The sequence below is a fragment of the Parabacteroides sp. AF48-14 genome, from assembly GCF_003477465.1.
GTDB classification, from domain to species: Bacteria; Bacteroidota; Bacteroidia; order Bacteroidales; family Tannerellaceae; genus Parabacteroides; species Parabacteroides acidifaciens.
This window is the reverse complement of the sequence record NZ_QUDI01000011.1, coordinates 1-115343: the sequence shown is the minus strand read 5'-3', so window position 1 is coordinate 115343 and position 115343 is coordinate 1. Positions and strand designations below refer to the sequence as shown.

General features: G+C 47.3%; 78 protein-coding genes and 11 pseudogenes (1 of these 89 running past the window's edge). 37 read left to right on the top strand and 52 right to left on the bottom strand.

The features are described from left to right. The 12 genes and pseudogenes from DW083_RS07330 to DW083_RS22235 all read right to left on the bottom strand — a co-directional run. Positions 1-246: the beginning of a DUF4906 domain-containing protein gene (locus DW083_RS07330; RefSeq protein ID WP_122331936.1), read on the bottom strand. The gene continues 1836 nt to the left of window position 1, outside the view; only the first 246 of its 2082 coding nucleotides appear in the window; its start codon is at positions 244-246; the stop codon falls past the left edge of the window. 21 nt (positions 247-267) lie between these two features. Beyond that, a complete protein-coding gene (locus DW083_RS07325) occupies positions 268-873 on the bottom strand; it encodes a hypothetical protein (protein ID WP_122331935.1) in 606 nt (201 codons plus the stop codon). Then, positions 849-2273 carry a DUF4906 domain-containing protein gene (locus tag DW083_RS07320; protein ID WP_122331934.1) on the bottom strand — a complete coding sequence of 475 codons (1425 nt, stop codon included), beginning with the start codon at positions 2271-2273 and terminating at the stop codon, positions 849-851. The genes DW083_RS07325 and DW083_RS07320 overlap by 25 nt, the downstream gene beginning before the upstream one ends. A 4-nt stretch (positions 2274-2277) precedes the next feature. After that, positions 2278-3339, bottom strand: a complete 1062-nt coding sequence (locus tag DW083_RS07315) for a hypothetical protein (RefSeq protein ID WP_122331933.1) — start codon at positions 3337-3339, stop codon at positions 2278-2280. 52 nt (positions 3340-3391) lie between these two features. After that, on the bottom strand, positions 3392-4429 hold the full coding sequence (locus tag DW083_RS07310; protein ID WP_158582096.1) for a fimbrillin family protein: 1038 nt from the start codon (positions 4427-4429) through the stop codon (positions 3392-3394). 16 nt (positions 4430-4445) lie between these two features. Further along, on the bottom strand, positions 4446-5570 hold the full coding sequence (locus DW083_RS07305) for a fimbrillin family protein (RefSeq protein ID WP_122331931.1): 1125 nt from the start codon (positions 5568-5570) through the stop codon (positions 4446-4448). Positions 5571-5601: 31 nt separating this feature from the next. Further along, positions 5602-6663 (bottom strand): fimbrillin family protein, encoded by a 1062-nt coding sequence (locus DW083_RS07300; protein ID WP_122331930.1) that lies wholly within the window; start codon positions 6661-6663, stop codon positions 5602-5604. 350 nt (positions 6664-7013) lie between these two features. Then, the gene (locus tag DW083_RS07295) at positions 7014-8057 is read right to left on the bottom strand and encodes a fimbrillin family protein (protein ID WP_158582095.1); all 1044 of its coding nucleotides are present in this window, start codon (positions 8055-8057) and stop codon (positions 7014-7016) included. A 34-nt stretch (positions 8058-8091) separates the two neighbouring features. Next, complete coding sequence (locus tag DW083_RS22105; protein WP_158582094.1) at positions 8092-9201, bottom strand: fimbrillin family protein; 1110 nt, start codon at positions 9199-9201, stop codon at positions 8092-8094. A 466-nt stretch (positions 9202-9667) separates the two neighbouring features. Next, entirely contained in the window at positions 9668-10600 is a 933-nt protein-coding gene (locus DW083_RS07290) for a site-specific integrase (protein ID WP_199659151.1), read from the bottom strand. A 78-nt stretch (positions 10601-10678) separates the two neighbouring features. After that, positions 10679-11256, bottom strand: a pseudogene (locus tag DW083_RS07285) (GNAT family N-acetyltransferase). A 4-nt stretch (positions 11257-11260) separates the two neighbouring features. Next, complete coding sequence (locus DW083_RS22235; protein WP_199659150.1) at positions 11261-11413, bottom strand: hypothetical protein; 153 nt, start codon at positions 11411-11413, stop codon at positions 11261-11263. Between the two features lie 367 nt (positions 11414-11780). On the opposite strand from DW083_RS22235, the gene DW083_RS22100 reads away from it, so the two are divergent. Next, the gene (locus tag DW083_RS22100; RefSeq protein WP_158543396.1) at positions 11781-11939 is read left to right on the top strand and encodes a hypothetical protein; all 159 of its coding nucleotides are present in this window, start codon (positions 11781-11783) and stop codon (positions 11937-11939) included. A gap of 138 nt (positions 11940-12077) precedes the next feature. Here DW083_RS22100 and DW083_RS07280 read toward each other — a convergent pair whose 3' ends face one another. The 10 genes and pseudogenes from DW083_RS07280 to rfbA all read right to left on the bottom strand — a co-directional run bounded on the left by DW083_RS07280 (position 12078) and on the right by rfbA (position 23211). Further along, positions 12078-14210: a tetratricopeptide repeat protein gene (locus DW083_RS07280; RefSeq protein ID WP_122331927.1), complete on the bottom strand. Its 2133-nt coding sequence runs from the start codon at positions 14208-14210 to the stop codon at positions 12078-12080. A gap of 134 nt (positions 14211-14344) precedes the next feature. Beyond that, positions 14345-14676, bottom strand: a pseudogene (locus DW083_RS07275) (acetyl-CoA carboxylase biotin carboxyl carrier protein subunit). 24 nt (positions 14677-14700) lie between these two features. Beyond that, complete coding sequence (locus DW083_RS07270; protein ID WP_115500527.1) at positions 14701-16248, bottom strand: acyl-CoA carboxylase subunit beta; 1548 nt, start codon at positions 16246-16248, stop codon at positions 14701-14703. Positions 16249-16273: 25 nt separating this feature from the next. Next, complete coding sequence (gene def, locus DW083_RS07265) at positions 16274-16831, bottom strand: peptide deformylase (protein WP_115500528.1); 558 nt, start codon at positions 16829-16831, stop codon at positions 16274-16276. Positions 16832-16834: 3 nt separating this feature from the next. Next, positions 16835-17257: a Holliday junction resolvase RuvX gene (gene ruvX, locus DW083_RS07260; protein ID WP_199659152.1), complete on the bottom strand. Its 423-nt coding sequence runs from the start codon at positions 17255-17257 to the stop codon at positions 16835-16837. A 68-nt stretch (positions 17258-17325) separates the two neighbouring features. Further along, positions 17326-18723, bottom strand: coding sequence for an undecaprenyl-phosphate glucose phosphotransferase (locus DW083_RS07255; protein ID WP_115500530.1), 1398 nt, complete (start codon positions 18721-18723; stop codon positions 17326-17328). Between the two features lie 100 nt (positions 18724-18823). Beyond that, entirely contained in the window at positions 18824-19972 is a 1149-nt protein-coding gene (locus tag DW083_RS07250) for an OmpA family protein (protein ID WP_122331942.1), read from the bottom strand. Positions 19973-20084: 112 nt separating this feature from the next. Then, positions 20085-21236 (bottom strand): GDP-mannose 4,6-dehydratase, encoded by a 1152-nt coding sequence (gmd, locus tag DW083_RS07245; protein ID WP_122331925.1) that lies wholly within the window; start codon positions 21234-21236, stop codon positions 20085-20087. A gap of 27 nt (positions 21237-21263) precedes the next feature. After that, positions 21264-22334, bottom strand: a complete 1071-nt coding sequence (locus DW083_RS07240) for a GDP-L-fucose synthase (RefSeq protein ID WP_122331924.1) — start codon at positions 22332-22334, stop codon at positions 21264-21266. Then, positions 22327-23211 (bottom strand): glucose-1-phosphate thymidylyltransferase RfbA, encoded by an 885-nt coding sequence (gene rfbA / locus DW083_RS07235; protein ID WP_115500533.1) that lies wholly within the window; start codon positions 23209-23211, stop codon positions 22327-22329. Before rfbA ends, DW083_RS07240 begins: the two co-directional genes overlap by 8 nt. A 147-nt stretch (positions 23212-23358) precedes the next feature. Between rfbA and DW083_RS07230 the strand changes: the two genes are divergently transcribed. Next, complete coding sequence (locus tag DW083_RS07230; protein WP_115500534.1) at positions 23359-23955, top strand: HdeD family acid-resistance protein; 597 nt, start codon at positions 23359-23361, stop codon at positions 23953-23955. Between the two features lies 1 nt (position 23956). On the opposite strand, the gene DW083_RS07225 is transcribed toward DW083_RS07230, so the two are convergent. Then, a complete protein-coding gene (locus DW083_RS07225; protein ID WP_122331923.1) occupies positions 23957-25123 on the bottom strand; it encodes a 6-bladed beta-propeller in 1167 nt (388 codons plus the stop codon). 111 nt (positions 25124-25234) lie between these two features. On the opposite strand from DW083_RS07225, the gene DW083_RS07220 reads away from it, so the two are divergent. Next, positions 25235-27907 (top strand): family 78 glycoside hydrolase catalytic domain, encoded by a 2673-nt coding sequence (locus DW083_RS07220; protein WP_122331922.1) that lies wholly within the window; start codon positions 25235-25237, stop codon positions 27905-27907. A gap of 25 nt (positions 27908-27932) precedes the next feature. Beyond that, on the top strand, positions 27933-28697 hold the full coding sequence (gene yaaA / locus DW083_RS07215; protein WP_122331921.1) for a peroxide stress protein YaaA: 765 nt from the start codon (positions 27933-27935) through the stop codon (positions 28695-28697). Between the two features lie 3 nt (positions 28698-28700). On the opposite strand, the gene DW083_RS07210 is transcribed toward yaaA, so the two are convergent. Together DW083_RS07210 and DW083_RS07205 are read right to left on the bottom strand one after the other, a co-directional pair. After that, positions 28701-30110 (bottom strand): DUF5723 family protein, encoded by a 1410-nt coding sequence (locus DW083_RS07210; RefSeq protein ID WP_122331920.1) that lies wholly within the window; start codon positions 30108-30110, stop codon positions 28701-28703. 30 nt (positions 30111-30140) lie between these two features. Beyond that, a complete protein-coding gene (locus DW083_RS07205; RefSeq protein WP_122331919.1) occupies positions 30141-31199 on the bottom strand; it encodes a DUF4621 domain-containing protein in 1059 nt (352 codons plus the stop codon). A gap of 207 nt (positions 31200-31406) precedes the next feature. On the opposite strand from DW083_RS07205, the gene DW083_RS07200 reads away from it, so the two are divergent. After that, positions 31407-32468 carry a 6-bladed beta-propeller gene (locus tag DW083_RS07200; protein WP_122331918.1) on the top strand — a complete coding sequence of 354 codons (1062 nt, stop codon included), beginning with the start codon at positions 31407-31409 and terminating at the stop codon, positions 32466-32468. 30 nt (positions 32469-32498) lie between these two features. Here the strand turns inward: DW083_RS07200 and DW083_RS07195 are convergent, their stop codons facing one another. Both DW083_RS07195 and pheT read right to left on the bottom strand, forming a co-directional pair. Beyond that, a complete protein-coding gene (locus DW083_RS07195) occupies positions 32499-33233 on the bottom strand; it encodes a YebC/PmpR family DNA-binding transcriptional regulator (RefSeq protein WP_115500541.1) in 735 nt (244 codons plus the stop codon). Between the two features lie 35 nt (positions 33234-33268). Then, positions 33269-35731, bottom strand: coding sequence for a phenylalanine--tRNA ligase subunit beta (pheT, locus tag DW083_RS07190; RefSeq protein ID WP_122331917.1), 2463 nt, complete (start codon positions 35729-35731; stop codon positions 33269-33271). A 726-nt stretch (positions 35732-36457) separates the two neighbouring features. On the opposite strand from pheT, the gene trmD reads away from it, so the two are divergent. After that, complete coding sequence (gene trmD / locus DW083_RS07185; protein ID WP_115500543.1) at positions 36458-37132, top strand: tRNA (guanosine(37)-N1)-methyltransferase TrmD; 675 nt, start codon at positions 36458-36460, stop codon at positions 37130-37132. Positions 37133-37140: 8 nt separating this feature from the next. Here trmD and DW083_RS07180 read toward each other — a convergent pair whose 3' ends face one another. Beyond that, positions 37141-38019 carry a DUF5032 domain-containing protein gene (locus DW083_RS07180; RefSeq protein WP_122331916.1) on the bottom strand — a complete coding sequence of 293 codons (879 nt, stop codon included), beginning with the start codon at positions 38017-38019 and terminating at the stop codon, positions 37141-37143. 206 nt (positions 38020-38225) lie between these two features. Between DW083_RS07180 and xyl3A the strand changes: the two are divergent. Then, positions 38226-40831: pseudogene (gene xyl3A, locus DW083_RS07175) on the top strand (xylan 1,4-beta-xylosidase). Positions 40832-40913: 82 nt separating this feature from the next. Here xyl3A and DW083_RS07170 read toward each other — a convergent pair. The 3 genes and pseudogenes from DW083_RS07170 to DW083_RS07160 form a co-directional block, all read right to left on the bottom strand. Next, positions 40914-41321: a putative quinol monooxygenase gene (locus tag DW083_RS07170; protein ID WP_233551883.1), complete on the bottom strand. Its 408-nt coding sequence runs from the start codon at positions 41319-41321 to the stop codon at positions 40914-40916. 317 nt (positions 41322-41638) lie between these two features. Continuing rightward, positions 41639-42613 carry a type I phosphomannose isomerase catalytic subunit gene (locus DW083_RS07165; RefSeq protein WP_115500547.1) on the bottom strand — a complete coding sequence of 325 codons (975 nt, stop codon included), beginning with the start codon at positions 42611-42613 and terminating at the stop codon, positions 41639-41641. 28 nt (positions 42614-42641) lie between these two features. Beyond that, positions 42642-44659: pseudogene (locus DW083_RS07160) on the bottom strand (alpha amylase C-terminal domain-containing protein). 146 nt (positions 44660-44805) lie between these two features. Here DW083_RS07160 and DW083_RS07155 point away from each other — a divergent pair. The 3 genes from DW083_RS07155 (at position 44806) to DW083_RS07145 (ending at position 49133) form a co-directional block, all read left to right on the top strand. Then, on the top strand, positions 44806-47115 hold the full coding sequence (locus DW083_RS07155; protein WP_122331915.1) for a cation:proton antiporter: 2310 nt from the start codon (positions 44806-44808) through the stop codon (positions 47113-47115). 775 nt (positions 47116-47890) lie between these two features. Then, complete coding sequence (locus tag DW083_RS07150; RefSeq protein WP_122331914.1) at positions 47891-48490, top strand: hypothetical protein; 600 nt, start codon at positions 47891-47893, stop codon at positions 48488-48490. 181 nt (positions 48491-48671) lie between these two features. Next, positions 48672-49133, top strand: a complete 462-nt coding sequence (locus tag DW083_RS07145) for a lipocalin-like domain-containing protein (RefSeq protein ID WP_122343661.1) — start codon at positions 48672-48674, stop codon at positions 49131-49133. A gap of 121 nt (positions 49134-49254) precedes the next feature. Here DW083_RS07145 and DW083_RS07140 read toward each other — a convergent pair. Further along, positions 49255-51371 (bottom strand): annotated as a pseudogene (locus tag DW083_RS07140) (glycoside hydrolase family 2 protein). 168 nt (positions 51372-51539) lie between these two features. Between DW083_RS07140 and DW083_RS07135 the strand changes: the two are divergent. From DW083_RS07135 to DW083_RS07110, 7 genes are all read left to right on the top strand, one after another. Next, a complete protein-coding gene (locus DW083_RS07135; protein ID WP_122331913.1) occupies positions 51540-55607 on the top strand; it encodes a two-component regulator propeller domain-containing protein in 4068 nt (1355 codons plus the stop codon). A 151-nt stretch (positions 55608-55758) separates the two neighbouring features. Then, positions 55759-58842, top strand: a complete 3084-nt coding sequence (locus tag DW083_RS07130; RefSeq protein WP_122331940.1) for a TonB-dependent receptor — start codon at positions 55759-55761, stop codon at positions 58840-58842. Positions 58843-58864: 22 nt separating this feature from the next. Further along, positions 58865-60463, top strand: a complete 1599-nt coding sequence (locus DW083_RS07125) for a RagB/SusD family nutrient uptake outer membrane protein (RefSeq protein WP_122331912.1) — start codon at positions 58865-58867, stop codon at positions 60461-60463. A gap of 189 nt (positions 60464-60652) precedes the next feature. Continuing rightward, entirely contained in the window at positions 60653-61819 is a 1167-nt protein-coding gene (locus DW083_RS07120; protein WP_370038835.1) for a glycoside hydrolase family 105 protein, read from the top strand. Next, positions 61819-62778 (top strand): hypothetical protein, encoded by a 960-nt coding sequence (locus DW083_RS22615; RefSeq protein WP_233551879.1) that lies wholly within the window; start codon positions 61819-61821, stop codon positions 62776-62778. Before DW083_RS07120 ends, DW083_RS22615 begins: the two co-directional genes overlap by 1 nt. Next, on the top strand, positions 62687-65113 hold the full coding sequence (locus tag DW083_RS07115; RefSeq protein ID WP_233551877.1) for an SUMF1/EgtB/PvdO family nonheme iron enzyme: 2427 nt from the start codon (positions 62687-62689) through the stop codon (positions 65111-65113). The genes DW083_RS22615 and DW083_RS07115 overlap by 92 nt, the downstream gene beginning before the upstream one ends. A 56-nt stretch (positions 65114-65169) precedes the next feature. After that, positions 65170-65934 (top strand): exodeoxyribonuclease III, encoded by a 765-nt coding sequence (locus DW083_RS07110; RefSeq protein ID WP_122331911.1) that lies wholly within the window; start codon positions 65170-65172, stop codon positions 65932-65934. 163 nt (positions 65935-66097) lie between these two features. On the opposite strand, the gene DW083_RS07105 is transcribed toward DW083_RS07110, so the two are convergent. The 7 genes and pseudogenes from DW083_RS07105 to DW083_RS07075 all read right to left on the bottom strand — a co-directional run bounded on the left by DW083_RS07105 (position 66098) and on the right by DW083_RS07075 (position 73763). After that, the gene (locus tag DW083_RS07105; protein ID WP_122331910.1) at positions 66098-67033 is read right to left on the bottom strand and encodes a tRNA-dihydrouridine synthase family protein; all 936 of its coding nucleotides are present in this window, start codon (positions 67031-67033) and stop codon (positions 66098-66100) included. Further along, the gene (gene lipB / locus DW083_RS07100) at positions 67033-67698 is read right to left on the bottom strand and encodes a lipoyl(octanoyl) transferase LipB (protein WP_122331939.1); all 666 of its coding nucleotides are present in this window, start codon (positions 67696-67698) and stop codon (positions 67033-67035) included. Before lipB ends, DW083_RS07105 begins: the two co-directional genes overlap by 1 nt. Before the next feature lie 4 nt (positions 67699-67702). After that, entirely contained in the window at positions 67703-68488 is a 786-nt protein-coding gene (gene mtgA / locus DW083_RS07095; protein WP_122331909.1) for a monofunctional biosynthetic peptidoglycan transglycosylase, read from the bottom strand. Between the two features lie 41 nt (positions 68489-68529). Next, a pseudogene (xylE, locus tag DW083_RS07090) lies at positions 68530-70070 on the bottom strand (D-xylose transporter XylE). 76 nt (positions 70071-70146) lie between these two features. Then, positions 70147-71475 (bottom strand): xylose isomerase, encoded by a 1329-nt coding sequence (gene xylA, locus DW083_RS07085; protein ID WP_115500259.1) that lies wholly within the window; start codon positions 71473-71475, stop codon positions 70147-70149. A 52-nt stretch (positions 71476-71527) separates the two neighbouring features. Beyond that, the gene (locus DW083_RS07080; RefSeq protein WP_115500258.1) at positions 71528-73015 is read right to left on the bottom strand and encodes a xylulokinase; all 1488 of its coding nucleotides are present in this window, start codon (positions 73013-73015) and stop codon (positions 71528-71530) included. An 8-nt stretch (positions 73016-73023) separates the two neighbouring features. Continuing rightward, positions 73024-73763 (bottom strand): annotated as a pseudogene (locus DW083_RS07075) (NUDIX domain-containing protein). Positions 73764-73949: 186 nt separating this feature from the next. Between DW083_RS07075 and DW083_RS07070 the strand changes: the two are divergent. Together DW083_RS07070 and DW083_RS07065 are read left to right on the top strand one after the other, a co-directional pair. Then, positions 73950-75770 (top strand): TrkH family potassium uptake protein, encoded by a 1821-nt coding sequence (locus tag DW083_RS07070; RefSeq protein ID WP_122331908.1) that lies wholly within the window; start codon positions 73950-73952, stop codon positions 75768-75770. A 15-nt stretch (positions 75771-75785) separates the two neighbouring features. Continuing rightward, the gene (locus tag DW083_RS07065) at positions 75786-76472 is read left to right on the top strand and encodes a TrkA family potassium uptake protein (protein WP_115500256.1); all 687 of its coding nucleotides are present in this window, start codon (positions 75786-75788) and stop codon (positions 76470-76472) included. Between the two features lie 65 nt (positions 76473-76537). On the opposite strand, the gene DW083_RS07060 is transcribed toward DW083_RS07065, so the two are convergent. Then, on the bottom strand, positions 76538-77821 hold the full coding sequence (locus DW083_RS07060) for a hemolysin family protein (RefSeq protein WP_115500255.1): 1284 nt from the start codon (positions 77819-77821) through the stop codon (positions 76538-76540). A gap of 155 nt (positions 77822-77976) precedes the next feature. After that, entirely contained in the window at positions 77977-78282 is a 306-nt protein-coding gene (locus DW083_RS07055; RefSeq protein WP_115500254.1) for a hypothetical protein, read from the bottom strand. Positions 78283-78574: 292 nt separating this feature from the next. On the opposite strand from DW083_RS07055, the gene DW083_RS07050 reads away from it, so the two are divergent. Beyond that, the gene (locus tag DW083_RS07050; protein WP_122331907.1) at positions 78575-79003 is read left to right on the top strand and encodes an HIT family protein; all 429 of its coding nucleotides are present in this window, start codon (positions 78575-78577) and stop codon (positions 79001-79003) included. Between the two features lie 57 nt (positions 79004-79060). Here the strand turns inward: DW083_RS07050 and DW083_RS07045 are convergent, their stop codons facing one another. The 5 genes from DW083_RS07045 to DW083_RS07025 form a co-directional block, all read right to left on the bottom strand. Further along, complete coding sequence (locus tag DW083_RS07045; RefSeq protein ID WP_122331906.1) at positions 79061-80002, bottom strand: sugar phosphate isomerase/epimerase; 942 nt, start codon at positions 80000-80002, stop codon at positions 79061-79063. 77 nt (positions 80003-80079) lie between these two features. Continuing rightward, positions 80080-82464, bottom strand: a complete 2385-nt coding sequence (locus DW083_RS07040) for an ABC transporter permease (RefSeq protein ID WP_122331905.1) — start codon at positions 82462-82464, stop codon at positions 80080-80082. A gap of 190 nt (positions 82465-82654) precedes the next feature. Further along, positions 82655-83335: an ABC transporter ATP-binding protein gene (locus tag DW083_RS07035; RefSeq protein WP_115500250.1), complete on the bottom strand. Its 681-nt coding sequence runs from the start codon at positions 83333-83335 to the stop codon at positions 82655-82657. Positions 83336-83366: 31 nt separating this feature from the next. Further along, positions 83367-85745: an ABC transporter permease gene (locus DW083_RS07030; RefSeq protein ID WP_122331904.1), complete on the bottom strand. Its 2379-nt coding sequence runs from the start codon at positions 85743-85745 to the stop codon at positions 83367-83369. 14 nt (positions 85746-85759) lie between these two features. Further along, complete coding sequence (locus DW083_RS07025) at positions 85760-88108, bottom strand: ABC transporter permease (protein ID WP_122331903.1); 2349 nt, start codon at positions 88106-88108, stop codon at positions 85760-85762. Between the two features lie 1937 nt (positions 88109-90045). Between DW083_RS07025 and pbpC the strand changes: the two are divergent. The 11 genes and pseudogenes from pbpC to DW083_RS06970 all read left to right on the top strand — a co-directional run bounded on the left by pbpC (position 90046) and on the right by DW083_RS06970 (position 99548). Then, a pseudogene (gene pbpC, locus DW083_RS07010) lies at positions 90046-92383 on the top strand (penicillin-binding protein 1C). A 64-nt stretch (positions 92384-92447) separates the two neighbouring features. Beyond that, positions 92448-92657 carry a hypothetical protein gene (locus DW083_RS21985; protein ID WP_115499506.1) on the top strand — a complete coding sequence of 70 codons (210 nt, stop codon included), beginning with the start codon at positions 92448-92450 and terminating at the stop codon, positions 92655-92657. Beyond that, positions 92657-92971, top strand: a complete 315-nt coding sequence (locus DW083_RS07005; RefSeq protein WP_115499505.1) for a hypothetical protein — start codon at positions 92657-92659, stop codon at positions 92969-92971. The genes DW083_RS21985 and DW083_RS07005 overlap by 1 nt, the downstream gene beginning before the upstream one ends. A gap of 159 nt (positions 92972-93130) precedes the next feature. Continuing rightward, positions 93131-93358 carry a ferredoxin family protein gene (locus DW083_RS07000; protein WP_115499504.1) on the top strand — a complete coding sequence of 76 codons (228 nt, stop codon included), beginning with the start codon at positions 93131-93133 and terminating at the stop codon, positions 93356-93358. A 9-nt stretch (positions 93359-93367) separates the two neighbouring features. Next, positions 93368-94453, top strand: coding sequence for a 3-methyl-2-oxobutanoate dehydrogenase subunit VorB (locus DW083_RS06995; RefSeq protein ID WP_115499513.1), 1086 nt, complete (start codon positions 93368-93370; stop codon positions 94451-94453). A gap of 22 nt (positions 94454-94475) precedes the next feature. Continuing rightward, a complete protein-coding gene (locus DW083_RS22230) occupies positions 94476-94649 on the top strand; it encodes a hypothetical protein (protein WP_167451656.1) in 174 nt (57 codons plus the stop codon). Positions 94650-94742: 93 nt separating this feature from the next. Further along, positions 94743-95507 carry a thiamine pyrophosphate-dependent enzyme gene (locus DW083_RS06990; protein ID WP_115499503.1) on the top strand — a complete coding sequence of 255 codons (765 nt, stop codon included), beginning with the start codon at positions 94743-94745 and terminating at the stop codon, positions 95505-95507. Between the two features lie 25 nt (positions 95508-95532). Then, on the top strand, positions 95533-95892 hold the full coding sequence (locus tag DW083_RS06985; RefSeq protein WP_115499502.1) for a four helix bundle protein: 360 nt from the start codon (positions 95533-95535) through the stop codon (positions 95890-95892). 42 nt (positions 95893-95934) lie between these two features. Further along, positions 95935-96477, top strand: a complete 543-nt coding sequence (locus DW083_RS06980; protein WP_122331900.1) for a 2-oxoacid:acceptor oxidoreductase family protein — start codon at positions 95935-95937, stop codon at positions 96475-96477. Positions 96478-96604: 127 nt separating this feature from the next. After that, positions 96605-98716, top strand: a complete 2112-nt coding sequence (locus DW083_RS06975) for a putative porin (RefSeq protein WP_122331899.1) — start codon at positions 96605-96607, stop codon at positions 98714-98716. Between the two features lie 4 nt (positions 98717-98720). Continuing rightward, positions 98721-99548, top strand: coding sequence for a transporter substrate-binding domain-containing protein (locus DW083_RS06970; protein WP_122331898.1), 828 nt, complete (start codon positions 98721-98723; stop codon positions 99546-99548). 99 nt (positions 99549-99647) lie between these two features. Here the strand turns inward: DW083_RS06970 and DW083_RS06965 are convergent, their stop codons facing one another. Next, positions 99648-101192 carry an ATP-binding protein gene (locus DW083_RS06965; protein ID WP_115499498.1) on the bottom strand — a complete coding sequence of 515 codons (1545 nt, stop codon included), beginning with the start codon at positions 101190-101192 and terminating at the stop codon, positions 99648-99650. A gap of 188 nt (positions 101193-101380) precedes the next feature. Between DW083_RS06965 and DW083_RS06960 the strand changes: the two are divergent. Beyond that, positions 101381-102663 (top strand): annotated as a pseudogene (locus DW083_RS06960) (DEAD/DEAH box helicase). A gap of 104 nt (positions 102664-102767) precedes the next feature. On the opposite strand, the pseudogene rho reads toward DW083_RS06960, so the two are convergent. The 5 genes and pseudogenes from rho to aspS all read right to left on the bottom strand — a co-directional run bounded on the left by rho (position 102768) and on the right by aspS (position 110040). Further along, a pseudogene (gene rho, locus DW083_RS06955) lies at positions 102768-104821 on the bottom strand (transcription termination factor Rho). 184 nt (positions 104822-105005) lie between these two features. Continuing rightward, positions 105006-106340, bottom strand: a complete 1335-nt coding sequence (gene tilS / locus DW083_RS06950) for a tRNA lysidine(34) synthetase TilS (protein ID WP_122331897.1) — start codon at positions 106338-106340, stop codon at positions 105006-105008. 4 nt (positions 106341-106344) lie between these two features. Next, positions 106345-107109 (bottom strand): zinc ribbon domain-containing protein, encoded by a 765-nt coding sequence (locus DW083_RS06945; protein WP_115499495.1) that lies wholly within the window; start codon positions 107107-107109, stop codon positions 106345-106347. A 1-nt stretch (position 107110) separates the two neighbouring features. Beyond that, entirely contained in the window at positions 107111-108208 is a 1098-nt protein-coding gene (locus tag DW083_RS06940) for a Nif3-like dinuclear metal center hexameric protein (RefSeq protein ID WP_122331938.1), read from the bottom strand. A 75-nt stretch (positions 108209-108283) separates the two neighbouring features. Next, positions 108284-110040, bottom strand: a pseudogene (aspS, locus tag DW083_RS06935) (aspartate--tRNA ligase). A 227-nt stretch (positions 110041-110267) separates the two neighbouring features. Between aspS and DW083_RS06930 the strand changes: the two are divergent. From DW083_RS06930 to recA, 5 genes are all read left to right on the top strand, one after another. Beyond that, positions 110268-111002: a 1-acyl-sn-glycerol-3-phosphate acyltransferase gene (locus tag DW083_RS06930; protein ID WP_122331896.1), complete on the top strand. Its 735-nt coding sequence runs from the start codon at positions 110268-110270 to the stop codon at positions 111000-111002. A 284-nt stretch (positions 111003-111286) separates the two neighbouring features. Next, a complete protein-coding gene (locus tag DW083_RS06925) occupies positions 111287-112480 on the top strand; it encodes a saccharopine dehydrogenase family protein (RefSeq protein WP_115499492.1) in 1194 nt (397 codons plus the stop codon). Beyond that, positions 112481-113491, top strand: coding sequence for a radical SAM protein (locus DW083_RS06920; protein WP_122331895.1), 1011 nt, complete (start codon positions 112481-112483; stop codon positions 113489-113491). Positions 113492-113500: 9 nt separating this feature from the next. After that, positions 113501-113959 carry a thioredoxin-dependent thiol peroxidase gene (gene bcp / locus DW083_RS06915; protein ID WP_115499490.1) on the top strand — a complete coding sequence of 153 codons (459 nt, stop codon included), beginning with the start codon at positions 113501-113503 and terminating at the stop codon, positions 113957-113959. 7 nt (positions 113960-113966) lie between these two features. After that, positions 113967-115010 carry a recombinase RecA gene (recA, locus tag DW083_RS06910; RefSeq protein ID WP_122331937.1) on the top strand — a complete coding sequence of 348 codons (1044 nt, stop codon included), beginning with the start codon at positions 113967-113969 and terminating at the stop codon, positions 115008-115010. The last annotated feature ends 333 nt before the right edge of the window (positions 115011-115343 follow it).

Below are 115343 nucleotides of genomic sequence, written 5' to 3'. Positions count from 1 at the left end.
AATCATGGTTGGAGCGTCATCCCCTTCCCCATCAAACTGGATCACCGTCAGGTCCTGGATTGCCGATTCCTCGGCAGTAAGGTCGGTTCCCCGTGTCGATCTTTCGCCTCCAATACGGGCGACTTGCAGACTGCAGGTGACTTCAACCGATACGCCCTTCACGCTCTGCAACTCGTCTTTCTCCGCGCAGGCGGTGATCAGGGTTGTCCAAATAGCTAAAAGCCAGAATATATTCTTTGTTTTCATCCTGTTATTTCATTTTATCGGTTATTTCACTTTTACACAACGTACGGAACCGCCTAAAGAACCGACGATAGTGTTGGCAACGCTTCCGCTCGAACTGGTGATTTTATAAGTATAGGGTGTTGTACTTGCCCATTCGGTCGACCACATATATGCATTACCTGTATCAAAAGCGATACTGTTATTTAGAGCTCCCCTTGGGAACCAGGAATAGACACCCGGACCGACGGTCCATACAGTTCCGTAGGGATTGGCTGTGTCCCAAGCCATATTACCTCCACTTCCCCATTTATAAGCCTCCCAGGCAACCTTTGCCGGTACCCGCCATCCGGCAGGGCAGGGATCAAACACTGTTTTCGTATCGGGATCCCAGAGGTTGGTGATAGCAGCTGATCCGCCGTGCCAGGTACCTGATTTACCATCTCCACTTTGCTGTTGGAAAAAGACTGTCGGATTCCTGACAGACACGTCGAAGTTCAAAGCGTTTCCTTTATCAGCAGCCGTAATCACGCTACTAATAGCCGAGTTCTGCGCCTTGTCATAAAACGGGTCTTTCCGCCCCCACTGGTAGTAGAGGTTGCGGTTCTTGTCCTCGCGGTAGGTGTTCAGGGCGCCCAGGTTACGATCCATCCACTCATACGTATTATTATTGCTATCTGTCTGGGTGTGTATATACCGTTTGTTCCCGTTCCGTCCAGCACCTTGGCGTAGGGCGTCACCCAGATATGCCAGCTCCAGAGGATCGTCGTGTTGTCGGTGGCATATGCAGCGATCAACGCATTGCCGTCTATGCCTTTAGCGTTAGGCACAACGCGCACTAACCCGTCGGCGAATATGACATCGATCAGGTTCTCCGCCGTCTGCCAGACCGGCCTGACATCCGCGATCCGGCTGTACTGGTTTTCGATCACCTGGTCGGCATAGACTATTTCGGTTCCGGCAACATCCGTACCCGGCGAATCGTGCGGATCGAACGTCACTTCGCTGCCCGCTTCCGGCGCGACGACAAAGCAGTTGGCCGACGGGCTGACCGTCAGATTGCGCGTCGACACATTCGCATCGAAGCTGTTGACGCCACCCACAACGGGCAGCATCTCGTAGCTGTAATTACGGCTTACATTATAATGATCATCCTTTCCGGGATAGAACTTATAGGTAACCAACTGGTCCTGCATATTGGGGGCTTCGTAGATGCCGGAAAGCTCCACATAAGTACGGAAGTCGTCATCGTAAGAGCCATCAGCCGCCGCCGTCCGCACGTTTTGCGGGATATACCAGGTGAAGCCCTCCTCGATTTTGTCGATGATGGAGGTATAGTCGGTGAAATTTTCAGACGTTTTTTCCGGATAGTCGGTCGCCTCCGTGATCCCGTCGGCATATTTCAGCACTTTCGGCACGTTCCGTAAGCGGAGGCTGATAGGAGTAAAACGGGCCTCGGTCACCTCTAACTTCTTCGTATAGTTAAAATGAATCTGTGCAACCAGCCGTTTCAGTATGACCGGATGAGTCTGCTCGTCATCCACACCTTTCACCGGCACATACCCGGCGCCGAGCATCAGCTGGTTTTCGCCGTTGTTCGTCTTCTGGTCGAAAGGGATGGTTAGAGCCTTGAAATCGCCCAATGTCCCCTTATAGTCCTGAAACATGGAACCGGTATTGGCGATAAAGACCAGATATTGGGTGTCTTTAGTCGATGCCTTCAACCCGATCAGGTAATAGCCTTTAGCACCTCCATCTGCGTCCGTCTCCGGTTCGGGGTTACGCAGGTAGCGAGCGGTGACGCACAGGGATTTATCTTGTTCTGTTACATCCGTTACGCTCTCGTCGAGGTCGAATTGCAGGACCGTCAGGTTATGCAATGTGTTTTCGTCCGCCCCCTGATCGGAAGCGGCCTCCACCCCAAAACGGATATAGGTAAGGCCATCCGGCAAGACTTCGTCCCTTTTTTCCGGGATTCCGTCCGCCGAACAGCCGACCAACATCCCGATCTCCATCAGGAATGCTATCAGTATATATAAATTCGTCTTCATCTTATTATATCGTCATGTCTAAATCAATATCGTCATCCCACTGGTTGATCTTTATCGTATGGCTTACCGTTTGTTCGCCGCTGCCCGTTGTGCTGTTGTCCGTGACAGTTGTCCAGGGAGCAACGGTGATGTCGAAACGGACGTAATCCCATCCGTAGTTGACCTCAAAGTTGTAACGTTTGCCGGGGTCAAAAGCTAAACGGTTGATCTTGGCGTTCAATGTTATCGTCTCTTCCTCTCCGTCCGCAGTTGTCCCGTCTTCTTGCTTTACCTTTTTTTTGACCGCAACCGTGATTACCGCTTTGAATGTACTCTCGGCCTTCGGAAAAACCACCAAAGGCGTATTCTGCTTATTGATATAACCCGGGCCCTTGTCTACTTGCGACCCAATGGTAAAAGCATCGGTTCCACCGATCGTCAATGTTCCGAATTTACCCGCTGCATCGGCAGCAGGTATCACAAGCTTATTGTCCGGCAGCAGGTAGTTTTCCTCCCCTTCCGCGGCCAATACCATCCCGTCGATCCCGATGCTCCGAACGGTAAACGAGGCGACCGAGTCGACCTTTTGCGGAACTACCTGCACGGTAAAACTGATCTGCGAGGCGAGATGGTCGAGATTATTCAGTTGGATTGCAGTAGTCGCAGTAGCCTCTACCTGCGCCCGGGTGACAGACCCCAAGGCGTCCACCCCCTGCTGTATATGCCCGTGTTTGCCGTCTTTGCCAGTACCCGTCAACACCTGCCGCGGCGTCATGGCGCAAAAGTCGTAGGTGCCGACAGAGAGGTACATCGCCTCGCTATCGGTTTCATCAAGCATCAGACTGCCGCTCGTCACCTTATAGTTTCTTGCCGCAACCAGGTTATGGCTGTTCGGATCATAGGCCGCAATCGTCAGTTCCGTCCCGTCCGCCACACCTGTCGCCCCATCCGCCCGCGTCGGCGTAACCCCTGCCAGCATAAAGCTGACCGGCCATGCCTCCCCGTCATTTTCCCCGCGTCCGGCATCCACTTTATCGCATCCCGCCAACAATAGCAACGTCAACCCTATATAAAACACCCCTTTCATATTATATACGTACCTCCCTTTAATTCTTAATTTTTAATTCTTAATTTTTAATTTACTTCGGGTCCACCTCAATCACCTCATCCACCCCGATTCCTTCGCCCGATGTCCAGGGGTTTTGAAGAAGTGAGGTATTGAAGGTGACGGCTTTACGTGAGATTTGAGCGGTAATTTTGTATTCCGACCCGCCCTTCAACCCGCCATCCGGAGCGGTCAGCACGGCCGAGTACCGTTTATTGGCAGGCGTACCGCTTACCGTGAACTGTATGCCCGTAAAATCGAATTGCAAGGGAATCTGTGCTTTCCCGGCAACCGGAAGCAGGATAAAGGAGACGGTAAATTCCGTATCGCTACCTTGCGTTTTGGAGGCCGCCTTCACCTGTCCGTTAGCCTTGTCGAGGGGCGTACCGCCTGTAACGTCTGTCCCAGCCCCCCAGTAGATCATGTCGTAATGAGTACCGGCATCCCATGTCTTCGACAAGTCGATATAACTTCCCGTGCTGTCGATCGGAGCAATGGAGGCCGTCAGACCGGTAGCGGAGACGTAACCGTCTGTGCCGGCCGGTTTCACCGTCAGCACGACACGGGTGGCGATATGGCGGAAGGTCAAAGGGATAGGACTGCCCGCAGAGCCTTCCACTTTATGCGAACTGCTTACCGCCATCAGGTAATCCACCCCGTTTTGTAGGGTGACAGTCCGGTTACCGGTTTCCATGGCAGGCGCCAGGAGACTGGCGTCGTTGCTCGACAGGGCGTAAAAATTATACCCTTCCCCTACCGGCAGTTTCATTTCACCGCTAAGCGGGACGAGGTTGCACGTATTGTTTTCCAGATGGAACGTGTACGAGTTCGAATAGGCATATTTTTCCGCCTCCGCTGGAGTCTTTCCCTGCCAGGCATATACGGCGACATGTCCGTTTGCGGTTAAGCCGTCCGTACTGGCACCCGCTTTGGTCTGTCCGCCAACCGCTTGCGAAGCGGTGAAACGGACGGCGGCGTACCCCTCTTCTACGACAGGCAATCTGTCATCCGACCCGCTACAGGCTGTCAGCAGGCCGGCGAGGCACAGGATATTCAATATGCTGTTTTTCATATTCATTGAAATAACTTTAAGGGGTTGTTGAATCACCCGTTGGAGTCGTATCGGTTATATTTCCCACTTCACCACCGGTTCCGGAGGTCCACGGGACTACCGTCACAGTCGAGAACTTGATTTCCGTCCCGGAAAGGGTCAGCGTGTACTGGTTGCTCGTCCCCGCCAGCCAACCGGCGGAGGCATCGAGTTCACCGGTATAGGTATGGGTAAGAGGTTGGGCTTCGGAGCCACCGACAACCAAATTACCGATCTCTATTTTAATCTTCATTTTTTGGCTTGTTGCTTTGGCAAGCGGCAACAGATGGCAGGTGGCAACCTGGTTGGCAGGGGTCGTACTGCCGTTCGCAACTGTGCCGGAGGTGACAACCGACATCTGTTTAAAATAGGCCGTGTCGGCACTCCCCGGAGAGCCTGCCAAAAGGTTTCCAAAGCGTATTTCTCCGTTATATAAGTGCATCTTGGCCTCCTGTTCCGTAGTCGGCTGGATGGTTACCCTCGCAAGGTTAAAATTTTGGGCGGCATCATTACTTCCGGCATGGGCGCCATCCCCGAAGATGATCGTCAGTTGCACCTGCGTACCTGCGTGTCTAAACGTCAGGGGGATTTCCGCTTTTTTCGTACCGAATGCGATCTTTTGCTCCGGCACGGCAGCGTACAGGTAATCGATTCCATTTTTAGCGTCAACTGTCGTATATTCATCAGTCGGAACTCCATCCGAGGCCTTGTCCGTAGGAAAATCCGGAACAGCAGTTTCCGCACTATTGGTCGATACGGCATAGAAGTTGAAGGTTCCCGAGGGAAGGATCATTTCGGAACCAGAACCTGACGCCGGTGCGGTTGGGGACAAACTCTGGGTGCCGCCGTCAGCGGCAGTGGCTACCGTATAGTTGTTTGTCGCGGTGGCCTTGGTCTCCCCCGCCTTTTTCCGGTAGGCATAGATACGCACCTTGGCATCAGCGGTGAGCTTATCCGTACCGGCAACCACCCCTTCCGTACGGGTGGGGATGGCGGAACTGAAGAAATGGACTTCGACCGGACCTTCCGGTACCGGCTCGTCCAGCAGCTTCTCCCCCGTGCATCCGCAGCTCAGGCCGATGACGGCTATTAATATCTGTATGATTCCTGTCTGATGTTTCATCTTGTTCCCTCTTATAGTCTATTTCATTTTCCTAATAATCTTCTTCTATGCTACTGTCCGGCAATTCCCCCGGTTTTATATCCCAGGAGGTGACGCCCAACCGTATAAACCCGATCTCGTTTCCGGTGATGTTGACCGTGTAGTTATACTGCTTCCCAGAGACGAATCCGCCCTCCGGAGTGATGATATCTGCCGTGTAGAGCTTATCGGTTTGCGGAGCCAGCCCGTTGAAGGTGATCGACGGGAAGACGATGCGGACCGGCAGTTTCTGACCCGCTGTCATCGGCAGCAGGATGCAACCGGAGGTAAAACCGTTTGTTATGTCGCCTGCGCTTTTTAGAGTGGTGTAGCCGGTTATGTCCCCCTCGGTCGTATTGGTGGCTACCGGGTATTGTCCGATAGGATCATTGACTCCCAAGGTGATCTTCGAGCCCGCCGGATTTGTCAGCGGCAGGGTGATCGTAGGGGCGGTAGCAGCAGTGATTTTATCGTCGCCGCCTGTGCCCGTCACCGTGATCTGTATGCGGCTGGCAAGGCGGGTAAATGTCAGGGGTACGTTTTGTTTCTCTTCCGGCTTTGACTCTATTTGTTGCGTCACGGCACAATAGAGATAATCGGTGTTGTTTTTAAGTTCATTTGTTTCCGCAGATGTCTCACTTGTCAGTGCAGGCGGAACCGTGTCCCCGGCGGCATTGACCGAAAGGGCATAGAACGTGTAGGTTCCGGCTGCCAAGAGCATCTCTTCTCCACCCCCTTTTACCGTCAGGCTCCCGTCCCCTCCTGCGAGATAATCCCGGCAGTCCTGCGGCGTGGCACCGACACTACCGGCTTCCGCCTGTTTATAGGCCCGGATCGTGACGTTTACATCCTTCCGGAGTGTCTGCGTTTCCGGCGTCTCCTCCCCCGACGTACCAGCTTTCCCCTGCGCCTTTGTCTCGACTAAGTCGATCCTGCCACTAAACGACACGGCGATCTTTTCCTCCGGCAGAACAGGAGGAATCTCTTCTTTCAGAATCTCTTCCCCGGAGGAACAGGATAACAAAAGAAGAAGGGCCAATAATGGGCCGGCGATTATGGATGGATGTTGTAGCACGGTTGTTTAATTTTATATTAAAAAATAATGGTAAATGCTGATTTATCAGTTTGTTCTTTTAATGGGGTGTAGCCCCATGCCGCAGGCTCTCTTTTGCCGTTCGTTTTAACGAACGGATTGGGAATTCTCCGGCTTTGCCGGATTCCTCTGTGGGTTTAAACCCCTTTAAACACCAATGGGATAATCTTTTATTAAAGGGGCTGAAGCCCACAGAGGAAGAGGCTTTGCCTCTAATCCTTTTAACCGTCAGCTGAAGCAGACGGCAAAAGAGAGCCTGCAGCACGAGTAGAGATGCACGGCCGTGCATCTCTACACACCGATAAATCATCATCTATTTGCCCTATCTGTTATTAACTGCCACTATTATCCGGTTCTGTCGGGGTTAAATTTCCATCCTCGAGTGTACCGGTTCCCCACGCAGCTACCGTTGCACCCGTAAAGGTGATGCCGTTGGCTTTCAGGGTGGCCGTGTAAGTATATTGGTTCCCGGAAACAAAACCATTCGTCGGATATTTCAGATTTGTTTTATATGTACGTTCTGCAGCACCACTCGCTTCTCCCGTATTTTTCACTTTCAATTTCAGGGTTACTTCAGGCACAGGACTGCTACCAGACCCCACTAATGGAAGCATTATATAGGAGACATAGGCTGTCTTAACTCCATTTGCGTCTGCCACATCCCCTTTTACCATAGCAACAGACGTTGTAGAAACGGTTGTCGCCGGCTTTATCTCACCAGTGGCCAATGTCATCTTACACTCACCATCCGAGTTCGGATTTGCAGGTGTCGGAGGCGTGATCATTGCGTCACTACCGTCAGCGCTTCCCGCCCAGCTGTCTAATGTAATCCCGTCTCCTCCTTGAATATTTATGACAACCTTTACAGCTTTTCTCTCAAATTTTAATTCTACGTTATGAGTTTTATCTCCCCCGGAGATAGTTTGACTTTCTGCTTTTGCCCAAATATAATCCAAGCTGTTACTCAACTCACTTGTGACACCGCTTGTAAACTCGGGAAGAGCTAAGTCAGACGCTGTCGAATCGATTGAAATAGCATAAAATTTATATTCACCTGTTGTCAAAGAAAGAGGGTTCCCACTGTTACTGGGAGCCAAAACACCAGCGTCTCCTACCGTATAATCTTTCTTTATAGGATTAGACACATTAGGGACTGTTTCAGTGCTTTTATAAACGTAGACTGCAGCTTTTATTCCACTTCTCAGTTGTGTAGTCGTACCATCTCCCTTCGTCTGCACCAAATCGATCCCCCCGCTGAACGTGACGGGATATAAAGTATTGTCGTCGCTTGTGCCCGGTATCTCGGTCGCTTCCTTGGTGCAGCTTGCGGCGCTAAAGAGAAGGGCCGCAGTTAGTAAAATGTGATTTGTTTTCATGTTCGTTGTTGTTTTATTGATTGCTGTTAATAATTTATTTATTTGAGGGTATAAAATCCAAGTCGCCGCCGGAGACATCCGTCCAGCCGGTAACGGTCGCTGTGATCGTGATCGACGGCTTTTCGCCCGATGGATCGTCAGGATCAACAGGGTCGTCCGGGACAACAGGGGGCTTGACCGGGGGAACCGGGATGTCCGGGTCGTCAGGATCATCTGGATCATCTGGAACTGGCGGGTCCGGGTCGTCAGGGTCGTCAGGGTTGTCCGGTTTGATCGGAAGGTCGGGCGAGCCGACGATAATGTCGATATTATAGGCGACATTCCCTTCCGAGCCGTCTCCGCTAAAATGGACGGCAAGGCCGGTGTACACCAAATCATGCTCCGGGTTGCCGTCTTTCGACAGGATGAGGTCTACCGTCAGCTCCGTACGGGGCTGCACCAACAGGTTACCATTAAATGCACTGGACGCAGAAATCTCCATACCGCCTTCCGCTCCGGCTTCATAGAGCACCAGTTTCGGAGCATCCGCGCCGAACAGCAACTCACCGCTCGCCAGGTCGAGACGCGCCGTTTCCGAAGAGCCGTTAAGGCCGAGGGATTTCAGGTAGTAAGTCTCCGGGCGGTCTTCCGACAGATAGACCTTTATTTTTAGTAATGCCAATTGATGGCGGAACAAGAACGGCTCTGCTTGCTCCTCGAAAGGCTCCACAAGCGAACCGGACTGCGCTTTCGCCGTTATGACATCGGTCTGCCCATCCAGATAAAAGTCCACGAAACCGTCCGTCGCGGGAGCTTGCGGATAGTAACCGGTCAGATGTAACGCCGAACTGTCTGCCGGATAATAACGTTCCGGTACAAAACGGATTTCATGCCCGGTAGCGACAGCCTCCCATATCTCATCGTATTGCGCCGGACTATTCCCTTTGGCAATATAGAGGGCGGTACTGTCAAAACTTTCTATTATCGAACGGCTCATAAGTTGGGTATGCAGACGGATGGGGACTGCGGCCACCGGTGGATCGGGATCAGGGTCAGGCGGCGTGGGAGGACCCGGCGGTACAGGGTCGTCCGATTTGCAGCAGCTTAAAACAGAAAAGCTACCGATCGCCATTACATATAATAATATATCCCTAATTTTCGTCATATTCGTTTTTCCACTTTACCCCTTTGATTTTCATTTTTCATGCACCTTATTTATGAAATAAGGATATGGCTTTGTTCTTATTTATGAAATAAGAGAAAAAGAGAGAGCTAAGAGATTTTCTTGCCTATAGCTAACAGCCTCCAATTGTCAGAATAGCTCTTTTAAGAGTAGAAAAAGAGAAGACTCAAGATAGGAAGATTGAGTTGACTTCGTTAAAACTCATTAAGGACATGGCTATTCTAAGCCTCCCATGTACCTATACCTCGGTTTTCGGAAAAAGAAAGCCACAAATTCGACTTTTTTAGTATTATTCCAATCGAATAGTATGTTTTTTCATCAAATTACACGAATCTATTTGGTTTTCATTGTTTTTATTGTAATCTTTGCAGAAGATTTATTCTAAAAACGAAAATAAACAGACATAAAACGCTGTAATATAGTATAAAACGACTTGATTTACCTTATTTCATAAATAAGGTTTCCTCCATTTTCCTACCAGTTTTTCGACCCTGTGTGATACTTTTTCATTCGCTTTAATGATCTCTTCCGGGGCAAGACGCGCCAGGTAATTACGGGTCATTTTCTCTGTCGTATGTCCCAATGCCTGACTGATCACACTGATCTCAACGTGGCATCTATAGGCTTCCGAGGCCCAGGTATGCCGGAACACGTAGCTGGTTAGCGGCACGGCAAGTCCCAACAGGCGGCCGATCTCTTTCAGATGCCGGTTATGAAGGGCCAAAGCGGCTTTGTAGGTCTCGTGGCGGGCATCCGCAGGCAAGACGGGGAAAAGATACACCGAATCCGGACGGGCATACCGTTCGATCAGTTGACGCATCCCCGTATTGATACCGATCTGGATCAGCACACCCGTTTTCCGCCGCCGGTAAACGAGCAGCCGCCCTCCGTCCTGGATATTCTCGCGTGTGAGGTGCACTAAGTCCGTAAACGGCATCCCGCAGGCCATAAAGCTGAACAGCGCCAGATCAACCGCCACGGCCAGTTCCGGCTTTCCCCGCAGGTTCAGCCCGGCAATCCTCTCGACCACCTCAACCGGCACAGCCCGTTTTTTCGTCTCCTCCCGTTTCAGCCGCAGCCCCGCAAAAGGATTCTCCTTCCAACGGCCACCCGCCTCCCGGCAGGCTGCGTTATACATCGCCCGAAGGCTACTCATATAACTGTTCACGGTATTCACACGCAGCCCTTCCTTCCGAAGCGCCGCCCTGAACCCCGCAACCCTTGCCGCCGTCACCTCCTGCAACAGCAGCCTCTCCTTCATGCAATACCGTCCAAACCGGTTCCGCACCGCCCTGTACAAGTCCGCCGTACTCTCAGCGCCCGCCTCCCGCTTGCGCCTTTCCAACACCCGCATACTTTCACTAAAATCACTTTTTCGCATAAGCCTTTATCTATCTGATTAAAAATGATAAAGGTACAACAGATGGGGAGGGGGAAATGGAGAAGGAAAAGAATCTATTTATTCATCAAAATCATCATCTACAATTGTAGCCAAATCAAAATAGAGCAGACGGGTATCAGCATCTGCATCCTCTTCATTTAAGGGTATAAAACCGTTTTTCAGATAAAAGGGAACAGCTTCGGCATATGCGTCCACTGTGAGAAACGGCAACCGGTCTTGTTGTCAATAACAAAATAACTCTTGATGAAATTCAGAAGAAATGTTCCTACAGACTGCCCTTTCATAGATAAATCAACTCCCAAACGACAGATTTTCACCGCAGGATAACTTTTCAACCGTTTCTCATTCACAAAACGATGCTTTCTAAAACGGTTAAATTCCGTTTTACTTTCAAAATCATTCAAGGAAACCTTGTCATTCGCCAAACTGAAATAAGCAGAAATGACACTACTATCTTGCTTGCTTTCCATCACATAACTCACGGCTAACAAAGCTTGTCGATAAAGAATAGATTCTTTCAAAATAAAATCGTTCAAATCTGCGTCTCCACAATCGAACGATTCTATTGATTCTTTTTTCCTAAGTCTGCGTATATTATATACAGACGAAATATGATCTCTAATTAGCTGCTTCATATATTTATACTTTCAGCATTTTCATTGCAGCTTCATAGTCTTTCAATCTTCTTTCTCTTTCTTCCTTCGTTTCCTTAGGAGGATTTTTCATCCGCTCTAGGAACCTCCGGGCATCTTCCCCATAAAGTATCGGGGTTTCCTTAATTGGTCTTGCCATACAGCTTTTCCTCCTTTCTATTTTAGTTTTACGATACAAAGGTAACCCCTTTTCCCTTAATCTCCAACACTATCTCTCTAAGAACACTTTTATTTTCAATATATTGACGAAGTTGAACTAAAAGTTATCCTTTTGCAAAGAACATTTTTTACAATAACCCCCATTTTTCTATTTCACCGTAAAAAAGGCACTGTTCCGGTTTGACATTTAGCTGCCGGAACAACGTTTTTTATGACATGCGGGCAAACGGGCTGCGCAGCTCGTTTTAATAGCAGGACAATTGTCAAGCCATAATATATTCTTACTGACATTCCGATAAAGCTTAACTTCCGGAGAATCGAATATTTGAAACGACCAAGGGGAGGATATGGAAATATGGGAAGGAGCAGAAGTTGATTTCGGAAGGAGCCGGCACCTTATTTCCATGAAGCCGGACTTCATCGCGCTGACCCGGAACTTCGTTGCTCTGAAGTCTGACTTCATGGGTAACGAAGGTAAACTTCAGAGCGATGAACCGATACTTTAAGGGAATTTTCTGCGCACCTCGCGGCAATAGACTGGAAACTGACATATTTTTCACATCGGGCGCAAGCTTCGGTAAGGAACTTCACGGATGCCCTGCGAGGGGATTTCAAGACGTTTTTTACAATAAGCCCCCATTATTTTAATTACTTGTCATGCGCTTGATAATGCTGTATGCATTGATGATCCCCAGCTCGCCGGCTTTACTCAGGTCGACGATACCGCGATTGGCATCTCCCTGTGACAAACGTGCCAAGCCACGGTTGAAGTAGGCTTCTGCAAATTCCGGATCACGTTGGATAGCCTCGCTGTAATCCTGGATGGCAGCCCGGAAGTCACGCTGCGCGCAACGCAGGTTTCCACGGTTGAAATAGGCATACACGAAACCGGGATTCAGCTTGATTACCATATCGTAATCCCTGGTAATCATTTCGTGTTCATAGGCGCGTTTATTATCTTTCAGCGAGATTGAAGACGGGTCGTTCGTAGACGGGGTACGGGTTGTCGTCGAGCTCTTACCCATATTCAGATTCATACTCATGGTCGAAAAATCATCCTGGGAACTTGCTGCCTGGGACAGGTTGTAATCGAGCTGCTTATACCGGACAACCGCCCGGTTGAAATAAGCCATGGCAAAGTCCGGATCCTGTTCGATCACCTTTGTATAGTCTTTCAGCGCTTCGGAAAAGTCTTGTACAAGCGTAAAGTCTAATGCACGGCCGAAATAGGCATCCACATCGTTCGGATTCTTGGCAATCTTGGCCGAAAAATTATCGATAGATGCAAAATGCACGGCTATCTGATCTTCCGTCAGGGCTGCCTCTTCATTCGTGATACGCAGTTTACGATCCAAAACCATACGGGCATTGTAAGCCTCTATCATCTTATCATAGTAAACCAGATTCTTTACCTGGTCTATCTTTTCGTAATAGGTCAGGACAAACATCGGTTCCAGGTCTACCCGTACGTTGCGGTCTTGTACGCGTCCGCGAATTTCGCTATGGTATTTCGTTTTGCGCTCCTCCTCCTTATCATAAACGACGAGGCGGTTAAACTTGTCGATATTCTTATCCGATTGTTCGCGCGTATTCTCATCTTTACTGTCAGGCGCCGGATCGGCCGTTTTATTACCGGTATTTTTATTGCCGTTGGACGCAACTGCTTTTCCTCCTGCATTATTCTCATTTTTCTTCTGCTGCTCCAGGTTGTAGGCAGTCCAATAATCACGATCGGCGCCAGCCTCGTCATGCATTTTCCGTTTCACTTCCGAACGGCTCATATAGCCGGCTATGAAGTTCGGGTATTGTTGCAAAACGACATCGAAATCCTTCACGGAGCCGGAATAGTCACCCGTTTCATAACGGAGCAATGCCCGGTTATAATAAGCCATATAGTTATCCGGTTCCATCTGGATCACCACGTCGAAATCCTCGATAGCCCGGTTATTGTCTCCGATTTGGGCACGAAGCAATCCACGGTTGAACCGTGCAATCAGGTTATGGCTGTCGATGCTGACCACCTGGTCATAATCGGCCATTGCGCCACGCAGGTCTTTCAGTTGATAACGGACCAGACCTCTGTTAATATAGTAACCGCTCTCACGGGTATTCAGGCGGATTGCCTCATTCAGGTCGGCAAGCGCGTCTTTCAGGTTATTCATCTGATAGAGCAGGATGGCACGGTTGCCATAGGCGGGAGCATAGTAAGGGTCCATCTGGATTGCCTTGTCATAGTCGGCAAGCGCCTTCGCCGTATCGCCTTCCTCGGTGTACATGGCTCCGCGCGTCAGGTAGTTCATTGAATATTTGGGATGGGCAGCCATCAGCTCTTCAAAGGTTTTCTCCGCCGCCTTATAATCCTTCTTCTGGATATTGGCTACAGCCATATTGACCAGCATCTGGCGGTCTTCCGCCTTAAATTCCAGTCCTTTCTTGTAATCTTCTATCGCTTCGTCAAACTTCTCCTGGCTCTGGCGGGCAATGCCACGCGCATAATAGGCTTGTACCAAGAAGGGGTTTCGCTCGAGGCAAAGCGTACAGTCTTCCTCGGCTCCTTTGTAGTCGTCCAAGTTGATTTTCGCCACGGCGCGATAGAAATAGGGTTCTGCCAACCAGGGTTTCGACTTGATTACCTGATTGAAATATTGTATGGAAAGAACGTAGTCTTCAAAATACAACGCATTACGTCCGACAGTCAGCACACGATCTGTATTGATTTGTGCAAACATGACTAATGAACATAACTGAAATATAAGTAAGAGAATTGCTTTCTTCATCTATATTAATATTCAACATTGATCGCAGGCAAAAGTAAGTAAATAATCTTAGCCATTAAAACCTATACATAAAAAAAGCTTTCACAGACTGCAAAACAGTGTGAAAGCTTTCTATTATTTATAAAGCAATTTAATTACTTCGGCTCGATCTTCACCATCAGATGGTCTTTAGGGATCTTATCACCTTCCTGTACACCCAATTCGATAATCGTACCGGATATCGGAGCGACTACGCGGTTGTACATCTTCATTGCCTGGTGGATCAACAGCAACTGGCCGGCTTCGACCTCCTGCCCTTGCTGAACTTCCAGTTTGACGATCGTCCCGGGAAGATGAGAAATCACATCACCGATAAAGGCTTGTGCCACATTTTACGGTTCTTATATTTTGTAGTCAGCGTCGTCTTATACTTACGGGCCGTTACTACAAAATCTACATATTCGTTATCTTTCTCTTTCTTTTCCATATTCAAAAGTTTTAACAGAGTCAATTAGAACGGAGGCAATCCGTGCTTCTTAGCCGGTCTGTATTCCTCTTTTAATATAGAAAGTTTAAGTGCATGGAGCAACAGCGAGCGTGTTTCCTTCGGCTCGATAACCGAATCGACAAAGCCTTTGGATGCTGCCACATACGGATTAGCGAACTTCTCGATATATTCTTTTACCTTTTCCTGGCGCATTGCGTTCTGGTCTTCCGCTTCCATGATCTCCTTACGGAAGATAATGTTGGCAGCACCTTCCGGTCCCATAACAGCGATTTCGGCACTCGGCCATGCGAACATGAAGTCTGCACCCAAGTGACGGGAGTTCATAGCGATGTAACCGCCACCGTAAGCCTTACGCAGGATAACCGTGATCTTGGGAACAGTCGCTTCGGAATAAGCATACAGCACTTTCGCACCGTGACGGATCACACCGGCATGCTCCTGGTCTACGCCCGGCAGGTAACCCGGCATATCTTCCAGCGTAATAATAGGAATATTGAAAGAGTCGCAGAAGCGGATAAAACGTGCAGCCTTATCAGCGCTGTCACAATCCAACACACCGGCCAAAACCATCGGCTGGTTGGCTACGAAACCGACTGTCTCGCCTGCCATACGACCGAAACCGATCACAATGTTGGCAGCCCACAGCTCCTGAACTTCCAGGAAGTCGGAATCATCCACGATACATTTAATTACGTCGCGTACGTCGTACGGCTGTTTCGGATCTGCCGGAACCACCTCTTCGATGTTCAACATCGCTGTCGGTTCTTTCGGCTCGATCGCCTTAGCCTGCTGTTGGTTATTCCAAGGAATGAAGCTGACCAGACGTTTAACCTGTTCAAAACATTCCTGCTCGCTCTGTGCATAGAAATGAGCGTTACCGGTTGTTTCAGCATGTACACGTGCGCCGCCCAGGTCTTCCATCGAGATGTCTTCGCCCAACACGGTCTTGATTACATTCGGACCGGTGATGAACATTTTGGAGATATTTTCAACTACAAACACGAAGTCTGTCAATGCAGGCGAGTAAACAGCACCACCGGCACACGGTCCGAGAATCAGAGAAATCTGCGGAATCACACCGGAAGCAATTGTATTGCGATAGAAGATTTCACCATAACCGGCCAATGCACCGACACCTTCCTGGATACGTGCACCACCCGAGTCGTTAATACCAATAATCGGACATTTCATCTTCAGGGCATGATCCATAATCTTTGTAATCTTACGGGCATGCTGCAAACCCAGCGAACCACCGGCAACCGTAAAGTCCTGTGCATAGATACAAACCGGAGCACCGAAAATCGTACCTGTACCTGTAACAACACCATCACCTGGTAAATCCTTCTTCTCCATACCGAAATCACGGCCATCGTGTTTCACGAAAAGGTCATATTCGTGGAAAGAATTTTTGTCCAACAAGGATAGGATACGATCACGGGCAGTCAATTTGCCCATTGCAATCTGCTTTTCGATAGCAGCCTCGCCTCCACCCATCTCAACGACGGCTTTCTTCTCCCTGAGGGCCTGAATGTTTTTACTTAAATCTGTCATAACTTATTAGTTAATAGAATTCTTATTATTTGCCAACCGCCTTTGCTTTATAAGAGCAACGGGCTGTTCCTTTAATAATACTGTTTAATTTGCTTTTATTCAATTGCCGGCGGATTCCGGAAATATTGTCGATGAAGACATGGCCTTCCAGGTGCTCACATTCATGCTGCACCACACGGGCGGCAAAGCCTTCCACTACTTCATCGTGTTCTTTTAGGTCTTCGTCCAGATATTTCACACGCACTTTTGCCGAACGGGAGACTTTCTCGTGTACACCCGGCAAACTCAGACAGCCTTCTTCCAGTGAGATTTCCTCTTCACTGCGCTCTATAAAAACGGGATTAATCATGGCGCGTTTGAAGCCTTTGCATTCCGGACAATCATCCCCCATCACATCGGCGTCGATCACCAAAAGACGCAATGACAAGCCTACCTGGGGAGCTGCCAGACCCACACCGTCGGCGTTGTACATGGTTTCAAACATATTGGCTACCAATTGTTTCAGATCCGGATAGTCCATCGGAACATCTTCAGCCTCTTTTCTCAACACAGGCTGTCCATATAAATATACTGGTAAAATCATAAACTATAACTGATATTTTTTATTTTCCAAATATGATTGCAGGATGATAACAGCACTGATTTCGTCCACCAATCCCTTATCCTGCCTTTTCTTTTTCTTTAATCCTCCGTCCAGCATTGCCTTATGTGCTAAAACGGATGTAAATCGTTCATCGTAATATTCTACCGGAATATCGGGGATTACTCGTTTCAGATGTGTAACAAACGCCTCCACATATTTCATATTCTCGGATGGTTCATTATTCATCTGTTTCGGAAGCCCGACAACAAACCGTTCCACTGGTTCATGCGAAACATAATCGGCAAGAAACTTTGCAAGTTCACCGCTTGGTACGGTTGTCAGTCCGTTTGCAATCATCTGCAACGTATCTGTAACTGCCAGTCCGGTACGCTTCCGGCCATAATCTATTGCTACAATCCTTCCCATCGGGCACAAAGATAGCATAAATTCGGCTTTTTATTACACATATATGTAAAAAGTGTGCAATTTAATACTTAGTAGGCATTCTTTTCGCCCTTGAACATATTGAGGACTGTCACCACTATAATCTTAAGATCCAGGAAGAAAGACCAGTTTTCAATATACCAGACATCACGTTTGACGCGGCCTTCCATTTGTTCTAAATTTTTCGTTTCACCTCTGTAGCCGGTCACCTGCGCCCAACCGGTCACGCCCGGCTTTACCAGATGGCGCACCATATATTTATCGATCAGTGCCGAATATTGCTCGGTATGTTTCAGCATATGGGGACGTGGGCCTACAACCGACATTTCCCCCCGCAATACATTAATAAACTGGGGAAATTCATCCAGATTCGTCCGGCGAAGAAAATCGCCCACCCGTGTTTTACGCGGATCATCTTTTACCGCCTGGAGAGAGTCGGCCTGGGGATTTACCCTCATGGTACGGAATTTATAGCATTTGAAATCCTGCCCGTATAAGCCTGTTCTCTTCTGCTTGAACAAAACCGGACCCGGAGAACTCATCTTAATCAAAATGCCGATCACGATATACAAGATCGGATAAATCGTAATTAAGACAAGCAACGAGAATACAATATCGAATGTCCGTTTCAATGCCCGGTTATAGGCTGCCTGCAAAGGCTCGCGGCGAACCGTCAGCAAAGGAATCGATTCCAGCACCTCCATCACCAGACTCTTTTTCAGGTTTCGATAGAATTCCGGCACAATATAGAAACGGATCATATGTTTCTCCGCAAAGTTCAGCAAGCGTACGATCTTAGCATCATTCGTGCCCGGCAAAGTACAATAGATTTCATCCACCTCATTTTCCAGGACAAAGCTTTCCACTTCGTTCGTCATTCCCAGATAATTGGGCAACACTGATTTCAAAGACAGATTATCATCAAAGAAACCCAGGATATTGAAGCCGTATGACAGATCGTCCTTCATGACCCTATAAAGTTCCATACCGTTCTTTCCGGCTCCGACAATGACAATTTTCTTAAAATTGTATCCTTTACGGCGATACATCTTCAAGGTTACGCGTACAATTACGCGCCACAGAGAAAATATAACGACGGTGACCGCATAATAAACCAACAGGAAAGTAGCCAGTACATCGCCGATATTCAGAAAAATCAGGCAAGTAGCAAACAGGAATATCAGGATTGTAACCAACAGGAATGCCCTTTGCACAATTTTGTCGATGAAAACGACAGCCATATGTAACTGCAAAGGGACAAAATAAAGGGAAAAGAAGTAACAGAAATTCAACAAGAGCACCACCTCGCGCAAGCTTCCGGTGATAACAGATGTATATAAATTACCCAATCCATAGTAGACAATAAAGAAAAGAACATTCAGAACGATTAAATCCCCAACGCCTATCAACCATTGAATAAGATAACCATGTTTTTTATTTAACTCCATAACAACGCTCTAAGATCATGCAAAAATAAGCATTATTTCCGAGCAAAAAAAAGGCCGCACACGATAATGTGCAGCCTTTTCGGATATAATTCAAAATTAATTAATCATTTGCAGACATAATAACCACACGGTTCCAATTGTTTTCGCTGTACGGCTGAACATCAGAACCCTTCCATTCGATTGTAATCTGGTTAGAAGAGATACCGTATTTTTCGATCAGTTCTTTTGCAACGGCTCTTGCACGTTTTTCAGAAAGCTGCAAGTTATAAGAACCTGTACCTGTTTTCTTATCAGCATAACCGATAACCTTGATAGGCACATTGTTGTCTTTCATAAACTGTGCAGTATTAAAGATGCTAACCTGCTGGTTCTTGTCGATTTTAGCGCTATTCAGGCGGAAGTACACTACATTGTCTACATAGTTGTTAACAACGTTAGTTACAACTTCTTCACATTCAGGACAAGAAACCGGACGTTTGCTCAACTCGTCGTTTTCAGCACGCAATTTGTTGATCTGGCCGTTCAGGTCGTTCAACAGAGCGTAATCCATCGGTTCCATTACTTCGAAATCAGTTTTACCCAGTTTGAAAGTCAAACCTGCACTCAACTGTCCGATACCGTCAGTCAGGTGATACATGGAAACACGGTTGAATTCTTCGTTCAGCAAAGAACCCTGAACTTCAACATTCAAATCAACACGTTTGCTCAAACGGAATGCTGTCAAGACACCGAAGTTAACCGTCGGAGATTCAGTTCTGGAAATGCCTCTGTTATCATCAGAGTTTTTGAAACGCTGTGCATAACCAAGACCGACCCAAGGAATCAAACGGAATACTTTCTTTTCGTTATAAGGAGCCCAGAAATTTGTTACATCCCACAACAAATCAGCATGAGCTGCTGCATATTTATTGTGCTGCATAAATGTAGCACCTGTATTTTCAAAACCGTGCAATACACCGCCATTCAACTGGAGACGCAATGCCAAATACGGATTGAACCATTTACCAACTGAGAACTGAGGCGCAAAATTCAAACGATTCTTGAAATCGGCTTCATTATTCTGGTCACCGAATAACACGCTTGCACCGCCTGCAATAGAAATAAACCAGTTATCGCCGGCTTTATTCTTCTTGAAGTTCGTTTTATAGCCTGCTTCATTACTAAATCCAACCTGCGGTTTGAATTCCTGTGCAGAAACAGAAAATACAAAACCACACAACAACGCCAATAGTAATACTTTCGTTTTCATATTTATCAACATTTTAATTAAACAATCAATTACCTACAAATCTTGCTCAAATATAGTGCAAAACTAATTCTTTTTCTTAAATATAACAAATAAAACATATAAAAGTTCCATCCTACTCGAAATAATTCAAGATTTTATAACCACCTTCTTTCAGATAAGATTCTTTCTTCATTAATTTAATATCGCTCTGCATCATATCTTTAACTAAAGCAGACAAATCATACTTCGGTTCCCATCCCAAACGTGTTCGTGCCTTAGTTGCATCTCCGATCAACAAGTCAACCTCTGTCGGACGAAAATATTGGGGGTCTACACCTACAACTTCGGCTCCAATCCGTTTCCTGAAATTATCAAGATAAGATTCACCTACTTTCTCAATAAACACTTTTTCGTCAATATAGTTTAATAAAGCGACCTCATTAACATCATTTCCTTTGAAAATTATGTCGACACCGATTTCAGCGAAGGCCATTTTCAGAAAATCGCGGATAGTAGTCGTTATACCCGTTGCTATTACATAGTCCGAAGGCTCGTCCTGTTGCAGGATGGCATGCATGGCACGGACATAGTCTTTCGCGTGTCCCCAGTCACGCTTGGACGAGAGATTTCCCATATAAACTTTCTGCTGCATTCCCAAAGCAATGCGGGAAACAGCCCGGGTTACCTTACGGGTCACAAACGTTTCGCCTCTCAAAGGTGATTCATGGTTGAACAGGATTCCGTTTGACGCATGCATCTTGTAAGCCTCACGATAGTTCACCGTTATCCAGTAACCGTATAATTTAGCAACGGCATACGGGCTTCTCGGATAGAAAGGAGTCGTTTCTTTCTGCGGAACTTCCTGTACCAGGCCATAAAGTTCGGAAGTTGATGCCTGATAAATGCGCGTCTTAGGAATCAAATTCAGCAGACGCACAGCTTCAAGAATGCGCAAAACACCCAGGCCGTCGGCATTAGCCGTATATTCGGGAGTATCGAAACTCACTTTCACATGACTCATTGCTGCCAGATTATAAATTTCATCCGGTTGCGTCTCTCCGATGATACGGGTCAGGTTCAAACTGTCGGTCAGGTCACCATAATGTAAAATCAGATTACGGTTCTCCACATGCGGATCCTGATAAAGATGATCGATACGATCCGTATTAAACATGGATGAACGGCGCTTGATACCATGTACCGTATAGCCTTTCTTTACCAAATACTCAGCTAAATAGGCACCATCCTGCCCTGTTATTCCCGTTATTAAAGCAACTTTGCCCATCTTATCTTTATTTTCAATTTTTAATTCTCAATTTTCAACGTACCAATTATAAAGACGTTCGACGCCTTCATCGATCTCTATCGTATGGTGCCAACCCAAAGCATGCAACTTCGTGACATCCGTCAGTTTGCGCATCGTCCCGTCCGGTTTGGCCGCATTAAACACGATATCACCGGAGAAACCGACCTTTTCACGAATCAGGAAAGCGACTTCACGAATAGACAGTTCCTTTCCCGTACCTATATTAATATGCGTATTCCGGATATCTCCGGAAACAGGACGGACATCGGCAAAGTCGACTTTCTCCATCACATAGACGGAAGCATCCGCCATTTCTTCGCTCCAAAGAAATTCACGGAGCGGCTTACCCGTCCCCCACAGTTCCACCTTTCCGGGATAAATACCGTATTTGGCAAGAACGTCCAGCATCTCCTGTTCGGTCGCGCATCCCGATACATTTTCCACCGGACGCGCATCCAAATCCTTTCGGATGGCAGTCCAATTATTTTCGGACAGGCATTTCCCCAGATGTATTTTACGGATCATGGCAGGAAGCACATGCGAAGTTTCCAGATTGAAATTATCATTCGGACCATACAGGTTCGTGGGCATCACCGCAATATAGTTTGTTCCGTATTGCAGGTTATAACTTTCACACATCTTGATTCCGGCAATCTTGGCAATCGCATACGGCTCATTCGTATATTCGAGCGGCGAAGTCAGCAAACAATCTTCCGGCATAGGCTGCGGGGCATTTCCCGGATAAATACAAGTGCTGCCTAAAAAGAGCAATTTCTTGACGTTATTAATATAGGAAGCATGAATCACATTATTCTGAATCATCAGGTTCTGGTAAATAAAATCCGCACGGTAGCGACTGTTTGCCATGATTCCTCCTACATGGGCCGCCGAAAGGAATACATATTCCGGCTTTTCGACAGCGAAGAAACCAGTCACCGCCTGCTGATCCGTCAAATCCAGTTCCGCATGCGTACGAAGGACAAAGTTCGTATAGCCTTTTGCCTTCAGATTCTTCAAAATGGCAGAGCCGACCAATCCTCGATGGCCTGCCACAAAGATTTTGCTATCTTTATTCATTGTGTCCTTTTATCAAGTTCAACAGATATTGCCCATACTGATTCTTCAGCATCGGAGCGGCAACCCGCTTCAACCGTTCAGCATCGATCCAGCCATTCCGGAATGCAATTTCTTCCAGGCAAGCGACTTTCAAACCTTGTCGCTTTTCGATCACTTCCACAAACGTAGAGGCCTCGGAAAGAGAATCGTGTGTACCGGTATCGAGCCAGGCGAATCCCCGTCCCAACAATTGAACTTTCAATTCTCCGTCTTTCAGGAATTCCTGGTTGACTGTCGTGATCTCCAGTTCCCCGCGGGCAGAAGGCTTTATTTGCTTAGCGACCTCCACAACCTTGTTCGGGTAAAAATAGAGTCCGACCACCGCATAATTCGATTTCGGGCAAGCCGGTTTTTCTTCAATACTCAACACGTTGCCCGCCTCGTCGAATTCGGCCACGCCATAGCGTTCCGGATCGTTGACGTAGTAACCGAAGACTGTTGCTTTTTGTTCGCCTTCCGCATTGCGGACGGCCTCTTTTAACATAGCCGTAAAGCTCTGTCCATAAAAGATATTGTCGCCCAAGACCAGACAAACGGAGTCATTTCCAATAAACTCCTCTCCGATCAAAAAAGCTTGTGCCAATCCGTCCGGTGAAGGTTGTTCGGCATACTCAAAACGAACGCCGAAATCGGAACCGTCTCCTAATAAACGACGGAAACCGGGAAGATCCTGCGGAGTGGAAATCACCAATATCTCACGTATGCCGGCCAGCATCAACACGGATACCGGATAATAAATCATCGGCTTATCGTAAATAGGCAACAACTGTTTCGAAACTCCTTTGGTGATCGGATAAAGACGTGTACCAGATCCTCCGGCTAAAACAATACCTTTCATATCAATATCTTAATTATATAGATGTACAAATTATATAACGGAGGGCAAATGTATTAAAAATAATTCACTTTACGGGCCCGGCGGAACTTTTCTTTCCAAAGGCTTGTTACAAATGTACATTTCAAAATAATATAAAACGAATTTGTTATGAAGACATTTATTGACACAATTAATTTCGGAGTAAAAAACTGGTGGGTCTCACTATTATTGGGCCTGCTCTATATCCTGATCGCAATCTGCCTGATGTTCACGCCACTGGCCAGTTATATTGCATTAAGTGTCCTGTTTAGCGTTTCCATGTTCGTCAGCGGCACACTGGAAATACTCTTTGCCATCACCAATAAGAAAAATATATCCAGCTGGGGATGGTATCTGGCAAGCGGTATTATCGACTTGATCTTAGGCATTTACCTGATGGCAAACGTCGGTCTGAGTATGGCCGTGCTTCCTTTCATTATTGCTTTCTGGCTGATGTTCCGGGGATTCGCTTCGACCGGTTACGCTATGGACCTGAAGCGTTACGGCACACGTAACTGGGGCTGGTACATGGCCTTTGGCGTCCTGGCAATCCTGTGTAGCATCGGCATCATCTGGCAACCAGGGCTGGGCGCCTTATCACTCGTTTACATGATCGCTTATACGTTACTGATCATCGGTATTTTCCGCGTCATGCTCTCCTTCGAATTAAAGAGCCTGCACAAACGCAAAAAAGAATATTTAGAAGCACAAGATGCCGAAGAATAGTTTATCGGCCAGATTTCACGGTCACTAAGAAAATCACCGGATTGCTATCTTCCGTAAGGTTGTCGAGAACTTTGTCCCATTCAGCCTTACGGGACGGCAAACGGGGATTGCCAATTTCAAAATCCTTCCGGTGCTCCACCAAATAACCGGCATTCAAAGCATTCACAATCGTTCCTTCCGGACTGACCTGGAACGGGAAGATAATCAGGGACGGCCCTCCTGTCAGGTCATTTGTAAAACCGGCTTTTCCGTTTTTATCCACTGCATTCACAAATGAATGTTCCCCTTTGTCAAACACTCCCTGATAACTATTCTTTTCGTTTGTATAGGAAACCAATAAATAGTTATCCGTCTCAAAGATATTCTGAATCTGGATTCCTTTCATCCGGTTCCGCGGATCGATCTCCGCATTCTTTTTTCCATAATCGGCTTTCAGAAAACCACGGTCGAGAACATAAACAGGCACTTTCTTTTTAGGAGACTGAATCTGGTATATTTCATCCTGGAAAGAGCCTTTAAAGCAGACTTGCCCATTATACCTGTAAAATAAATCGAACGACGACAAGTTAAGCGCCCCCCGTAACTTTTTATCCACCGGGGAAGCGATTTTCCCGATTATCTTTCCTTTCTGCAAATCGACTGTATAAAGCTGGTCTGCCTGATTCTCAGTCGTATAATTATAAGAATCGTTCGCATAAACCAATTGGGTATCGTTCAACAGGCAACAAGCCCCCACATTGTGGTTGTCCGCGGGCAACGTACGGAGGAAATTCCCTTCATAGTCATATTCGAGCATCGTTTTAAACTGCAACACATAAACCCGTTTCGTTGCCGGATTGATTGTGTACCGAAGTGAATTTGTATATTCTCCCGGCCCCTGTCCCTTACTTCCGATCTTATTCAGAAATTTGCCGGTCTTTCCATCAAAACGATACAACAGGTCCGACGATACAAAAATCTGGCCATCCGCATACTGGATATAGCAGTCGCCTCCCAACAGGCAATCGTCTGTTGTTTCCAACGGAACAAAACGAATATCGGAAGCAATCTCACTTAAATTGATTGTTTTCTCATTTTGAAGATTCTCTTTTACCGGAATAACGGTTTGACCATCCACTTCCGACGCGAGAAACAAAACCATAAAGAAAAGGAAGACTGACTTTTTCATGATACTATAGATTTAGTTAACTGCAAATATATAGATATTTAATCTATCTCAATCTAATAACAAACTAAATTCTTATTTTTGTGTAAATTTCAACTTTTAAATCCATTTGTCATGAAGATCCTCTGGATGCTATTCATCTGTTTGCTTCCACTTAAAGGAATCGCGGAAAGCAGTATACGTATATATGACCTGCAATGCGAATACCAATCCGACCCGTTAGGCATCGACACGGAAACTCCGCGTTTCAGCTGGAAGCTGTCTGATGCAGCACAAACCAGGGGGCAAAGACAAACGGCTTATCAACTTCTGGTATCCGGCAGTCCTTCCCTGCTCGAACAAAACCAAGGGGACATTTGGGATAGCGGGCCCGTTACTTCCGACCAGTCCGTTCTTATCGCTTATAAAGGGAAAAAGCTTATCTCCAACCAGGTTTATTATTGGAAAGTCCGGGTATTCGACAAAGACAACAAAGCGACAGCCTGGAGTCCGGCAGCCCGTTTCTCGATGGGCTTGCTCTCCCCTTCCGACTGGAAAGGCTGCTGGATAAAACATCCGGATGTTTCCCCGGAACAGCACATCTGGTTCCGCAAAAGTTTCTCTTTGGAACAGCCGGCGGAGAATGCCTTCCTGCATATTGCCTCAATGGGCTACCACGAGCTCTATGTCAACGGCCGGAAAGCCGATGACCGCGTTCTGGCACCGGCCCTCTCCCGGTTGGACAAACGGGTATTATATGTCACTTACGACATCGCCAAACTACTAAAAGCCGGCAAAAACACAATCGCCATTTGGCAGGGACCCGGCTGGGCGCGTTACAACTATTTCGCAAACAACATACATCCGGCTCTGCGGGCACAAACGGATATCCGGACAAAAGCCGGAAACAGCCTTTCCATCCAGACGGATAACAGTTGGAAATGCGCCGTCAGTTCAAGCAGCAACACCGGCAAATACCAGTATTTCGACATGGGCGGCGAATGTGTGGACGCACGAAAACATCAGACAGACTGGAATATGCCCTATTTCGACGACAACCGGTGGCAGGCGGCACAGGAAACATCCCTGAATGTCACCTTATCTTCCCAGATGATGGAACCGAGCCGTATCATCGAAACACTGCCCGCCCGGAAAATAACCGATACGGTCCCCGGCATTTACAAGATCGATATGGGAAAAAACTTCACGGGATGGCTGGATATTAAGATGAACGGGATGTCAGCCGGAGATACAGTTGTAATTACAGTTGCCGACGATCCGGAAACCATACAGGATTTCGGTCAACGCAATCTTTATATCTGCAAAGGAGAGCCGGACGAATCCTTCCGCAACCGCTTTAACTTCATCGCCGGACGTTACATCAACATACAGGGTATGAAACAGAAACCTAAGCTGTCGGACATCAAAGGATACGTAATTGCGACCGACCTGCAACGGAGCGGATATTTCACCTGTTCCGACGACCTGTTCAACCGGATTTACGAAACAGACCTGTGGACCTACCGCATGTGCACGACCGAAGGGTACACCTCGGACTGTCCGCACCGCGAAAGACTGGGATATGGCGAAGTCGCCTTTGCCACAGCCTGGGGGATCGGGTTGCCCAATTACCGCTCCGCCGCCTATTTGGCCAAACACGTGCGCGACTGGACGGATGTACAGGAATGGACCGGCTGGATACATCATACCGCCCCGCAGATAAACGAGCATTACGGCGGTCCGATGTGGAGCAGTGCGGGATTGAACATCAGCTGGGAATATTATCTGACTTACGGAGACAAACGCATCTTGGAATCCATATACGGTCCGGCCAAACAATGGCTCGAATATCTGTACCAAAACAGTGCGTGGGGCCTGCTCGAAGCGTATGCCGGAGGAGGCAAATTCTTAGGCGACTGGGCCGCACCGAAGCAAAGGAAAGAATTTGGGGGCACACCTGAATCATTCTTCTTCAACAATTGCGTCTACGCCATGAACCTGGAAACCGTTGCACAGATAGCCGATTTACTGGAGAAACCGGACGACGCAGCTCTCTACCGGAAAAGGCTGAATGCGCTCAGGAAAAAGATACAAAAACAATTCTACGACACGGAAACAGGTCTGTACATGGAAGGCAACCAGGTCCAGACCGCTTTCCCGTTATGGAGAAAGATCACGCCGGACAGCCTGTCTGCATCCGTACTCGCCCATTTCGAAGAAGAATTCACCCATAACCATCCCTACCTGGATATGGGCAGTTCCGGGCTTCCCGTCCTGCTGAAGTTCCTGACCGAAGAGCAGGATTTTAACGAAGCCATGGCCGGACATCTCTCCAGCACGGACGAACCCAGCTACGGTTACTTCCTGAAACGCGGTGAAACAACCTGGCCGGAATACTGGAATGTCGATGTGCCGAGCCGCATACATACCTGCTATACGGGTATCGCCTCCTGGTTTATCAAAAGCGTAGGCGGCATCCGTCCCGATCCCTCCCATCCGGGATACCAACAGTTTATCATCAAGCCTTCACCCATCCGGCAACTGACATTCGCACGGACAGAGACAGAGTCCCTCTACGGCACGATCAAAAGTGACTGGAAAAAGAAAGACCATTTACTGGAACTTGCCATATCGATCCCCGTCAACACGAAAGCGACAGTCTACCTGCCCGCCACCTCCGCTGATAAGGTCCGGGAGAACGGTAAACCGCTTTCCGAAGCGGAAGGTATCAAGACATTAGGTGAGGCAGGAAAAAAACTGTTGATAGAGGTCGAATCCGGTAACTATACGTTCACTATGCCTTATTAAAATAAACTCAAACATATTCAAGCATATGCATATCATCTTATCTCCGGCTAAAACAATGACCGGAACATCCAAAATAAAAGCGCCGGCCGGCACAATACCCCGGTTCAATCAAGAAGCAATCGAGATCGCACTCCACATGGCACAATATCCTGCCGATGAATTAGGAAAACTGCTAAAGCTCAGTCCCAAGCTGATGCTGGAAAGCTACAACCGTTTTCAAAACTTCCATTCCGCAGAAGAAAAGCCTTTACAGGCGATATTGGCTTATACGGGAGTTGTCTTCAAGCATATCAACCCCAAAGATTTCTCCGAGGCGGACTTCCTCTTTGCCCAGGATCACCTGCGGTTCGTTTCCATCTGCTACGGATTGCTCCGCCCGTTGGATCTGATCAAACCGTACCGGATGGAATATGATGTAAAACTGCCGGAATTGGGAGAAGGAAATATGTATGCCTACTGGCGTAGCCGCCAGACTGAACCGCTGATAGAAGAAGTCAAAGCCGACGACAACCTGTTGGTCAACCTCGCCAGCATGGACATCCAGCCAGCCTTCGACTGGAAAAAGATGGAACAATCCGTCCGCATCGTCACGCCGGATTTCAAAGTCTGGAAAAACGGTAAAGCCGAAACAATCGTAATTTACGCCAAGATGGCACGGGGACAGATGACGCGCCATATCATCAAAAACAGGATCACAAATCCGGAAGAGTTGAAAACATTCACCTGGGAAGGTTTCCATTTCCGAGAAGAACTCTCGGAAATGGATAGATGGGTCTTTTTACAAGATTAAAACTTACATTTTGCCTCGCAACGGAACACTGATTCCCATATAGAGATTCGTTGCATTGCCGCTTACCGGAAGAAACTGGGGAGTTACTTTGGTAAACATATAGTCGGAACCGATGAAGAAGTTGATCCATGACGGAGTAAAGTTCAACGCCAGGCCGTATGTCTTGAATTTACTGTGGATAAAAGAGTAACTCAATGTTGCTTCAAACCATCTGATCGGACGGTAATTGGCCGAAACAGTCAACTCCGTATAAGCTTTCGGAGAATACAAACGCGTAGAAGAAAGCAAGCCGAAGCCCAACTTATTTTCCAACATACGGTATTCACCCCCGATATTGATCGTAGAACGCAAGCGGGTGGTACGTCCTTCCGATGCTTTCTGCGTAAAATGGAACAGGTTCTCGAAATCGTCTTTCATCGAATTAAACTGATCGCTCATGCTCTGAGAACCTTCGGCAACATGATCGCCAATCGCCAGGTCGAAACCGTCAAAATCGAAAGTCCCGTTCACCTCGCCGAAAGTATTGCCGCTCTTATTCCAACTTACAAAACCTAAATCCAGGACCGCAGCCGACAAAGTGATATTTTCCGTCAACTGATAAGTGGCACCCAGGTCGACACCCATACCGAAGCCGCTTACCCCCGGACTGTCAAAGTCGAAGTTGCTGATATATTCACGTCCTTGTTCGTCCACTCCCATTTCCGGCACAAGTCCTTTCATGGAAGCACTCATTGTTCCGGTAGACGTTACCGACCACTTCGTATCGTTCATGACGGCACGCATATGTGTGATGTTCGCATCCATCGAGCCGACACCCAACAGCACTTTCACTTTCCCGCCGACCGTCAGTTTCTCCGTGATCGGACGTGAATAGCCGACACCCGTTTCCAGATAAGACTCGGCATAAGCAGAGATATCATTTATATCGTAAGTTGTCCCTTCCGCACTGTTACCACGCTTCATAAACTCGAACATGGTCTTCGGCACACGCACATTTGCCAGGCCTTTCAAAGAGACGTCGACCGTCCAGAATCCTTTTCCGGCATACCATCCACCGGAAAGAATCTGCGTTCCGAAGTCTGCGTTTATCTGGTTATTATCATTCAGGTTATTCAAAAAAGACTCGGTATTGACGGAGTTATCCATAAACGTAACCGTCTTCCCGTCTTTCGGGAATAAGATATTATCGACAGCAATGCCATTCGTTGTATAAGATGCATTGACAGCCCCCAGCACAGGGATCGACACATATCCCCTTTCCGGACGAAAAGCCGGGTTCAGCGCCGTACGCGCCGGAGAGTTCTGCATGAAATAAGCCGTTCTCAATTGCTGGGCCGAGGCAGACGCCCCGATAAAAGTCAATAAAGCCAAAGCCAACAAGCTCTTGGCCGATTTAATATATGTAGTATTCATTATATTGATGCAAATAGATTAGTAAATCAATCAAATAGAAATCCCTCCCGTTTTCTTCAGCTTCAACTTCATCGAGATCGTCTCGCCATCTTTCAACGTTTCAGCTGTTTCACGACCTTTCAGGTGTAATTTGAAATCGATATTACGGGCATTCATCATCTTAGGCATATCTGCGGCAGTAATCTCAAAAGAGATATCCCCGCTCGCTCCCTTCACATCCTGCAAAGGGAAAGAGATATTCAATTGTTCACCAAATTCATCCAGGATCAGCATTTCGATTGTCAGGTCAAAAGGCATTTCATTTGTAACCGTTCCGTAAATGGTTGCCGTTCCTCCGGAAAAAAGATAATCGACAAATGAATCGTCGAAAGCCTCCTTGACATGTTCTACTGTCACCGCTTCAAAATCGGCAGCCGGCGTCAGAGGAGCCTCAAACGTATAACGGATATCGGACAAAGCACCGGCGGGAAGCTGGGCTACTTGTGAACGGTTACCCCATAAATTGAGCACAAGGTTTTCGGGTACATCCTTTATCGCATCCGGCAACTCTTTGTTCCGGCAAAATGTAAAACCGGTTGTTACGGAAGAAGCATCCGGACCAATCCAGATATCCGGAGTGGACGGCGAAAAAGTAAAGAAGGAAACCGGCGAAGCAGGCTGTCCGGTAATATCCAGGCGGCAATCCAATGTTCCGCTGTTCAAGCCGCTTTCCAACATCAAATGCGGGTCAACGAGACTCAATTTAAAGTCTTCGTCAAATAAGCCTTGCAGATCTTTCAACGAAATCGTACTGGAAGCCACAACTTCATAATCGTTATCCGCCCGGAAACCATTCTTCCGTACCTGCAACGTTCCTTGATAACGCGCTACATAGTATCCGTTTGCATCGATCTGTACAGAAGGCACTTTATATACCTTTATTACATCATCGACCGCAATCGTACCCGTGCCCAACGGGGCAACCCATTCATCTCCCACTACCAGATCGTCCGTATCGACATCCGATAAATCGTACTTGCTATCCACACATGAAGTAGCGGCACAACACAAGCACAGCACTAAAGACTGAAATAAAATTTTACCTTTCATTCTAAATATTCTAAAGTATTTGTCTTTCGAAATAAAGTCTAATCGGCTGCAAAAGTATGTAAAAGCATTCACCCGACCATACTTTTTCGCCTTGAAATTCAGCAACTCGCACGAATTGTGTTATTTCTTACGATAAAATAAGAATCCGCAAATCCAATAAATTACAAGTATAAACGTTATTAACTAAAATACTTTAAACAAGATTATATGAAACGGACCTTCAGCATATTACTCTTTCTTTTGTTGGTCATTTACGCAAAAGAAGGCTACAAACTGGCCACACAGGTTAATCCGGTGCAAAGTTTCAACACAGGTTCCCTCTCTGACGTAGCAGAAGAAGTGATTGCCATTCCGCTCGAAACAAATGCGCACTGCATACTAAGCCATGCCAGACTGGTCAAACGGGACGGAGACAACCTGTTCCTGCTCTGCCGGCAGCAACTTTACCATTTCAGTTGTTCGGGCAAGTTTATCAATCAGATAACCTATTGCAATTCTCTCTACAAAAACAATATTCTGGCATCCGACTATGTAATAGACCCGGTACACAAACAGTTGATCGTTACAGACGGACAACAACACGTACAATATTATAATTATGATGGTGATTTCTTAGGCAAAATCGACCTGCCCGCCGATTATGCCGGACAATCGTTAGGAAAGCTGGCCTACTATGACGGGCACATCTGGACGACAGTCAACAGAGCCGTCCTAAGAAAAGAATATAACAACCAATTGTGTATGGAGCAATGGTTATATAAATTCGACACGGCTTTCCACAAGGTGGAGACCCGCAAGCTGACCGTTGCCGAACTGGGACGCCTCACGATCGACCACGCCCTGGAACCGGAAGTTGCCGTTGCCAACCGGCAGGTATATGTGCAGGCGCCTTCCCTTCAGCCGGACGAACTATTGCAAGACACACTCTACCTGATCAGCCGGAACAAACTGGATATTACGGACGGTTATTCATCCATCCTCCCAATACGTATAAGCAGCCGTTTCCTGGTTTCCACCCACTACAACCCGAACAACGAGGATAAGTGTTATACATTCTGTTACGACCAACAGAAAAGCCGCGCTTACAATGTGCAGGGAGGATTGGTCGACAACTTCTACGGAACCGGTAAAGTACGGGAACTACAGGCCATGGACGTCTATAGCAATTCTTATTGTTTCTACAAAAGCAGTGAGGAGGTAAAAAAGGCATTTCCGGATCGCAAGACCGGCGATAACCCGGTGGTTTTCATCGTTAAATTGAAAGCATAAAAAAGGGAGGCTTTTGCCTCCCCCTGTATATTACTCTTCGTCTTCGCTCTCGTCTTCCTTCATATTGTGGAAAACGTTCTGGACGTCGTCATCTTCTTCCAGCTTTTCGATCAATTTCTCGATTCCTTCGCGCTGTTCGGCCGTGACTTCTTTCAGATCGTTCGGGATGCGGACAAATTCGCTGCTGGTGATTTCAAAACCGTTTTCTTCCAGATATTTCTGAATAGCGGAGTTCTGGGCAAATTCACCGTAGATGATTACTTCGCCTTCGTCTTCATCCAGCTCATCCACGCCGTAGTCGATCAGTTCCAGCTCCAGGTCTTCAAGCGACATATCTTCTTTCTTAACGATATGGAATACGCACTTGTGGTCGAACAGAAATTCAAGGCTACCGCTCGTACCTAACGAACCACCGTGTTTGTTGAAATAGCTACGGACATTAGCAACCGTACGGGTCGTATTGTCTGTTGCCGTTTCCACAAAGATAGCGATACCGTGAGGACCGTATCCTTCGTAGTTCATTTCCTTATAACCGGAGAAATCCTTTTCTACAGCACGCTTGATGGCACGTTCCACATTTTCCTTCGGCATGTTCTCCTTCTTTGCGTTCTGCATCAATGCACGCAAATGAGGGTTGTTCTCAGGATCCGGACCGCCTGCTTTAGCTGCTATCGTGATTTCTTTACCCAACTTGGTAAATACACGGGCCATATTGCCCCAACGCTTAAACTTTCTTGCTTTACGGAACTCAAACGCTCTTCCCATATTTTATTGAATTATAAATTTTGATTTATGAATTATTATCTCAATTGTGCTCCTAACTTCTGTTCCAGGTTTGTCTGGATCTTTTTCATGATCGCATCAATCTGTTTATCATTCAAAGTCTTTCCTTCATCTTGCAGATAGTAGCTGACTGCATAGGATTTCTTGCCTGCCGGGAGGTTCTTACCTTCGTAAACATCGAACAGCTCGACACCTTTCAGCAGTTTACGGTCACTGTCGGTTGCGATCTTCTCGACTTCTGCAAACTGGACTTTCTTATCCAGCAACAGGGCGAGGTCACGTTTTACGGCCGGGAACTTGGAGATTTCCGAGAAAGTGACTTTGCTCTTCTTCGTCTCCTTCATCAGCAGTGTCCACGACAGTTCGGCATAATAGACTTCCGTGTCGATATCCAGCTTCTTGCAGATCTTCGGACTCACGATACCCATTGTACCCAACTGGCGGCCGGAAGCAGTCGTGATGCTCAGACCGGCTGCATATATGTCGTTAGACAGATTTCCGAAGATAACCTTCTGCAGGTTGACACCCAAGCGAACCAGGATATTTTCCACATAGGCTTTCAGCTCATACACAGACGATTTTTCGTTCGGATGCGCCCAGCTGTTATCTACGCGGCTACCGCTCACCCACAGGCCCAGACGGTAATCTTCCGTAAATTCGGCCAGCGTTTCGCCTTCCTTCTTATTGTCGATATTGTAATCGTAGCAATTACCGAATTCGAAGAAGCGGATATTGCCGTTTTTGCGTTTCGCATTGTGCTCGATACTTTCCAGGCCGCCGAACAGCAATGTCTGGCGCATACCGTTCAAGTCAGCACTCAACGGGTTCATCAGCATCACGCAATGAGACACCGGATAAGTAGACAAGTTATCATAGTAAGCAGAACGAGTCAGCGAGTTATTCAGGATCTCATTGAACCCGCAGCCGCAAAGCTGTTCGGAGATCAGATTCTGCAATTTGTAACTACGGTCGGTCGGAGTCTGATAGCTCAGATTGGACTTTACGTTTTCGCTGAATTCCACATTATTATATCCGTAAATACGGAGGATATCTTCGATCACATCCACATCGCGCTGTACGTCGATACGGTAAACCGGGACATCGATCACCAATCCTTCCGCTGTTTCGGAAACAATCTTCATTTCCAGGCTTGCCAGAATGCTCTTAACCGTCTCTGCGGGAATAACCTTGCCAATCAACGTGTTCACCTTGTCATAAGACAGTTCCACACGATACGGGGCTACCGGAGCCGGATAGATATCCTGGATCGGGCCTGTGATCGTTCCGCCGGCCACTTCCTGAATCAACAGGGCGGCGCGTTTCATAATGTCGACAGTCTGGTTAGCGTCCAAACCGCGTTCATAGCGGAAAGAGGCATCCGTATTCAAGCCGAAACGACGGGCTGTCTTACGAATCCAAGTCGAATGGAAAGTTGCAGATTCCAGGAATACATTCTTTGTCTGTTCCGTCACACCGGAATCGAGTCCGCCGAATACACCAGCGATACACATCGGTTCCTCGGCGTTGCAGATCATCAGGTCGCGGTCGGTCAGCGTACGTTCTACGCCGTCGAGTGTCACGAATTTGGAACCTTCCGTTGCCGATCTTACCACAACTTTGTTTCCCTTGACCTTATCTGCATCGAAAGAGTGCAGCGGTTGTCCTACGCCATGCAGGATATAGTTTGTAACATCTACTACATTATTAATAGGACGCAGGCCGATCACCTTCAAACGGTTCTGCAACCATTCGGGGCTTTCCTTCACGGTCACACCCTTAATCGTTATGCCCGAATAGCGCAGGCAGGCTTCCGTATTCTCGACAACGACTTCGATAGCCGGAGTCGGATCGTCGATCTTGAAAGCATCCACATCCGGACGTTTCAGGGAGGCTGGTTTGCCGTTCTGCTTCAGATAGGCAGCCAGGTCGCGGGCAACACCGAAATGCGAAGTGGCATCCACGCGGTTCGGCGTGATGTCTACTTCCAGCACATAGTCGCTCTTTACATTATAATATTCCTTAGCCGGAGTTCCAACTACCGCATCGGCCGGCAACACGATGATACCGGCGTGATCCGTTCCGATACCGATTTCATCCTCGGCACAGATCATCCCGTTCGATTCGACACCGCGAATCTTGGAACGCTTTATCGTAAAACACTCGTCGCCATCATACAATTTAGTACCGTTCACAGCCACAACCACTTTCTGTCCGGCTGCCACATTCGGAGCGCCGCAAACAATCTGCAGGGGTTCTGCGCCGCCTACATTCACGGTCGTGATGTGCAGGTGGTCGGAATTAGGGTGTTCTTCACAGGTAAGAACTTCACCGATCACAAGTCCTTCCAGTCCGCCTTTAATGGTTTGAACTTCTTCTACTCCACCGGTTTCCAGACCGATCGAGGTAAGTGCTGCTGCTACTTCATCAGGCTGTAAATCAAAATCAAGATAATCTTTCAGCCAGTTGTAAGATATATTCATCGCTTTAAAATTTATTCAGTAAAGAGACGGCCCGCATAGTGCCGCCAAATTGACGGGCAAAAATACAAATAATTATTTAAAAGTCCCATCCTCAAACTCTATTAATTCGATCGGGGCTCTATTATGTTCCACTGTCCGATTCAATTCAGCCGGATTGTTGTGCGGGATCGCAAAGAAACATGTTTTATCCTAACTGGTAAATCATCATTTATAGCTCATATTTGGTAAATAGTGAATCAATAACGGATAAACACCGGTCCTCTATTGCATGTTACGGCTGTATTCCTTTTATGTCACAATTGTCTTCCTTCTATGTTACAGTTGGATTTCTTTTGTTTCACAGCTGTAACATGAATAGCGGGTAGGTATGGAAGAGGCACACATCCCGCATCGTTCATTCTATCTGCCGGGTGATTCATTCCTTTACGGCACTATAAACCCATGAAGGACTACAATACCATTTCGCAGACGACGCAGACGAACGCAGATCATTTATTGTTTTAAAAGAAAATAAGTCTGCGTTCCTCTGCGTTATCTGCGCCCGTCTGCGTCCGGTAAATACGAGCAAACACACCGTTAAATCATCATTTATTGTTTCAAATATGTCAAGAAGTGAACTACCTGTACCGGAAAAATCATACAATACCTTCCGGATAATAAACAACGGACAATTGACAATTGACAATTAAACCCTACCTTTGTACGAAAAATCAGAAATATAGTTTTATGCGTATAGACATACTGACCGTACTTCCAGAGATGATCGAGGGCATGGTGAATTGCTCAATTGTCAAACGGGCACAAGATAAGGGCCTGGCAGAAATACATTTACACAACCTCCGGGATTATACCACCGACAAATGGCGGCGTGTGGACGATTACCCTTTCGGCGGCGAAGCCGGCATGGTGATGCAGATCGAACCGATCGACCGGGCAATCTCGGCCTTGAAAAGCGAACGGGAATATGACGAAGTGATTTATACCTCGCCGGACGGGGAAACATTCAACCAGCCGATGGCCAACGGCATGTCGCTACTGAACAACCTGATTATCCTGTGCGGGCATTATAAAGGAATCGACTACCGCATCCGTGAACATCTGATCACTAAGGAAATATCTGTCGGCGATTATGTCCTGACCGGTGGCGAACTGGCTGCCGCCATTATTACGGATGCGGTCGTACGCCTCATTCCCGGAGTGATCGGTGACGAACAGAGCGCCCTCTCCGACTCTTTCCAGGACAATTTGCTGGCGCCGCCGGTCTACACCCGACCGGCCGATTACAACGGATGGAAAGTGCCGGAAGTGCTTCTTTCCGGCCATCAGCGCAAGATTGAGGAATGGCGCCTCCAGCAAGCCCAGGAACGGACTGCCCGGCTGCGCCCGGACTTATTGAAATAAACACGCTTTTATTTCTGTTCCGCTACAAAATTATAGGTGAACGTGTATTCGTATGTATTGCTCTCGGCTTCAACCCCGTTTACAGGGTTAATCTTTTCTTCGATTGTCATACCTGTGATATAATCACTGGACATTGTGTAGCGGAACGTATATTCGGCACAAACATCCGCCGCTTCGGACACATTATACCAATATGCACGTGCAGGCAAATTCTGATTCATCAGCCCGTACATCAGGTTGACAGGAGAAACGACATCGAAGCCGACCGGCTGGAAGGTATTGATCACCCGGAACGGGAAATTGGCCGGACGCATCTGGGAACCATATTCATAGGTAATCTCTTGCTGTGGCAGATAAGCATAATGGACAGCATTTCCGCCCTCCCACGTATAACGATCGACCTCGCCCAAATCCCTCGTCTGGTATCCCGAACCATTCTCATTCGGCCACTGGATAACCTGCGAAACCGATTTCAGCCAATTCCGTTCATAGACATAACTATTATCGATTGCCGTATATGCCGTATTACTCATATATTTATTCTCGGCCATTTCTTCCTTTCGGGCAATCACATTTCCTTTCAACGTATAAACCGTATGGACAAACGGATTCGTCAAGGAACCGTTCTCCATCTTTACACCGTTAACGGAAATCGTTTTGTCCACAATAATATAATTATCGGTAAACTGGTGTCCTTCCTGATTCAATATAATACGGTTGATTTGCTGATCCTGTTTGTATGTAATTTCCGCCGTGAAAAAAGTTGCGCCATTCTTCGTACAAGACACATTTGTCAGCTTGTTTAATTCCGGAATATACGGTTTGTCATCATCCCCACAGGACATAAGCCCGACAGCTACTAAAAGCATACATAATAACTTCTTCATCTCTCTTTCTTTTTATTATTCAACGTTACAAAAATAGGACATTTGCAAAAATAACGGATGAAGTAACCTATTTTAAGTAATTCTTCTTGAAGAAATACAAGCAAACCATTAGCTTTGTGGTGATATTTTGTTGCAATAAACATCTAATAACAAACATCTTACAATAAGCTATAACGTAAATCATACAATATCTAAAATTTAATAACATGAGAATGAAACATCTGGCGGCGGCAGCATTGACAATATTGCTGTCTGTTTCTTGTAGCGAAAGACAACAAGATTACCCGTTCCGTAACCCCGACCTCCCTGTCGACGAGCGTATAGACGACCTCTAAAACGTCTGACTGCCGAAGAGAAGGTCGGACAAATGATGAACTCCACACCGGCTATCGAACGTCTCGGCATCCCGAAATACGATTGGTGGAATGAAGCCTTACATGGCGTTGCACGCGCCGGACGGGCTACTGTTTTCCCGCAGGCCATCGCGATGGCGGCCACTTTCGACGACGAAGCCTTGCATGAAACGTTCACCATGGTGAGCGACGAAGCTCGTGCCAAATATCACCAATACCAGAAAGACAAGGAGTATGACCGCTATAAAGGTTTGACTTTCTGGACACCGAATATCAATATCTTCCGCGATCCCCGCTGGGGCCGGGGCATGGAGACATATGGAGAGGACCCGTACCTGACTGAACGTATGGGTGTTGCCGTTGTCAAAGGCTTGCAGGGCGACGATCCGAAATATTTCAAGACACACGCCTGTGCCAAGCATTATGCCGTCCACAGCGGACCGGAATGGAACCGCCACGAATTTGACGTGACAGTTACTCCGCGCGACCTGTGGCAAACCTATCTGCCGGCATTCGAAGCATTGGTCAAAGAGGGAAACGTACAGGAAGTCATGTGTGCCTACAACCGCTATGCCGGCAAACCTTGTTGCAGCAGCGATAAACTGCTGATCGACATCCTGCGCAACAGTTGGGGATATGAACACATCATCCTCTCCGACTGCGGCGCCATCAACGACTTCTGGCAACGGGACAAAAACACACCTCGCCACGAGACACATCCGGATGCAGAAAGTGCTTCGACCGACGCCGTATTGAGCGGGACAGACCTGGAATGCGGAAACAGCTACCGGGCACTGATCAAAGCGTTGAAAGACGGCAAGATCACGGAAAAGGACCTGGATGTTTCACTCCGCCGCCTGCTGAAAGGCCGTTTCGAGCTGGGTATGTTCGACCCGGACGAACGGGTTCCATACGCTCAAATCCCGTACAGCGTGGTGGAAAGCCCCGAACACGTGGCACAAGCGCTCGAAATGGCGCACAAAAGTATGGTGCTGCTGAAAAACAAGAACAACACACTTCCGCTCAGCAAAGCGATCAAAAAGATTGCAGTCGTAGGTCCGAATGCGGCCGACTCGACGATGCTTTGGGCCAACTACAACGGTTTCCCAAGCCATACCGTGACCATACTGGAAGGCATCCGTCGGAAAGTACCCGGTGCAGAAGTGATCTACGAATTGGGCTGTAACCATGCTGCCGATTTCGTCATGAAAAATCTGGAAAGCAACATTACCTCTCCTGCCGGACAGGGTTTTGCCGCCGAATTCTTTAACAACACGGATTTTGAAGGCGAACCGGCTTATAAAGGAACGGCAAGCCGGCTGCATTACACCACCGGAGGCAACACGCAGTTTGCCCCAAATGTCAACCTGACAAATTTCACCGCCCGTTTCACCGGCGAATTTGAGGCTCCGGAAACCGAAGCAGTCGAAATCAAAATCTCCGGTAACGACGCTTTCCGCCTCTTCATCGGAGAAGAAAAGGTCGCTGAAATGTGGGAAAACGAATACGGAGGCGAAAAGACTTATATACTGAATGCCGAGAAGGGCAAGAAATATCCTGTCAAGATCGAATACATGCAGCGTATAGGCAGCGCAGACCTCAACTTCGAGATCGGAACACGCCAGGCGGTCAACTACGCTGCTACGGCTGCCAAAGTGAAAGATGCCGATGTGATCGTCTTTGCCGGCGGTATCTCTCCGCGCCTGGAAGGTGAAGAAATGCCGGTCAACGTAGAAGGATTCAAGAAAGGCGACCGTACCAATATTGAAATCCCGAAAGTACAACAGGAAATGGTAAAAGCCCTGAAAGCGACAGGCAAGCCGGTTGTCTATGTGCTTTGTACCGGTAGCGCACTGGCCTTGAACTGGGAAGATGCCAATATCGACGCAATCCTGAATGCCTGGTACGGCGGCCAGGAAGCAGGGACAGCCGTAGCCGACATCCTGTTTGGCGACTACAATCCGTCAGGCCGTCTGCCAATCACGTTCTATAAGTCGATCGACCAGCTACCGGACTTCCAGGATTACAGCATGAAAGGACGTACGTATCGTTACATGACGCAAACGCCGCTTTATCCGTTCGGATACGGTTTGAGCTACACCAATTTTGCCTATCGGAATGCGAAGCTCTCCTCCGGCAAGATCACAAAAGACCAGTCTGTGACGCTTACATTCGACATTGCCAACACCGGTAAAATGGATGGCGACGAAGTGGCACAGATTTACATCAAGAACCCAAACGATCCGGAAGGCCCGATCAAGGCGCTGAAAGCATTCGCCCGCGTCAACGTAAAAGCCGGAAACACGCAGGAAGTCAACATCGATTTGTCTCCGAAAGCCTTCTATTCTTTTAATGACAATACGCAAACAATGGAAGTCCGCCCGGGAAAATACCAAATCCTGTACGGCGGTTCATCGGATGACAAGGCTTTGCAAAAGATTGAGTTGGAGATTGAATGATTTCCGGTAATGCAAGTCCAGTAAAAACGACAGTTCTCACCCCAGGCGTAAAGCCCTGGGGTATATTTCATTTGTTTATCATTTACTTGTGCATTTTCTTAAATATCTGTAGCATCGTTGCAGGAGCGAGCGCATCCATATCGACTAAATCAAGTGATTTGACCATGTGTAACGTTTCGGTCTTGTATTTTTGAAAATGGCCGGTCTTAATGTGATGTTTGTACGCTTCGTCCGAGGCATAAATTTCAAGTATGCGTATCTGGCAAGAATCCCGTTTTAACTGCATCGGGTAAATACAAATTACCCCCGGTTCCTCACAAACGGATGTTACACCTACCGTACGAGCATATTGCAGGTATTCATCGAGGTATTGTGCATAGACCTCAATTTCGGAAATACGCACAAGCATCTTGTCGGTATTTACTACCTGCGCCGATAAATGGAATGATGCTACCATAAGCGATAAGATGATCAGAATGTTCTTTTTCATTTTCTATCTAATTTTCGGACATTTTTTGAGAATATCATTTCGACAGACGAAAGATAGTTCTCCGTCCATCTCCAGATAATGCAAAATTAGATGCTTTCAAGTTGATAGCCGCTATACAGATTACTGATTCTTCGACCATTTTTACAGATTCCGCATCTTGATGTATCGGATAATTAAAACACAAAAAGCCCCGTAAAGACGACACCGTAATTCTGTTGAAAAACAAGGTATCGTGCTTACAGGGCTTTATTCTTTTTCGATACAATCCTGTTCCCGAGGCTCACGCCCTGGCTGGTAACTGTCGTACTTACAAGACTCTATCCGATATATGTTTCCATAAACTTGGCACCCGGGACCGGTGAGATCGTTACCACATCGGTATCGGCCGGTATCAGCACCGTCTGTCCCTGATGGATATAGATTTCATTTCCCTTATTGTCGCGGATGGAAGCTTTGCCTTCCATGCAAATATAGACAACAAAAGAATCCAGTTCGGAGAAATTGCGCACCATGATCGTGTCGATATCCAACAGGTTCGTCGTGAAATATTTGCAGCTTGCCAGTTCTACGGTTGCATTCGTATGTGCCTTGTAGTGGGTGCGGTAATCCGGATACAGCGTATAGTCGATCGCATCCTTTGCCAATTCGGTATGCAGTTCACGTCCTTTTCCGTCCGGGCCTTTGCGGTCGTAGTCGTAAATACGGTAGGTGATGTTACTTGTCTGCTGTATCTCGGCGATGAAGCAACCGGAACCGATCGCATGTACACGGCCGGCAGGCAGGAAGAACACATCGCCCGGAGAGACTTCATAACGCTGCAAGACATCCATGATCGTATTGTCTTGTACACGTTTCACATACTCGTCGGCATCGATTTGTTGGGAGAAACCGGAATATAAGCCGGCGCCCTTGGCTGCCTTTATCACATACCACATCTCCGTCTTACCGAAAGAGTTATGACGTTTTTTAGCCAGTTCATCATCCGGATGCACCTGGATAGACAAATCGTCGCGCGCATCGATAAACTTAATCAACAGAGGAAAAGTTGAACCGAACTGTTCCACCACCTTTTCGCCCAACAGCTGCGGGCCATACGTACGAATCAGTTCGTCCAGCGTCTTGCCTTCCAACGCGCCATTATCAACGACGGAATAATTACCCTCCACGTGTGAAAGTTCCCAACTTTCGCCAATGCCGTCCTGCACCGGAGTGATGCCCTTAAACGGGCAGATATCGGAGCCTCCCCAGATTATGTTCTTGAGGATAGGCTTAAATGTCATAGGATATAACATACTTACGTTTCTGTTTTTATAGCCTTATTTATTTTGTTACTTTTACCTTTCTCAATACAACAGCGCTACGGGCCGGAATGTATAATTTGAGCCATTCTTTTTTCTCTTTTTTATACAATGGGTCAAGTTGTGTGAAATGACGGATAGAATCGTCCGAAAGTTCGAATCCTCCAAAACGGGTCGCGTCAGTATTCAAAAGCACTTCATATTCGCCTTTGGGAACCAGGAACCCGTAGTCGGTAAATGACTTTGTCGGATTGAAATTGAAGACGAAAACCAAATCTTTGCGCATATAGGCCAGAATCTGATCGCCGTCGTTATCCCATACTTTCTGTATCGGAGTGGATTGGAAATTCTTCACACTGCGGATTATCTCCAGCATCTCACGGTCGAAATCGCCCAGATAATGGTACTTCAAATCCATATTATCCACCAGTTCCCATTGGCGACGGGCATATTTATAAGACCAGCCGTTTCCTTCACGCGGGAAATCGATCCATTCGGGATGCCCGAACTCATTTCCCATAAAGTTCAGATAACCGCCGTTAATGGTAGATGCCGTAACCAAGCGGATCATTTTATGCAAAGCGATACCACGTTCGACTGTCAGGCTATGATCGTCTTTCTGCATATGCCAATACATATCTGCGTCGATCAGGCGGAAGATGATCGTCTTATCGCCAACCAATGCCTGGTCATGGCTTTCTGCATAACTGATCGTCTTCTCGTCCGCACGGCGGTTAGTCGTTTCCCACCAGATGGAAGAGGGATGCCAGTCTTCGTCTTTCTTTTCCTTGATTGTCTTGATCCAGTAATCCGGGATGTTCATCGCCATACGGTAATCGAAGCCGTAGCCTCCATCTTCATATTTGGCAGCCAACCCCGGCATTCCGCTCACCTCTTCGGCAATCGTAATGGCATTCTTATTGACTTCGTGGATCAGCTTATTGGCCAATGTCAGATAGGCGATAGCGTCACCATCCTGATGGCCGTTGAAGTAGTCACCGTAATTACAGAATGCTTCACCCAGCCCATGGCTGTAATAAAGCATGGAAGTCACCCCGTCAAAACGGAAGCCGTCGAATTTATACTCGTCCAACCAGAACTTGCAGTTCGACAACAGGAAGTGAAGCACTTCGTTCTTGCCATAATCGAAACAGAGGGAATCCCACGCCGGATGCTCACGACGGGAACCGCCCAGGAAATATTGAGTATAGGAACCGTCAAAGCGTCCCAAGCCTTCCACTTCGTTCTTTACGGCATGGCTATGGACAATATCCATAATCACTGCGATCCCCATGCCATGGGCGTCATCGATCAGGTGTTTCAGCTCTTCCGGCGTCCCGAAACGGGAAGATGCGGCAAAGAAACTGCTGACATGATAACCGAACGACCCGTAATAGGGATGTTCCTGAATGGCCATGATCTGAATGGCGTTATACCTTCTTTTGCAACGCGGGGCAACACATTCCGGCGGAACTCGTCATACGTGCCGACCTTTTCTTCGTTGGAAGACATACCGATATGGCATTCGTAGATCAACAGCGGGGAGACATCCGGTTTGAACCGTTTATGCCTGAATACATACGACTCTTCCGGATTCCATACCTGTGCACTGAATATTTTGGTATTCTCATCCTGAACGACGCGCCGTATCCATGCCGGGATACGTTCTCCGCTGCCACCTTCCCACTCTACCAAGAGCTTGAACAGGTCTTCATGATGCAATAAATCTTCCGCAAGCGTGATCTCCCAAACGCCATTGCCCAACCGTTTCAGTTTATACTGATCTTCTTTCTTCCAGTCATTGAAAGTACCGATCAGATAGATAGCAGTGGCATTGGGCGCCCATTCGCGGAACACCCATCCAGTCTTTGTTTTATGCAACCCGAAGTAAAGATACCCGGAAGCCATTTCCGACAACGTCTGTCTGCCGTTACCCGTCAGGCTCTTCTCTTTGTTTACCACATATTGGTACCGTCCTTCTATTGCCTCCTTGTAGGGGGCCAGCCAAGGGTCATTCTTTATTAGATTTAGCGACTCCATGATTTTTTGAGATTGGTTTCGCACAAAGATAGAAGAAAAAACTAACAATGCCGCAAAAACAAGGCCATTAATAAAGTTTCACCAGCGAAATACTAAATATTTAATTCCTTTTGTTATTTTTGCATGAAACCGTTTATTGTTGGCAGATGAGTAAAGGAACAAAGAGTATAGCCTTTTATTTGATGATGATCCTGGTCTTTGGCTCGCTTATGTATTTTATAGTCAAAGAAGGAGAAGGCCGGCAGGTCGAAACAGCGATCCAGTCGATGCAGAATCCCCCTAAAAACATGGGGGAAGGCTTCTTTGTGTTTTTGGATTCCGTCACCCATCACATCCAGTCATCCATTGGGATACTTCTTTTACAGATCATTACGATATTGATCGTCTGCCGCCTGTTCGGCTGGCTGTTTCAAAAGATCGGGCAACCGACCGTTATCGGCGAGATCGTGGCAGGTATCGTACTCGGCCCGTCGGTTCTCGGACATCTCCTGCCGGGAGTATCCGCATTTCTTTTTCCTCCTGAGTCCTTAGGCAATATCACCATATTGAGCCAATTCGGCCTGATTCTTTTTATGTTTGCCATCGGGATGGAGTTAGATATCGGGGAGGTCCGGAAGAAGCTGAAAGAAACGATACTGATCAGTCATACGAGCACGATCGTCCCGTTCTTTTTCGGTATGCTGACCGCCTATTATGTCTATGAATCCTATGCACACAAAGGGACGCCTTTCCTCTCATTCGCCTTATTCATAGGGATCGCCATGAGTATCACGGCGTTCCCCGTGTTAGCGCGTATCATCCAGGAAAAAGGGCTGACAAAAACACATTTAGGGACAATCTCATTAGCAAGCGCCGCCAATGGAGATATCACGGCCTGGTGCCTGCTGGCTGTCGTAATTGCCATTGCTCAGGCCGGCAGTATGCTGAGCGCCGTCTACAATATATTGTTCTCCATCCTCTATATCCTGTTCATGTTCTTCGCCGTACGTCCTTTTTTACGGATGATCGGGCATATCTACCATAATAAAGAGGTAATAGACAAAGCGCTGGTGGCATTGATGTTCCTGTTGCTGATTGTCTCCTCCTATTTTACCGAGATATTAGGGTTGCACGCCCTTTTCGGCGCTTTTATTGCCGGTGTGGTCATGCCGGGAAACATCAAATTCCGCAAGATCATGACAGAGAAGGTCGAAGATGTATCGTTAGCGCTCTTCCTGCCACTCTTCTTCGTTTCGACCGGGTTGCGTACGGAGATCGGGCTGTTGAACACTCCGGAGCTATGGGCGATGTGCGGCATCTTCATCGTTGTCGCTATCATCGGAAAATTCGGGGGCGCCATGTTCTCGGCACGCTTCGTGGGGGAAAGCTGGAAAGACAGCCTCTATATCGGGGCGTTGATGAACACGCGCGGTCTGATGGAATTAGTCGTTCTGACGATCGGTTATGAAATGAAGATATTGCCGCCTTCCATATTCGTCATGTTGGTGTTGATGACATTGGTCACGACATTTATGACCACTCCACTGGTTTCCTTTATCCGGTTCTGTTTCAAGACCCGGGAGAAGCTCAAGGGACATCAGCAATATGCAGAGCCTACCGGTGGCGCGTTTAAAGTCCTGCTTTCGTTCGGACGTGCCGGAAACGGACAGATCATGCTCGATGTCGCCCACCAGATGTTTGCCCGGGGAAAGAAGAAACTCGATTTGACAGCCTTGCACCTGACCGTGGGTTCCGATGTCAACCCGTTGCACACGGACAACTTCGAGGAGGTCAGCTTCGGTCCTATCCTGTATGGCGCCAAGAAGTTAGGTATGCAGATACACACCCGCTACGAGGTGTCTAACAATGCCGGCCAGGACATCTGCGACATTGTGAACAACGAAGGATTCGACTTTTTGCTGGTTGGTTCCGGCATCTCCATGAGCGATTCTCCCGACGATATTGCGGCAACCCGTTATCGCGCTTCTTTCTACAACCGTTACTTCAAACGGCTTAAAGCGCCCGAATCCTGGTTTTATCCCGGTGCTCTGCTGAAAGACAAAACCAAGATGTTCATTGCACGCAGTAACTGCGATGTCGGTGTATTCATCAACCGTAATTTCGTTAAAGCGACCCATGTGTTAGTGATCATCAGCACAGAAGAAGACCTCTTCTTGCTGGATTACACAAGCACGTTGCTGAAAACGACTCACAGCTCCGTCGGCATTGTGAACAAAGCAAGCACGACAACACCGGGTTATGACAAGATCGTTAAGACAATCGAGGATTTCACGGCATCGACTCCTCAAACGAGCCTATTGCCGGACAAGGACCTGACACCCGGTTTATTCAGCGGTTACAACTTTATGCTAATCGGTTACAACACTTGGAACGACGTATCAGAACACCGCAAAGAGGCACTTCAGAAAATGCCGTCGACATTGATTTTGAGCAAAAATCAGTACGAACAGAAATGAGAAATTACAATAACCCCCTTTTTGAGCCATTTTTCTATTTCATCTGAAATCTTGCTCCATTTTGAATTGACTTTTTTCACGGTTTTAACGCTCCCGGCTGACACTCTATAAAAAGAGGTGCCAAGCCCATTCCAAAAAGCGTGCAATTTGATTACCGAAAACCGGAAACGCCGGCAAAGTGATAAACCTTAACTCCCGGAGAATCGAATATTTGAAAACAAAACGGACGGCGTCCCAAATATCGCAAGGAAATTCAGGGGCTTTTTTACCCTTTAGACGGTCCTCTTTCCAATTACGACCGTCCTAATCGCCATTACGACCGTCCTAATCTTCGCGAGCTGCCGAGTGCACTACACATTAGCACGGTCGTAATGGCAAAGAGGACGGTCATAAATGTTGGAAACGCTCTAAAAAGGTGGAAAAGTACCTTTTTGAGGTCAAAAAAGCGGATTAACATTTGTTTGGTTTCGGATGTCTTTTGATGCTGAAAAATGCGTTTTTTACAATAAGCCCCCCTAAGTAGTTGAAAGTTGAAAGTTAAGAGTTGAAAGTTAGAAGAGATCGTAAACGATCCTGTTCCCGCGCTTGACGCGGGATCGCATTAAAACCGACCGTATAAACAACTGATTGATAAGGACCGTTTTATTGCGGCCCCGCGTCAAGCGCGGGGACAGGGCAGTTTTGACACATCCCTAAGCTCTAAAACCGTTCGTTGAAACGAAACGGCAAAAGAGAGCCTGCGGCGGGGGGGGACTTATTGTAAAAAACGCATTTTTTGAGCTCGAAAGACATCCGAAACCGAACAAATGTCAACCCGCTTTTCAGCTGTCAAAAAGGGGCTTTTTCCTATGATCCGGCACCTTATCACCATGAAGAGGGACTTTATTGCTCTGATCCGGAACTTTGTTGCCTTGAAGTCGGACTTCATATAGCACGAAGTCAACCTTCAGAGCGACGAAGCGTTACTTCAAGAGAATTTTCTGCGCACCTCACGGCAACAAGCCTCCAAAATTTCCTTGGGATATTTGGAACGCAGCCCGTCTTCGTCCGCAAATATTCGATTCTCCGGGAGTTAAGGTTTATCACTTTGTCGGTGTTTCCGTATTTCGACAATCAAATTGCACACTTTTCGAAATGGGCTGCGCACCTCATTTCATCTGTTGTCAGTCGAACAGGTAAAACCGTGAAAAGAGTCAATCCAAAATCGATCAAGATTTCGGACAAAATAGAAAAACAGTCGAAACAGGGGGTTATTGTATATTCGCTTCCGTGCCCATGGAAATCAAATTGCATGGGCATGGAAGGCGGAATGGATGGGCATGGAAATATATTTCGTAAATTTATTGTTTTATCACAAATAAGTATTTACATTTGAAACATTGTTAGCTTTAGAACATTTGCTCTGTTCCCAACAAATACAGAGAGTGAGATGGTAATGTTGTTGTATTTGTATTCTGGCAGCTTGCTTTTGACAAGAAAAGTGTGTTGAATAATTTTAACCGATTAATTTAAGAATGATGGTAAATAGTAGTTTTAAGTTTATAAAAAGAGTCTGTATGTTCTTATGTTTAGCTGTATGTTTTGGTTGCGACAGCAATTCTGATAGCGAAGAACAAATAGAGCAAACAGAACAAAGGCCCAACCAACCAACAGAAGCAATTGAAGCAAATCTCAATTGGAAGTTGGCTAAACTTGTAGAAGCTGGGGACGAAATAAAAATACCGGAAGAACTGCTAAAGTCTGAGATAGCATGTGTTATCCAATTTAAGGAGGATGGTACTTTTGATGGACGCATGACTGCAAACGAGATAAACGGTTCGTATGCTTTTAATAAGGAGACAGGAAAAATCGAACTTAAACTTGAAATGCTAACTCAGGTCTTAGATATCCTCTATGGCGATTTTGAAGAGATGTATCTTGATTATCTATTTAAGAAGGTATATTCCTATTCCCAATCCGATGACGGTTTATATCTGTATTTTGGTAAAGATAGTTATTTAAAATATCAAGCTAAATAAAAAACATGGAAACTTTCCATAACAAAGAGGTTGCTCCGCATCACCCGGCTTTATAACCGGGCTGCGGGCAACCTCGTATTACCTGGGGACAACTTGTCCCTACATCAAAAACTTATTTTATCTATTCGAATCCTGCGTGCTCCCCCTTGATGGAGAAAGAGTCAGCTTCACGCTTTTTCTCTCCTGTGTACATCCATTCGATAGAATCTTCATAGGGTTTGCCATCTTTATTAACGACTGTCTTCACGATATTCTTTCCATCTGCCAGCGTAACATTATCTATTATATAATGTACGTCCGTATAGCCCTTATGGATGCCGGACAGTTCTTTACCGTTCAGGAAGACTTTCGGTTCACCGATATTAGAGTAGACAGTGATGGAAGTCACTTTTTTCTCGCGGTCCACATTGCGGCGTTGCGTCAGATAGAGGACAGGGTCTTCGCTCCAGTTTGCCTTATACCAGAAATAAGAATCTTTCTTTGTCTTGCGGTCGAACGTCACCAGACCTTTCATATTGCGCGCCGGAAGGTCGCCGCGGTTTGCCAGGGGTGTCGCGAAATCGAACGTATTCCACAGGTAAGAGGCAACGATATACGGATGCTTGACAATCACGCTCCACTGGTATTCGTGCGTCTTCGTCTGGAACGTTTCCGGATAGAACGGCTTTGTCCAGTTGAGCGAATTGTCGAGGTATTCCGTCTGGTGAGCTAAGTTGGCGTCCGCTCCATATTCCGTCAGCATCAGTTTCTGATCCGGATACTCTTTTTCCAGGCCTTCCACCCAAGGCTCGATGTCCTGCAATTTCTTTTCGTACCAGCCGAAATAGCGGTTCATTCCCTGGATATCGGCATTCAGGTTGACCGGATGTTCCATGTGTCCGTAGCCATTCACCGAAACCGTGTAGCGGTCCGGGTCTTCCGTCTTCGCCAGGTCGTGCAGCGACTTGGTCAGTTCTTTCGTGTATTCATGTGGGTGATAGACTTCGTTATGCAATCCCCAGACATAGATCGAAGGGTGGTTGAAGCTCTGGCGGATCAGTTCGCGAAGCTGGTTGCGGGCATTCTCGGCCTCCTGTCCCGTCACACGGTTGACAAAAGGAATCTCCGCCCAAATGATCAGTCCCAGGCTATCGCAACGGGAATACAGGTAGTCCGACTGCTGGTAATGGGCAAAACGGACGGTTGTCGCTCCGATATCCATAATGGTAGCCAGGTCGAAGTCGTGATTTTCGTTTTTCAAGGCGCTGCCTAATCCCCACCAGTCCTGATGGCGGGTGACGCCATACATCGGATATTTCTCGCCGTTCAGGTAGAAACCTTTACCGGCCACGATCTCATACTTACGCAAACCCAATGGCTGGACAACTTCGTCGATCACTTTTCCGTCCTGAACGAGGCGGCTTACGACTTTATACAGGTAAGGATTCTTGCGTCCCTGCCACAGCGTCGGATTCTTGATCTTGAAATCAGCCTCGAATGTCTGGACGCCCTGTGCGGTCAGGTCGAACGACCGGCTATCTGAGGCAACCTGTTTGCCCTCGCGGTCATAAACCGTGTTTTGCAACGTGAGCGGAGCAGGCTGCAAAGTCCCGTTATCCAGCTTCACTTTAACCTTTACATCGGCTTGTTTCCGGGATACATTCTTCTGGGTAATATAAACGCCTGAAGAGGCGCAATCGGTGACACATATGTTATAAGGTTCGGTCACGATCAGCCACACCGGACGATACATGCCGCCATACACACCGAAGAGCACATGGTTGACAGGAATCACATCCGGGCGCGACGCATTGTCGGCCTTCACGATAATCTCATTATTCTCTCCCGCCTTCAGCAGTGTCCCAATCTCGCAGGAGAAAGCCGAGTAAGCTCCCTTATGCGTGGCGGCAAGCGAACCGTTCACATACACTTCAGCCGTAGCTCCCACACCTTCGAAACGGAGGAACACGCGTTTCCCTTTCATTTCAGCCGGAAAGAAATATTGTTTTTTGTAATAGGCAGCTCCTTCGTAGAATTATTGAACTGCATCTGCATGTCTTTCGCATTCCAGGTATGAGGAATCTCCACTTCCGTCCATCCACTCTCCCATTTCGGCGCATTCACCGCTAACTCTTTACCCGCCGGCGCTTTCTTAAATACCCAGCCGGAATTAAACGATTCCACAATCCGGCCTTCAGCCTGCAAGGCAAAACATACGCAGGCCAGCAATAAGGTTAAACTCAATACTCGTTTATTCATGATGTTTTAATTGATTGAAGTGCAAAAATAAGATTATAACCCTTTCAAACCGTGTAAAATCATCTCAATCCTGTTAAAAATCGTCTCCAAATCGTTATCTTTGCAGAATAGAGACGTACGGCCGTGCGTCTCTACTTTTACCAGGTCTAACTTAATTGAGAACTACAAATGATGAACAGACTCTATATTCTCTATATAATACTGGCGATGCTATATGCAAACCCGGCATATAGCATCGATTTTTTCTTCTCCCACCTGGGAGTAGAAAACGGCCTGTCGCAAGTTTCAGTTCTGGATATTTTTCAAGACTCGGACGGATATATCTGGTTCGGAACACGCAATGGAGCCAACCGCTATGACGGCTACGAATTCATTATCTACCAGAACGAAGTAAACAACACCGCGACATTAAGCGACAACTATATCCGGGGATTTGCCGAAGACAGCCGGAAAAACATCTGGATAGGGACCTCGAACGGCGTCAACTGTATCGATTATAAAACAAAGAATATAACCCGTTTCTATCCCCGTAGCATTAATAAGGATTGTACTTCCAATGTCATCAACAAGTTACTGAGACACTCGGACGGGAATGTCTATGCTTTTTGCAGCCGCTATATATTTAAATGTAAAACAGACCAGACAGTCGAGGCTATATCTGCAGACGAGGCAATCGCATCGCCGGTTTACTCTGTTGCCCAGGATAGCCGGGGAGATATCTATGTCGGGACCGAAAACACAGGATTATATATTTATTCCGCCGACTGGAAATTAAAACATCACGTTCTCTCCGGCAATAATGGGGAAAACAACAAACTGCCTGCCGGCACGATCATGGCCATATTGCCGGATAAGGACGGGAATATATGGATCGGCCTGGATGAAAACGGGATCTGCCTTTTCAATACCCGAACACAAACCCTGACCCACCTGCATAAAGATAATTCAGGCCTGAACAACAACAGCATACGCACGCTTGTCTTTTATAACAATGATTCCATTTTAGCCGGTACCTTCGGAGGGCTAAGTATCCTGAATAAAAAGAATCTGACCGTAACGCCTGCCGGCATCGATATATCCGGCAAAGGCGGACTCAGCCACTATTCGATCCACAGCATGCTGATCGACAGGGATCAAACACTCTGGATCGGGACCTATTCCGCCGGGATCAATTACCATAGCCCTTTTTACCGGCCGGTTTCTTATATCACGACAAACGAATATGCCGGGATCATCGGTAAAGGACAAGAAGACAAATACGGAAACATGTGGTTCGCAACGGAAGGAGCCGGATTATTCTGCTATAACCCGCAGAACGGAAAGAAACAGCTCTATCCGATCAAACCGATTCAGGAAGGGAATTATGAAACCAATATAATTAAATCGATCCTGATACAGGGTGATTCAATCTTATGTTCCACCCACTTCGGTTCGGTCTACCTATTCTCTATCCGGGACAAACAATACAAAATGTTATATAACTTCCGGCATAATGACATCTATTCCTTATATATAGACAGCAACAAGCGACTCTGGATTCCGACTAATAGCGACGAAGATCTCGTCATGATAGACAAAGGCAAGCAAATCAATTCGTTTACGGCAAACGGGACGATCCGTTCCTTTAAGCGGATAACGATGATCAACGAAGTCCAGCCTGATCTTTTCCTGTTCGGATCACTCTCCGACAGCCTCTATCTGTATGATATGAAAAGAGAAACTGTCCGTAACCTTACTCCCGAACTGCAATCCGACCCTCAACTGGAGAGATTGGGGAATATTACGGCCATCCTGCAAGATCCCAATGGTTATATCTGGATTTCTACCGGTAAGAACGGCTTATACCGTCTGGATACTAATCTGAAACTCCTCAAACATTATCAGAAGGAGGACGGCCTGTCCGTTAGCCAGATCAGTTCGTTGACTATAGATAAGAATCAGAATCTATGGGTCGCAACCGGAAGATCATTATATAAACTAAACCGCGAGACAGATACTTTCAGTGAATTGCAAATTGCAGATATACCGCCCCAGGAGTTTACTCTATTCTCGGGCAACAGTGTCTCTTCCGACGGTAACATCTATTTTCCCGGAGATAAAGGAATCCTGTTTTTCGATCCGGACAAAATAATGTTCAACCCCAATATCCCGGAAGTCCATCTTACTTCAATGATCTTAAACAACAAGGAAGAGGTTATCGGTAAGACCGGGAATCAGTCGATCACGCTCGGGGCCAACCAGAATAATATCACATTCAAATACACCGCTTTGAATTTCATTCATTCCGAAAGGAATCAATATGCCTATAAACTGGAGGGAGCCGACCCAACCTGGCACACGGTCGGCAATCGCCGGGAAGCTTACTACAGCAACCTGGCACCCGGAACTTACACTTTCCGGGTAAAGGCATCCAACAACGACGCTGTATGGAATCCGGAAGAAGCCATACTGCACATCACCATAAATCCGCCGTTCTATAAGACATGGTGGGCTTATCTACTGTACATCAGCCTTATCTCTTTCATCATCATCCGTGTTATCCGTTACCAGCACAACAAACATGAGCGGGAGCGGGAAATGCATTATAAACAGATGGAACAGGATAAGGTCAACGAATTGCACAAAGAACGAATGCGTATGTTCACCAATTTCTCGCATGAGTTACGTACGCCTTTAACGCTTATTATCAATCCGTTGAACGACCTGATGCAATATGCTTCCTTCTCCCCGGAAGTCAAAAAGGCCCTGCAACTGATTAAAAAGAATACCGGCCGCATGTTACTTCTGGTCAACAACTTAATGGACATTCAGAAATACGAAGCCGGTAAAACGGTCTTGCAAAAAACATGTTTCAACTTCTCTGCTTTCATACAAGAGATGTATCATTCATTCGAAAGCGTCGCCAACAACCGGGAGATTACTTTCACTTTGGAAAATGAATTGCCGGATTCTTACCGGGTATGCTTCGACGAAGCCGAAATCGAAAAGATATTCTTCAACTTGCTTTCCAATGCATTCAAATTTACACCTTCGGAGGGACATATCACCCTTCGCGTCAGCACTGTCTCGCAGGCCGAATGCGAACTGCTCCCGAATTTCCCTTCCCAATACAATTCGATTTTGGTGGAAGGTAAATATCTGTTTATCGAGGTTATCGATACAGGGAAAGGTATCAGCGATCAGGAAGCGGAAAAAATATTCGAGCCTTTCTATCGTTCGCAGGAAGATATACACCGGCAGATATCCGGTACCGGTATAGGTTTAAGCCTGACCCGTTCCATTATCCTGCAACACAACGGCTGTATCTGGACAGTCAGCTCGGAAGAGAAAGGGACACATTTCATGTTTATCCTTCCCGATACAGAGGAACAGGAAGTCACGATATCAGAGGAACCTGTCCTGTCGAAGTCCGCAGAAATCAGCAAGAAATTCAATCTGCTGGTCGAAGAGACAGAAAACAAGAACAAGCAAACAATTCTGCTGGTGGACGACAACCAGGAAGTGCTCCAATACCTGGAACAACAACTCAGCCTCGATTACATCATACTGAAAGCATTCAATGGGAAAGAGGCATTAACTGTAATCGAAGAATCATTTCCGCATATCGTAGTCAGTGATGTCATGATGCCTGAAATGAACGGGCTGGAACTGTGTAAGCGTATCAAAGAAAACCAGAATTACTGCCATATCCCGGTTATACTGCTTACCGCCAAGTCTATGGTATCCCAGATCGAAGAAGGGTTGGAAGCCGGTGCCGACGATTATATCGTAAAGCCGTTCCAAGTATCCCTGTTGAAAGCGCGTATCCGGAACATACTTTCCCTGCGCGAGAAGATGAAGACGATCTACGGGGAATCGCTCTCGCTCAAACAACTCGGAGTGGAAGAGCCGAAGGAAAACAATGATTTTCTCAAACAGTACATCGATATTGTAAAGGCCAACATTTCCAATCCGGAACTCGATGTATCCGTCATCTATGAAGCATTAAACATGAGCCGGACTAATTTCTACAGAAAAGTAAAAGCCGTAACCGGTTTATCTCCTATCGAACTGATAAAGAATATTCGTCTTGAGGCAGGAGCTAAACTGTTAAAAGAGTCGGACATGAATATTTCCGAGATCGCGCAACATGTCGGTTTCAGTAGCCGTTCCTATTTTGCCCGCAGTTTTAAGGCCGTCTATGGAATGTCGCCGACAGAATATCAGGAAACAGAGTCTCAAAATTCATCAAAATAAATGTTTTTTAGCACGTTGGTATATTTTTATCCCCTTTTGGAATGAAATTACTCGTTCTTGCCTTGCATCTTTCATTCTTTTGACACAAAAAACAAATAGGACCGACAGGTTAAGTATTAATTGTTTAATGTGCTAATAAATTATGAAAGGCATGAACAGACAACTACGAGGGAATTTGCCTCCCAATGAAAAGGCTAACGGAAAGAACAGGTTTCTTTCTTTGCTACTAATCTTTATGGCGTTTATATCCGTACAGGTATATGCGCAAGAAGTAAAAATCACCGGTACGGTAATTGCTGAAGCCGACAAGTTTCCGATTATCGGAGCCAACATTCTGGTAAAAGGTTTGACTATCGGTACTGTTACCGATGCAGACGGAAACTTCTCCCTTGACGTACCCCAAAACTCCACAATCGTTGTTTCATACATCGGATGTGAATCGCAGGAAATCAAAATCACAGGAGCCAAAACGCTGAACATTGTTTTAAAAGACAATGCCATCGGCTTGGATGACGTTGTGGTAATCGGTTACGGTTCTCAGCGTAAATCAGACTTGACAGGCGGCATCGTGGCTGTGGGCGAAGACAAGCTGAAAATGGTTTCAACAAACAACCTGATGGACAAGCTGGCCGGCCAGATTCCGGGTATGAACGTAACAACCGGCAATGCAAAGCCGGGTGAAGACCAGTCTCTGCGTGTACGTGGTGAAAACTCACTGAGTGCAGACAACTCTCCGCTGATCGTTATGGACGGTATTCCTTACAGCGGTTCTTTAGGAGATATCGATCCGGATATCATCGAAAACATGTCCGTATTGAAAGATGCATCTTCTGCTGCCATCTACGGTTCACGTGGTGCCAACGGTGTAATCCTGATCCAGACAAAGAAAGGTAAAAAAGGCGCACCGACCGTAACATACAAAGGACAAGTCGGTATGCAACAGGCACAGCGCCGCATCGACATGATGAAAGGCGATGAATATGTAAAGTATACGCAGGACTACAACCGCATGAAATACGGTTATTCCGGAGATCAGCTCGACCCGCTGACGCTGCTCAACCCGAGCGAACGTACTAACTACCAGAACGGGTCTGAACTGGACTGGCAGGACATCATGTTCCGCAATGCGCTGACAACCAGCCACCAGATTAGTATTTCCGGTGGTACGGATGCAACAACTTACATGGCATCGATCTCTCACCTGAGAGAAGACGGTGTAATGGAGAACACCGGATTAAAACGTACCAACATCGCATTGAACATCACACAGGTATTAAACAAGTGGTTAACCGTCGGAATGGGAACACAAGCCATTCAAAAAGAATTCGGCGGAGAACAGCCTTACTTGGAAGCCGGACTGAAAATGAGTCCTTACGGTATTTACAAAGATGAAAACGACCGTTACGTCGACTATCCGATGGACCAGACTTTGTTCTACAATCCAATGGCAAACATCGACGCAACAAGCGACAAAACAAACCGTAACGTCTTTATTTCCACTTTCGCAGAAATCCAGTTCCCTATCGACGGCTTGTCATTCCGTACAAACTTCGGTTACAACTACCGTAATAACTTTGTCGGATCCTACTACGGAAGAAATACGCTTTCCGGTAAGAAGGTGAATGGGTCTGCCTCTATCGAGAACATCCATTATTATGATTATACATGGGAAAACCTCCTGAAATATAACAAGACATTCGGCTTGCATAAAATCGATGCAACAGCCCTGTTCAGTATGCAGGAAACAACTAAGAAGGAAGCTAAAGAATCGGGCGAGAGCTTTGTAAACGATGATTCCGAATACCACAATATGGCCGGTGCCGAAAAGAATAAGGAAATCACATCCAAACTGACGGAAACAGCCATGTTATCTTATATGTTACGTTTGAACTATTCGTATGCCAACAAGTATTTACTGACGTTGACAGGCCGTTCGGACGGTTACTCTGCATTCGGTGCGAATAACAAATATGCATTCTTCCCCTCTGTGGCTGCAGCATGGAACATTTCTTCCGAAGATTTCATGGAAAGCCAGTCAAACTATATGGATATGTTGAAAGTCCGTTTATCATGGGGTTCCAACGGTAACCAGGCTATCAATGCTTATCAGACACTCGACCGCCTGACACTGACCAATTACATCTGGGGTGACAACGGAACAGTCGTAAACGGTGCTTTCCTGCCTACAAACGGTGTCGGTAACCCGAACCTGAAATGGGAAACTTCACGTACAATCAATGCCGGTATCGACTTCAGTTTCTTCAACGGCCGCCTTTCCGGTAATATCGATATGTATGTGGTAAATACGAAAGATTTGTTGATGAGCCGTACCGTACCTTATATGAACGGTTACAAATCAATCATGGACAACGTCGGTAAAACTCGTAACAAGGGTGTTGAAATCGCTTTAAATTCGATCAATATCCAAAATCAGGAATTCAGCTGGAGCACAAACGTGAACTTCTCCCTGAACCGCGACAAGATTATCGAACTGCGTGGCGACGGAAAAGATGATATCACGAACAAATGGTTTATCGGAGAGCCTTTACGCGTGTTCTATGACTACGACGTTATCGGAACATGGCAGGAAAATGAAACTTATGTTGAAAACGGACATACAATCAAATGGGATGCCGCAAGCGGAAAATATCTGAATGAAGAAGGTAAAGAATATCAGAAAGGCGCTGTTCCGGGTTCTGCCAAACTGGAAGATAAAGACGGAAACGGTTCAATCACTGCCGACGACAAGAAAATTATCGGTTCCAAACTGCCGAGCTTCCTGTTGTCAATGGGTAACCGTTTCGATTACAAGAATATCTATTTCTCATTCCTCCTGAACGGTGTATTCGGACAAACAAAAGAGTTGCACGATTACAACTTCGACCGTTGGATGCCGACATTCAACTATATCAGTGGAATGGATTACTGGACACCGGAAAACCCGACTAATAAAATGACATCGCCGTCATATGTTCCTTATGACAAACATTCATTCTATAAAAAGGCGAATTATGTAAATGTCAAGAATATCACATTAGGCTATACCTTCCCGAAAACAACTTTAAATGCGATCGGAATCAGTGCCTTGTCTGTTAATGTCAGTGTCAATAACCTCTATACATTCAGTAATATCGACAATTTCCTGAATCTGGATGATAACGATGTTAACAGGAATATCCTTGTAACCTATCCTACTGCCCGTTCTTATATGTTCGGATTAAATCTTACATTCTAAACTTATTAAAGAGAAATAAATTATGAAAAATATATTAGCGGCAGCTGCTGCAACATTTTTATTAGTAACATCCACCGGCTGCTCCGGCTTCCTGGATGAAGATCTGAAAAGTTCACTGGCTCCGGACAATACTTATACAAGCAGCTATGGCTTTGAAGTCGGTGTAACCGGCCTATACGGTTGGGCACGCTCCGAGTTTAACACTTGGGGAGATGCTACAACAAGCCAGGGACAGGCTTGTCCGTACGAATCATTCCAGGTTGGAACAGATATTGTCTATGCCGGTCATGGCGACGGTTCGTTGGTACCTTTTGAAAACTTATCCTACACGCCGTCCACTACGTTCGTTACGTCTTACTGGAACTGGGGATATGGCTTGATCGCTTCCTCAAATGAAATCCTTGAATATTCGGAAGGAGATGTAAGCTGGGATAAACCGACAGACAAAGCCTACTACCAAGCTGTCGCCCGTTTCTTCCGCGCTTATGCATACCGATACCTGGTATATCTGTACGGAGATGTTCCTTATGTAGACAAAATCGAGAAAAACTTCCGTATAGACTTCACCCGTACTCCTAAAACTGAAGTATTAGGCAAGATGATCGAAGACTTGCAATTTGCAATCGCAAATCTTCCGGAAGATCCGGACAAAGTGGAAGTCGGCCAGCTGACAAAATGGGCCGCCCAACACATGCTGTCGGAGGTTTATCTTATGGCAGGTAAATATGCTGAAGCAGAAGCTGCAGCCAAAGCTGTTATCGACTGTGGTTACTTCAATCTGATGACTTCACGCTTCGGTGCCGATAAAGATCAGCAGGGAGATCCGTTCTCCGATATGTTCAAAGAGTATAACCAGAACCGTACTTCCGGAAACAAGGAAAGTATCTGGGTTATGCAGCTTGAATATAATACAACCGGTGGTGGTGGAGAATATGAAGACTGGACAAAACGCGCCTGGGTTCCCAAATACTACAATGAAGACGGTTTCGTATTGGCTGATACTTTAGGAGGCCGTGGCCTGGCACAGATCGTTCCGTTCAAATGGTGGATCGAAAGCAGTGATTTCTTTGCTGCAACCGATATCCGTAACTCTGAATATAACATCAAGAGAAACTGGTATTACAACGATGTCACCTCTGATAAATATGGAAAGAAGGCTGATTTTACAGATGATACCTGGTCGAAACTTACCTTATTCCCGGCTGTAACCAAGTTCTTCTACGGAAAAGCAGATAACCTGAGCTACGGTGGTAACAACAAAGACCGTATGAAATTCCGTTTAGCTGAAACATACCTGCTGTTAGCAGAAGCTCGTTTGATGCAAAACAATGCACAAGGTGCTGCAGAAGCAATCAACGTGATCCGCAAACGTGCAAATGCCCCTGAGATTACAGCAAGCCAAGCAACAATCGACTTCCTGCTGGATGAACGTATCCGTGAGCTGGTCGGAGAAGAACTGCGCCGCTTCACTTTAGTCCGCACAGGCAAGCTCGTTGAACGTGTAAAGAAATACAATCCGTATAGCAGCACGATGGATGAGCATAACACTTTGTGGCCGATCCCGCAGACAATCATCGACTCTAACACAGGCGCTGAATTCCCGCAGAACCCTGGGTATTAATTTAGGATTCCAATACCTACACACTTATATTGAAAGGAGCTATGCCGCAGGGTATAGCTCCCTTTCTTTTTATAGGCGGAAGGGGTTTGGTACGTTTTTGAATCATTTTGAGATGATATTATTATACCAGGAGCCTTATCTTTCTTATTTTTGATGCAGAATTAAAATGATTAACACCAAGATTACAGTATCATGAAAACAATCAAGTATCTATCGGCAGGCTTATCTATTTGTGCCTGCACCTGTTTAGTAAATAATATGCCAACGAAAGCAGAGACCTCCAGCCCTGCCGTTACTGTCACTACCGGCAACTGGAACCGGCAAAGCGTAATGGACGTTGCCCGCAAGGTTGCCGACTGGCAGATCAAAGATTATCCCGATAATCAATACGCCAAGAGCGAACCGCGCGGCTGGGTGCCCGGCGCACTCTACATGGGAATGTACGACTGGGCCGAGCTCAGCAACGACAATACCTATTACGACTGGTTACGGAAAATATTCAACCGCCAGAGCTGGCAGGTCGCCAACCGGATGTACCATGCCGACGATGTATGTATCGCACAAACCTATATCGATTTCTATAACAAGGAAAAGAATGAGAACATGCTGAAGCCGACCATTGCCCGTGCGGACTGGGTCGTAAACAACCCCTCTAACGGAAGCATGGACCTGGACTATAGCAAGGGCAGCACGATCGAACGCTGGACCTGGTGCGACGCGCTCTTCATGGCACCGGGCGTCTATACACGCCTCTACACGCTGACCGGCAACCGTAAATACATGCATTTTGCCGACGGCGAATTCCGTGCGACTTATAATTACCTGTACGACAAAGATGAACATCTGTTCTACCGCGACAGCCGCTATTTCGACCAGCGGGAAGCCAATGGTAAAAAAGTATTCTGGGGACGCGGTAACGGTTGGGTGATCGGCGGCCTGGCCGAGATATTGAAAACGCTTCCGGCCAGCGATACCGAATATCGCCCCTTCTATCTCAGCCTGTTCAAGGAAATGAGCGAACGCCTCGCCGGATTGCAAGGTAAGGACGGTTACTGGCATGCCAGCCTGCTGGACCCGGACAGCTATCCTTCACCCGAAACAAGCGCGACAGGATTTGTCGTGTATGGCCTGGCCTACGGAATCAACCAGGGCTATCTGCCGGCAGACCAATATCTGCCTATCGTCAAAAAAGGTTGGGAAGCATTGGTGGCCGCTGTCGAAGCAGACGGCAAGTTAGGTTGGGTACAACCTGTAGGAGCCGATCCGAAGAAGGTGACGCGCGAGATGACGGAATTGTATGGCCCGGGCGCATTCCTGATGGCCGCATGTGAAATTTACAAATTAGCAGACAAATAATGCTCCGGTACAAAGTATATTTGCTCTTGGCACTCCTCTCCTGTTCCCTGCCTGCATTCTCCACTGCGGACGGAGTGGATTCGTTACGCCAGATACAGATCAACGACCTGAAGACACAGATCGGGTGGGTAAACCCGTCTGCCATGCGCGCCTATCTGGACGACACGAAACAGTCGTTAGGCGATAAAGCCCCCACGCTTTACCAAAAACTTTCCGAACTGGAAGCACTCCTGCCGGAAGTACGGCAAGCGCTTTCCGCCACAGCCTCCGACGAGGCGATCGGCAATGCCCGGAAACTGCTGGCTCTGAAACGGGAGATCATGCTTGCCAACCCGTTGTTGGACGTAGATCATATAGTAGTCGCCCGCTACCGCCTGGGCCATAAGTCCCGTAAGGCTATGGGGCCCTCGATGGGTACTTCGACGGCAAACTACAACTCGCTTTTTTCCAATTCACGCAAAGGATATGATGCCGAGATCGACATCCTGTCCGACCTGCGGGGCGAGGTCAAGAGCGAACGCATCTACAAGCCGGAAGCCGACGTGCCCGTCTCCGACATACAACTGCACTGGGACGCCGACCGCCTGCTGTTCTCCTCCCTCGATGCGAACCGGAAATGGCAGATATACGAAATAAAAACCGACGGGACGGGCCTTCACCAAAAGATTACAGTCGATGAGCCGGATCTGGAATTTTGCGATGCAAACTACCTGCCGGACGGAAAGGTGGTTGCCACGACCAATATCGGCTATAACGGCGTGCCCTGCGTACATGGCGACGATGTGGTTGCCAACCTGGTCTCTTACGATCCCGAGACACGTGACTTGCGCCGCCTGACGTTCGACCAGATGCAACTGGTCACCAATCGTGATCCCGAACGGCCGCATCATGTACACCCGTTGGGAATACACCGACCTGACACACTATTTCTCCCGTATCGTGATGCACATGAATCCTGACGGAACGGAGAACAAGGCGCTTTACGGCAGCGGTTCCTACTTTCCGAACAGCACGTTCGACATGAAACCGCTCTCCCGCCACAGCAGCCGCTTCGTCGGCATCATCTCCGGACATCACGGCACGGCGCGTTCGGGGCGGCTCGTCATCTTCGACCCTGCCAAAAGCCGTAAAGAGGAAAAAGGGATGATACAGGAACTTCCGTTCAAAGACCGTCCGATCGTCCCGCTTATCAAAGACGAACTGGTCAAAGGCGTCTGGCCGCAGTTTATGAAACCGTTCCCGCTGAACGAGAAATATTTCCTGGTTGCCTGTAAGCCGGCGGAAGATGCGCTATGGGGAATCTATCTGGTCGATGTGTTCGACAACCTGACTTTGATTGCCGAACAGGAAGGCGAAGGACTGACCGCCCCTATCCCATTGGCAAAACGCGAAACGCCTCCCGTCATCCCATCGAAGATCAAGCCGGGCAATAAGGAAGCGACCGTTTTCATACAGGACATCTATGAAGGGGAAGGCACACAGGGCATCCCGCGCGGGACAATCAAATCGCTCCGCATCTTCGCTTACGAATACGCCTATATCCTGGCTCCGTCCGATCATGACGCACAGGGCATACAAAGCGGATGGGACATCAAGCGTGTGTTAGGCACAGTTCCGGTAGAGGAAGACGGTTCAGCGCTTTTCACCATCCCAGCCAATACCCCTGTCTCCATTCAACCGTTGGACAAAGACGGGGCGGCAGTACAATGGATGCGCAGTTGGTTGACGGGCATGCCGGGCGAGATCGTTTCCTGCATCGGTTGCCATGAGGACCAGAACACCATGCCTATTCCCAAGCGTACAATTGCTTCGGCCAAACAGGCGCGCCGGCTGGAGACACCGGAAGGCGGCGTCCGTCCTTTCACGTTCCGTCTCGAAGTACAGCCGGTACTGGACCGTAACTGTGTCTCCTGCCACGATGGGACAACCGCCGAACCCGATTTCCGTAAAGACCGGATGGTCACCTACAAACGGGGAATACTGACGAAGATCAACAAGCAGTTCGACCAGAGCTATCTGAACCTGCATCCATACGTTTACCGGCAGGGGCCGGAGTCGGACATCTACGTCCTGAAACCGGCGGAGTTCCATGTCAGTAACAGCGAACTGATCCGCATCCTCCAAGCCGGACATCACGGCGTGCAGGTCCCGGACGAAGATATGCGCACGCTCTACACCTGGATCGACCTGAACGCCCCCTACTCCGGAGCGTTCACACAGATCGACCTGAAACCGGAGTCGCCCAAGAACCAGGTAGAACGCCGGATGGAACTGGCGGAGAAATACAGCGGCGTACGGGTAGACTGGCAAAAAGAGATTGCCGACTATGCCGATTGGCTGAAAGAAAATAAAACAGACCCGACCCCGCGTTCGACACGGAATCTCAAAAACGCCGCATCTTCTTCCAAGCTCGCTTCCATGCGGCCCCGCGTCAAGCGCGGGGAGAAGACCGGTGCAACCCAGCGTCTGACTATCGCCCCCGGCGTACACATCGACCTGGTTTGGATTCCGGCCGGCAGCTTCGTGATGGGCAACAACCGGACACCGGCAGCTTCTCCCGCTTTCAAAACAGATGTGAAGAAAGGCTTTTGGATGAGTACGACCGAGATTACGAATAAGCAGTTCTGCACGCTCTTTCCGGGACACGACAGCCGCTACATCGGACAGACCTGGAAGGACCATACAACACCCGGCTATCCGGCCAACCGACCGGATCAGCCCGTCGTACGTGTCAGCTGGGAAGAAGCCAACGCATTCTGCCGCAAGATCAGTGAGAATTTGAGCTGTAAGGCTTCGCTCCCGACAGAGACACAGTGGGAATGGGCGGCACGGGCCGGAAGTACGGATGATTTCTGGTTTGGCTCTGTCAACAGCGATTTCGGCAGCTACGAAAACCTGGCGGACAGTACAACCGTAGACCTCGCCGTAACAGGCGTAGACCCCAAACCGATGCGCCCGACCGATCCGATGCGCCGGTTCTGGGATTTCCTGCCGAAGGTGTTGAACGTCAACGACCATCAACTGATCAGCTGCCCGGTTGCCTCTTACCATCCCAATCCCTGGGGATTATATGATATGAACGGAAATGTGGCGGAATGGACGGCATCCGGCTACGTCCCTTATCCCTTGAAGGAAAAGGGGAACTACCCGGAAGCAGAAAAGAGGGTTGTGCGCGGCGGTTCCTGGCGCGAACGTCCCCACTACTCCACTTCGGCTGTCCGCAAGGCGTATCTGCCCTGGCAACGGCCGATGAATGTCGGGTTCAGGATTATTGTAGAGGATGCGGACTTGTAATTATGGATAGTGATTCATTTTAATTACATTTGTCTCATCATTATAACAATTGAAATATGAAGATTATCACATACAACGTAAACGGACTGCGTGCCGCCGTCGGAAAAGGACTTCCCGAATGGCTCGCCCGGGAACTTCCCGATGTGCTTTGCCTGCAGGAAACCAAGTTGCAACCGGACCAATTCCCCGCCGAACCGTTCGAGGCGCTTGGTTATAAGGCCTGGCTCTACAGTGCACAGAAAAAAGGATACAGCGGTGTCGCAATCCTGAGCCGCCGGGAGCCGGACCATGTGGAGTATGGAATGGGAATCGAGAAGTACGACAATGAAGGGCGTTTTATCCGGGCGGACTTCGGGGATCTGTCGGTTGTCAGCGTCTACCATCCTTCGGGAACGAGCGGCGACGAGCGGCAGAGCTTCAAGATGGAGTGGCTGGAAGATTTCCAAAGCTATGTGGTGGAACTGCAAAAATCACGCCCGAAGCTGATTCTCTGCGGCGACTACAATATCTGCCACGAAGCGATCGACATCCACGATCCGGTGCGCAATGCCACGAACAGCGGTTTCCTTCCGGAAGAGCGCGAATGGATGACCCGTTTCCTGAATGCCGGCTACGTCGATACGTTCCGCCTGCTCCATCCGGACAAACAAGAATATACATGGTGGAGCTACCGGTTCGGCGCCCGCGCTAAAAACAAAGGATGGCGTATCGATTATTGCATGGTCAGCGAACCGCTGAAACCACAGGTTGATGCCGCCTATATCCTGAACGAGGCGGTCCATTCGGATCATTGCCCGGCAGTGATAGAAGTTAAGGATTGAACTAATCAGGCGTATTGGTTCTAAGCAATAGGGTACCTGTGGTTCCAACCAATCAGCCGTATTGGTGGTAAGCAATAGGATACCTGTGGTTCTAAGCAATCAACCGTATTGGTTCTAAGCAATAGGGTGCCTGTGGTGGTAAGCAATAAGGCACCTGTGCTTTTCAACCTTCTATCATCGCTTTTACGGCTTCCATGTATGCGGCCAGACGGATACTTTTGAGGACTTTCTTTCTTAATTTCTTTTCGGCATCAGGTAGTAGATAATCCCAAACGGTTTTGATTTTATCCAGTACCTGATGCTCTCCACCTTCCAGACGGGAACTGTAGCTTTCCAGCAACAACGCATGAAAAGCATGCAGTTTATCCTTCTTTTCCTGCACGGATAGAGAGACGCCGGACGAATACTCGGCTGCCAACCAGGGAAAAGCGAGCAGGCCGCGCCCTAACATCACGCCTTTCAGACGGGGGAAGCGGGAGGTTATCGAATGAATATCCGCAAGTGTATGGATATCGCCGTTATAAAACAACGGATGGGTGCATAGGTTGTAGAAGCGGGAGAAAGCATCTTCGTCCGTAGCGCCTTTATACTGCTGCGTGCCAATCCTCGGATGGAGCGTCAGGTGCGTGAGCGGCAATTCGTTCAGGAAAGGTAAAAGAGCCTGCGCCTCATCTACCGAATCCCACCCTAAGCGCAGCTTGACGGAAAACCGGATATCCGGAAATTCACAGATTGTTTCCAGCATCTTCTTCGCCTCATCAGGATAAGGCAATATCCCGGCTCCCCGGTGCAGCCGCGCCTGCATGGGGAAAGGACATCCCATGTTTATATCGGCACGCCGGTAGCCGCGCTCCCTAAACAAGGTGGCAATCCGGCGAAACTCTTCGGGTGAAGAGGCTATCAACTGAGGGACGACCGGAGCCGACAGATTCCCTTCGGGGGCGATATCGCGAAGCTCCTTATTCCGGAAACCCTCCCTTTCCAAACGGACAAAAGGGGTATAATAGGCTTCGACTCCACCGAAGACTTGTGCATGAGCTTCTCGATACGCCGAATCGGTATATCCCTGCAAGGGGGCAAAATGGATTGTATAAGGCATCAGGGAAACATTTCTAAGAAGAGTGAATGAAGACGGGCTTTCGCCAACTCGAAATCCTGCGCTGCGCCCAACTCCTTTTCCAGGGAGGTGACGCCTTTGTCTTTAAAGCCGCAGGGGTTGATCAGAGAGAAATAGCTCAGATCGGTATTGATGTTCAATGCAAAGCCGTGCATCGTCACGAAGCGGCTGCTTTTCACGCCGATCGCACATATCTTACGCGCTTTCCCCGGCACATCGGGATCGATCCAGACGCCTGTCGCACCCGGCAACCGTTCGCCTTTGATGCCGTAAAGAGCGAGGAAACGGATAATCGTCTCTTCCAATATGTCGATATATTGCTTCAATCCCAACTTCCAGCAATCGAGGTCGAAGACCGGATAGCCGGTGATCTGTCCGGGGCCGTGATAAGTGATATCTCCTCCCCTGTTGATATGATAGAAAGAGATGCCACGGTCGGCAAGCAGCTCTTCCGGGATCAGCAGATTGGCATCTTTCCCGCTTTTGCCGATTGTCAACACCGGCAGGTGTTCACAAAAGAACAGGTGGTTTTCGGCGGAACTGTTTTGTGCCTTCGCTTCCAGCAAGGCATTGAAAGCGGCCGTCTGGCGTTCCAGCGCATTCTCATACTCGATGCGTCCGAGGTCGTGATATACAAAGTGATTCATATGATTACCATTCTTGTGTAAATACATTTGCATCTGCCCGCAGCTTCTTCCGTTTGCGCACTTTCTTACTACCGGATTCGGGATCGGGATCACCACTGTCGTGCCCCATTTCGATCTTGAGCAACTTGCCCATGAGCGACATGATCTTCGCCTGCCGCTTCAGCATATAGGGAGACGGTTTTGCCGAATTGAACCGGCGGGGATTGGGCAGTGTGGCGGCAATCAGAGCCGCTTCCGCTTTCGTCAGTTTATAGGCTGGCTTCTTGAAATGCGCCTGTGCGACCGCTTCGGCGCCATAAATACCGTCGCCCATTTCGATCGAGTTCAGATAGACTTCCATGATGCGCTCCTTTCCCCATATCCATTCGATCAGGACGGTGAAGTAGGCTTCTATCCCCTTGCGCAGATAGGTCTTTCCGGGCCAGAGGAATACATTCTTGGCTGTCTGCTGCGAGATTGTGCTGGCGCCGCGTACACGTTTGCCTTTCTCGGCATCGGCACGGGCTTTCTGGATTTGTGTCATATCGAACCCGTGATGATCGAGAAAGAGGTTGTCTTCCGAAGCGACAACCGCCTGCGCCAAAGGCTGGGCGATCTTTTTCATCGGAACCCACTTATGCTCCAGCTTAAAGGGCTTGCCGTCCTGAAACTGCTCATACATCCGGATAAACATCAGCGGAGTATAATAGACAGGAACAAACTTATAAGCCACGACAGCCAGCAAACTGGATATAAACAGGAACAACAGCAGGTTCCGGCTCCATATTAATATTTTCTTCAGTATGTGCATTTATATTTATCCGACTCTATTCTGCCGGCAAACTTACTGAATTATTTCCAATACTGTTCCATCTGTTCCAATGTCTTTCCTTTCGTTTCGGGCACAAACTTCCAGATAAACAAGGCGGCCAGGATTCCCATGATGCCGTAAATCCAGTAGCCATGCCATGATTGAACGTTTCCGTCAGATACTGGTTCTTGTCCAACATCGGGAAGGTCCAGGAAACAAGGAAATTGGCGATCCACTGCCCTGCAACGGCAATGCTCATCACCGTCGAACGGATCGTATTCGGGAAAATCTCTGCCAGCAACACCCAGCAGACCGGTCCCCACGACATGGCAAAACCAGCCGTATAGACCAACATGCAAACCAGCGAACCGACACCGACGGAATGCGTATAGAACGTCGTCCCCAGAACCATCATCGAGACAGCCATAATCAAAGCCCCGATAATCATCAGCGGGCGGCGTCCGAACTTGTCGACCGTAAAGATAGCCAACACGGTAAAGGACAGGTTCACAGCTCCCACCACGATCTGCTGCAACAAAGCGGCATCGGTAGCAGCTCCCATCGTCTTAAATATCTCCGGTGCATAATAGAGCACGACATTGATCCCGACAAACTGCTGGAAACCGGACAGCAACACGCCGACAAGAATAATCAACATCCCGAAAGAACGGATCGGGAACACTAACGACACGAAGAAACTGCCGATCAGGGCAATCTCCAGCGCACTTGTATTACCGGCCAGTTCCAATGCCCCGTATGAAAGCAAGAACAACACCAGCCACATCCCCATAAACAGGAAATAAGGGCGCATGGAAGGTTCCTGTCTCTTGAAACTTTCCTTGATCTCTTCCAGTTCGGGTCCGGCACTCTCCTTCCCCATCAAACGGTTCAGAACAGACAAGGCCTTCTCCGTCTTCCCGCGCATCACCAGATAGCGGGGAGTCTCCGGCACAAACATCAGCAGGACAAAGAAAAGCAAGGCCGGGATAATCTCGGACGCAAACATCCAGCGCCAGCCTATCGAATTGAGCCATGCAGCATCTCCCTGCAAGGCAATACTGTAGTTCACAAAGTAGACAACAAGCATACCGAAGATAATGGCAAACTGGTTCCACGACACTAAATTCCCCCGCCTGTCGGCAGGCGCCATCTCGGCGATATACATCGGAGAGACCATGGATGCCAGGCCGACACCAATGCCCCCGAGAATACGATAACACACAAAAAGATACATAAAAGTATGATCTCCGCTCCCCGGCATCCCGACGAAGAGTTCCGGCCATGCCGAACCGACAGCCGATAACAGGAACAGCACGGCAGCCAGAATAAGCGTCGGCCTCCGTCCATAGCGCTGGCTGATCCAGCCGGCAAAGGATGCGCCCAGGATGCAACCGATCAGGGCACTGCTCACAACAAAACCTTCCAACGCATTTGCCTGGTCTAAAGGTAATCCGAAAGGTTCAATAAAGAATTTACGCAGCGATTCGACCGTCCCGGATATCACTGCCGTATCATATCCGAATAGTAATCCGCCCAGTGTGGCTACCAGGGTGATACCAAAGATGTAGTTGTTATTTTTCACGATATAGATTCTAATTATCGGCGTGTTGTAGAGATGCACGGCCGTGCATCTCTACGCACCGACAAATTATAATTTATTAAATATACTGATTGATAATCATCTCATACAACTCCTGCTTGCCGCTGATCTGCTTCGGTTCGTCGCCGGCAAGGGCAATTGTGCGCAAGTCTTCGAGAAGGAGTTTGCCGTCTTCGAACTTCTTGCCGTCGCCCTGGTCGAAGCTGGCGTAACGTTCGGCACGCATCTTCTTGTAATCGGAATGTTCCAGGATATCGGCAGCCGCCATCAAAGCACGTGCAAACGAATCCATACCGCCGATATGAGCCAGGAAGATATCGTCGAGGTCAGTCGAGTTACGACGGGTCTTCGCATCGAAGTTCGTACCTCCGGTTGTCAGTCCGCCCGCTTCCAGGATAACCAGCCAGGCCTGTGTCAGTTCGTAAATGTCTACGGGGAACTGGTCCGTATCCCAACCATTCTGATAGTCGCCTCTGTTTGCATCGATGCTGCACAGCATACCGGCATCGGCGGCAGCCTGAAGTTCGTGTTCGAATGTATGGCCGGCCAATGTAGCATGGTTCACTTCGATGTTGATAGCGAAATCCTTGTCGAGGCCATAGTGGCGCAGGAAGCCGATCACGGTTTCCGTATCTGCGTCATACTGATGCTTGGTCGGTTCCATCGGCTTAGGTTCCACCAGGAAAGTGCCCTTGAAACCGTTCTTGCGGGCATAATCGCGTGCCATTGTCAGCATCATGGCCAAATGATCCTTTTCACGTTTCATATTGGTGTTCAGCAGGCTCATGTAGCCTTCGCGTCCGCCCCAGAATACATAGTTCTCTCCACCCAGCTCGATACAGGCGTCGATTGCATTCTTGATCTGCGTACCGGCACAAGCGACAGCCGGGAAATAAGGATTGGTAGCCGCTCCGTTCATATAACGTTTATGCCCGAATACATTAGCTGTAGACCACAACAGTTTCTTTCCGGTTGCTTCCTGGTGCTGTTTGGCGAATCCCACCATCGTATGCAGGTCCTTTTCAAATTCAGCCAGTGTCGGAGCTTCGTCCACCACGTCCACATCATGGAAACAATAGTACGGGATACTGCACTTGGTCATAAACTCGAAAGCAGCATCCATTTTATATTTAGCGCGGGAAATACGATCCGCTGCGGTATTCCAGGGGAATGATTTTGTGCCACCGCCAAACTGGTCTGCGCCTTCCGCGCACAACGTATGCCAGTAAGCCATTGCAAAGCGGAGGTGATCTTTCAAGGTCTTGCCCATTACGACCTTGTTTTCATCATAATAATGAAAAGCCATCGGATTCTTCGACTCACGTCCTTCAAACTCTATTTTCCCGATTCCAGGGAAAAACTCTTTTTCACCTTTAAAATAATTCATGATACTCGTTATATTTAATCAATTAAACAATTCTACATTTACAAATACGGAACTACTCCAACGCTTTCTCCAGCCTTTCCTTCCATATCTCAAAAGCACCGCAATATTTATCCGCTTTCAGACCGTCGGGTTCTATCACACTGATCTTTTTCAAGGAAGCGAACGCTTCTTCCGCCGAGGTATAGACACCCGCACCGATACCGGCTCCTTTAGCTGCCCCGGCAGCTCCGTTCGTGTCATAAAGTTCGATCACCGTTCCGGTCACACCGGCCAGCGCATCCCGGAAAATCGGACTCAGGAAGAGATTTGCATTTCCGGCACGGATTACTTCGATATCGATTCCCATTTCATTCATGATATCCATACCGTATTTGAAGGAGAAGACGATGCCTTCCTGGGCGGCACGAGCGATATGGGCTTTGTTATGAATATTGAAATTCAGCCCATACATAGAGCAATCCACCGGCTTGTTCTGTAACATACGTTCCACACCGTTCCCGAAAGGCAGGATCGACAGGCCTTCCGAACCGATCGGCACGGTTGCCGCCAATTCATTCAGTTCCGGATAGTTGATTCCTTCGGGAGCCACATTACGCTTGATCCATGAGTTCAGGATACCCGTTCCGTTAATGCACAACAGCACGCCCAGGCGGGTCTGTTCATCCGAATGGTTGACATGCGCAAATGTATTCACACGTGACAAAGTATCATAATTCACCTTGCCGTTCACACCATATACGACGCCCGACGTCCCGCCTGTAGCAGCGATCTCGCCCGGATTCAGCACATTCAATGATAAAGCATTATTCGGCTGGTCGCCTGCACGATAGGTAACAGGCGTCCCTTTCTTCAACCCCAATTCCGAAGCGACGGAGCCGAGCAATTCGCCCTGCAGACCGAAAGTCGGACGGATATCCGGTATCAGGTCTTTACTGAAGCCGAAATAACGCATCAACTCTTCCGACACCCTGTTATTCCGGAAATCCCAGAAGATACCTTCCGACAGGCCGGAAACAGTCGTCACGATATCGCCCGTCATACGCATGGCAATAAAGTCGCCGGGCAACATGAATTTATACACCTGTTCGAATATGTGCGGTTCAAACTCCTTGACCCATGCCAATTTGGAAGCAGTGAAGTTTCCGGGGGAATTCAGCAGGTGCGTCAAACACTGTTTCTCGCCAATCGACTTGAAAGCACGCTCGCCGTAAGACACTGCACGGCTGTCACACCAGATAATAGACGGACGCAAAACCTGCATCTTCTTATCCACCAACACAAGCCCGTGCATCTGGTAAGAGATACCGATCGCCTCGATCTCAGTTCCTTTGATCCCGGCTTTCGAGATCGCCCCTTTTATCGCCTCTTTCAGAAATATCCACCAATCATCCGGATTCTGCTCTGCCCATCCGGGACGTACGGCATTGATCACCGCCTCTTCTTTCGGATAAAAATCGGAAGCAATCGTCAACCCCGTATCCTTATCGACAATTGAAGCCTTCACCGAAGAGCTTCCGATATCACAACCTAATAAACACATATTATTTTTTATATCTTGTTAAAATTCGAATGTAACTTATTATACTTTATCCTGTCGAACCGGAAATAGCGGGCTGCCCGGTGGTTTACACCTGTTTCCGTTTCATCTGTCTGCACGATATACTCCATCGTAGACATTTTCTTACGGAAATTACGGACATCGACCTCCTTATCGTAAACGATTTCAAAAATACGCCGCAACTGATAAGCGGTAAACTTCGGAGGAAGGTAGTCGAAGACAATGCCCGGCTCGCGATCCACCCAATCCCGTATCTCTTGCCTGGCAGCTTCTATGATCTCTTTATGGTCGAAGGGCAAATGAGGCAGTTCGTTAACCGGAGCCAGATCAGGGTATCGGACTTCTCATCCATCGTCGTCTTTTTCCCGATCTTGCACAACGCCAGGTAAGCAACCGTCACGATCCTTGAAATCTTCATTTTGGAAGCATTTTCCAACCATTGTACGTCTTCTTTATTTTTTGTCCGGGCGGGAGAGCCGAAACTCCGGAACTGTTTCAGGGCAACGCGCTTCAAACCGGTCGCTTCGTTCAGCACACGATAGGCAGCCGTGTCCAAGTCTTCGCTTTCGTAAATCAAGCTTCCCGGCAGTTTATAATGTTTTTCATCACTGCCGGCCACCTGCCTTTCGACAAGCAACACACATAATTTATCTTCGTTTGTCCCTAATAATACGCAATCTACCGAAACATGCGGGTAAAACATTTCTTTCTTATTTTTCTGTGTTTCCATAATATCGTAATAAAGATTTATCGCAAATATAAACTTTAAAATAATATCAGACATAATGTATTTATAACAATATGTATCAAGGATGATCTAAACCCGGATATTTAACATACATTACCACGCACGAAAAAAAAGGGCTCCTGCTTCTAACATTTATTTAATACATTTGTTCTTTTAAAAAGACAAGACATGGATTTCAAGCATCTACAATTCTCTCTCCGTATGTATTGGGCGAACATGAAAGGTTTGCTGAATATGATTGCAGAAGGGATTATACTTATCGCCTCGATCGCCACCCTCTTTACACTGGTCTACCAGTTCGGATTCAAATATTCGGTTCACGTCACCCATATGCTGGAAACAAGCCGGATTTATCTGTTGCTGGCATTTTTCACAGGGATTTCGCTCCGGTACATTTTGAAGTTCAAAGAGATCATACAGGAGAAATTGCTCTATCTGGATATAGGAATCTATTTTTTCCTGTTCGCCGTCCTGTCGGGGAAGGTGTTTTTCAAGGAGGCGATCCATCAATCGCTGCCCTACCTGAGCTTTCTGACAGAACCGCTGTTTATTTATTTCCTGCTGTTGCTGTTGAGCGTCATCCACCTGTCGCGGCAGACTTTCACCTTGCTGCAAAGCCATATAAAGCCGTCTTTCCTGTTCCTGCTAAGTTTCGTATTTGTCATTCTGGTCGGTTCGGGACTGCTGATGCTGCCTAACGCCACGGTTCACGGCATCCACTTCATCGACGCCCTGTTTATATCGACGACTTCCGTTTGCGTCACCGGACTGACAACGGTTGATGTGGCCACGACTTTTACCCAGACAGGGCATATCATCATCATGTTCCTGATTCAGATAGGCGGGATCGGAGTCATGACCTTTACCAGCTTTTTTGCTTTGTCTTTTATGGGACATTCTTCTTTCAGCAGCAAGCTCGTCCTGAAAGATATGCTCAACGAAGACCGGATAAACGGGCTTTTCCGGGTAATCCTCAACATCCTGTTCGTGACCCTTTTCATCGAAGGAGTCGGCGCGTACCTGATCTATATGGATGTGAAAGGTTCTCTGCCGGGAGGGACGCAGGAAGAGGTATTCTATGCCGTGTTCCATGCAGTCTCGGCATTCTGTAATGCGGGAATATCGACCCTGAGCGGAAATATGTACGACCCGCTGGTGATTCACAAATACAATCTGCATGTCTGGATCTCCCTGCTGATCATATTCGGAGGCTTGGGATTCCCGATCGTTTTCAACTATCTGAAACTATTGAGGCATTTACTTGTCAACAGCTTCAAAATCCTTATCGGACAGCAGAAACATTACATCCATACACCGCGCATTATCAATATCAACACGTATATCGTAGTGATTAGCACACTGGTATTGTTGGCCGGCGGAACAGTTTTCTATTACCTGCTGGAAATGAATAACACACTGGCCGGATTACCGTTTAGAGGACAGCTTGCCAATGCGTTCCTGGGAGCCACGACGCCCCGTACGGCAGGTTTTTGTGTGGCGGACATGGGTTCGCTGACCTCCGGCACACTGATGTTGACATTGATCCTGATGATCATAGGAGCAGCTCCCATGTCGACCGGCGGAGGCCTGAAAGTGACAACCGTATGTGTCGCCTTACTGACAGCCCGCAATGCCGCCCGGGGAAAAGAGAATGTGGAAATCCGTAAACGTGAAATCTCCCGGGATACCATACGCAGGGCTTTCGCGACGATTGTTTTCTATTTCTGCTGGTTGGGCCTGGCAGTATGGCTCTTGTCCGTCACGGAAAAAGGCGCATCGGTATTTACACTGACATTCGAAACGGTGTCTGCACTCAGTACAGTCGGGCTAAGCCTGAATTTCAGCCCGATGCTAAGCCTGCCGGGAAAGCTGATCATCATCTTTACCATGCTGGTCGGCCGTATCGGCATACTGACCTTCTTCATCAGTTTCAGCAAAGAATATAAAAAGAAGAACTACACATATCCGCAAGAGAATATATTAATGTAACATAAGCTATACAGTATGAAATATTTAGTAATCGGATTAGGGAACCTGGGACGTGCCATCGCTGAAAGCCTGACACGCATCGGTAATGAAGTGATCGGCGTCGACGTCGACCAGCATAAGATCGAAGCCGTAAAGCATACGATCTCGGGAGCGATCAGTCTCGACACGACAGACAAGGACGCACTGAACACCTTGCCGCTAAACGAAATGGATGCGATCTTCGTCACCTTCGGCAAAGATTTCGGGACCTCCATCCAAACGGTTGCGATGCTTAAAAATCTGGATGCAAACAAGCTGGTCGTACGGGGAATCTCTCCTATCCATGAAGCGGTGATCCGCTCGATCGGCGTGACCGAGATTATTACGCCGGAAGATGATTTTGCAGGCATGTACGCCTCCCAATCTTTATTTGGGAAACGGTTCAAACAATGGTACAGAGTGACAGACACCCATCATCTGTATAAAATAAAAGCGCCCGCCACCTTCGTCGGGCAGACTTTACAGACGATAGACCTGGAAGAAAATTTCGGCGTACGCCTTGTCGGCATCGAACGCCCCAAAGAAGAACGCAACCTGATCGGACTGAAACAAATCCAATATTCCGTGATCAGCAAAATCACCGGCGACCTGACAATAGAAGAAGGCGACCTGCTGATCCTGTTCGGCAAGATGGAGGTCCTGCATAAACTGGCCGAAATATAATTCCATGCCCATGCAATCCGTTTTCCATGGGCATGGAATTTCGGACGGATGGGCATGGAATAATTTTACGATACCTCGTCTTCCGGTAATTTCTTCACCAAAACCTTATCGATGCGGGCGCCGTCCATATCGACTATCTCGAACTCGAAATTCAACCATGTCAACCTTTCGCCTGTCTTCGGAACCCGTTCCAGGATTTCAAGGATCAGACCGCTTAACGTGTTATAGTCATGTTCGGCATACAGGTCTTCCAAGTCGAAATATTCGAGGAAGTCATAGAAACTATACTGCCCGTCCACCAACCAGGAGCCGTCGGCACGTTGGACGATCTCGGCTTCTTCTCCGACTTCCGGCACCTGTCCGATCAATCCTTCCATGATATCTTTCAGGGTGACGATACCTTGTATGCCACCGAACTCATCCGTTACGATACCATATTTCGCACGCGCCTGCTTAAACTGTTCCAAAGCATTATACACGCTCTGGTTCTCCGGCATAAATTCGGCAGGACGGATCACCTGCTCCAAAGAAAAACCGGGTTCGTCGATGCGGCCAAAAAGGTCTTTCAGGTAGACAACCCCTTTGATCTCGTCAAACTTTCCGGAAGCGACAGGATAGATATTGAAAAGATTTTCCTGCACCTTTTCGCGTATCTGCTCGATACTGTCTGTCAAGTCCAACCATACAAGCTCGCTGCGATGCGTCATGATAGAACCGACTTTACGGTCTCCCAGATTAAAGACACGTTCCACGATATCCTGTTCCACTTCCTGCACCTCTCCCCCGTCAAAGCCTTCTTTTACGATCGCCTTGATTTCTTCTTCCGTCACTTTATTCTCTTCAGCGCTATCCGTCCCGATCAGTTTTACGGTCAACGCCGTACTCTTGGACAGTAACCATACGAAAGGCGAAGCAACCATCGACAGCAGATTCATCGGTTTGGCAACCAACATCGAAACCTTTTCCGCATAACCCATACCGATACGCTTGGGCACCAACTCGCCAACGATTAGCGTCAGATAAGTAACGACAACGACTATTGTAGTTTTAGAAATTCCCAATGCATAAGGTTCCAAGAAAGGAACATGGCGCACATGCTCCGCCAAGTCGTAAGCGAAAGCCTCACCAGAATATAAACCTGTTAAAATACCGATCAACGTAATTCCGATTTGGATAGTAGAAAGAAATCTGTCCGGTTCGTTTGCTAATTTCAGAGCTGTTTGAGCAGATTTGTTACCTCGTTTTGCTTCCAGTTCGAGACGCGCCTTACGCGCCGACACCAAAGCAATTTCCGACATGGAGAGAAGTCCGTTCAATAAGATAAGACCAATAATAATGACAATTTCCATTTGTTATGTACACAGCGATTGATTATGGAGGCGAAGATATGAATTATTCGAACCACAATGTCTAACAAGATGAAAATATTTCCAATTAATATATAAAAAAAGCCATCCTATCTTCTCAGACAGGACGGCCTTGTATATTAATAGATAGATACGTACTATTCAACTACTTCACCTTTTTCATTCAGAACAACCGTTTGTTCCTTCTGATCTTTGTCTGCAAGTACGACTTTATACTTCTTAGCACCATCGGCACCTGCGACGTATGCTTCTTTCACTGTACTTCCTTCATAAGACTTGGCAATTGCATCCTGTACAGCCTGGGGAAGATCTTTCACTTCGATCTTCACGAAATCATCCTGCATAACGTTTTCAACTGATGCCTGTACCGTTACTGCTTGTGCACTTTGTGATGCAAATGCAACACATGCTACTACTGCTACCATTAAAACAATCTTTTTCATGACTTTACTAATTTAATAAGTTTATACCCAATAATTAAAACCTAAACTTTAAATACAATCTGAAAAGATTAGTACAAGGATTATACCATGAGCGGTGCCAGCCGGACACACAAAACACACGACAATTGAAAAACAAAGCATAAAGCAACAATGCCATATCCGGATGCCAGACAAAACCTGTAGAACAAGATGTAGAACACGAGTATTTTTTCTACAATAAACACCCCAATCTCCCGCCAATCTCCATTTTAATTGTTAATTTAGCCACATCATTAATGAAATCTAATAAAATATGAATTTAAGTGATCCCAAAGATTGTCTGTATTGCCAGAACAATCAGACTTTACACGATCTGATGATCGAAATTGCCCCCTTGTCCGTATCCCGGTTGTTCCTGTTTAAGGAACAGACCTATCGAGGCCGCTGCTTGGTAGCCTACAAAGACCATGTACACGATTTGAATATGCTCAGTGACGAAGAGCGGAATGCATTTATGGCAGATGTCGTACGGGTAACCCGCGCGATGCAGAAAGTATTCAATCCGCAAAAGATAAATTACGGTGCTTATTCCGATAAGCTGTCGCATCTTCATTTCCACCTGGCTCCCAAATATGAAGGCGGACCGGATTTCGGCGGAACATTCACCATGAACCCGCAAAAGGTTTATTTATCGGATGCGGAATATCAGGAAATGATTGAAAAGATAAAAGAGGTGTTGTAATAAAAAGGGCAGGTTTGGAACCTGCCCCTACGATGCAACCATTATATTATAATGTATTTACTTCACAAATGATGCTTTCTTCAGATAATTGGCACAACCTTTCACTCCGTCAAATTGCTTGCCTTCGCCAATACCTTCCAGCTCAACGAAATAATCTTTATAGCCATTTGCATAGAACTGTTTGAAGATCGATTCGAAATTCATCATTCCGGATTCTCCTAAAACAGCACGATCCTTAATATGCAATACTTTGATACGATCCGCATATTTCTTCATATATTCGACAGGATCCTGCTGGCCCATAACAGCCCAGTAAACATCCATTTCGAAGAATACGAGGGAAGGATCTGTGTTTGCCAGGAAAATGTCGTAAACCTTTTCGCCCTTATTGTGACGCCCGAACTTCAATTCCTTACCGCCGGGAACTACTTTTGCAAACTCCATATCATGATTATGATAGCCGAACGGGATACCGGCAGCTTTTACAATCTTTCCGGCTTCGTTAAAGACTTCGCATACATATTTTGTTTCTTCCACACTACGGGTGCTGGGCTGGCCGGGCTGAACCAAATATTTCACACCAATCTTGGCATGGTCGTCAGCCGTCTTTTTCCAGTATTCCTTAATTTGGGGCAAGTTGTCTTTCGTGTACTCGCGAACAGGAGGATTCACGTGCGAACTGATGATCTTAAGACCGGCATCATCCGCCATCTTCTTAAATTCCATCATGTCGACACCATTGATCTTGCCGTTACCATAACCGGCCAGCTCCAATGTCTGGTATCCCATCCCTTTCAATTTCTTCATTCCACCCGGAACATCCGTGTATAACTCCTTGCCTAAAGAATAGATTTGTAAACCGATATTCTTTGCTGCCATCGCTTCCGATACAGCAGGTGTTGCAGGCTGGGCTGCAACAGCATTCCCTACTTTACCGGCCATCAAGCCACCTAACGTAAACAGGGACGCATTTTTCAAAAAATTTCTTCTATTGATCATGGTCTATTAAATTTAGATTCTCCAAAGATATACTTTTATTCTGAAACTTTTCAGATATTTACCGGAAAAGGTTATCATCATTCATTTTTAATGCTTTCCACCGGATTTGCCGTAGCCGCTTTCCAGCTTTGGAAAACAACCGTAGCCAGTGTTATAAGCATTACCACGACCAAAGCTGCAGCAAACACCCACACATGAATAGGGGTTTTGTATGTGAAGTTCTCCAGCCATTTCGTTACGCCGTAATACGCAAGCGGAGTTGCCAGGACAAAGCATATCAGCACGATTGCGACATACCGCTTACTCAACATCCCCAAAATACCTCCGACTGTCGAACCGTGCACCTTGCGGATACCGATCTCTTTCTTCCGGTACTGCGACTCGAACACGACCAGACCGAACACACCTACCAGGGAAATAATAATCGCCAACAGACTGAACAGGAACACCATCATACTCAAGTTCTCTTCCTGGCGGTACAGACTGTCGAATATCGTATCGTAAAACAGCACATCCACCGGATAGGCCGGATCGATATCGGCCACGACTTTCCGGATATGATCTACTGCTTCGGGCAGGTTAGTACCCGCCTTGATCCGGATATAAGACACCGGTAACTGTCCCCAATAGTAATTTATAATCAAGGCGGTATTCTCCATCTTGCCACGCAAGGATGTAAAATGGACATCTTTTACGAAGCCCGCTATTTCGATCGGCTCATCCACTCCCATCCAGGGAATATTAAAAGAATCGCCATCTTTTATGTCATATTGATTACGCATGGCATCAAAAAGGATAAAAGTTAGTTTTTTACCCTTTTCATCCGCCTCGGTCAACTGGCGTCCGCCAGTCCGCTGAATCCCCATCACGTCGATAAAATTCCAGGAAACAGGCAGAGCATTGATACCCACATTCTGTTCCTTATACACTCCGCTCCAAGTCATATAGCTGTCCTGCGCTCCCAACTTTTCCTGTGCAAAGGCAACGTCTTCTATCCCCGGATATTCTTTCAGCTTATTGACATACGCATCCTTATTTTTAGCCGCCATCCTGCCGTTCAGTTCCACTACCGCGATGCGGTCTTTATCGAATCCGAGCGGAAAATGTTGCATATAACGGTTCTGCAGGTAAATGAAGAGTGCCCCGATAATCAGGACAAGCGACACCACAAACTGGAATCCCATCAGACAAGTGCGCAGCTTGCGGCCGGCAGGCGAAAGCCCGAACGAACCTTTCAGCACCAGCGCCGGCGGAAACGAAGTGATATACCAGGCCGGATACAAGCCCGCCGCCAATCCGACCAACAATGACAAGCCACCGACCGCAACCAACAAGCCAATGTTGTGACTCAATGCCAAATCTGCCTTTACAAAAGACAGTATCTCCGGACGGTTCAACACATAAATCAAGAACAAAGAAATCAAGAACGAAAGAAAAGCAATTCCCATCGCTTCCACCAAAAGAGACAAACGTAAAACAGACTCCGAACTTCCCAATACTTTCTGCGTATTAATGCTCTTGATGCGCAAAGGCGTCAATGCCGTACTGAAGTTGGTAAAGTTGATAGCCGCCACGATAATAATCAGAAAAGCAATCATCAGCAACAACTTTGTCGTCTCCGGATTACCGCTCTTGACCAGGCGGCCATCCTGCGATTCGTTCAGATAATAAATCTCACTGAAGGGACGAAGCCTGATATGTACATCCTCTTCTCCTTTATAGCATTTACTGAAATCGAACGTACGGTTAAAATTGTCGGCTACGGTTTCCGGTGATGCATCCGGAGTCAGCATGAGATAGCAGAAATAGTTATTACTGCCCCAAGCGTCCTTCGTACGATCGTCATAGATAGCCGTATAAATCACATTGTTCAACTGCGTATTGCCAGGGAAATCTTTATACACCCCTCCTACAACCAGAAAGCCATCCGTATTCTTGCTCCAGATACTTTCTTCCATATTCAGGCGCTGGCCGACAGCCGAACCTTCGCCAAAAAACTTGCGCGCCATGCTTTCCGGTATCAACGCCTTCTCCACATCATTCAAGCAATCGGCATTGCCCTCCACCATATCGAAATGGTACATCTTCGTTATCTCCGGATAACAAGTGATAAACGGTTCTTTAAAGCCCACTTTATCCTGTCCCTGCAAAACCGTAAAATAGTATTCGCCGGTAAACGGATTGAACAAAGTCCCGGCGTCGATCAAAGGCGACGACTGGATAACTGCATCCACAAACGGGCGGGCCAGAATAGTCGAACCCTTATATTCTTTCATGTCCACTTCCACCCGGTAGATACGGGAAACGTTCGGATGACAACTGTCGAACGTCCGTTCATAGCGGACCTGCATCATAATAATGATAAAAGCGGCAAAGGACACCGACAAGCCCACCACGTTTAACGCAGTAGCCAGCCGGAACCTTCTCAACACACTTAGAAAATTTCTTAGAATCGTTTTCATATCAGATTGTCATTATTTTATTCTTTCTGCCATAGCCGTGACTTGGTCTACAAGGACTACTGATATATTCTATCCAAATAGTGTGCCAAAACCTATATATTATTAACTATCAACAATATACCCAACCAGCATCTTTATCATAGTGTCAAATTATTTGACACACCTGTCCATTTTCTTTACAATTACAATCTTATATAAATTCGTTTACCGACGAAACAATGCTACCGTCGAACAGATTAATGATACGGTGAGCGAAACTTGCGTCGTGTTTGGAGTGGGTTACCATCACGATCGTCGTTCCCTCCCGGTTCAGTTCGGTAAGGAGTTGCATCACTTCCGCACCATTCTTGGAATCCAGGTTACCGGTCGGCTCATCGGCGAGGATGATCTTCGGATTCGAAACGACGGCACGGGCAATGGCCACACGCTGCTGCTGACCTCCGGAGAGCTGCTGCGGGAAGTGGTTGGCACGATGGCTGATATTCATCCGTTTCAGAATGTCGTTCACCATCTGCTTACGCTCGGCAGCTTTCACCTTTAGGTAGGTAAGCGGTAGTTCCACATTTTCGAACACATTCAGTTCGTCGATCAGGTTAAAGCTCTGGAACACGAAACCGATATTCCCCTTACGAACCTGCGTACGTTCTTTCTCTTTGAGATGTCCGACCTCTTTGTCCGCCAGATAATAGTCGCCCGATGTCGGGTTATCCAGCAAACCCAGGATATTCAGCAAGGTAGACTTGCCACAACCGGAAGGACCCATGACAGCCACAAACTCACCGTCTTTCACTTCCAGGGAGACATTGTTCAACGCGATCGTCTCCACTTCTTCCGTACGGAAAAACTTACTCAAACCTTCGATCTTAATCATAACCGTTCTTTTATTTATGATTTGTAATTTGTTATTCTGATTTTATATTATTTACCGGATTCTCATTCGCCACATGCCAATTCTGGAATGTCACCGTCACCACCGTAATCACACCCACAACCAGGAATGCAAACGGTAATACCCACCAATACATCGGCGTACGGTAGGCAAAGTTTTCCAACCACCGGTAAACACCATACCAGGCAACCGGAGCACCCAGGATAAAACAGATCAACAGAATCCAGAAATAGTTCACATTGAACATATACAAGATCTGGCCTGTCGTAGATCCCAGCACTTTGCGTACGGCAATTTCTTTCCGCCTGTATTCGCTTTCGAACACAACCAGTCCGAACACGCCCACAATCGAGATAAAGATAGCGATAAGGCTGAACAATGTAATCAGCGAACCGATCTTCAATTCTTTTTCATACGTCCGTTGCATCACCTCATCATAGAAACGAACCACAAAAGGATACTCCGAATCAAACTTGGACAACGACTCACGCACATGTTTCATCCCGGCGCGAAGATCGCTTCCGGCTTTAAACTTCACATAGGCCGTATTATAATAATTGCCTTCCTGCCCCCATTGATATTTTCCCCATAAATAAAAGGCCATCGGGGAAACCTCCTGACGGAAAGAAGCGAACTTGATGTTCGGGATGAAACCGATAATTTCGTCACCATCTATCTTTTCATTCAACTTCAAGTCGTATAACGCTTTTGCTTTTTCGTTAAAAATATAACCGCCATTCTCTTTCAAATCGTCCTCCGGCCGGAAATCACGTCCTTCCTTCACTTCGATTCCCATCACTTTCAAGAAAGAAGAAGAGACAGGAAGACACTGGAAACTAATCTGTTCTCCATTATAATCACGCCCCCAACCCATATACTGATCTTGGCTGGCCAACAGGAACTGGGAATAAGTCACGTCTTCCACTCCGGCAAACGTCTTCAACTGATTCGTGAAAGCGTCCCTGTTCTGGTTGATCTTACCATTCAATTGGATGGTAATCATTTCCTCCTTATCATATCCCAGCGGCGCATTCTGCATATAATGATTCTGTAAATACATAAACAAGGAGCCGATAATCAGGATAAAGGAAGCCACAAACTGAATACTCACCAAGAAGCTCCTCATCCGGCGTCCGGCAAGCGAAAGCCCGAAACTTCCTTTCAACACCAATGCCGGCGGGAAAGAAGTGATGTAATAGGAAGGATAAAGGCCGGCCAACATTCCGACAATCACAGCGATCAAGGCCGTGCCACCAATAATCCCCGGCTGTGCGCCGAACGACATATCGGCATCCACCAGCGAAGCAATCGGCGTTTTCTGTGCGAGATATAAAAACAGAAGCGAAAGCAGATAAGCAAAAATACTGACACAAACCGATTCCATCAACAGACAGCCCCGCAACATACGGTCGGAGCTCCCCAACACCTTCTGTGTATTGATACTCTTAATACGCATCGGGGTCAGTGCCGTACTGAAATTCGTAAAGTTAATGCCGGCAATAATAAGGATAACAAAAGCGATGGAGAAAAGCACAAGTATCGTCTGCCGGCTTGCCTTCGGCATCGAGTCGAAATCGACGTTATTCAAGAAATGGACATCGGGAAGGGAAGTCAAACGGAAATCGATACCATCTTCCCCACTTCCCCACGCAAACTTATCCCCTAAAGCCTCTTGCACATTAAAGTTACTCCTGAAATTATCCAGAACATTATCTTTATTGGCGAGATCATCCAGACGGACAAAGAAAAGATAATTCCAGTTTCCCCAATTATCATAATTTTCTTTCTCATACATAGCCGTGTACATCACGTTCTGCAAGGACGAATTAAGGGGGAAGTCCTTATAAACACCTTTTACAATTTTCGCATCTTCCTTAGGATTGGAAGAGATCAACCGTTTGTCCATGGCCGACTCATTCCCGAAAATCTTCTTTGCCATGCTCTCCGGAAGAATGACACTGTTCGGTTCGTCCAATGCATGTTCAGACCCTTCAAGCATATCGAAAGGGAACACTTTCAAAATTTCGGGAGTCACATTCCATGAGTTTTCCTTATAACTTGTCCGCTGCCCATTCTGATCGACATAGAAAAAACGGTTATCAATCCAGGCACTCAAAAGGCACCCCCCTTCTATATGAGGCGATGATTCGGTAAATGCCCGTGCAAACGGACGGTTGATAATGGCCTGTGAACCCTGCCCGCCCCAAACAACATCCACACGGAATATAGACTGCGCATTCCGGTGGTTGCAGTCGAAGGTGTAATCATAATTCACCTGCATCATAATCAGCATAAAGGCTACAAAGGCTATGCTCAACCCCAACACATTGAGAAGTGTCGCCGCTTTAAAACGGCGAAGTACGCTAAAGAAGTTTCGTAAGATCGTTTTCATACTCGATTTGTTATTTATTCACTTTTAAGACTGTCAACCGGGTTCGCATTTGCCACGCGCCAGTTCTGGATAGAGACAGTTAATAAAGTAATGGTCGTCACCGACAAAAAAGCCAGTACGAAAACCCACCATGAAAGACTTACTTTATAAATAAAACTTTCCTGCCAACGGATGATCGCATAATAGGCGACCGGAACGGCAACCACAAAACAGGCTGTCGCGATTTGCAAATACGTCTTATTAAAGAGACGTAACAGTTCGCCAATCGTTGCACCAAAAACCTTCCGAATGCCAACTTCTTTCCGTTTATATTCACTTTCAAGCATTACAACCCCGAAAACTCCGATCAGCGAGATCAACACCGTCACCAGACTGAAGAAGGTGATCTGGCGTCCTACCCGCAGTTCTTTTTCATAGAGATAGTCCTGAACTTCATCGAACAGGCTGATTTCCGGCAGGTAATTCGGGTCTATATCATGTAAAACGCCCGTAAGAGCCGTTTTCAAATCCGTATAATCGACACCGGTGTGAGTACGGATCATCACCTTGGACAGATAAGTATTCTTTCCGACAAAAAAGCCAAAAGGTTCCGTTATGCTTTTGAAAGAATTATATTTCAGGTCCGGCATAAATCCGGCAATCTGTTCCCGTGCATGAAAATCGCCCCAATCCAGAGACAGGATATCCCCCGGTTCGAGCTCAAATTGCTTGCGTGCCATCTCATTAAAGATATACGTGCCGTCACCCGACGCATCCTCTGCCTGGAAATTCCTTCCGGCAACCGGTTTGATTCCCAAAACATCCAGGATCGAGGGATCTGCCTGGACCAGCAAAAACTGTATCTCTTCGCCGTTGCGAGTGCGTCCCATGCGCGTATAATTATCCGTTGCGCCAATCAGGTGTGAAACCATAGAGACAGACTCGACATCCGGCATTCCTCCTAATTTTTGCTTGATCAGCTCCGGTTGCTTCTTCAATTCGTTCGTCAAGTTTCCGACGACAACCACCTGCTCCTTGTCAAATCCGAGCGGCAGATGGAGCATATACCGGTTTTGCAGGTTCACAAACAAAGCTCCAATGATCAGGACAAAAGAAACGATATATTGCAAACAGACCAGACAGTTCCTCAACTTCTTTCCCTTCGGAGACAGGCCGTAATTACCTTTCAACACCAATGCCGGCGGAAAAGAGGTGATGTACCGGGCAGGCCAATAACTGGCCAACACCCCGATTACAACGACAAATCCTCCCGTACAGAGGATCAAAGGCAACCTACCCTCCAACGAAAGCCCACCGACCACAATATCGGCAAACGAACTTCGCGACAGGCCATAGATATAAAACAAAGACAACAGGTATGCAACCAGGCAAATCCCTACCGCCTCCAAGACCAAAGAAAGGCGGATGATTCCGACACCCCCGCCCAATACCTTTTGCGTATTAATGCTTCTCACCCGCATCGGGACCTGTGCATTGCTGAAGTTGGTAAAATTGATCGCAGCGATCACGACGATCAGGAAAGCGATGCCCAACAGCAAGCGCAACAGGGTATAGCTGCCTTTCTGTTTTTGTGTATCGAAATGGCTGTCTGTCTGAAAATAGACCTCATGTAGGGAGACAAGGCGCAAGTCCATTTCTTCCCAGTTCAACTGGTCATGCCGGAAATATCGTTTGAAATTGCTAACCAATCCGGCGGCGGAAGCCGGATCATCCAGGCGGAGGTAACACTCGTAATTATTCATTCCCCATTGTCCTGCCCCTTCCTGATCGGATATTTTCCTGTAAATTGCATTCCGCACTATGGAATTTTCCGGAAGATCCTTATAGACGCCGCCAACAACAACCGTCCAGCCCTCTCCCACCAATTGTTGTCCCAATGCGGAAGATGAGCCGAAAAACTTCTGGGCCATCCCTTGCGATATCAGCGCCTGGCCGGGAACGGACAGAGCCGACCGGTCTCCTTCGACCATTGTAAGCTCGAACACATCGGCATAGTCCGCAGAGACAGGATATAAGGTCTCGAGGAAAGACTCCCGGTTTCCGTCATGCTCAACCATCACATACTGTTTATCGACAAAGCCATTCAAAAGCGCCCCCTTCACTATATGCGGGGAAGAAGCCACGAAAGCATCTATCAACGGACGGTTCAGGCAAGCCTGCCCTCCATAATCCTCATGCGTAATTTCAAGTCTGTAAAGGCAATCGGCATGTTTATGAAAACGGTCGAACCCCCACTCATACGTCATCTGCATCATCAGAATCAAAAACACAGCAAAAGCTACGGACATACCTATCAAGTTCAAGGCTGTCGGTAACCTAAACCGACGGAATACGCCGGAAAAGTCATGTAACAAAGTCTTCATATCTTCATATGATTGGTTATTTTATGAAAAGCAACAAATAATATGCCAAACAACATAACAACCAAATAATCAATCAGATAAATAAAAAGAAAATAGACAGCAGTGTCTAATTATTTGACACTACTGTCTATTTTCTTGACACTTTATGCAAAGCATCAAAGCACAAACAAAGTTATACCCATAAAGAATCTCTTAACGCAAGAAGTTTTTAAGGTTATATCCCTAAAAACTTTCCTGGAAAATACTATCTCTGTAGGTACTCAGCTCTTGATCAACGACCATTACCCGAAATTCGTGGTAAGCATGGACGAAACATGGCAGGACAACATCGAAGGCGTAAGGCATAAACATTTCGCCGATTTCTTAACTGATACAACGTGGGGATAATACAATAACCCCCTTCCCTGGCTATTTTTCTATTTCGTCTGAAATTTCGATTGATTTTGGATTGACTCTTTTCACGGTTTTAACCATTCCGGCTGACACCGGACGGAATGAGCTGCCGAGGTCATCCCAAAAAGCGTACAATTTGATTACCGAAAGACGGAAACGCCGGCAAAGTGATAAACCTTAACTCCCGGAGAATCGATTATTTGAAAACAAAACGGACGACGTTCCAAATATCGCAAGGAAATTCAGGGGCTTTTTTGCCATGAAAACGGTCCTCTTTCCCATTACGACCGTCCAAATCGCCATTACGACCGTCCTAATCTTCGCGAGCTGCCGAGTGCACTACACATTAGCACGGTCATAATGGCAAAGAGGACGGTCGTAATGGCTGAAAACACTCCCAAAAGAGGAAAAAGTACCTTTTTGAGGCCCAAAAAGCGGATTAACATTTATTGCATTTCGGATGTCTTTTGAACTTGAAAAATCCGTTTTATACAATAAGCCCCCAGCCGCAGGCTCTCTTTTGCCGTTGATTTCAATCAACGAGTTGATAAATTTCCGGCTTTGCCGGATTCCTCTGTGGGTTTGAACCCCTTTCAAATATCTACAAGTAATCCTATTAAAAGGACTCAAGTCCACAGAGGAAGAAGCTTTGCCTCTAAGCCCTAAAACCGTTCGTTGAAACGAAACGGCAAAAGAGAGCCTACGGCAGAGGGCTTATTGTATAAAACGGATTTTTTGAGCTCGAAATGTTCCCTAATTCAAACAAATGTTAATCCACTTTTCAGCTGTCAAAAAGGGGCTTTTTCCTATGATCCGGAACCTTATCGCCATGAAAAGGGACTTTATTGCTCTGATCCGGAACTTTATCGCCTTGAAGTCAGACTTCATATAGCACGAAGTCAACCTTCAAAGCGATGAAGCGTTACTTCAAGGCAATTTTCTGCGCACCTCGCGGCAACAAGCTTCATAATTTCCTTGGGATATTTGAAACGCAGTCCGCCTTCGTTCGCAAATATTCGATTCTCCGGGAGTTAAAGTTTATCACTTTGCCGACGTTTCCGTTTTTTGGTAATCAAATTGTACGCTTTCCGGAATGGGCTGCGCACCTCATCTCCCCTGTTGTCAGTTGAGCAGGCTAAAACCATGAAAAAAGTCAATTCAAAATCAATCAACTTTTCGGACGAAATAGAAAAATGGCCGAGGGGAGAGGTTATTGTACATTCCCTCATTTTTACATTATTTTTCCCTTTTTCTTTGTTTATTTCATATCCGCCGCTTTCTTTTGGGATAACCGAGACTGCCTGCCTTTATACGATCCCACATCAAGTGTTGATGGACTGCACTTTTATCCAAGTGTTGATGGACTGCACTTTTATCCGGATAAAAATGTATTATCAGCGCACTTTTATCCAGATAAAGCAGAAACGCATCTATTTTTTATACTATCTTTGCTTGTGAATAGCTACTTCAAATAAGCATCATATATGGGCCCCTGTATGCTATTGGAAATATATGACAATCTTCGTTTCAAATAAACAGAGGCAATGATTCATCTATTCTTCATAAAACTATTGATAGAAGTCGTTATGTATCTGGCTGCTCCCCGGACTATCTTTCCGGAGTCCTGCTCTACCCTGCTCTATTCTTCCGAGGGCAGTTGTTGGGAGCACGGATCGCACCGGACGGACAGTGGCGTTTTCCGCCGGCGGACACGATACCGGATAAGTTCGTCACCTGTCTCCTGACATATGAAGACAAACGCTTTTACCGGCATCCCGGAATAGACCCGATCGCCATCGCACGCGCGGCACGGCTCAACCTCACGGCTCGCCGGGTGGTTAGTGGCGGAAGTACCGTCACGATGCAGTTGGCACGCATTGCAAGAGGAAACCACAACCGTACATTATATGAAAAAGCGGTCGAAACAGCTTGGGCATTACTGTTGGAAACGGCATACAGCAAGGATAAGATACTTAACCTCTATGCTTCACATGCCCCGTTCGGGGGGAACGTGGTCGGTATAGAAGCGGCCGCATGGCGCTATTTCGGGCGAAACGCAGCCGAGCTGTCGTGGGCCGAAAGCGCCACACTTGCCGTATTGCCCAACTCGCCCGCCCTGATTCATCCCGGACGTAACCGGGAGAAATTGAAGGCCAAACGCGACAAGCTATTGGCATCTCTGAAGAAATCGGGCGTACTGGACGAAACGACATACGAACTGGCCTGCATGGAACCGCTGCCCGAAGCTCCTGTCCCGCTACCCGACGAAGCACCCCACCTGCTCGAACGACTGGCAGCCGATGCTCCGGGAACGCGTATCACGACCTCCGTCCGCCAAATGCTGCAACGGCAGGCACAGGCGATCGTCAACCGGTATGCACGCGACTATAGTTCCAATTATATCCATAATCTGGCCGCCCTCGTCACCGACACCGAAACAGGCGAAGTGCTTGCCTATGCCGGAAACGTCACCTTCCGGGCCGATGCCCGCAAGGGAAACCAGGTCGACATCATCACCTCGCCCCGCAGCACAGGCAGCATCCTGAAACCGTTCCTTTACGCCGCCATGCTGCATGACGGGTTACTGCTTCCGGGCACACTCGTCTCGGATGTACCATTGAACATTAACGGCTTCACGCCCCAAAACTACAACAAGACGTTCTACGGGGCTGTCCCGGCACACCGGGCAATCGAACGTTCGCTCAATGTCCCGTTGGTACGGATGCTTTCCCAATATAACACCGGGCGGTTCATGTCGCTGCTGAAAAAGGCAGGGATGACTACACTCCGTTTTTCGGAAGAACACTATGGCGCTTCCTTGATCTTGGGAGGTGCGGAAGGGACGTTATGGGATCTGACAGGGATGTACGCTTCGCTGGCGCGGACGCTTTCGCACTACCGGCCCTACAATGGGCGCTACAACCCGGCCGATATCCACCCGCTGACACCGTTTCCGGCTCATGCCGACACCCCTATCCTGTCTGTTGCCGACAAACGGCTCACAGACCGTCCTCTCCTCTCTGCCGCCTCCATCTGGTTCACCTTCGAAGCGATGTCTGCCCTGAACCGCCCGGAAGAAGAAGCGGACTGGCAACAGTTCGAATCGATGAAGCAGGTGGCCTGGAAAACGGGAACAAGTTACGGAGGACGTGACGCCTGGGCGATCGGGACAACACCGCGCTATACGGTAGGCGTATGGGTGGGGAATGCTCGGGCGAAGGGCGGCCGGGTTTGACGGGTGTGGGAAATGCGGCTCCTGTCCTCTTCGACCTTTTCTCGCTGCTTCCGGGAGGCAACTGGTTCGATATGCCTTACGACGAACTCGAACCGATGGCGGTCTGCCGTCTCAGCGGGCATAAGGCTTCCGCTATCTGCGACCAGGTCGATACGCTCTATATGCCCCGCTCGGGCAACGGCACAGCGGTTTGTCCCTACCACAGGCTTGTCCATCTTTCTGCAGACGGGCGTTTCCGGGTGAACAGCTCTTGCGAATCGGTGGACCGGATGATCACGCGTTCCTGGTTCGTACTGCCTCCCTCGCAGGAATATTATTACCGGAATTACCATATCGACTACGCGCCCCTGCCTCCGGTCAAACCGGGATGCGCCCCCGAACAGAGCCGGCAGATCGAACTGATCTATCCGGAGCATAACGCCATCCTCTACCTGCCCAAAGGCTTCTCCGGCAAACCGGAAAAGTTCATCTTCAAAGCAGCTCATGCACGCTCCGACGCCACCCTCTACTGGCATCTCGACGCCACCTATCTCGGTGAAACAACCGGTAACCACCAAATCGCCTGCCAAGCCGATCCGGGCAAACATCTGCTGACGCTGATAGACAATTTCGGGAATCAGAGGAAGATATTGTTTGAGGTAAAATGATTGTTACTTTTGGCTTGTTTAATTGATTTATAATTCGTTCTTTTGTAAAACATTCAATTTATGTATGAAGAAAAAGAAAACTACATATCGTTTAGCAATGAAAGAGCAATCTTCTTGTTCTTTGCATGAACCGGAGATAGCATATGGACAATCTCAAAGAGACGTTGATGTTTATGCTGTTATCTCACAAAAAGAGCTTGACGAAAACTGCCTGACTTTAGCTGAATCAAAACGTCTGATAATGGAAAAGATCCACAAACACTTTACCCCTTAATGGACGTTTATATTGACAAACGGGTACATCAGCAAATAGAAGACTTTTACGATGTAGCTTTATTAAGACACCCTTCATTAGATGAAGTCATAGTAATGCGTAAAATCCAGCGTTTGTATGATGCGCTTGAGTTATTAGGGCTCTATGCTTCCATTTATCCGATTTCACGTATAAAAGAAGAATGGATAACCAAAGGCTATAGGGAATATATTATTGAAGACTTTCATTTTGCATATCAGATTTACAAAAAAGAAAATGGCGAAGTTTTTGTCCGGGTACATGATGCTTGCCATAGCTTCCTTTATCACGAATAATTTTCAGACACATACAATCGGCCACCCGTTTCTCCGAGCAAACAGCCTGGTCACATTATTAAAATCAGGAATAAAAGATTCTATCTATAAAGTTTTTACTACCTTTGGCAATCTTAAACAAAATAGTTAGTGTTACATTAGTTTTTAAATATAGAAATTATGGCGAAGATAAAAGGAGCTGTTGTTGTAAACACAGAACGATGCAAAGGCTGTAACCTTTGTGTAGTAGCCTGCCCGTCGGATGTACTCGAATTGCATCCGCGCGAAGTAAACAACAAGGGATACCATTATGTGTATATGAAGAACCCTGACGACTGCATCGGTTGTGCAAGTTGCGGGTTAGTTTGTCCGGACGGGTGTTTAACCATCTACAAAGTAAAAATATAATTGACAGATATGGCAGAAGATGTAAAATTAATGAAGGGTAACGAAGCCATCGCACATGCGGCTATCCGCTATGGTGTGGACGGTTATTTCGGTTACCCGATCACTCCGCAATCGGAGATACTGGAAACCCTGATGGCAGAAATGCCTTGGGAAACCACCGGGATGGTCGTGCTACAGGCTGAAAGCGAAGTAGCTGCTATTAATATGGTATATGGCGGTGCCGGTACAGGTAAACGTGTGATGACCTCTTCGTCCAGCCCTGGTATCAGCTTGAAACAAGAAGGTATATCTTATCTGGCAGGTGCCGAACTGCCTTGCCTGATCGTGAACGTGATGCGTGGCGGTCCCGGTTTGGGAACAATCCAGCCCAGCCAGGCTGATTATTTCCAGACAGTAAAAGGCGGCGGACATGGCGACTATCGCCTGATCACGCTTGCTCCCTCTTCCGTACAGGAGATGGCCGATTTCGTCGGATTAGGTCTTGAACTCGCTTTCAAATATAACAACCCTGCAATCATTCTCGCAGACGGTATTATCGGACAGATGATGGAAAAAGTGGTATTGCCTCCTTTCCATACGCGCCGTACGGAAGAAGAAATCATTGCCGAATGTCCTTGGGCTGCACAAGGGAAGACTGCCGGCCGTAAGCCGAATGTCATCACATCCTTAGAATTAGACCCGGCAACAATGGAAGAAAACAATATTCGTTTCCAGGCTAAATACCGCAAGATTGAAGAAAACGAAGTACGTTACGAAGAATTCCAGTGCGAAGATGCCGAATATCTGCTGATTGCTTTCGGTTCATCCGCCCGTATCTGCCAGAAAGTGGTGGAAAATGCGCGTGCGGAAGGTATCAAGCTCGGCTTGCTCCGCCCGATTACGCTGTGGCCGTTCCCTAAAGAAGTGATCAAGGCCTATGCCGACAAAGTGAAAGGAATGCTTTCTGTCGAGCTGAACGCCGGACAGATGGTAGAAGACGTTCGCCTGGCTGTGAACGGAAAGATAAAGGTTGAACATTTCGGCCGCCTCGGTGGTATCGTGTTCACTCCGGATGAAGTACTGAATGCGCTTAAGGAATTAATAATTAAGAAGTAAAAATTAAAAACTGATTCTTCTTATGAAGCGCGGAAGTAAAATTGATATGATATTGACCTGGTTATTCATGGCGTTAGCTGTTGCAGCAGTAATCTGCTATTTTGCCTTGCCGGAAAACCGCCTGCCGTTCCTTTATTGCGGCGGTGCGGCGATCTGTTTCCGCCTCGTCCAATATCTGATGCGATTTATTAACTAATAATATGCCAATTGAAAAATGTGCCAATGTGCCAATTATTAATTGTCTTTTCATTGGCATATTGGCACATTAGCAAATTGAAAAATTATTCTTATGGAACTTAATGAAATAATTAAACCGGAGAACCTGGTGTACGAAAAGCCCGGGTTAATGAACGAAAATCCCATGCACTACTGCCCCGGTTGCAGTCACGGTGTCATACATAAGCTGATCGCCGAAGTGATTGCCGACATGGGTATGGAAGACAAAACGATCGGTGTCTCTCCCGTGGGATGTGCCGTATTTGCGTATAACTATCTGGATATCGACTGGCTCGAAGCGGCTCACGGACGTGCTCCGGCAATCGCAACCGCCGTTAAACGCTTGAATCCGGAGAAAATGGTATTTACTTACCAGGGTGACGGTGACTTGGCTGCAATCGGTACTGCCGAAACAATCCATGCCGCCAACCGTGGAGAAAATATCGTAATCGTATTCGTCAACAATGCCATCTACGGTATGACCGGCGGTCAGATGGCGCCTACCACACTGGAAGGAATGCCGACATCGACCTGTCCCTACGGCCGTAATATTGCCTTGAACGGTTATCCGCTGAAAATCGGTAATCTGCTTGCCCAACTGGAAGGAACCTGCCTGGTTACACGCCAGAGCGTTCAGACTGCCGCAGCCGTTCGTAAAGCAAAAAAGATGCTCCGCAAGGCTTTTGAAAACTCGATGGCCGGCAAAGGTACATCGGTTGTAGAGTTTGTTTCCACCTGTTCATCCGGCTGGAAAATGACACCTGAAAAGGCTAACAAATGGATGGAAGAGAATATGTTCCCGTTCTATCCGTTGGGAGATCTGAAAAATAAAGAATAATTTGCCAATTAGATAATGTGCCAATATGCCAATTAATACCAGAAATATCATACTTGAAAAAAGTTTATCTTTTGCTCTCTCAATAATTAACTTTTGTGAAGAACTGGAGCAGCATAAAAAGTTTGTTATTTCTCATCAACTTTTAAAAAGTGGCACATCTATCGGGGCAAATATTAATGAAGCCCAAAATAGTGAAAGTCGTGTAGATTTTATTCATAAATTTAAGATAGCGGCTAAAGAAGCAGAGGAGACTAAATATTGGTTATTACTTTGCCAGAAAGCCCCCAGCTATCCATACGAAGAACAATTACTTCATGATCTTTCAGATATACTACGGCTTATAAACAGCATTATTAATTCAGCCAAAAAGTCTGTGCAATCTTAAATTGGCACATTGGCAAATTGGCACATTAGCAAATTATCAGCAATGAAACAAGAAATTATTATAGCAGGTTTCGGTGGGCAAGGTGTTTTGTCGATGGGTAAAATATTGGCTTACTCCGGACTGATGGAAGGGAAGGAAGTAAGTTGGATGCCTTCTTACGGGCCGGAACAGCGTGGCGGTACGGCAAACGTAACGGTTATCCTGAGTGACGACCGTATCAGCTCTCCGGTTCTGAACGAATACGACATCGCCATCATTCTGAACCAGCCCTCTATGGACAAGTTCGAGAACAAAGTGAAAAAAGGCGGTATTATCATTTACGACGGATACGGCATTCATACGCCTGTGAAACGTACTGATGTGAGTGTATATCGTGTGGATGCAATGGATGCAGCTACTGAAATGAAGAACGAAAAGGCATTCAATATGCTAATCCTCGGCGGATTGTTACAGATCGTTCCGATGGTGAAACTGGAAAACGTATTGCTGGGGTTGAAAAAATCCCTGCCTGAACGTCACCATAAGCTCATCCCGATGAATGAAGCGGCCATCAAGAAAGGTATGGAGATTATACAGAAGATGTAATAATGTGCCAATATTTCAATGTGCCAATATGCCAATGAGGCAATGTGCCGATAAATATACTAACTAATATTAATTGGCACATTGACACATTGTCCATATTGCACATTATTATTATCTTTGCCCCACAATGAAGCATAGCTTATACATATTATTGTTATTGATAATATCCGCTTCGGCCCTGCACGCGCAACGCCGCCCGGGCGGAGAGAGGAAAGGATTCTCGCTTGGCAACCTTTCTAAAGCAAACCAGGAAGTACCTGACAGCCTGCTGATTCCGGATAGCTCGTCGATTAACGACAGGCGTGTAACCGCATACCGGCTTACTCCTTTGTTAGGCGATCCTTATGTCGCTCCGATGGATACGCAGAGACTGAACTTTGCCAACAGTACACTGGTGGAAGCAGAATCCCTCGCAGTCGGTTATCTGGCTAACACAGGTTCACCGGCACAGACCCGTATCTTTTCAGACCGCAAGGAACCTCGCGACTTCATATTCGCCGATCCCTACGATTATTATATCACAGATCCTCTCAATGCAGAGTACTACAACACAAAAATCCCTTATACGAATGTAATGTACACGACTATGGGAGGAAGTGACAGTAAAAACGAACGGTTGAAAGGCACATTGACGATGAATTTCGGTCCGAAAATTAATGTGGGTGGGGATTTGGACTATATCTACAGTCGCGGGTATTATAAAAACAACGGTAATAAACTACTGAGTTACCGTCTTTTCGGCAGCTACAAGTCGGACCGCTATGAAGCGCATGCCTACCTGAGCAACTTTAACTTTATCAATTACGAAAATGGCGGACTGGCTAATGACTCTGTGATTACCAATCCGGATCAATACTTTGCCGGAGAGAGAAACCAGGGCGACCCGAAAGCATTCGACATCCGCTATCCGGTTAAAGCCTGGAACCGCGTACGCGGCAAACAATATTTCCTGAGCCATCGCTATAACCTGGGTTTTGAGCGCGAATTGGAAGAAGAGGTCGACTCGCTCGGCAATCCGGTGAAAGTCTTTATTCCGGTATCCAGCATCATCCATACATTGGAATATCAGGACAACCGCCGTCGTTTCCGGTCGGAAGAGAACAAAAACCTGAACGAATGTTATCTGACTCCGGATGGTGATCCGCGAGTATTCGGGCTGGAAAACGGTACCGGTGTTGACGACCGGACCTCCTATTGGAATCTGAAGAATACATTCGGACTATCCCTTCGTGAAGGGTTCCAGGATTGGGCTAAATTCGGAATCACAGCTTTCGCAACCTTTGACAAACGTAAATTCCAGCTTCCGGCAGAAATCCCGGGACTATCTTATAATCCGGAAACAGGTAGCGGTTTATACGCTTCGCCCTCCACTCTTAATTTCCCGATCACGCAGGCCTATGACGAATTTTCGACCTATATCGGAGCGGAAATATCCAAACGCCAGGGAAGTATCCTGACCTACAATGCCCGTGGGGAACTTTGCGTTGTAGGTCATGATATCGGGGAATTCCGGGTAACAGGAAACCTGCAAACCAAATTCAAATTATTCAAGAAAGATGCGACGATCAGTGCGGAAGGATACATCAAAAATGTAACCCCTGCTTTCTACATGCGTCACTTCCACTCCCGTTATTTCTGGTGGGATAACCGGGATATGAACATGATCCAGCAGATTTATGCCGGAGCCAAAATAGACTTGGAATCAACCCGGACACAATTATCCGCCGGCGTCGAAAGCATACAGAACTATGTATTTTTCAACAAACAGGGTATGCCGGAGCAGAAAAGCGGAAACTTGCAGGTGATAAGCGCCCGTATCAAACAAGACATCATGTACCGGGCTTTCGGTTGGGAAAACGAAGTTGCCTATCAATTGAGCAGCGACAAAGACGTACTGCCGCTACCGCAGATCAGCCTGTACACAAATATGTATGTGAAGTTTAAAGTGGCAAAAGTGTTGACTATGCAGCTTGGAGCCAATATGTATTATAACACTTCTTATTACGCTCCGTACTACGAACCGGCTACCCAGCAGTTCCAATTGCAGGACGAAGTGAAAGTCGGCAATTACCCGCTCGTCAACGCTTACGTCAATTTCCATCTGAAACAGGCCCGTTTCTTTGTGATGGGCTACAACCTGAGTTCCAAGTTCGTCAATCCGAACTACTTCTCGCTGGCACATTATCCGCTGGATCCGTTTGTCCTGAAAATGGGCGTGGCCGTAACATTCAACAACTGATTTTATGAAATCGAGAAAGCTGATAGGAGTCTATGCCGGACTGCTGATTATAGCCGTTGCAACCATGATCATGCTATGGCGCTTGAAGACGATGCAAAAAGCAGAAATACTCCCACGCGATTATCCGGAGATAAAGCAAGAAGGAATCCTGCGGATGGTGACCGAATACAACCAGTCCGGTTATTATGTGGCAGGCGACACGATAGAAGGTTTTCAATACGAACTGAGCCAGGCGATAGCCAAACTATCCGGTCTGGAAGTCCAGACTCATCTGGAGATGAGCCTTGCCGAAAGTTTTCAAGAGCTTGAAGAGAACAAATGCGACGTCATTGCCCGCAACATTCCTATCACCAGCGATATCAAAGAAGAATATCTGTTCACGGAACCGATCGTACTCAATAAACAAGTCTTGATACAGCGAACGGAAGAAGCCAATAAAGGGATCAAACCGCTCCGTAATCAGCTTGACCTCGCCGGTAAAACCCTATATATACCGAAAGATTCTCCCGCCCGGCTCCGGCTCCAGAACTTGGGACATGAGATCGGCGATACGATTTATGTGGTAGAAGATGAGCTATATTCAGGTGAACAACTCGCCATCATGGTGGCCAAAGGAGATATCGATTATGCCGTTTGCGACCAACAGATTGCAACACTTTCCCAAAAGCAACTCCCCGAAATAGATATCAAAACAGATATAAGTTTCACGCAACTTCAGTCGTGGGCAGTCCGCAAAGACTCTCCCATCCTGCTCGACAGCCTGAACAGCTGGCTGGACCAGATTCGGAAAAACGGGACATTTGATAAGATATATAAGAAATACTATAAATAATATGCCAATAAATCAATGTGCCAATATGCCAATGTAAGAATAGACCGCATATTGCCGGATTCCCAAATTGGCACATTGGCATATTATTTCATTGGCACATTATTCATCATGCGACGGCAGTATGAAGAAGAAAGTTGAACCGACTCCAAGCTCCGACTCCACATGCATGGAACCGCCCATCTTCGTCACTAATCCCTGACAGATGGCAAGCCCCAAGCCGATGCCTTCCACATAATCGTTCACCTTGACAAAGCGGGTAAAAAGGCTATCCAATTTATCTTTTGCTATGCCGATACCCGTATCCCTAACGTAGAACTCCAATTTTTTATCCTGCAGACAAGTATATCCCAAAGTAATACTTCCCTCCTTGGTATTCTTGATGGCATTATTCGCCAGGTTATTAATCAGCTGCAACAAACGGATACTGTCTGTCCCGAATGTACAAGAAGCACACCCTTTTTCAAGAAGTAGCTGAACTCCTTCCGGCATACGCAATTTGACGGAAGCGAACGTTGTGTCCATCAAGTCATTTATATCGACAGGCGCATAACTGATCTTGATTGCATCCGCCTCTATTTTTGACAGATCGAGGATATCGTTTATTAATTGCATCAATAACTGGTTGTTTGCCTTGATGATTTCATAATACCCCTGGCGTTCTTCGTCAGAATCGGCAAAAGCCATCAATTCCGAAAAACCCGTGATCGCATTCAACGGTGTACGGATCTCGTGGCTCATATCGGCCAGATACTTTGATTTCATCTTATCGGCAAGTTCCGCTTTATGCTTTGCTTCCTCGAGATTCAACTCCTGTCCTTTACGCTCTTGTATATTGATCGTACATCCCAAAACCACAAGCGCCCTCCCCTGCTCATCGCGCTCGTAAACGGAAGCGGACGACTCACGCCAATGATATGCATCCATGCCCGGATATTTCACACGTAATTCTATTTTTATTTCCGATATTTCACCCCGGCATAATTTACGAAAAGCTTCATCATGCATCTCTCTATCATCCGGATGGACACGTGCGGCAAAACGCAGCCAAGAGATTTTGACCAACTCGTCTTCCTTTCCCGGAAGCCAGTTATTTACCTGGACAACCGAGTCGTTATAATTTCGTTTGCTTTCCGGATTCACAAAGACCGAGCAGAGACGGATATCATTGGAGGACAAAGCCATTTTGGTGAGTACCTGAGAACGGCGCAGTTCATTTTCCATCACTTTACGGGATGTGACATCACGCCATAAAGCCAACAATAAAGGCTTGCCGTTACTCAATGAGATTGGGAATTTGGTTACTTCTATATCTTTCCGGACACCACGCTTATTCGTTATCCTACCCTTAAACTCTACCGTTTTACCCGTATTCATAATATCACTGTCCAATATCAGGCGCTTTTCAGCCGACATAATGGCATCGAAATTAAGTTCAAAATCATTATGCCCCTCAACTTCATTTGTGTAAATACCGGTAATTTCTTCCATAAAATGATTCCAATAAAGATACTTGAAATCATTCTCTGCATCTTTTACAAATACACCTAACGGTAGTTTATCCAAGATTGTATTAATCAGTTCATGTAATGAATCCTGATTCCGTAAGATCGGTAGAATGTCACTTCCTCCCTGTGTGCTGCCCATAACAATAAATGCTTTTAAACGCTAATGTGGGTATAAAGATATTTATTTTTATTACAATATGCCCGCAAACCCTCATTAAAATCAACCCTCGATTGAAAAAAAACAGCAATTTTAAAAGAAGAGCCATGCTACTAATAATAAATATTGCCAAATATTATATACCTTTACCGGGAATTTAATGATGAAAGATGAGATTTGACGAATTGGATTTAGAAGAGGCTGTATTGGACGGCTCGATGCGATGAATTTCCAGGAGACGACTCCTGTACAGGAACTAACGATTCCGGTTATATTGGAAGGGAAAGACATTATTGCCTGTGCGCAAACAGGGACAGGGAAAACAGCGGCTTATGTGTTGCCGGTGATCAACGAACTCAGTAAAGGATTACATCCGGCCAATGCAATCAATGCCGTTATCATGGCTCCTACGCGTGAACTGGCACAACAGATTGACCAACAAATAGAAGGTTTCACTTACTTTGTTCCTGTCTCCGCCGTTGCCGTGTACGGGGGTACGGATGGTATTGCCTGGGAACAACAGAAGCGTGGCATGGAAATGGGGGCCGATATTGTGATTGCGACTCCCGGGCGTTTGTTGTCCCATATCAAACTGGGTACGGTCGACCTGTCGCAGGTTTCCTTCTTCATCCTGGATGAAGCAGACCGGATGCTCGACATGGGATTTTATGAAGACATCATGCAAGTGCAGAAACTGCTGCCTGAAACTTGTCAGACCATTATGTTCTCTGCAACCATGCCTCCTAAAATCCGTACGTTAGCCAAAACGATCCTGAAGAATCCGGAAGAAGTCAAAATCGCTATCTCGCGTCCGCCCGAATCGATCATGCAAACGGCTTATATCTGTTACGATATGCAGAAACTGCATATTCTGGAAGATCTATTTTCACAAAGCCGTCCCCAGCGTGTCATCATATTTTCATCGTCAAAAATGAAAGTGAAGGAACTGGCTGCCACGCTGAAACGAATGAAGTTTAACGTAGCCGCCATGCACTCCGACCTCGAACAGTCACAACGCGAAGAGGTAATGAAAGAGTTCAAGAACGGACGTATCGATATTTTGGTCGCAACTGACGTCGTATCACGTGGTATCGATATCAACGATATCAAATTGGTTGTCAACTTCGACATTCCCCACGATCCGGAAGACTATGTACACCGTATCGGCCGTACGGCTCGCGGTACAGGCGGAGAAGGTTTGGCAATTACCTTTGTCTCCACAGAGGAACAGGCCCAGTTCAAACGTATCGAGCAATTCCTGGAAAAAGAAGTGTACAAAATCCCGATCGACCCGAAATTCGGAGAAGCCCCTTTGTATGAACCGGAAAAGTACGCCAACGTACGCCGTGGCAGAGGACGCCCCCGGAAAGACAGCGGAAAAGGCAACAGCCGCCCTGGAGGAAATTCCGGCAACGGACAACGCCGCCGGGGAAGACCACGGAAGGATGCTTAACTCATAAGAATATACCTCCTAAAGAAAGAAGCAATGTTAGCAAATAAAAAACGCAGATCAAGCATCAGCCTAATCTGCGTTTTTATTTTATTCTTTCTATTTATTTATCCGTTCATCGAAGCCAGAAACTCCATATTATCGAATGTCTGTTCCATGCGTTTCTTGACAAATTCCATAGCTTCCATAGAGTTCATATCGGCCAGGTATTTACGCAAGATCCACATACGGTTTACAGTGCTTTCATCCTGCAACAAGTCATCACGACGCGTGCTGGAAGCCGTAATATCGACAGCCGGATAAACGCGCTTGTTTGCCAGCTTGCGGTCCAACTGCAATTCCATATTACCTGTACCCTTAAATTCTTCAAAGATCACATCATCCATCTTAGAACCAGTCTCTGTCAACGCTGTTGCCAGGATCGTCAGGCTACCGCCGTTTTCGATGTTACGGGCAGCACCGAAGAAACGTTTCGGCTTCTGCAAGGCGTTAGCATCCACACCACCGGAAAGAACCTTACCGGAAGCAGGCTGAACCGTATTATAAGCACGTGCCAGACGTGTAATAGAGTCTAACAGGATCACAACATCATGACCGCATTCGACCATACGTTTTGCCTTGTTCAATACGATTTCGGCAATCTTCACGTGACGTTCTGCCGGTTCGTCGAATGTAGAAGCGATCACTTCCGCATCCACACTACGGGCCATGTCGGTTACTTCTTCCGGGCGTTCGTCGATCAGCAGGACGATCATATACACTTCCGGATGATTTGCTGCAATTGCATTGGCAATATCTTTCAGCAACATCGTCTTACCAGTCTTCGGCTGTGCCACGATCAGGCCACGCTGTCCCTTTCCGATCGGCGAGAACAAGTCTACAACACGTACGGCGATATTATCATATACTTTCGGAGCTTTACGGGCCGTCAGCATGAACTTTTCATCCGGGAAAAGCGGAGTCAGATGATCGAAAGGAACACGGTCGCGAACCTCTTCCGGCGTACGGCCGTTGATCTTGTCCACTTTTACAAGCGGGAAATACTTTTCACCTTCCTTCGGAGGACGGATAGCACCTTCCACCACATCACCGGTCTTCAGACCGAACAATTTGATCTGTGACTGCGATACGTAGATATCATCCGGGGAAGTCAAATAGTTATAATCGGAAGAACGCAGGAAACCATATCCGTCAGGCATCATTTCCAATACGCCGACACCTGTCAGAATGCCGTCAAATTCGTATTGCTTTTCCTGAGGCGCGTTATTATTGTTATTATTGTTGCGCTGGTTGTTATGATTATTCTGATTGTTCTGCCTGTTGTTATTCTGACGAGGAGCGTTCTGCAGCGGAGCCGGTTGTTCGCTTTGTGCCTTCGGTTCCGGTTTGGCAGGTGTAGAAGAGAACGGGAAAAGCTGGTCGAGAACCGATTTGGTATCCGGATGGCGGAATACCACACGTTTGGGTTCTTCTGCTGAAGCAGGAGTGGCAGGAGCTTCTGCCACGGCAGGTTCCACTGTTACTTCGGGAACTGCTTCAACCGGCAGTTCTTCACCGGCAGATTCTACACAACGGGAGGAAGCAACGGCTTTTCAGCTTTATCAGCCTTTTTCACTATTACCTTCTTTGCAGCAGGCTTTTCTTCTTCAACCGGAGCTTTAGCCGGAGCCTCGGTTACCTGAGCGACAGCTTCGGGTGCAGGAGAGGGAGCATTGGCAGAGACCTGATTCTTCGAAACGACAACTTCGTCATTCTCACGAGTCGGGACAGCAGCGCCAGCCACCTTATCTTTCTTTTCGATACGAGTCCGTTTCTTACGCTCGGGCTGTTCCTTGGTTTCTACTGCAACTTCTTCAACTGAGCCGGCTACGGGTGTGGCAGGAGCGGCAACCTTTGTTTTAGCATCGGCTTTTGCGCCTTTCGGGGCAGCAGCTTTAGGAGTTTTCTTAGCCTTGGTTTGCCTTTCTGCTTTCTTAGCCTCCTTCTCTTTCTCCTTTTCTGCCTGAATGCCGGCATATGAGATAGCCTGTTCGTCAAGAATTCTGTATACAAGCTCCTCCTTTTTCAAAGAGCTTACTTTTTTAATACCTAACTCTTCCGCTATACTTTGCAACTCAGGAAGGAGTTTTTCATTTAGTTCTAGAATGTTATATTTTTGCATAATGCGAAGTGAATAATAAAAACGGCGTACGACACGACCTGGTACGGTACGCGTACAACGCAATCATTGTATCTTTTATAATTTGATAATTAATAATTTCATGTGAAAACCGGATTGTTCAGCTAATTTGAATCATTAGTAACACATCTGCGGAGTAAATCTGTGCAAATGTAATAATATTTTTTTATTTACTCTCGCTTTTTGTCGGAAAAAAATGCACAACTAACACGCTTTTAGTCATTTTGTCCAAACAAAAACGGTTATCCGGCCGTTCTCCCACAACCCAGATAACAGCGTCTCCACTGCATAAAAGCCACGTTTGTTCCTTGTCGAGACGACTGAACTTACGATCCGAAAAATAATCACTCAGTTTTTTACGTCCTTTCATTCCGAAAGGAATAAACCAGTCTCCTTCTTTCCAGGTACGCAATGTAAGCGGAAAAGTCAGCTTGTCGTAATCAAAATAGGCGATATTCTTATCTTTCCGGATGTGGAAATCTTCCTTAATAACAACCTTTTCGAAAGAAAGTTCAACAGGCCCGGACCAGTTCTGCTCGCAACCGGTCAACATATATTCTTTGGCCTCTTCTTTTACAAGGGGGGAAAGCAAAAGATAATCCCGGTCTTTTATCAGTCTGTGAGTCGAAGAATAAAAGACTTTGCCCGGTTCTTTCGTCAGGGAAAGATAAACAGCTTCCGCTACCAGGCGGGTGAAATTATAGGTTTTGAGCAGTTCATACAAAATAGCATCGGGAGAAGGATAAAGCATTAAAGCCGCAATGGAAAGACGGTCGCCCGGTTTGACAACACGCCCCCTTGCCTCCTCCACGACATGCAGATAAACGGCTTCGGCAGCCGCCAAATGTTCGGAAGTACGAGCTATCGCCGTCTTGACAGAAGGATTGAGTTCCTCTAAAAGAGGAAGGACACGCAAGCGGATAAAGTTGCGGGTATAGGCATCCGATTCGTTTGTACAGTCAGTAACATACATCAGATTGCGCTTGGCAAGCCACTCCAGGATATCCGCACGGCTTACGACAAGCAAAGGACGCACCACAAACCCATTCCTCGGCCGGATGCCGCTCATCCCCCGGATACCGGTCCCGCGTACCAGATTCATCAAAAGTGTCTCTACACTGTCGTCGCGATGATGGGCTACGGCAATGGCCTGCGCCCCTGTTGTGAGACGCTGCTCTTCAAACCAGTTATAGCGCAATTCACGCGCCGCCATTTCAATCGAAAGATGGCGTTCCGCCGCATATTGCCGGGTATCGAAATCCACTTTCAGGAAAGGCACATTCAACTGTCCTGCATATTCCCTCGTGAACTGTTCGTCGCGCATGGATTCGTCGCCACGCAAATGGAAATTACAATGTGCCGCAATACAGGAATAGCCCGACTCCACCAAAAGGGTGAGTAGGGCTATTGAATCTGCTCCGCCGCTTACACCGACCAAAACCGGAAGGCTTTCTGTAAGCAACTGATATTTCTCTATATATGCACGTACAACGTCGCGCATCTACTTATTCTTCTATGCCTGCCAATTCAGGGTCGATCATGATACGACCGCAATATTCGCAAACGATAATCTTCTTACGCAATTTGATATCCATCTGCTTCTGTGGCGGAATCTTGTTAAAGCAACCACCGCAAGCATCACGCTGGATATATACGACAGCCAAACCGTTACGCGCACCTTTACGGATACGTTTGAAAGCAGTCAACAGACGCGGTTCGATATTCGCTTCCAGTTTCTTTGCTTTTTCACGCAATTTTTCTTCGTCCTGCTTTGTCTCGGAAATGATCTGTTCCAGTTCGCTCTGCTTCAGAGTCAAATCGGCTTTACGGCCGTCCAGTCTTTCGGTCAGTTCGGCAATCTCGGCTTTCTTCTGAACGATCGCTTCTCCGAATTCACGGATCTTCTTTTCTGAGAACTCGATCTCAAGTCCCTGGAATTCTATTTCTTTAGACAAGTTGTCGAATTCACGGTTGTTACGCACGTTATCCAACTGCGTTTTATATTTTTCAATCAGACCGGTAGACTCCGTGATCTTATGTTTCTGTTCTACAACAGCATTCTCAAAGTCCTTGATTTCTGTCTGATAGTTCTGAAGACGTGTTTCCAGACCTGCGATCTCATCTTCCAGGTCCTGCACTTCCAAAGGAAGCTCGCCGCGAAGCGTTTTGATCTTATCAATTTCAGTCATCATCGTCTGAAGCTGATACAGTGTAGAAAGCTTTTCTTCAACTGTAATCTCTTTTTCAGCTGATTGTTTATCTGTAGCCATTCTATAAATATTTTACCGGGTTTGAATTAACATTCGAAAAATGTACCGCAAAGGTAGGGAATTTTTTCGATATTATCTTATAAAAGATGTCTTTTGTACAGACTTCGCTTTCATAATGACCTATAACAGCCAGCAGAATACGGTCCTCGACATCGTAAAAATCATTGTATTTAGCCTCTCCCGTGATGAAGACGTCCGCACCATAACTGATCGCATCCTTGATCAGAAAAGCGCCGCTGCCTCCGCACAAAGCGACTTCCCGTATCGGTTTGCCGGTCAGGGCGGAATGTTTCACACAACCCACCTGGAACAAATCTTTTATTCGTTGCAGGAAACCCAGCTCGTCCTCTTCTTCGGGCAACTCCCCCACTACACCGGAACCAACCTGATCCCAGGCATTATCCAGGGAGTAAAAGTCAAAGACAGGCTCCTCATACGGATGGACGGAAAGCAGCGCGCGGGTGACCGTCGATTTACGGAAAGCCGGCAATACCATTTCGATACGCACTTCCGGCTCCACATGCAACTCGCCTATTTCACCACAGAACGGGTTCGTGCCTTCGCCTGCACGGAACGTCCCGCTGCCCGGCAGGTTGAAGCTACAGGAATCATAGTCCCCGATAGTCCCGGCCCCGGCATTGAACAGGGTCGTTCTAACCTGTTCGGCATAGGCTTCCGGCACAAAAGTGACCAGCTTCAGCAAAGCCCCTTTCTGCGGGCTCAATACACGCACATTTTCCAGCCCGATCAGTTCCGCCAGGCGGAAGTTCACACCTCCCGCCGCATTATCGAGGTTGGTATGAGCCGCATAGACCACCAAGTCATACTTGCACGCCTTCATCATACACCGCTCGATATAGGTAGAACCCGTCAGAGACTTAAATGCTTTAAAGGCCAAAGGATGATGAGAAATAATCAGGTTGCAACCCGCCTCTATCGCCTCGTCGACCACCTCTTCGGTCACGTCCAGGCAAAGAAGCGCACCGGTGGCAGGCTGATTCACATCCCCGACCTGCACACCTGCGTTGTCAAAGCTTTCCTGCAATGGCAACGGAGCGTATTGCTCGATTTCTTTCAGAATATCCTTAACCCTTACCATAATCAATGAATTTATCAATTTGTCAATATGCCAATCTCTTTCATTGGCATATTGACACATTACCCAATTATCACATTATTCCTTTATATCTACTTTCAGGCACAGTTCTTCCAACTGCGAATCGTCCAGTTGACCGGGAGCATCCAGCATGACATCGCGACCGGAATTGTTTTTCGGGAATGCGATACAGTCGCGGATAGAATCCAGGCCGGCAAACAGAGACACCCAACGATCCAGGCCATAAGCCAGACCGCCGTGAGGAGGCGCACCATATTTGAAGGCATTCATCAGGAAGCCAAAACGTTCCTGCGCCTTTTCTTCGGTGAAGCCCAACAACTGGAACATCTTATCCTGCAATTTGCTGTCATGGATACGGATAGAACCGCCACCCACTTCAACGCCATTGATAACCATATCGTACGCATTCGCACGAACGGCTCCCGTATCGCTATCCAGCAACGGGATATCTTCGGGTTTGGGAGATGTGAACGGGTGATGCATAGCATAGAAACGCTGGTCTCTTCGCTCCACTCGAACAGCGGGAAGTCGATCACCCACAGGCAAGCAAACTTGTTCTTGTCGCGCAGTCCCAACTGGCCGCCCACTTCCAGACGCAATTCGCAAAGCTGTTTGCGGGTCTTCATCGCATCGTCACCGGAAAGGATCAGGATCAGGTCGCCCGGCTTAGCACCGAAGGCTTCCTTCATCTGCTGCAACACTTCCTGTGTATAGAACTTATCTACGCTCGATTTCACGTTGCCGTCTGCTTCCACACGGGCATAGACCATGCCTTTCGCGCCGATCTGTGGACGTTTTACAAATTCAGTCAGCGCATCCAGCTGTTTGCGGGTGTAAGTCGCTGCACCTTCCGCACAGATACCACCGATATAGGCAGCACCGTCGAATACGGAGAAGCCGTGTCCCTTCATGATGTCCATCAACTCGACGAACTTCATGCCGAAACGCAAATCCGGCTTATCGCTTCCGTAATATTTCATGGCATCGTGCCAGGTCATACGCGGGAAGGCTTCCTTTATCTCGACGCCACGAATGGTCTTGAACAGGTGTTTGGCCATTCCTTCGAAAATATTCAACACATCTTCCTGTTCCACGAAGCTCATCTCGCAGTCGATCTGCGTAAATTCCGGCTGGCGGTCTGCGCGCAGGTCTTCATCGCGGAAACATTTCACGATCTGGAAATAGCGGTCGAAACCGGAAACCATCAGCAACTGCTTCAACGTCTGCGGAGACTGCGGCAATGCATAGAATTGTCCGGGATTCATGCGGGAAGGCACCACAAAGTCGCGGGCCCCTTCCGGAGTGGAGTTTACCAGCACCGGAGTTTCCACTTCCAGGAAACCCTGCTTGTCCAGATAGTTACGCACCTCGAAAGCCATCTTATGACGCAGTTCCAGATTCTTGCGGACAGCGTTACGGCGCAAATCCAGATAACGGTATTTCATACGCAGGTCGTCACCTCCGTCCGTCTCGTCTTCAATCGTGAAGGGAGGAGTTACGGCTGCATTCAGGATATTCAAGTCTGAAACAATGATTTCGATCTCACCGGTAGGAATGTTCGGATTCTTGCTGGAACGTTCGCGAACGGTTCCTGTTACCTGGATAACATATTCGCGTCCCAGTTTATTTGCTTTCTCACAAAGAGCAGCATCCACTTCCTGGTTAAACACCAATTGCGTAATACCATAGCGGTCGCGGATATCCACGAACGTCATACCACCCATTTTACGGGTTTTCTGCACCCAGCCGGCCAGCGTAATCACCAGGCCTTCGTCAGCAAGGCGCAGGTCGCCACAAGTTCTTGTTCTATACATTATATTTATATTTTAAACTATTATAAAATCAATTTGGTCACAAACAAATAAAATGATATGTAAACCGCCGCAAAGATAGGAAATATATGGACCTTATTATAATGTAAGATAAAAAAAGAAAGCCTCTGAGAGAAACCAGAGGTTCAAAAGTAGAATTTTTTTTATACTTTTGTTACTTCGTTAATGAGGATAAAGTCAAATTTACAAAATACAATTTAAAGGATAAAATGGAAAAAATCATTTCGTATCCGCTTTCAGCTATCTACTATTTGTTATTCGGAATTACACTGGGATGCTTCCATGCGGTACAGTGGGTATGCTTCAACCTCTTTGGTTATAAAGCACATAAAAAGAGTGTGGATGTCATGAATTTCTTCTTAGTCGCTAACACACGCATATTGGGAACAAGGTACAAAGTGAGCGGATTAGAAAAGCTCCCGACCGGCTTGCCTCTTATAATTGCCTCGAACCACCAGAGCATGTACGACATCACCACCATTTGCTGGTTCATGCGCAAGGTACATCCTAAGTTCATAAGTAAAATCGAATTAGGCAAAGGCATTCCCAGCATTTCATACAACCTCAACCACGGCGGTTCTGTGCTTATCAACCGGAAAGACCCCAAACAGGCACTGACTGCCATCCGTGTAATGGCTGAATATATTGAAACAAACAAACGCTCGGCGGTAATTTTCCCGGAAGGGACACGAAGCAAAACAGGTAAACCCCGTCCTTTTGCCGAAAACGGACTGAAAATCCTCACCAAGTATGCTCCGTCGGCCTACGTCGTACCAATCACCATCAACAACGCATGGAAAATAACAAAATGGGGCTACTTCCCTTTAGGGCTTGGCAACTGCATCGAACTGATCATCCACGACCCTATTCCGGCGAAAGCAAAACCTTTTCCGGAACTCTTCACTGAAATCGAACAGACTGTTACCGGCAGCATTAAGTTCTGAGAATTGCCGTGTCCGGCATGCCTGCACTTTTGTTTCACCATCCCTAATGCTCTGAAACTTTTGTTTCACCTTTTTCGACAGCATGAAACTAAAGTTTCATCGGCAGGAAACTTTTGTTTCACCGGCAAGAAACTTTAGTTCCATCAGGGAGAAACTTTTGTGTCATCCGCAGGGAAATCTTTTTATTTCCGACCTTATCCGATTATTCAAAGAATCATCGTATATTTGTGGTTAGGTTTAAAACCTTGTAAACTGTATATTAACAAGATTAATTCTATTAGTAAATGGGAAGAGTATTAGTAATTGGTGCAGGGGGCGTTAGTACCGTTGCTGTTAAGAAGATCGCGATGAACGCGGATGTCTTTACCGATATCATGGTTGCCAGCCGTACAAAAAGCAAGTGCGACAAGATTGCTGCCGATATCAAAAATGTAAAGGTGCAGACAGCACAGGTAGACGCGGACAACGTGGAAGAACTGGTTGCCCTGTTCAACGCCTTTAAACCGGACTTAGTAGTAAACCTGGCTTTGCCCTATCAGGACCTTCATATCATGGATGCCTGCCTGGCATACGGTGTCAGCTATCTCGACACGGCCAATTACGAACCGCTGGACGAAGCTAAATACCAATACAGCTGGCAGTGGGCATATAAGAAGCGTTTCGAGGATGCCGGCCTGACCGCTATCCTGGGCTGCGGATTCGATCCGGGCGTGACAGGTGTATATACGGCTTATGCTGCCAAGCATCATTTCGACGAGATACAATATCTGGATATCGTGGACTGCAATGCAGGTGACCACCATAAAGCATTCGCAACCAACTTCAATCCGGAAATCAATATCCGCGAGATTACCCAGCGCGGTAAGTATTACGAAGACGGAGAATGGAAGGAAACAGATCCGCTGTCCGTACACAAGCCGTTGAATTATCCGAACGTAGGCCCGAAAGAGTCTTACCTGATGTATCACGAAGAGTTGGAAAGCCTGACAAAGAACTTCCCGACAATCAAGCGTGCACGCTTCTGGATGACTTTCGGACAGGAATACCTGACTCACCTGCGTGTGATCCAGAATATCGGCATGGCCCGCATCGACCCGATTATGTATAACGGTCAGGAAATCGTTCCGATCCAGTTCTTGAAAGCCGTATTGCCGAATCCGGGTGATCTGGGAGAAAACTATACGGGCGAAACGTCCATCGGTTGCCGTATCCGCGGTATCAAGGATGGCAAGGAGCTGACTTATTACGTATATAATAACTGTAGCCACCACGCCGCTTACCTGGAAACCGGCGCACAGGGTGTTAGCTATACGACAGGCGTTCCGGCCATGATCGGCGCCAAACTGTTCATGCAGGGCGTTTGGAAGAAACCGGGCGTGTGGAACGTAGAAGAGTTTGATCCCGATCCATTCATGAAGGAACTGAACGAACAGGGATTGCCTTGGCACGAACTGTTCAATGTGGACCTGGAACTGTAAATGAATATCTATAACATACTGCGCCTCGGTACGCGGATCAAGAGCAGAAGGCTCAAGCTATTGGGACTTTGGCTGTTTCATGTATTGGGGAAACGGTATATCGGAGTTTTTCTCGATCCGGTGCTGGCCTGTAACTTCCGTTGCAAGATGTGTTATTTCAGTGACGAGGAGAAACGGAAAAGCCTGCGGGGTTCCTTGAAATACGAAGAGATGGAAGCCATCGCCGGCAGCCTCTTCCACCGTGCCCTGAAACTTCAGGTCGGATGCGGGGCTGAACCGACGTTGCACAAGGACCTGGTAAAGGTCATTGCATTAGGGAAGAAATATCGGGTCCCATACGTTTCGCTTACGACCAACGGCAATCTGTTGACGAAAGAACAGCTGACCGCTGCCGTAGAGAACGGCTTGAACGAACTGACGCTTTCGGCACACGGCTTTACACGCGAGACATACGAGTATCTGATGACGAACGGCCGTTTCGACCTGTTCCGACAGTTGCTCGCCAACGTCGCAGAGGTGAAGAGACAACATCCGGAGTTTAAGTTGCGCATCAATTATACGATCAACAACGACAACCTGGAAGAACTGAGCCGTATCTGGGAAGTGGTCGGCGACGAACTGGATATCCTGCAACTCCGCCCGATCCAGAAAATCGGGGAAAGCGAATACAAGGATTTCGATCTGGCAAAGATATATGCCCGGTATGACGCCGTGCTGGTTCCGCTAATCGAAGAGTGCCGCCGCAGACAGATCACCTGCCTGGTGCCTGAGAAGCAGAACATCATTGTGCTGGAAGAAAACGAGGCAGACGATAACAGTATCGAAAAGATCACTTACTGTTACGTCTCTCCCCAGGAGTGCTGGCAGGATGATTTCGACTACCGGACGGAGACATTCGAATCGTATGCCGCCAGCCATCACATGGGGCGGCAACTTTTAGGCAAAGTCTTCGGACGGAAAGCCCGGAAGAAGGCGGATGTAACACGTAAAATGAATTATAACATCAAGTAAAACAAGTATATGGCAATACAAATAGGAGATAAAGCACCCGAAGTATTGGGACTTGACCAGAACGGAAAAGAGATAAAGCTAAGCGATTTCAAAGGAAAGAAGTTAGCCCTCTATTTCTATCCGAAAGACAACACCAGCGGCTGTACGGCCGAGGCTTGCAGCCTTCGTGACGGTTACGAAGAATTGCGGGCAGCAGGCTACGAAGTGATCGGTGTCAGCAAAGACAGCGCCAAGTCTCACCAGGGATTTATCGCAAAACAGGAACTCCCTTTCAGCCTCATCGCTGATACGGATACGACCCTGCAACAGCAGTTCGGGGTCTGGGCAGAAAAGAAACTGTACGGACGTTCATACATGGGGACTCTCCGTACCACCTTTATAATCAATGAAGAAGGTATCGTTACCAACATCATCGGCCCGAAAGAGGTGAAGACTAAAGACCATGCAAATCAAATCCTTAATCTATAAAAAGGAAATGGCAAAAGAAGATTTATTCGAAGAAGGCAAGCAGCCTGCAGCCGAAAAAGCGGCTGTGAACACAGACAAGTTGAAAGCGCTTCGCGCAGCAATGGACAAGATTGAGAAGAACTACGGAAAAGGTTCTATCATGAAGTTAGGCGACGAAAGTATTGAAAATATCGAAGTGATCCCGACCGGTTCTATCGCCTTGAACGCAGCTTTAGGCGTAGGCGGTTATCCGAGAGGCCGCGTGATTGAAATCTACGGTCCGGAATCATCCGGTAAGACAACCCTGGCCATCCATGCGATAGCCGAAGCACAGAAAGCAGGCGGTATCGCTGCATTTATCGATGCAGAGCATGCTTTTGACCGTTTCTATGCCGAAAAGTTGGGAGTGGATGTGGAAAACCTCTGGATCTCGCAGCCGGACAACGGTGAACAGGCATTGGAAATCGCGGAACAGTTGATCCGTTCATCTGCCGTAGACATCGTAGTTATCGACTCTGTTGCCGCCCTGACGCCGAAGGCCGAAATCGAAGGCGATATGGGTGACAGCAAGATGGGGTTGCAAGCACGTTTGATGTCTCAGGCATTGCGTAAACTGACGGCGGCCATCAACAAGACAAATACGACTTGTATCTTTATCAACCAGTTGCGTGACAAGATCGGTGTCATGTTCGGCAATCCCGAAACGACTACCGGCGGTAATGCCCTGAAGTTCTATGCTTCCGTACGTCTAGATATCCGCAGCATCGGCAAGTTGAAAGACGGAGACGAAATCAAGGGGAACCAGGTGCGTGTCAAAGTGGTAAAGAACAAGGTGGCACCTCCTTTCCGCAAGGCTGAGTTCGACATCATGTTTGGTGAAGGCATCTCCAAAGCTGGTGAAATCATCGACCTGGCAGCCGAACTGAACATCATCAAGAAAAGCGGCTCATGGTACAGCTACAACGAAACGAAGTTAGGCCAGGGACGAGATGCCGCCAAACAGTGCATTGCAGATAACCCGGAACTGGCAGAAGAGCTGTCAGGTTTGATATTCGAGGCATTGAAAGGATAAGATCATTCAATTACTTTTGGCTTGACCCAAAAGTAACCAAAAGGTCAAGGCCGAACCGTCTGTTCCTCTGCGGCCTCGTGTCAAGCACGGGGACAAGGATGCTCCCTGTTCCCGCACTCGATGCGGGATCGCAAAGGGACTACCGGTATCACAATCCTCAACAGAGCCGTCAGGCTCTACCTCCGGCCTAAGCCGGTGAGCGTTAAGCGCAGTGAGCGCCTGGAGCGTCTGCTGTCTGAGCGAAGCGAGTTTCAGACGCGACAGCGAACGAAGGAAACGGAGTAGCGAAGCGGGTTCGGCATGATCTTTTGGTTACTTTTGGATCAAGCCAAA

Bases quoted from the DNA above. Each gene is read 5' to 3' on its own strand.
- DW083_RS07325 (WP_122331935.1), bottom strand. From the start codon at position 873: ATGGATCGTAACCTGGGCGCCCTGAACACCTACCGCGAGGACAAGAAC.
- DW083_RS07320 (WP_122331934.1), bottom strand. From the start codon at position 2,273: ATGAAGACGAATTTATATATACTGATAGCATTCCTGATGGAGATCGGG.
- DW083_RS07315 (WP_122331933.1), bottom strand. From the start codon at position 3,339: ATGAAAGGGGTGTTTTATATAGGGTTGACGTTGCTATTGTTGGCGGGA.
- DW083_RS07310 (WP_158582096.1), bottom strand. From the start codon at position 4,429: ATGAAAAACAGCATATTGAATATCCTGTGCCTCGCCGGCCTGCTGACA.
- DW083_RS07305 (WP_122331931.1), bottom strand. From the start codon at position 5,570: ATGAAACATCAGACAGGAATCATACAGATATTAATAGCCGTCATCGGC.
- DW083_RS07295 (WP_158582095.1), bottom strand. From the start codon at position 8,057: ATGAAAACAAATCACATTTTACTAACTGCGGCCCTTCTCTTTAGCGCC.
- DW083_RS22105 (WP_158582094.1), bottom strand. From the start codon at position 9,201: ATGACGAAAATTAGGGATATATTATTATATGTAATGGCGATCGGTAGC.
- DW083_RS07290 (WP_199659151.1), bottom strand. From the start codon at position 10,600: ATGCGAAAAAGTGATTTTAGTGAAAGTATGCGGGTGTTGGAAAGGCGC.
- DW083_RS22235 (WP_199659150.1), bottom strand. From the start codon at position 11,413: ATGGCAAGACCAATTAAGGAAACCCCGATACTTTATGGGGAAGATGCC.
- DW083_RS22100 (WP_158543396.1), top strand. From the start codon at position 11,781: ATGGAAATATGGGAAGGAGCAGAAGTTGATTTCGGAAGGAGCCGGCAC.
- DW083_RS07280 (WP_122331927.1), bottom strand. From the start codon at position 14,210: ATGAAGAAAGCAATTCTCTTACTTATATTTCAGTTATGTTCATTAGTC.
- DW083_RS07270 (WP_115500527.1), bottom strand. From the start codon at position 16,248: ATGACAGATTTAAGTAAAAACATTCAGGCCCTCAGGGAGAAGAAAGCC.
- def (WP_115500528.1), bottom strand. From the start codon at position 16,831: ATGATTTTACCAGTATATTTATATGGACAGCCTGTGTTGAGAAAAGAG.
- ruvX (WP_199659152.1), bottom strand. From the start codon at position 17,257: ATGGGAAGGATTGTAGCAATAGATTATGGCCGGAAGCGTACCGGACTG.
- DW083_RS07255 (WP_115500530.1), bottom strand. From the start codon at position 18,723: ATGGAGTTAAATAAAAAACATGGTTATCTTATTCAATGGTTGATAGGC.
- DW083_RS07250 (WP_122331942.1), bottom strand. From the start codon at position 19,972: ATGAAAACGAAAGTATTACTATTGGCGTTGTTGTGTGGTTTTGTATTT.
- gmd (WP_122331925.1), bottom strand. From the start codon at position 21,236: ATGGGCAAAGTTGCTTTAATAACGGGAATAACAGGGCAGGATGGTGCC.
- DW083_RS07240 (WP_122331924.1), bottom strand. From the start codon at position 22,334: ATGAATAAAGATAGCAAAATCTTTGTGGCAGGCCATCGAGGATTGGTC.
- rfbA (WP_115500533.1), bottom strand. From the start codon at position 23,211: ATGAAAGGTATTGTTTTAGCCGGAGGATCTGGTACACGTCTTTATCCG.
- DW083_RS07230 (WP_115500534.1), top strand. From the start codon at position 23,359: ATGAAGACATTTATTGACACAATTAATTTCGGAGTAAAAAACTGGTGG.
- DW083_RS07225 (WP_122331923.1), bottom strand. From the start codon at position 25,123: ATGAAAAAGTCAGTCTTCCTTTTCTTTATGGTTTTGTTTCTCGCGTCG.
- DW083_RS07220 (WP_122331922.1), top strand. From the start codon at position 25,235: ATGAAGATCCTCTGGATGCTATTCATCTGTTTGCTTCCACTTAAAGGA.
- yaaA (WP_122331921.1), top strand. From the start codon at position 27,933: ATGCATATCATCTTATCTCCGGCTAAAACAATGACCGGAACATCCAAA.
- DW083_RS07210 (WP_122331920.1), bottom strand. From the start codon at position 30,110: ATGAATACTACATATATTAAATCGGCCAAGAGCTTGTTGGCTTTGGCT.
- DW083_RS07205 (WP_122331919.1), bottom strand. From the start codon at position 31,199: ATGAAAGGTAAAATTTTATTTCAGTCTTTAGTGCTGTGCTTGTGTTGT.
- DW083_RS07200 (WP_122331918.1), top strand. From the start codon at position 31,407: ATGAAACGGACCTTCAGCATATTACTCTTTCTTTTGTTGGTCATTTAC.
- DW083_RS07195 (WP_115500541.1), bottom strand. From the start codon at position 33,233: ATGGGAAGAGCGTTTGAGTTCCGTAAAGCAAGAAAGTTTAAGCGTTGG.
- pheT (WP_122331917.1), bottom strand. From the start codon at position 35,731: ATGAATATATCTTACAACTGGCTGAAAGATTATCTTGATTTTGATTTA.
- trmD (WP_115500543.1), top strand. From the start codon at position 36,458: ATGCGTATAGACATACTGACCGTACTTCCAGAGATGATCGAGGGCATG.
- DW083_RS07180 (WP_122331916.1), bottom strand. From the start codon at position 38,019: ATGAAGAAGTTATTATGTATGCTTTTAGTAGCTGTCGGGCTTATGTCC.
- DW083_RS07170 (WP_233551883.1), bottom strand. From the start codon at position 41,321: ATGAAAAAGAACATTCTGATCATCTTATCGCTTATGGTAGCATCATTC.
- DW083_RS07165 (WP_115500547.1), bottom strand. From the start codon at position 42,613: ATGTTATATCCTATGACATTTAAGCCTATCCTCAAGAACATAATCTGG.
- DW083_RS07155 (WP_122331915.1), top strand. From the start codon at position 44,806: ATGAGTAAAGGAACAAAGAGTATAGCCTTTTATTTGATGATGATCCTG.
- DW083_RS07145 (WP_122343661.1), top strand. From the start codon at position 48,672: ATGTTCTTATGTTTAGCTGTATGTTTTGGTTGCGACAGCAATTCTGAT.
- DW083_RS07135 (WP_122331913.1), top strand. From the start codon at position 51,540: ATGATGAACAGACTCTATATTCTCTATATAATACTGGCGATGCTATAT.
- DW083_RS07130 (WP_122331940.1), top strand. From the start codon at position 55,759: ATGAACAGACAACTACGAGGGAATTTGCCTCCCAATGAAAAGGCTAAC.
- DW083_RS07125 (WP_122331912.1), top strand. From the start codon at position 58,865: ATGAAAAATATATTAGCGGCAGCTGCTGCAACATTTTTATTAGTAACA.
- DW083_RS22615 (WP_233551879.1), top strand. From the start codon at position 61,819: ATGCTCCGGTACAAAGTATATTTGCTCTTGGCACTCCTCTCCTGTTCC.
- DW083_RS07110 (WP_122331911.1), top strand. From the start codon at position 65,170: ATGAAGATTATCACATACAACGTAAACGGACTGCGTGCCGCCGTCGGA.
- DW083_RS07105 (WP_122331910.1), bottom strand. From the start codon at position 67,033: ATGCCTTATACAATCCATTTTGCCCCCTTGCAGGGATATACCGATTCG.
- lipB (WP_122331939.1), bottom strand. From the start codon at position 67,698: ATGAATCACTTTGTATATCACGACCTCGGACGCATCGAGTATGAGAAT.
- mtgA (WP_122331909.1), bottom strand. From the start codon at position 68,488: ATGCACATACTGAAGAAAATATTAATATGGAGCCGGAACCTGCTGTTG.
- xylA (WP_115500259.1), bottom strand. From the start codon at position 71,475: ATGAATTATTTTAAAGGTGAAAAAGAGTTTTTCCCTGGAATCGGGAAA.
- DW083_RS07080 (WP_115500258.1), bottom strand. From the start codon at position 73,015: ATGTGTTTATTAGGTTGTGATATCGGAAGCTCTTCGGTGAAGGCTTCA.
- DW083_RS07070 (WP_122331908.1), top strand. From the start codon at position 73,950: ATGGATTTCAAGCATCTACAATTCTCTCTCCGTATGTATTGGGCGAAC.
- DW083_RS07065 (WP_115500256.1), top strand. From the start codon at position 75,786: ATGAAATATTTAGTAATCGGATTAGGGAACCTGGGACGTGCCATCGCT.
- DW083_RS07060 (WP_115500255.1), bottom strand. From the start codon at position 77,821: ATGGAAATTGTCATTATTATTGGTCTTATCTTATTGAACGGACTTCTC.
- DW083_RS07055 (WP_115500254.1), bottom strand. From the start codon at position 78,282: ATGAAAAAGATTGTTTTAATGGTAGCAGTAGTAGCATGTGTTGCATTT.
- DW083_RS07050 (WP_122331907.1), top strand. From the start codon at position 78,575: ATGAATTTAAGTGATCCCAAAGATTGTCTGTATTGCCAGAACAATCAG.
- DW083_RS07045 (WP_122331906.1), bottom strand. From the start codon at position 80,002: ATGATCAATAGAAGAAATTTTTTGAAAAATGCGTCCCTGTTTACGTTA.
- DW083_RS07040 (WP_122331905.1), bottom strand. From the start codon at position 82,464: ATGAAAACGATTCTAAGAAATTTTCTAAGTGTGTTGAGAAGGTTCCGG.
- DW083_RS07035 (WP_115500250.1), bottom strand. From the start codon at position 83,335: ATGATTAAGATCGAAGGTTTGAGTAAGTTTTTCCGTACGGAAGAAGTG.
- DW083_RS07030 (WP_122331904.1), bottom strand. From the start codon at position 85,745: ATGAAAACGATCTTACGAAACTTCTTTAGCGTACTTCGCCGTTTTAAA.
- DW083_RS07025 (WP_122331903.1), bottom strand. From the start codon at position 88,108: ATGAAGACTTTGTTACATGACTTTTCCGGCGTATTCCGTCGGTTTAGG.
- DW083_RS21985 (WP_115499506.1), top strand. From the start codon at position 92,448: ATGAAGAAAAAGAAAACTACATATCGTTTAGCAATGAAAGAGCAATCT.
- DW083_RS07005 (WP_115499505.1), top strand. From the start codon at position 92,657: ATGGACGTTTATATTGACAAACGGGTACATCAGCAAATAGAAGACTTT.
- DW083_RS07000 (WP_115499504.1), top strand. From the start codon at position 93,131: ATGGCGAAGATAAAAGGAGCTGTTGTTGTAAACACAGAACGATGCAAA.
- DW083_RS06995 (WP_115499513.1), top strand. From the start codon at position 93,368: ATGGCAGAAGATGTAAAATTAATGAAGGGTAACGAAGCCATCGCACAT.
- DW083_RS22230 (WP_167451656.1), top strand. From the start codon at position 94,476: ATGAAGCGCGGAAGTAAAATTGATATGATATTGACCTGGTTATTCATG.
- DW083_RS06990 (WP_115499503.1), top strand. From the start codon at position 94,743: ATGGAACTTAATGAAATAATTAAACCGGAGAACCTGGTGTACGAAAAG.
- DW083_RS06985 (WP_115499502.1), top strand. From the start codon at position 95,533: ATGCCAATTAATACCAGAAATATCATACTTGAAAAAAGTTTATCTTTT.
- DW083_RS06980 (WP_122331900.1), top strand. From the start codon at position 95,935: ATGAAACAAGAAATTATTATAGCAGGTTTCGGTGGGCAAGGTGTTTTG.
- DW083_RS06975 (WP_122331899.1), top strand. From the start codon at position 96,605: ATGAAGCATAGCTTATACATATTATTGTTATTGATAATATCCGCTTCG.
- DW083_RS06970 (WP_122331898.1), top strand. From the start codon at position 98,721: ATGAAATCGAGAAAGCTGATAGGAGTCTATGCCGGACTGCTGATTATA.
- DW083_RS06965 (WP_115499498.1), bottom strand. From the start codon at position 101,192: ATGGGCAGCACACAGGGAGGAAGTGACATTCTACCGATCTTACGGAAT.
- tilS (WP_122331897.1), bottom strand. From the start codon at position 106,340: ATGCGCGACGTTGTACGTGCATATATAGAGAAATATCAGTTGCTTACA.
- DW083_RS06945 (WP_115499495.1), bottom strand. From the start codon at position 107,109: ATGGCTACAGATAAACAATCAGCTGAAAAAGAGATTACAGTTGAAGAA.
- DW083_RS06940 (WP_122331938.1), bottom strand. From the start codon at position 108,208: ATGGTAAGGGTTAAGGATATTCTGAAAGAAATCGAGCAATACGCTCCG.
- DW083_RS06930 (WP_122331896.1), top strand. From the start codon at position 110,268: ATGGAAAAAATCATTTCGTATCCGCTTTCAGCTATCTACTATTTGTTA.
- DW083_RS06925 (WP_115499492.1), top strand. From the start codon at position 111,287: ATGGGAAGAGTATTAGTAATTGGTGCAGGGGGCGTTAGTACCGTTGCT.
- DW083_RS06920 (WP_122331895.1), top strand. From the start codon at position 112,481: ATGAATATCTATAACATACTGCGCCTCGGTACGCGGATCAAGAGCAGA.
- bcp (WP_115499490.1), top strand. From the start codon at position 113,501: ATGGCAATACAAATAGGAGATAAAGCACCCGAAGTATTGGGACTTGAC.
- recA (WP_122331937.1), top strand. From the start codon at position 113,967: ATGGCAAAAGAAGATTTATTCGAAGAAGGCAAGCAGCCTGCAGCCGAA.